Source organism: Chroococcus sp. FPU101, assembly GCF_017312365.1.
Lineage (GTDB): Bacteria > Cyanobacteriota > Cyanobacteriia > Cyanobacteriales > Microcystaceae > Chroococcus.
In genome coordinates this window covers 1-115343 of the sequence record NZ_BLJI01000012.1, presented here as the reverse complement: position 1 = coordinate 115343, position 115343 = coordinate 1, and the positions used below count along the sequence as shown (strand labels likewise).

The following is a 115343-nucleotide window of genomic DNA, read 5'->3' as shown; positions in this document are numbered from 1 at the left end:
AAACCAATTCCAGAAACTATCTGCGCCGTAATCCGACTCGGACTCGAATCTCTCTCGGTTATCATCACAGAAAGCATGACAAAAAGTGCAGATCCCGTTGCTACTAAAGTATTGGTTTGTAATCCTGCCATACGTTGTCGCCACTGACGTTCTAGTCCAATAGCCATCCCCAGTACAAAAGCAACTACTAGGCGAGTTACAAATTCTCCTTCACTCATTAATTTTTTTTAACGCCAGTTTGGGTTATAAAGAAAACAGATTCTCTACTATACAGGGATTACAGAACAATTTTCATTTTATTAGTTATTTTACAATTCTTAAAGTAGGTACAAAAACGGAGAGTGATTTAAGTTGACCTTATACTTTAATCAGAAAGAGAGGTCAATTGACAACCTTAATCGGCTGAGTTTTTGATGAAAAACATCTGAAAAAAATTTTAGGAAATTTAGAGTAATTTCAAAGTAATTTTTTAGAAAGAAATCATTTAATTGTATTTAATCAATGTCAATATTTTAGATAAATACTTGATAAAAACTCTAGTTTTATAGAATAAGTAAGCGTTTATTGAGATTTTATTTAGTATTTATTGTTAGAAAAAGTTTAATGTTAATAAATTAAAAAAGGAGAAAATCATGTCATTAGAAGGTAAAGTGGCTTTAGTTACAGGTAGTAGTCAAGGCATTGGTCAAGCGATCGCTATTCGTCTCGCCGAAGCAGGGGCGAACATTGTGATTAACTATCGTTCTCATCCAGAAGGTGCGGAAGAAACCCTGTCAAAGGTACTCTCAGTAGGGGGTAAATGTTACATGGCACAATGTCCTAACACACGAGGTCAGACTCTTAAAGCAGATTTGGGCAATATTCAGGAAGTGCCTCAACTGATAACCGATAGTATTCAGCATTTTGGTCGGTTAGATATTTTGGTTAATAATGCAGGAATCGAAAAACACGCGCCGTTTTGGGAAGTCACAGAAAATGATTATGATGCTGTGCTGAATGTCAATTTAAAAGGCGTATTTTTTGCAACCCAGGTGTTTGTCCAACATCTCAAAGAAACAAACCGTTCAGGCAAAATCATTAATATTAGTTCAGTGCATGAAGATTTACCGTTTCCGAATTTTACGGCCTATTGTGCCAGCAAAGGGGCGATCAAAATGCTAACACGTAACTTAGCGATCGAATTAGCTCCCTTCGGCATTACGATTAACAATGTCGCACCAGGAGCCATTGAAACACCGATCAATACTAAGCTGTTAAATGACCCAGAAAAATTGAACGCGCTGCTAAAAAACATTCCTTTAGGTCGTTTGGGACAACCGCAAGATGTTGCCTCTTTAGTTTCATTCCTCGCTTCTGCGGATGCTGATTACATTACGGGTAGTACCTTCTACGTTGATGGCGGACTGCTTTGGAATTATCAAGAGCAATAAGGGAAAAACTGCGATGTTTCAAGCATTACGCATCCATTGGAGAGAATATCTCATTGAAGCAGCAGGATTAGGTGTATTTATGGTAGCGGCGGGAGGTGTGGTTACGTTGCTAGAGTCTCCTATTCTCGCCATTCCAGAAATCATCCCAAACTCTTTAGAGCGACGTGTTTTAATTGGGATTGCAATGGGATTAACTGCGATCGCTATTATCTATTCTCGCTGGGGTAAGCGTTCTGGCGCACACATTAATCCTGCGGTTACTCTAACCTTTTTCCGTTTAGGTAAATTGGCTTCTTGGGATGCTCTTTTTTACGTTCTGGCTCAATTTATCGGCGGTACGATGGGGATAATATTGGTCAAAGCTTTATTGGGTAAAGTTTTCACTGAGCCACCAATTAATTATGTGGTTACTGTTCCTGGGATGTGGGGTTGGTTTCCTGCGTTGATTGCAGAATTTATGCTTTCTTTTGGTCTGATGTTGATAGTACTGTTGACATCTAATACTCAACATCTTGCTAATTTTACAGGATGGTTCGCTGGATGCTTAGTAGCAATCTATATCATTGTAGAAGCTCCGATCTCTGGAATGAGTATCAATCCTGCTCGTACCTTTGCCTCTGCTTTTCCTTCCCAAATTTGGACAGGCTTTTGGATTTACTATTTTGCTCCCCCGTTGGGAATGCTATTCGCTGCCGAAATCTACTTACGATATTTCAAGCGTCCTAAAATTCTCTGTGGCAAGCTTTACCCCAATGATGACACTCCCTGTCCTTGTCTTCAATGCTGCTGTCGAATCATGGAGGAAATTGTCAGATGAGTACAAAAAATAGAACACTTACGACGGTATTTTTATCTATTATTGCCTTTGTAGTGATTATTTTTGCCTACCAACAACCGAACACAGATGCTAATTCAACCTTGCATTTGACCCAGATCTCTACATTTTCAGCCGTACAAGCAGTAGAATCAGTCAGTATTACTGTTTCGGATATGGATCAAGCTGTAGCATTCTATTCACAAGTCTTATCTTTCCAAAAAATTTCGGATTTAGAAGTCTGGGGAACAGAATACGAACAACTGCAAGGATTATTTGGGATACGAATAAGGGTGGTTCGGATGCAGTTAGGGAATGAGATCATCGAGTTAATCGATTATTTAACTCCAGGAGGCAAATCCATTCCAATAGACTCGCGTAGTAACGAGCGCTGGTTTCAGCATATCGCCATTGTCGTTAGTGACATCGAACAAGCGTATCAAAAACTCCGTGAACACAAGATCCAACACGTCTCAACTGCACCGCAACGTTTACCTGACTATCTCAAAGCAGCAGGGATTAAAGCATTCTATTTTCGTGATCCAGATGGACACAATTTAGAAATTATTTCCTTTCCACCTAGCAAAGGTAACCCTAAATGGTAGCATTCAGACCAAAAATTGTTTTTAGGGATCGATTATACTGCGATCGCTGTTTCTAACACAGCGAGTAGTCTCCGCTTTTATCAAGAGTTATTAGGTTTAAAAGTAGCTGGAGAAAGCGAAAACTATGGAACCGAACAAGAATACCTAAATAATGTTGCTGGAGCAAGATTGCATATTACCAGTTTAAGAGCGATGGTCGGCCCTGGTATCGAATTTTTAGAATACCTTAATCCTAGAGATGGACGTACCTTGCCAATAGAGACACGTTCTGATGATTTATGGAATTGGCAAACAACATTAATCGTTGATGATGCGGAGACGGTGGCACAACGTCTACAAACAAATGGTTTTGTTATGGTTTCTTCAGGAGTGATCGAAATGCCTGAAAAAACTTTAGGGTTTAAGAAAGGCTTTTTAGTTATAGATCCCGATGGTCATGTGATGCGAATCGTCGAAAAGTAGCAATCAACAAATATTTATTCTAATCTCTGGAGGTGTGTAAAAAGATGTGTATCGAATTTGGTAGGGAAATTTGCGGTAATCTCAACATCGCAGCATCAAGAGAATGGTTAGTGACTAACGGTATTGGTGGTTATGCTTCTGGTACGGTAGCAGGAGTCTTAACCCGTCGCTATCACGGTTTATTAATTGCAGCTTTAAATCCCCCTCTGGGGCGTACATTATTACTAACAAAGCTTGATGAAACCGTTAGTTATGGAGAGCATACTTATTCACTCAGTACGAATCGCTGGAAAGATGACACCGTTGAGCCTCACGGTTATCGCTTGATGGAAGATTTTAGCTTAGATGGAACAATCCCCGTTTGGAGATATGCTTGTGCTGATGCAATTATTGAAAAACGGATTTGGATGCAACAGGGGGCGAACACGACTTATATTCAATACAAGTTACATCGTGCGACTCAACCACTAAAAATATCACTCAAAGCCTTGGTTAACTATCGGGACTATCATGGTAATACTCATGGGAACGGTTGGCAGATGAATGTTGAACCCGTAATACAGGGAATTAGAGTCACTGCTAATCTAGATGCAATTCCCTTTTATCTATTATGCGATCATGCTAACTTAGTAACTGCTCATGATTGGTATTATGGATTTGATCTGGCTGTAGAACGTCGTCGCGGATTGAGTGATGTCGAAGATCATTTACATATTGCCACCTTTAAAGCCACGCTTAATTTAGGTGAATCGATTACATTAGTAGCAAGTACGGAAGAAAAACCTGAACTTAATGGTGAAACAACGCAAAAATTACAACACGCCCATGAACAAAAATTAATTGAACTGTGGCAAGGGAATCACTCTTTTAATACAAATAATCCAGCTTGGATTAAACAATTGGTACTCGCAGCAGATCAATTTATTGTCAAGCGTCCAGTTACAGAAAATCTTTGCGGTAAAACGATTATTGCAGGTTATCACTGGTTTGGCGATTGGGGACGCGATACAATGATTAGTCTATCTGGTTTAACTTTAGCGACTGGACGAGTTGAAATTGCGCGATCGATTCTTCGTACTTTTGCGCGTTATGTAGATAGAGGAATGCTACCGAATCGTTTTCCAGATGCGGGGGAACAACCCGAATACAATACCGTTGATGCGACGCTGTGGTATTTTGAGGCAATTCGTTCGTACTACAAGGCAACCGAAGATGAAGATTTATTAAAAGAACTTTTTCCTGTTTTAGCTGATATCATTCAATGGCACTGTCGCGGCACGCGTTATAACATTCACTTAGATGCGTCAGATGGTTTACTTTATGCGGGAGAAACAGGTGTACAACTGACATGGATGGATGCAAAAGTGGGTGACTGGGTGGTTACGCCTCGCGTTGGTAAACCTATAGAAGTTAATGTCCTTTGGTACAATGCTTTACGAACGATCGCTCAGTTTGCTCGCCAGATTTGCCAACCTCATCAAGAATATGATGCAATGGCTGATCGCATATTAGCTAGATTTTCTCGGTTTTGGAATCAGGATACAGGCTACTGTTACGATGTGTTAGATGGGCCAAATGGCCATGATCCTGCGCTACGTCCGAATCAAATTTTCGCCGTCTCCTTACCCGAAAGTCCTTTAACTCCAATACAGCAAAAGGCTGTGGTGCAAGCTTGTCAGAGGGAGTTATTAACATCTTATGGTTTGCGATCGCTTTCTTGTGATCACCCTCAATATCAGGGTTATTATGGTGGCAACCCATTACAACGCGATGGGGCTTATCATCAGGGTACCGTCTGGGGATGGTTACTGGGGCCGTTTGTCCTTGCACATTTACGGGTGTATGGCGATGGTAATCAAGCGAGGGAATTTCTTAAACCAATGGCTGATCATTTGAGCGATCATGGAATAAGTAGTTTAAGTGAAATTTTTGATGGCGATGCACCGTTTACACCGCGAGGCTGCATTGCTCAAGCTTGGACAGTAGCAGAAGTTTTACGGGCGACTGTGGCGATATCCTCTCATTTTTAAAGATGAGTTTTTCCTGAGTAAATCCTGTATTATTTTAAGTCATTTTATTATCCATTTTTTACCAGACTCTCAAAACAATTTAGGGTATACAACCGATACTTTAAATAAGCAAATTAATTCACTTTGAGATAATTATGACTAAGATTACCCAAGAAGAAATTAGATTAGAAGAAGCTTTGACTCATCAAGCACATTGGCGTAGATGGGGGCCTTATTTAAGCGATCGCCAATGGGGAACGGTACGAGAAGATTATAGCTTTGATGGCAATGCTTGGGACTATTTTACTCACGATCAGGCTCGTTCTCGTGCCTACCGATGGGGAGAAGATGGCATTGCTGGAATCTCGGATAATCATCAACGTCTATGTTTTGCAATTGCGCTTTGGAATGAAGCCGATCCAATTCTGAAAGAACGGTTTTTTGGACTGACGGGAAATGAGGGCAATCATGGAGAAGATGTTAAGGAATATTACTTTTATCTTGACAATACGCCCACACATTCTTACATGAAAATGCTTTATAAATATCCTCATCAAGCATTCCCTTATCGTCAATTGGTTGAAGAAAATAAACGTCGTAACCGCAAAGAATTAGAATATGAATTATTAGATACAGGAGTCTTTGAGGAGCAGCGTTATTTTGATATTTTTGTCGAATATGCGAAAAATTCGGCTGAAGATATTTTAATCCAAATTCAAATTATTAATCGAGGTGGAGAAAGTAAAACTCTTCACCTTCTGCCTACCCTCTGGTTTCGGAATACTTGGTCTTGGAATGGTGAGCAGAACAAACCTAACTTACAGGCTATTCCATCCGAGCAAATGAGTATTATTGAATCGATTCATCCGACACTTGGAAAGCGTTGGCTATCGGCTCAAGGTGTAAACGAATTATTATTTACAGAGAATGAAACAAATACCGAAAGATTATTTAATTTTCCGAATGCCTCGCCCTATGTAAAAGATGGCATTAATAATTATATTGTTCATGGACAAGAAGAAGCGATTAATCTTGAGCATAAAGGAACAAAAGCTGCTATTCATTATCTTTTAAATATTGAAGCTGGCGAAACAAAAACAATTCAACTACGCTTCAATGAGCAGCCTCCTAACGCTACTACTTTTGGAAAAGAATTTGAGGACATTTTCACAAAACGGAAACAGGAAGCAGATGAATTTTATCAGCGTATTACTCCGTTTCCCATCTCTGAAGATATGCGAAATGTACAACGTCAAGCCTTTGCGGGAATGCTCTGGAGTAAACAATATTATCATTATATTATTGAAGATTGGTTAAAGGGAGATGCTGTAGCAATATCAACATCTAGCGAACGAAATAAAGGCAGAAATCGAGAATGGTTTCACCTGTGTACGGATGATATTTTATCAATGCCTGATAAATGGGAATATCCCTGGTTTGCTGCCTGGGATCTGGCTTTTCATACCATTCCTTTAGCTTTAATTGATCCAGAGTTTGCTAAATATCAATTAGATGTGATGACGCGGGAATGGTATCTTCATCCAAATGGACAAATACCTGCTTATGAATGGGCGTTTGGTGATGTGAATCCTCCTGTTCATGCTTGGGCAACTTGGCGCGTTTATCAGATAGAAAAAAAAGTTTATGGACGATCTGATCGTCAGTTCTTAGAGCGTGTTTTCCAAAAGTTGATGCTTAACTTTACTTGGTGGGTGAATCGCAAGGATGTTGAAGGAAGAAATGTTTTTCAAGGTGGATTTTTGGGTTTAGATAATATTGGAGTTTTTGATCGGAGTGCTGCTTTACCCACAGGAGGACACATCGATCAATCAGATGGCACCAGTTGGATGGGAATGTATTGTTTAAATATGTTAACCATTGCTTTGGAACTGGCAAAAACGAATCCTGTATATGAAGATATCGCAACAAAGTTTTTTGAACATTTTCTCTATATTGCTAAGGCGATGAATCATATCGGTGATCTGAATGCTGAACTTTGGGACGAAGAAGATAACTTTTTCTATGATGTGTTACATTTACCCAATGAGCAACATTTAAAACTAAAAGTTCGTTCTCTAGTCGGATTAATTCCCCTATTAGCAATCGAAACAATCGAGCCAGAAGATTTGGAACTATTACCTGGCTTTAAAAAACGCTTAGAATGGTTTATCGAAAATCGCCCTGATCTACAGCAAAAGGTAGCTTGTATGGTAACTCCAGGCATCGAATCTAGACGATTATTAGCAATTGTCACTTGTGATAAATTGGGTAAAATTCTACAAAAAATGTTAGATGAAACAGAGTTTTTGAGTGATTATGGAATTCGTGCAGTATCAAAATATCATCAATCTCATCCTTATATTTTTGATGTTGATGAAATGCACTTTAGAGTAGATTATGAACCTGCTGAATCAAGTAGTGGGTTATTTGGTGGTAATTCTAATTGGCGCGGCCCTGTTTGGTTTCCGATTAATTTTTTATTAATTGAATCGTTGCAAAAGTTTCATTATTATCTAGGAGATGATTATAAAGTTGAGTGTCCAACAGGTTCAGGACATTGGATGACGCTTTGGGAAGTGGCTTCAGAATTATCCCAAAGATTAATCCGAATTTTCTTAAAAGATTCATCAGATATACGTCCTGTTTATGGTGGATCACAAATTTTTCAAACTGATTCTAATTGGCAAGATTTTATCTTATTCTATGAGTATTTTCATGGCGATAAGGGTGCTGGAATTGGTGCTAGTCATCAAACAGGATGGACGGGTTTAGTTGCTAAACTCATTCAGCAATTTGGAGAATATGAAGCGCAAGGGAAAAATCCAAAATTAATTAAGTCTTCAAAACAGACTATTCATCAAATTTTTGAAGTTTCTCAGTAGAAATTAGAATTTTACTCAGGTAAATCTCATTTTTCTAACAGTAGTTTCATTTAAGATTAAATTAAACGATCGCATTTTAGGAATGGGAGGTAGGTTAGCGATGGCGACTATTCCTGGTTATCAGCTTAGTGAATTACTGTACAAAAGTCCTCAATCTCTAATTTATCGAGGATGTCGCAATGTAAACCAAACTTCTGTCATCCTGAAGATACTTAACCAAGAGTATCCTACACCAGATGCGATCGCTCGTTTTCGACTTGAATACGAAATCACCCACAAATTAAATCTAGAAGGTGTAGTTAAAGCTTATGCTTTAGAAACATTTGAAAATAGTCTAGCAATTATTCTAGAAGATTTTGGCGGTGAATCTTTAAGACAACAAATCCAATTCCGACAATTTACACTAAAGGAATGTCTTTCTTTATCAATTGCAATAACGAAAATTATAGGTCAAGTACACCAGCAAAATATTATCCACAAAGATATTAATCCATCTAATCTTGTAATCAATCCTAATACGGGACAAGTTAAATTGATCGATTTTGGTATTGCTACTGTTTTATCTAGAGAAAATCCAATCTATCATAACCCGAATATTCTAGAAGGAACTCTTGCTTATCTGTCACCCGAACAGACGGGAAGAATGAATCGAAGCATTGACTATCGGACTGATTTTTATTCATTGGGTGTTACTTTATATCAGTTATTGAGTCATCAGTTACCTTTTAAAACAAGTGATGCAGTCGAGTTAGTTCATTGTCAGATAGCAAAACAACCCATTTCTGTCGATGAACTTAATTCAAGTATTCCGCAAGCGGTTTCTAATATTGTTTCAAAACTATTAGCTAAAAATGCTGAAGATCGCTATCAAAGTAGTTGGGGAATACAATCTGATTTAGAAAAATGTTTAGCTCAACTACAAGAAAAAGGTAGAATCGAAACTTTTATTCTCGGTGAGCAAGATATCTCGGAGCGATTTCAAATTTTACAGAAACTTTATGGTAGAGAACAAAATGTTAAAAGCTTGTTATCATCATTTGACCAAGTAATTGAGAACAAAGAATTAAAAATAGCAATGGCTTTAGTCACGGGTTATTCTGGTATAGGTAAAACTGCCCTAGTTCAGGAAATTTATAAACCGATTACTGAACGGCGTGGCTATTTTATTAGTGGGAAGTTTGAGCCACTAAAACAGAATATTCCTTATCACGGTTTGATTCAAGCTTTTCGAGAACTCATTCAACAATTATTAACTCAAAATGAGCATAAAATCAGAATTTGGAAAGAACAAATTTTAGAGGCTCTAGGAATGAATGGTCAGATTATGATTGATGTTATTCCCGAAGTTGAATTATTGATTGGTGAACAACCTGCTGTTATAGAATTGAACGCTGAAGAATCGCAAAATCGTTTTAATTGGGTTTTTCAAAACTTTATTCAGGTTTTTCCTAAAGTTACCCATCCCTTGGTTATTTTTTTGGATGATTTACAGTGGGCTGATCGAGCATCACTAAAATTAATTCAATCTTTATTAGTGATGTCTGAGTGTCGATATTTATTGTTAATTGGAACTTATAGAGAGAATGAAATAAGTCGGATTCATCCTCTACAGTTGATGCTTAATGAGCTAAAGAAAACCAATGTCAGTATTAATCATATTTCTCTGTTACCTTTAAATCTAGCCGAGATTAATCAGTTAATTGCTGATTCTCTTAACTCTGACTTAGAAACCACTCAAGCTTTAGCCGAATTAGTCTGGAAGAAAACGAACGGTAATCCATTTTTTATTAATGAATTTTTAAAATATCTTTATCAAGAAAGTTTAATTAGCTTTAATTCTAAAAATAGAAAGTGGCATTGGAATTTAAAAGCAATTCAAGCAGTACCCTCTACCGATAATGTAGTTGATTTAATGGTAGCCAAAATTCAAAAGCTTTCTAATTCACTGCAACAGGTTTTAAAGTTAGCTGCCTGTATTGGTCATCAATTTGATACAAAAACTCTATCAATTATTTATGAAAAAACTCAAGCTCAAACTGTAGCCGAACTTTGGCAAGCGGTACAAGAAGGATTAGTTTTACCGATTGGGGATGACTATAAATACTTTCAATTTTTTAATTTAGAAAACTCTCATGATGTGAAGGTTTCCTATCAGTTTCTTCATGATCGAGTCCGACAGGCTGCTTACTCCACCCTCTCAGAAATTGAGCAACAACAAATTCATTTAAAAATCGGTCAATTTCTCCAAAAATCAACGCCAAGCGAACGTTTAGAAGATCAGATCTTTGAGATTGTCAATCAACTCAATCTAGGGATTGAATTAATCACTGAACAACCCGAAAAAGCTCAACTCGCTCAACTGAATCTAATCGCTGGACAAAAAGCAAAGTTATCGGCAGCTTATGAACCCGCTTTCAATTATTTTAAGAGCGGTCTAAAACTACTCGATCAACAAAGTTCTGATGAGTTAATTTTAAACCTATTAAGTTCCGCAGCAGAAGCTGCCTATCTCTGCGGCGATTTTGAGCAGATGGAACAATTCGCCCAGATGGCTCTACAACAAGCCAAAAACCATTTAGACCTTTTAACAGTCTATGAAGTCAAAATACAAGCTTATATCGCCCAAAATCAGCTATCAGAAGCAATCAATATTGGGCTACAGGTACTCGATCTATTAGGGGTCAAGCTATCTCCAAAGCCAACGCAAAAAAATATTCAGCTTGAACAGACCAAAACGAAGTTAGCATTAGACAACAAAGAACCATTAGAGTTAATGAACTTACCTCTAATGAGTGATCCTGACAAACTAGCAGCGATGCAAATTATTGCGAGTGTCTGTACCCCTACTTATTTTACAGCACCGCAAGTATGGAAAATGATGGTCTTTCAAAAGGTACAGTTAAGTCTTCAATATGGCAATGCACCTGGTTCGGCGTTTGGTTATGCTGATTATGGAATGATTCTCTGTGCAGTGGAAGAAAAGATCGATGCAGGTTATCGTTTTGCTGAACTCGCTTTAAAACTACTGCCTCAGTTGAAAGCGCAAGAATTTATTCCTAAAACCTTGCTTCTAGTGAATATGTATCTGAAGCATTGGAAAGAACATCTACGAGTAACCCTAGAACCTTTGCTAGAAGCTTATCAATATGGTTTGACGATAGGAGATCTCGAATATGCAACATTCGCGCTTGCTTTTCGATTTTATCATTCGTATTTGGTGGGACGATCATTATCAGAACTAGAACAAGAGATGGCGAGTTATCGTCATGCGATCGCTCATTTTAAACAAGAACTCCCTTTAAATTTAACTCAAATCTACCACCAAGCCGTTTTAAATCTGATGGAAGCGTCAGAAAATCCTTGGGTTTTAAGCGGTACCAGTTACGACGAGCGAGAATGTTTACCGCGTCATCAAGCAACCAATGATCAATATACAATTTTTCATCTTTATCTCAATAAACTGATGCTTGCTTATCTGTTTCAAGATTATCCCCAAGCGGTTGAACTTGCGGACACAGTGGAACAACTTTTAGAGCAAGGTGCTGTTGGTTTGCTGGTGGTACCTGTCTTCTATTTTTATGATTCTCTATCTAAAATTGCTATCTTTCCCGATGCGTCAATTGTTGAACGCAAGAACATTTTAAAGAAAATCGCGGCTAATCAGAAGAAAATGAAGCTTTGGGCGGATCATGCACCGATGAATTATCTACACAAATACTATCTAGTAGAAGCTGAACGATATCGAATTCTAGGTCAAGATCTTAAGGCAATGGACGCTTATGATCGTGCTATTAATCTAGCAAAGGAACACGAATATCTCAATGAAGAAGCCTTAGCACACGAATTAGCTGCAAGGTTTTATCTAGCTCGAAATAAAGACAAAATTGCTCAGGTTTATCTACTCGATGCCTACTATTGTTATCTCAACTGGGGAGCGATGTCAAAAATGCAGGATTTAGAAGCGCGTTATCTGCAGTTATTAGCGAAAAGACCCGAAAAAACACAACATCTAACCATTACAACTGTAACAGGTAGCACCAGAAACGAGGTTCTAGATTTAGCAACCGTAATCAAAGCGAATCATGCTCTTTCGGGGGAGATTTTGCTGGATAAATTATTGGCCAAGTTAATGAAAATCTTAATGGAAAATGCAGGAGCAGAAAAAGGATTGTTGATTTTAGAAACTCAAGGAAAACTATTGATCGAAGCGGAAGGCTCAGTGAATAATGAACAAATTAGTGTACTAAAGTCAAGACCAGTTAATTTATCTTTACCTGCATCCATCATTAACTATGTCGCTCGAACCCAGGAAAACGTTGTTCTTCACAATGCCACTCAGGAAAATAAATTTAATCAAGATGCTTATATCATTGCCTCGCAACCGAAATCAATTCTTTGTATTCCACTGGTTAATCAAGGGAAACTTGCAGGCATACTTTATTTAGAAAATAATTTGACGACGGATGCTTTTACCACACAACGGATTGAGATTTTGCAATTGCTCTCTGTACAAGCTGCGATCGCTATTGACAATGCTCGTTTGTATAATGAATTAGAAATCCGAGTGCAGGAGCGAACAGAAGAACTAACCCAGTCCAATCAACGGCTCGAACAACTAACGGCGGAGTTACAACGCTCAAACCAAGAATTAGAACAATTTGCTTATATTGCGTCTCATGATTTACAAGAGCCTCTGAGAGCCGTTGCCAGCTATACCCAACTACTAGCAAAACGATATCAAGGAAAATTAGACGAAAAAGCCGATATTTACATTAATTTTGCGGTTAATGGGGCGACAAGGATGCAACAATTGATTCGAGATTTGCTGGCTTATTCTAAAGTAGGACGGCATCAATTGAAGCGTCAACCGACTGATTGTAATTTCGTGGTTAACCAAGTTCTGAAAGATTTACAGCTTTGCATCAGAGAAAATCAGGCAACAATTACTATTGAACCACTACCAACACTACTCGCTGATCCTGATCAAATGATGCTACTATTTCAAAATCTCATCAGTAACGCCATTAAATATCGTTCTAGCATTCCTCCCCAAATTCGGATCAGTGCGACTCAACATCAGCCAACGTCTTTTATCTTTCGCGTCAGCGATAATGGCATTGGGATCGATACTCAGTATGCTGAACAGATTTTTGGCATCTTCCAGCGTCTTCATAGCAGCGATGAGTACCCAGGAACAGGACTAGGTTTAGCCATTTGTCAAAAGATTGTTGAACGTCACGAGGGACAAATTTGGGTAGAATCGCAACCAGGAGAAGGTTCAAGTTTCTGTTTTGAAATTCCAGTGAGACCACATGAAAATCGTTGAAATTTTGCTGGTGGAAGATTCTAATAGTGATGCTCAACTGATGCTAGAAATCCTAAGCGAAAGCAACATCAGTCATCGGCTGCATTGGGTTAAGAATGGTGTTGAAGCAATTGACTTTTTAGATAAACAAGAAAAATATACAGATGTCCCCCGTCCAGACCTAATATTATTAGATCTCAATCTACCGAAAAAAAAAGGGACAGAGGTACTGGCAAAAATTAAAGGAGATGGAGCGTTACAAACGATTCCAGTTATTATTTTGACCACTTCTACAGATACAAAAGATATTCTAAAAAGTTATCAATTGCAAGCCAATTGTTATCTCGTGAAACCCGTTAATTTGGAAGATTTTATCGCAGTCGTTAAGTTTATTGAAAATTTTTGGTTAGCGGCTGTTATGCTGCCACCTAAGTCGTAGTATATTGACTATGCCTACCTCTGTTCTACTGGTTGAAGATAATCCTGCTGATGCTTTTCTGCTGATAGAAATGTTGGAAGATGCTGATCAGCAGTGGGAAATTACACAGGCGAAAAGCCTTCGAGTCGCTCTTGAATATCTTGAAAACTCTAATTTTGAGATTGTTTTATCCGATCTTTCACTTCCTGATTCTAAAGGATTAACAACTTTTATCCGTATCCATGCTGCTGCCCCCAATTTACCTATTGTTGTCCTCACAGGAACCGATGATCAAGAACTCGCTTTTCAAGCAGTAGCAGAAGGCGCACAGGATTATCTAGTCAAAGGAAAAATTGAAACTGAAGTTTTAGTTCGGGTGATTCGTTACGCTATTGAACGGGGAAAAATTATCAAGCAACTTCATGATGAAGTGTTAGAACGACAACGCTCAGAACAAACACTTTTATCAATTGTTGAAGGAACTGCGTCAGTCGTTAGTAAAGATTTTTTTCGCTCTTTGGTTCACTCTTTAGCCAAAGCTTTAAATGTTCGCTACGCCTTGATTAGTGAATGTATCGATTCTCCACCGACACGTGTTCGAGCTTTTGCCTTCTGGAATGGCGATCGTTTTGGGGAAAACTTCGAGTACAGTTTAGAAAAAACCCCGTGTGAATATGTCATCAACCGAGGTGGCTTTTTTTATTGTCCCCGACGTGTTCAATCTCTGTTCCCAGAAGAAGAAGGCTTAGTGGAATGGGAAGCGCAAAGCTATGCAGGAGTCGCTTTAACAAATTCATCCAGTGAGCTTTTAGGACACTTAGCGGTACTTGACGAGCAACCAATGGAAAATGAGTCACGATATCGGACGGTTTTAGAAATTTTTGCGTCTCGTGCGGCGGCAGAAATGGAACGATTACAGATAGAGGAAGCATTAAAACTATCCGAAGAAAAATTCTCTAAAGCGTTTCGTTCTTCCCCTAATGCGATTACAATTAGTACCCTTAGAGATGGACGCTACATCGAAGTCAATGAAAGTTGTTTGCAGATGTTAGGTTATAGCCATGAGGAGATGATCGGACAGAATGCCATAGATTTAGGCGTATGGTCTAGAGCAGAAGATCGAATGAAAATGATGCAACTACTCGAAGAACAAGAAGCGATTTCTAATTTAGAATTTGAGTTACGCAAAAAGTCGGGAGAGCGTTTTATTGGGTTATTGTCGGCAGAAGTGATCGACTTAGAAAATGAATCCTGTCTACTCGTATCGGCAACAGATATTACGACGCTTAAACAAGCAGAAAAGGCTCTCTCAAGATTAGCCGAAATTGGTGAATTAGCATCAATGATTGTCCATGAAGTACGCAACCCTTTGACAACAGTAATGATGGGATTAAATGCTTTTAAAAAACTGACTTTACCAGAACGTTTTCAGGAATATCTCTCTTTAGCTCTAGATGAAGCCGAACGTCTACAACGCCTATTAAATCAAATTTTACTCTATGCCAAGCCGCAAACCCTTCAACGGACTGAATTAGATCTAAATCATTTGATCGGAGAAATGCTCGTATCTTTACAAAATACGCCCGCCGCAATCGGTAAACAACTTGAATTTACTCCAAATCCTAATTCAATTCAAGTTTTAGCCGATCAAGATAAGTTAAAGCAAGTCTTAATCAATCTGGTTACAAATGCCTTTGAAGCAGTGGCAGAAGGTGAGAGAGTGACGCTGAGAGTTCAAAAAGTAGACAATCAAGTTGATTTACAGGTTCATAACGGTGGTGTACCCATCCCACCCGAAGTTTTACCCAATTTGATGAAACCTTTTTATACAACGAAAGCGAATGGAAATGGTTTGGGTTTAGCTATTGTTAAGCGTATTGTTGAGGCACATGGTGGGGAATTACAAATCGAGTCATCAGCAGAAGCTGGCACAAGAGTAACAGTTAGGCTACCCATTCATTAAATCCCTCGAAAACCAACTGCCATCATCATCATTTGAGCAGGATTCATTTTTAGAGGTGCGACGGTTAGATTGAAATTGGCGACTGCACTTAACACAACTCCCACGATTATAATAGAACCTCCTAAATATTGAGCAGATGTTGGCACTTCTCCTAAAATCAAATAGGCCATCACAATAGCAGCAAGAGGATTAATCGAACTCGCTAAGTTTGTTTGGGCCGAATTCGCGTTTCTTAATCCTGCAAACCAGCACAATTGTCCAATTACAACAATAACAGCAGCATACAGGATCATCCACGCCCATAAGTAAGGGGAAAAAGCTTGAGCAAAATGATGTGAACCGTAGAGGATATTCGCCAGAATAAAAAATACAATTGTACCTACCGCCGTCCGATAAACACTAAAAATCCCTATTGAAATCGACTGTAAGCGTGATTTACTAATCACCGTAGCCACCGCTAAAATGGCTGCTGCAATAGCGATCAATAGTTCTCCTTTTCCGATGTGTAAACCGTGCCAAACTGTTACCGCTACCCCAACAAAAGAAACCAGAGAACCGCTTACCGTCCAAGAATTGACCCGCGTTTTGAGAAGCCAAACACTCAAAGCCAGAGTTATTAAGGGTTCTAAGCGTCCAATTAAAACCACATTCGTTACATTTGTCTGAGCAAGAGCCGTAAAAATTAAAGCAGGTGCGATCGCTCCAGATAAAATCCCAACTACTGTTAAGATAATCCAATCTTGACGAGTCAGATTTTTTAATTTACTCGGTTGCCAGTCGGGATAAAAAATCAAAATCATTAATAAAAAGGCGCAAATATTCCCAACAAACAACACATTACATAGGGAAATCGGATTTCGACCATTAACGAAATGATGTGCGCCAAGATCAATAATTTTTCGAGTCACTGAATTAGAGGATGCAAAAATCAGGACGGCGATCCATAGATAAACCTGATTGGGAATACGATTTAAAATGCGAGAAATTTTGCTCATAGCTATTGTAGGGGTTTGGTTTCCAAACCCAAAAGATTTGGTATTAACCCAAATTTATTTCATTCGTTCTAAAAGATGATCGCCAACCCGTAACGCATTAGCAATAATAGTTAGAGTGGGATTGATAGCCGCGCTAGAACGAAAGAAACTGCCATCAACAACATACAAATTATCAACATCATGAGTTCGACAATTAATATCTAAAACCGATGTTTCGGGATTTTCTCCAAAGCGACAGGTACCGCATTGATGAGCAACTCCCTGTAAAGGAATTCGTTTTCTAAATAGAGAGAACAAGGTAAAATCTTATCGCCACATTCAATTGACTTTAAAACCTCAGTCCAGCGATGCAAGAGACGATCAAAGGCTTTGGTATTGTTATCCTCATAATCTAGAAAAATATTGCCATTTTGAATCGAAACGCGATTATTAGGATCGGGTAAATCTTCAGCCGTTAACCACCAATCTACTGAACGCCGCGCTACTTCTTCTAAGGCTAATCCTGGGGCAAAAATAGGCGCATCTAGAGCAATCATATCTTTATTAATTTTTCCTAGAAGTTGGACATGACCCATCGGAAAATCAAACCCTTTTTCTCCCCAATAAAAATCATTAACAGCAAGTGTTTTTTGAAATTGAGTTGGATTTTCTTTTCGAGTTAAGCCAACAATTGCACCGTTTTGATGACGCATAAAATTTCGTCCCACTTGATCCGAGCCATTCGCTAAACCGTAAGGATGTTGATCATTTGCAGAACGCAATAATAAGACAGCAGAATTAATTGCACCACAGGAAACAACAACAATATCTGCTGAAAAGAATAGCCGTTGTCCTTGAAGCCGAACTTCGATCTTAGTAACCTCTTTTCCTGATTCATTGGTATGGAGTTTTAAAACTTCTGCTTCCGTGAGTAAAGTCACATTATCAGAAGTATTAACCGCAGGACGCACACAGTTAATATCAGCATCCGCTTTTCCATCTAATAAACAGGGAAAACCATCACAAGTATCACAGCGAATACAAGTGCTTAAACGTCGATTGACTTCATTTAATTTAATCGCTAATGGAAGATGAAAGGGATGTAAACCTTTTCCTTCTAATGCCTCATGAATTTCTTGAATTCTGGGTTCATGATGAATTGTTGGATAAAAATAAGGACTATTTGTTGGGGGTTCTGTGGGGTCTTCTCCGCGTTGTCCATGTACTTCGTACAATTTTTCTGCTTCAGTATAATAAGGTTCAAAATCTTTATATTTCAGTGGCCATTCTGGAGAAATTCCTCCGTGATGAATAACCTTTTCAAAGTCTTTTTCTCGCCAACGAAATAAAGCACCACCATAAACTTTCGTATTTCCTCCTACCCAGTAACCTGTCCCTGGTCGAAGTTCTTCACCATCTTTGTCATACCAGATTTCAGAGGTATGATAGCGTTCTTTTTGAAATACTTCTACAGTATCCCAGTTTGCTTTTTCACGAGGTAAAAAGGTTCCACGTTCTAGGACTAAGATTTTTTTGCCACTGGGTGCAAAGCGATGCGCTAAGGTTCCACCTCCTGCACCCGTTCCAATGATAATAATATCGTAATGATGATTAGACATAGCAACCTCAATTTCTAATAATTTCTTGTTGATTAAGTCTGGCTTGGGTGCGTTGCATTCTGGCTTTTTTTGTATCAATTTCATAAGCCATACACATCCAGATTAAGGTCATAAAGAGAATATTTTTGTTAAAGCTTTCGGCACCATTTGGAAATAAATTACCAGCAGGAATAATCCCAAAAGCAAGTACAATACTAAAGGTCATTAGAATTAGAATTAATCCTGTCCAACGCACCCAAAAACCTAACGCAAAAAGCATACCAAACACGATTTCTGCTAAAGGTAAAAGCCAAGCATAGGGAATCGCAATAAGTGGAGGAAGTGGCCCGACTCCTTCCCATCCTGTTGGAAACGGCCCCCAAAGTTGTAATTTTTGGGTTAATACGGTTTGATAAAAACCATTTTTGACACTAAAATTGAGATAATTGGCAATCCCTGAAAAGAAGAAAAAGAGTCCCATTATAATTCGATTGAGGGCAACCGCTTTTTTAAGGGAAATTTTGAAGTTTGATAGTGTATTCATGGCGTAAATTCTCCTGTTTATTTTTGTTGATTAACTGTTTCAGGTACTAGCTGATCCATCAAAGTTGGTAGTCCCGTACTTTCCATATTTTTTTGAAAATGTTCGGGTTGTGCTGCACGCCAAATTAAGGGAGTTGCAATCAGAAAACTGGCTAAGGTTGCGGTGAGGCCTGCTAATAGTGGAGTGCGTCCCGTTTTAGTCGGATGAAGGGATGGGGTTTGATGTCGCTGTAAAACGCCATCGGTAAACCATTCTGCTGTTGTTTTGAAGTTATAAATGGGAATGGGAAGTAATTCTAAATAAGTCCCCTGGCGAATTAAGTGACCTAGTTCACCTTTGATTTCAACACGATCAAAAATGTTAGCAACTCCTTCCCCGATGCCTAATTTCATTAATGTCCCCCGTAAGTTAACCTGTGCAGACATCAGAGATCGCCCTTCTGCTAAAGCTTTGAGGTTATACGCGATCGCTTTTCCTTGCTGATAGGCGACTTGTGCGGTTGCGGGTTGGGGTTCTGCACTCACATAAGAACAATCCCCCCCAACAAACACCTCTGAAAAATCTCTAAGTTGCAAGGTCGGTAAAACCTGTAATTGGCCTCGTTTATTGCGGTTTTCGGGCGTAACGGGTAATGTTTTCAGTAAGGGATGAGGTTCAGTTCCTCCCGTCCAAACAACCGTCATCGCGGGAAGAAAATCAGCTTTTCCCATCCGTTTGTACTCCACCCCCATCGGTGTAATTGCCGTAACAGCAGCATCTAACAGTAATTCGACGCTCACAGTGCGATCGCTCAAGAAATTTTTAGCCGTTTGGCGCAAGCGACTGTTAATATCACCTTTGAGGATTTCGTTACTGCGGTTGACTAAAACAATACGAATGTCCTCATAATCACCCCCTAAAGCGTCATACCAAACAGGAAGAAGATCTGCTAAAGTACAAGCAAGTTCAACTCCTGCGGGGCCTGCACCAATAATTGCAACCGTTAGGAGATGCGATCGTTGTTCAGGATCTTTCGTTACAACAGCAGTTTGTAAGCAATCTTGGAGACGCATTTTTAGCGTCATTGCATCATTCGCTGTCGCAAAGGGTAAAGCGTTTTCGGCTGCACCTGGGGTATTAAAATAGGTTGGTTTACTCCCTAATGCGATGACTAAATTGCCATAGTCGTAAGCTTGACCAAGGGTTAAAACAATCCGTTTTTGCGATAAATCAATCGTTTTTACGGTATCTCGCACGATAGTTATTTTGCTTCCCTTTAATAAATCTGTATACAAGGGGCAAATTTGTTCCATGTGCATTTCCCCCGTCAGGAGTTCATACAACAGAGGTTTAAAGGTAAAGCGATCGTTTTGTTCAACTAAAATAATGGGACGTGCATCGTTTTGTTGCGCTAAATGTAAGGCGGTGAATAATCCGACGAAACCACCTCCTAATATAATCGTGGGTATCTGATTCATAACAACAGCAGTCTTAGGTAGGACACTGTTATTCTGCGCTGCATCAAAGTAGCGAGAATGATAGGGGTTTAAGGACTCCCTGAAAAGTTTAATCGCATTTTTGAATGATTTTTTTAGGCAATTCTCAGCAAATATTCAGACCTTTTCGTGAGAATGCAACCTATACATCGTAAGGGTTTAGTACCCAAACCTCTACAATAATGGAAATGGTATAGGAATATGTGTTTAGAACGTTCTCACCAAATAGCGGTTTGGACAGAAAAACTGGATAATCATCAACTTCGGGTCTGGGGAAAACTAACACTTTCTCAACCATTAGAACAAGTTTGGCAAGTTTTAACCGATTATGAGGCTTTACCCGATTTTATCCCTTATTTAATCAAAAGTCAGTTAATTCCACAACCAGATTCTAAACTACGACTAGAACAAATTGGCTCTAAATCTTTACTCAAGGTTCGTTTTTCAATTCGAGCAATTTTGAATGTAGTCGAACAGTTTCCCCATACCATTCAATTTCAAATTGTTGAGGGAGATTTTCATACACTTTTGGGGGAATGTCGCTTACAAGAAGACTTTGATAACACTTTGACGCATCTTTATTATTCGGTTCAACTTGAGCCAAAACTAGCTATACCTGTAGTTCTCTTAGAAAAATTAATTAAAAAATATCTACCACTAAATCTTTTAGCCGTTAAACAACGTGTGAGAGAGAAATATAAGCAAAAACAAACAATGAGTTGATGAGACAACTAAAAAAGATGAAAGCTTGCAGATCTAAAAATAAGCATCACATTTTTTCTTACTTGTCAATGAATTCGATTTAACCCGTAGGGTTTTGGTTGCCAAACCCAAAAAAAACTATTTTCTCCGTCACGATATCCATTCTAAATATTTTAGAAGGGTTTAGTTTCTAAACCCCTACCATGATTAAATTTGACCCGTAGGGTTTTGGTTGCCAACCCCGATACTTCACATTATTGTGAAACCGTAGACAAAGGGGTATTTAGGTACTGATAGTTCCAGTCTGATTGTTGCCAGATTTGTCCATCAAGTGCCATTTGTTCGATTAAACTAGCCAACCGTAAGGCTTTTAAGGCTTGTTCTCCACCAACAGAGGGTTGATCTCCACCTCTGACACAATGGACAAAATGCTCTAATTCTGCGTGTAAGGGTTCGATGTTACTGGTATGCACTTTTTCAATTAAACCATCTTGACGATACAACACCTGACCATGATCGGTAATATAGTTTGCAGTGGTTTGACGATGGATTAAAATCTCGTTATTTAAAAAATCTGCTTCGGTGAGGGAGTTCTTACAATGTGCCGCTAAACGACGGATTTTACAATGAGTGACTTTACTTGCGGTTAGAGTGGCAACAATACCGTTACTAAACCCTAAAGTGGCTGTAACATAATCTAAATAATTAGAGTCTGCTGATGCTCTATTTCCACTGGCAGTCAATTTAACAACGGGTGCGGCAGCTAATTCTAATAATAAATCGATATCATGAATCATTAAATCTAAAACAACAGACACATCATTCGCCCGTTGAGAATAGGGACTCATACGATGAGCCTCTAATGCTAATATTTCTTCAGTCTTAAGAACTTTACTCAGTTCTTGGAATGCGGGGTTAAAACGTTCGATGTGTCCGACTTGTAGGATACAATTGTATTCGGCTGCTGCATTAACGAGAGATTCTGCTTCGGAAATGGTCGCGGCGATCGGTTTTTCAATCAGTGTATGAATTCCTGCTCTTAAACAGTCCATCCCGACTTTATAGTGTAAACGGGTGGGAACAGCCAAACAAACCGCGTCTACATGGGGTAATAAGTCAAGATAGTTTTCAAAAAACTTAACACGATATTTAGCGGCTGTATCGATGCCACGCTCTACGTTAGTATCTGAGATACCGACTAATTCAACATCTTTGAGTAAACCAAGGACACGAGTGTGATGTTGTCCCATGTTGCCAACTCCAATGACACCCACTCGAATCGGGCGACGGGCTTGACATCTGGCCCCTGGTATGATTTGTTCTTGATTGGTCATAAATTATGCTCCTAAACACTCCTCCACCGAGATATTCCTTGTTAGCTCGGTTTTGCTAATCTAGGAATAATTTCTCATGAAGATACTAACACAGTTATTTGCTAATTCTATAGTTTTGTTAAAAAGATTGGGGTGAAGTCTTTAGATAGTATTGTTATAATAGCTTTTAACTTGCAATATAAAAGTTACATATGACGACTCAACCTATTCCGAAAACTGGGGAAAATTTTACGGCGGCCGATCTCGGAGAATTTTCACAACTCCATCAATATGTTTTTGAACATTACAAGAAGAAAGTTAGTTTAGAGGGAAAGATCTTCTTGAAGCAACTGCTTGATCTAACAAGTGCGGAGATATCGTTGAATACTTTACCCGCTAAAGCTTCGATTCCTTTTTACCATAAGCACAAACTCAATGAAGAAATCTATATTTTTGTCCGAGGTAGCGGAGAATTTCAAGTAGATGGACAAGTTTTTGCAGTGAGTGAGGGTACAGTGGTTCGAGTGGCACCTGATGGAGAACGCTGTATCAGAAATCTTTCTGATGAAGGTTTAAGTTATATTGTGATTCAATCTAAGGTTAATTCTCAGCTAGACTATACCATTGATGACGGCTTGGGTGTACCTAAACAAGTGAGTTGGGAAGATAAACAACGAATCTAAATTCTCAAAACAATAGCAGTAACCAGAGCTTGATTTCAGTGATTTCCCTAGATGTAGTGAGACTTGCTGGAGTTATGCTGAAATCTTGTTTCAAGAGCTTTACTCCCTGCTCAAACTTAAGTATGGGAAATATAAAACACACAGATGGTTACTGCTATTGACGACTAACGAAACAGATATTAACTTAAACAGGGTTTTGCTCCTAACTTGACTTTTACTGCAACCTTGTCAGTTTTATCTGCTGGTTTCAAGCTGCTTTAGCTTTAATTATTAATGTATCACTCAGATTAGCTATTGTCTTTTGTTTGCAATTAATGTTTACATAATAGGAATTGTGTTAAACAATGTTGATTTTGATTAAAATAGATTACAAATTGCATAAAAACCATCTGATATAGATGGCTTAAGCAAAATAGAAACTAAAAACTAAACTAAAAAATATAGTGAAAAGAAATAAGAGTAATGACAAATAAAAGATGACTTTTGCAGTAAAGACCGAACCAAGTAACTGTAGTCCTCTTAAATCAATGACAGAACTAAATAACAAAAAAGATAGCCAAGAGCCAGGTAAGAAATTAGTTAGAATGGGAGATAGGAAAAAACTGTTGTATGGTGATCCTAACGATAATAAAAATCCTAACCCCAACATGATTAAGATTTGAGTGATGGCATTTTGTCCCCATTGCATCATCTGTAATTGGGGTAAAAAAGTTTGTATAATAGCAGCGATCGCAGAACCCAAAATTAACCAAGTTCCTAACTCTATACTTTCGCGAATTAAATTATTAATAAATAGGATTAAAGGTGATTTATGGTGATTTTCGGGATTATTAATGAAAAAAGTCCCTGTTTTGAGTAAAGTTGAACGAGTATAAGTTAAGCTTTCTGTTTCATCAAAAACAATAGCTTTATCACGGTAGTAACTAAAAATAATACCAATAGCGATCGCCATTAACCAAGTTGCGAGAATGCGATAAAACAGTAAATTAGAATAGTTGGGTAAAGCTTTGTGAGTTAGCCAAATTGTCACAGGGTTAATTGTTGGTGCAGCGATCAAAAAACTAAATACAATAGACAACGGAACACCTTGTAAAATTAATCTTCTCGCTACTGGAATATTCCCATATTGACATACAGGAAGAATTAAACCTAAACAACTTCCTAAAACTGAACCGACAAGACGATGACGCGGTAATAAATTTGCTAATTTTTGCGGTGGGAGAAAAACCAATAAACCGCTAGAGACAACCACTCCAAATAATAACCAAGGTAATGCTGTCACCAAGTGGCTAAAAAATAGAGTTATCGCTTGTTGACTCCAATTCATATTGATCATATATGGGGTGCTAGTGTGATTTCAGTAAATCATACTGAGTCCCCCAATCACAACACCCATATTATTTATTGTGTTGGTTGAGTTTGGTTTTTCGCTTGTAAAACTTCTTCAGCATTAATTCCCTCACCCTGATAGCCAAAATACCACAATGCTGAGGCTGCTTCTGCACGAGTTACCACTTTTTTTGGTTGAAAAAGGGTAGTATAACCAAAGACACGACGGATAACCGCTTGATCTCCATTCTGATAATCAGCATACAGCGATCGTAATACTTTTGGATCAACTTTAGCCACATCTTGAAAACCCCAAGTGTCTCTGACATTATCTATTGTCGCGGTTGGTAAACCTTTGCGAAGATCAAAAGGAACTTTCCAACTCACTAAAATTTCTCTCGTTAAATTAGCCGTAGGTCGAAATAATGTAGCTGTCGTATCACCTGTTAGACTAGATGGAATAATCCCTGCTTCTGCTAATCCTTGAATATAAGGAAAATCGGGATCAGAAACATTAACATCTTGAAATGCAGGTTGTGAAGTTGTTGCACCTAGACGAATTTGTTTTCCTGGGTCATTTTGATAGAATATATTATTTGCTCTCACTAACCAACGCGCAAACTCTCCTCGAGTAATGGTTGTATTTGGACTAAATGAATCACTATTTTGTGAGTTTACAATACCTAAAGTACCTAAGTTTTGGATATGAGTTCGTAAAGGTTCAGCAACTTGAGTTAAATCAGAAAAATTGGTACTTGCTTGTTCTGGTAATTGATTAGGTGATACGGTGGGTGATGGAGTTGGTGACGATGTAACTGTATTTCCTTGTCTAATATAATCAATCGTGAATTGAGTTTCAGAAGAATTTCCAGTTAATGTAATTGTTGTTTGTAATCCATCTTTAGTTGCTACTAATGTATTATTTCCATCAATTGAAGAAAAAGGTGTAAGAATTTGCCAGTTATTGTTTTGAAATTGTTGTTGATAAAAGTCACCAATTTGATTAATTGGATCTGAGGATGACCATTGAGTTTTACCTTGATTTACGGTATTATTTGGGTCAGATGAAATAAGATTAGCAGATGGATATTGTGGAATTTCAGAAGGTAGTGAATTATTAGTTGGTGTACTTCCTACTTCGGGTGTAAGCGTCGGTGTCGGATTATTTTTTAAGTTTGAATCAGGCGCAAATCGACCCTCTAAAAAACTATTGCCACTACAAGCACTCAGTAGACTCAAAAGTGTTGCTAGGAGCATAAAATAAGTAGTACTTATAATCTTTGACATAATATAAAATAACTTAAGCTAGATGAACTTTTTTTAGAAAAGTGTTAATTTTACGAAGAATCAAGGCTTTTAATCCTTTGGTATATTTTTCAAATTGATAATAAAAGAGTATATCGATAATATCTTCTAGAGAAAGATATTTTAAAAAAGAGACTCCTTGATCTATTCTAGCATCGCTATATTCTAAATATACTTTTCGGCTGATTTGCTCTGACCAATTCCAGCGCTTAGAAAAATGTTGTTTCAGTTCCGCTTCATATTTTTGAAAATTTTGTTGATTATGTTCTAGATATTCTTTAATATATTGCTCTGCAACTTCAGCACTTTTCATCGCATATCGTATCCCCTCACCCCCTAAGAAATTAACGGTAGATACCGTATCTCCAATGGCAATGACTTGATCTTTATAATAAATATCATTGAGTCCAGGTGAATAATCTAAAATAGAGCCATGAATATTAATAATATTGTAGTTTTCTATTTGGATATAATCTTGAAGAATTTGATGGATATATTCTTTGATTGGCTTAGTTTTTTGAATAAATTTATGCTGACCTTCTAAAATTGCTGTACCGACTTTAAGCTGATAATTAGACATAGGAAAAATCCAAGAATAACCTTGAGGACTCCATTTATATCCTAAAAAAAATACGAGAGAATCACTATATTTCTGATACGTTTTTTCATCAACTTTAATTAAATATTCTATGCCAATTCCTTTGAAAAACTTAGGCTTATCTTTTTTATTGGGATACATAACGGCTCTAGAATATCCTGTTGCATCGACTAATAATTTAGTTTGTATACTAAATATTTCGCTTCCTTTTTTTTGTAGAAAAACTGTTGTTTTGCCATCTTCAATCAAATACTTTATATAACGACATCCTAACCAAACAACACCGCCATTTTTTGTTACATCTTCTGCTAAAAATTCTCTCAGTTTAGCAAAATCAAAAACTACCCCTAACGGTTGTTTTGCTTGCCAACTTCGATGTATATTAGTCGAACAAATCTCGATATTTTTCCAGTAACGCGAGACAACAGATTCAGGTAAATCATATTGTTGTAGAGTTTCTAGAGGACTTGCAGCACTCGAAAAATTATTCTTATAGAAATCGTCATGCTGTTCAACTAATAAAACCTGATAACCCGCTTTTGCTAATAATCTAGCACAGTGACCACCTGCTGGCCCTGCGCCTACTACTATCACATCAAAAAACTGCATTGATTTAATATTTTAATCCTAACAAATCACTTGGTTTAACGGCTCCTCGTTCCGTAATAATAGCAGTAATTAAGTTTGCTGGAGTAACATCAAAAGCAGGGTTATAATATTCAGTACCTTGGGGACAAATTAACGTTTTTCCAACTTGATAAATTTCCGAAGGATCTCGTTCTTCGATGGGTATTTCTTCCCCAGTTGCTAACTCAAAATCAACCGTTGATAAGGGTGCCGCAACATAAAAAGGGACATTGTGCATCTTTGAAACAACCGCTAAACTGTAAGTACCGATTTTATTGGCAGTATCACCATTTGCCGTAATACGATCGGCCCCAACAATTACCGCATCAATCATACCCTGTTTCATACAATGGGCTGCCATACTATCCGTAATTACAGTAACAGGAATGCCTTCTTGTACACACTCCCACGCCGTTAATTTTGCCCCTTGCAGACGTGGGCGAGTTTCATCCGCAAAAACCCTTAAAAGTCGATTCGCCTCCCAGCAAGCGCGAATAACCCCTAGTGCAGTGCCATATCCAGCAGTAGCTAAAGCCCCTGTATTGCAGTGGGTTAAAATTCTCAGTTGTTTTGGTTCAGTCGGTAAAGCAGCAAGACCATTTTTTCCTATTTCTGCGCAGGTTTGGAGATCTTCGGTTTGGATATCTTGGGCGGTTTTTAGTAAACTATCTCTAATTTCGTCAACTGTGCCTAGTGTTTCATAGGCTGTTCTCATCATACGGGAAATTGCCCAGAATAAGTTTACTGCTGTTGGTCGTGTTTCTCGCAATAATTGGGCTACTTTTTCGAGTTCTTTTAAAAATACGTCAGTTTGCGTTGTTTCAATTTCTTTCGCACCTAAATACATTCCATATGCAGCAGCAACCCCAATAGCTGGCGCACCTCTGACTATCATTGATTTTATAGCATCCGCCATATCCTGACAACGACTGATCTCCACAACCGTGTATTCTTGAGGTAGGCGAGTTTGATCAATGAGAGACACTTTATTATCGTGCCATCGAACGGGATAGATACGGCTAGAAACGAGGGTCATTTATTTATCAAGCGAAAATAGAGTCCGATTTCTATTCTAGACTTTCAAAAGTTGACTTTTACAAAATTCATTTTTCAATTTTGGCTAGTTCTTCTCTTAAAACTCTACGCAAAGTATCCTCTAAAGGTTTATGACTTTGGTTTTGGATGTGTTGACGTAATGCTTCATTAATTAAAGTTTGGTAATTACCACCACCTGCTAGATGTACTTGTTCACGAAACCATTCTAAAATATCGTCATCTATTTGAAGCGTAATACGAGTTTTTCCTAATAATACAGGATTGATCGCTCCTCTCTTACCATGACTAAAATCGTACTCAGTTTTCATATTTAGCCTTCCTCATCTGAGTTTAGTATATACAATTGTACGCTCATGATAAACACAAATATTTCTGCTCGATGTATGGCAATAATATTCAGATTACAGCCGTTTTCCCTGAAAAGTGAGTTTTAATGCTTATTATTGTCCTGAAAATTGATTATTCCCACCAGAAAAAACGATCACTTGATTTTATGTTTACTGTGTACCTAATGACTAAAATAATGATTAAGGATAATGCGATCGGATTTTATGGAACACATTAAAAATTATTACCTGATTACGGATCAGATTGCGACATCAGGACAACCCACATTAGAACAGTTTAGCGAAATTGCTCACGCGGGATATCAAATTGTTATTAATTTAGCACTACCATCATCGGATAATGCTTTAGCTGATGAGGGTGCAATTGTCACTAGATTAGGTATGATCTATATTCATATTCCCGTGATTTGGGATGATCCTAAAATAGAAGATTTGCAATTTTTTTGTGAAGTCATGGGATCTTTGAAAAAACGCAAGGTTTGGATACACTGTGCTTTAAATATGCGAGTTTCCTGTTTTATGTATCTTTATCGCAAGCTCATACTCAAGATTCCCGAAACACAAGCAAAATATCCAATGACAGAACTTTGGCAACCTAACCCAGTTTGGCAAAAATTTATTCACGATGCTGAGATGAGTTTAGTCTAAAAGGGTTTGAAGACCAAACCCCTACAGATGATTATGCAACGACTAAAATATCAGCATTGGTCATCGCTAAACCTGTATTTAAAGTCGCTATTTGTGTTGCTGCGATCGCACCATTACCATCAGGATCGAATAACAATTGACCATTATTGTTATTGTAGATGAAACGATGATTGGAGGTTGTTGCTGCTGCACCTCTGATAAATTGTGTAGATAGAAGTGTTCCCACTGTTAAACTATTACTAAAACCAGCACGAGAGACAACGATCGTATCATCAGTTACATTAAAGTCAGTGATAGTATCCGTTCTTTCGTTGACAGAGTTAAAGACATATCGATCTTGTCCTATTCCTCCCGTAACTGTATCATTCCCTAAACCACCCACTAGAGTATCATTTCCTGCTAGTCCGTTGAGGGTATCATTACCATTACCACCTGTTAGACTATCGTTTCCTGAACTTGCATCATCATTTGCTATAGTTCCTGTAATTGCACTGGCTGTACCTATGTTATAACCTGTACCTGATCTTAGAGTTAGAGATACTGTTTCATTCGATTCTACCGTAGTATCAGGACGAGGATTGATCGCGACAAGAGCTTTATTTTGTCCAGCAGTAAAGGTAACTGTACCTGTTGTCGTATAGCTAGTGGCACCAATTTGATCGTAGTCTGTATTCAGTGTAGCTGTACCCCCTACCGTAAAATTAGTGGTTAGAGCATTGCTTAAACTACCAGTACGGACAAAGGTATATAACAAAAATGATGTACCATCTTCACTGACAACAGTGGGACTAAGAGAAAGAGTAACGGTAGTTGGTGCAGTTTGAGTATCATCATTGGTAATGGTACCTGTTGCACTCGCAGGTGTACCGATACTGTATCCTGTACTACCAGCAAGGGAAAGGATCACAGTTTCACTCGGTTCAACGGTAGTATCTGCTTTAGGATCAACAGTAATGGTTTTGGTACTTGCACCCGCAGCAAAGGTTACACTACCTGTAGATCCATTAAAGCTTGCTGCACCTGTTTGAGTGTAATCTGTAGTTAGAGTAGCTGTACCCCCGACTCCAAAATTGACGGTTAAAGCGTTGGTTAAATTACCAGTACGAGTAAAAGTATAAATTAAATTACCAGTACCATCTTCAGTAACACTTGCAGGGTTGACGGATAGGTTAACGGTAGTTGGTGTTGTTTGTGTATCATCATTTTGAATAGTACCTGTTGCACTATTCTGAGTACCGACGCTATAACCTGTACCTGTAGCAAGGGAAAAGATAACCGTTTCATTCGGTTCAAAGGTTGTATCAGCAGTCGGGTTAACGGTAACAACAGCAGTACTCGCACCCGCAGCAAAATTAATTGTACCTGTTGTACCTGAAAAAGTTGCCCCCGTTTGGGTATAGTCATCGGATGCAGCACTACCCGCAAGGTTAAAATTAACGGTTAAAGCATCCGTTAGACTACCAGTACGGGTAAAGGTATAAATTAAATTATCAATACCATCCTCAATGACAGTAGACGGAGAAACAGTAAGATTGACTGTATTAGCTACGGCAGTTTGTACCTCAAATGCACCAATATCGACAGTAGAGCCAGAAATCCGATTATAACCGATGCCACGCTGATCAACAGGAGTTAATTCTATTGTATTACCATCCCCGTCTAGATCAAATTGATCTTCTGCTACTTCGTTGTTATTTCCTGCATTAATCGCAGGACTATTCGATAATAAAGCATGGGTTAAGGTTGCACCGCCATTATTTTGTAATGGGCCAAGTAAAGGATTAACATTAAGTAAGTCTGAACCACCAAAACTTGTACTACCTGTAGTATTACCTATTAAGTTATTGCCATTGGAGACAAAAGAACCTGATACATCAGGATTTTTATTAGAAGTACCGCTATTATTAGGTGTATCGAAGTTCCCCGCGATAATATTATTACTTAAGATAATGGTTCCTGAATATCGATAAATACCACCACCATCACCACTACTATTATTATCTGCATCAGCCGTATTATTAGTAACCGTGACATTTGTTAAATTAGTAACGCCAGATTCAAAGTATATTCCACCACCCTCGCGATTGGCTTTGTTACTACTAATGGTACTATTAATAAATGTAGCAGTGCCACGATTCAAATAGATCCCGCCACCACGATAATAACTTAAGTTATTAGCAACAGTACTATTAACTACATTTATTGTTCCGTCATTATTAAAAATACCACCGCCACCATGATAATCAGTCGAGTTATTAGCAACAGTACTATAGAATAGAGTAATGGTACCCTCATTGTAGATCCCACCGCCATGACTACTACTGTTCTCTACGACACTGCTATTAACTAAAGTCAGTTGACCAGTATTATAAATACCTCCACCATAATTTATTTTTCCTTTTGTAACAACTACATTTTCTAGTTGTAGCTTTCCACCATTCAAAACATTAAAAATACGATCGCGCTGTGCTAAACCGACTGCATCAATAATAGCGGGTTGACTTCCCTGTGTTTTAATAGTGACATTACTACCATTAATTAGATCTAAATCTCCTAATAGACCTGTATTGTCATTACCACTTAGTGTAAGTCTGTACCGTAAGCTACTTGTGAGAACAATCTCATAGTCATTGTTAATATTTTGATTCGCAATGAGGATCGCATCTCTGAGGGATAAACCATTAGTTGCGTTACCATCATTTTGATCGGATGTTGTATTTACTGTGAGAGTAATAACAGCTAATGGTGTGATAGCTTGGGGTGTTAAAACAAGCTCAAGTCTGGTAGAAAAATCACTTTTTAGGGAAGAAGGTGAAGGGGTATTAGAGAGAGCATTTATACTAAAAAGGTCTTCAATGCCGAGATTTTCGGTGTACCGAAAATCTCGAATCGCGCTATTTTTCGAGACTGAAAGGGGTTGCTCTGCCGTTAAATCAAAGTTTTCTTCATAATTTAGAAAATCAGACAGATTGAGATTATTATTAGACATATATGTTACTCAAATTTTGTAACGAGGTTGCATTATTTCTCATAGTATATAGGCGATCAAACATTTCTGAATATACTTTGATTATTAAGAATTATATTTATTGTTGTAATGCCTATTTAGAGGAGGCTTCATCTCAATAAAAAATTTTTTTGTCGCCCAAAAGAGCTAAATATAAATTTTTAATAAAAATTGTATTAATTTATGTAACTTTAATGTTGCCTTATTAAATTAGTTATGCTGAAAGTTGTTGCAAATGATTAAGAATATCTCATCAAGACAGAAAAAAATTGCCCACAAGCCGAAGCTTAAGGCTATGATATTGTGTTTTCAGTAAAATTACGGTTGTAAGTGTTGTCTAACTAGATTAATATCTAGTTTTAAGCGATCGGCAATTTGTTCAGCGTTTAACCCCAATTCATGTAACAAGGGAATCATTTCCAATTTTTGTTCTAGCTTGCCTTCTTCAAAAGTTTCCTGATAAAAGCGAGTTTGTTTAAGATCATCTAATTTCAACATTGCTGCTACCTCTTGACGACTCAATTGGGGAAATTTGTAAACGATGATGGTTTCGATAACATCGATAATCTGTCTAGAAAGCGGAAGATCGGTTATCTCTGTATTAACACGCTCTAAGAGGTTTGGCGCGGTTTGACTTGCCACAATCGGTGATTGTACAATTAACTTGACAATGGCTAATCCTAATGATATCTCTTCAATCGCTCCCACTTGGTCAAGATATATGATTTGTAGATGACGAGATACTAAAGCTTGATAGCGGGATGGTATTTCGACATCATTACTGGTTAAGTCAAAAATTACAATTGCTAACCATTCGGGGTTAGTCGGGCGATATTGACCAAAATAAAGAAAAATACTAGAAAATAGGCGATCATAAAAATCTTCTTCTCGATAAAACTGAACTTCGACAAAATAAAGCGGATATTGACTGGCATCTTCAGGGGGTGAGAAAATCCCATCAAGTCGAAAAGAACGTTGTTTAATTTCTGGGGCAATAAATTGATAAATCTCAGATGGTATATTCGGTTGATTGATAATTTCAAAAAATATCTGGGGAAATTCTTGAAAAAGTTGATAAAAAATTGCGTCTGTTTTCACGCGGATTTGTTTTACTAAATTAATATCTAATTTTAAGCGATCGGCAATTTGTTCAGCACTTAAACCCAATTCATGTAATAAGGGAATCATTTCTATCTTGTGTTCTAGACGACCTTCTTCTCGACCCTCTTCTCGACCCTCTTCAAAAGTTTCCTGATAAAAGCGAGTTTGTTTGAGTCCTTCTAATCTCAACATATAGCTATAATATTAAAATTACTTTTGAATTAAATTACGGTTGTAAGTGTTGTCTAACTAGATTTAGGTCTAATTTTAAGCGCTCGGCAATTTGTTCAGCGTTTAACCCCAATTCATGTAACAAAGGAATCATTTCGATCTGCTTTTCCAAGCGACCTTCTTCTCGACCCTCTTCTTTACCCTCTTCAAAAGTTTCTTGATAAAAGCGAGTTTGTTTTATCCCTTCTAAATTCAACATTTCTGCTATCTCCTGACTACTCAATTGAGGAAATTTGTAAACGATAATGGTTTCGATAACATCGATAATCTGTCTAGAAAGCGGAAGATCGGTTATCTCTGTATTAACACGCTCTAAGAGGTTTGGCGCGGTTTGACTTGCCACAATCGGTGATTGTACAATTAACTTGACAATGGCTAATCCTAATGATATCTCTTCAATCGCTCCCACTTGGTCAAGATATATGATTTGTAGATGACGAGATACTAAAGCTTGATAGCGGGATGGTATTTCGACATCATTACTGGTTAAGTCAAAAATTACAATTGCTAACCATTCGGGGTTAGTCGGGCGATATTGACCAAAATAAAGAAAAATACTAGAAAATAGGCGATCATAAAAATCTTCTTCTCGATAAAACTGAACTTCGACAAAATAAAGCGGATATTGACTTGCATCTTCAGGGGGTGAGAAAATCCCATCAAGTCGAAAAGAACGTTGTTTGACTTCGGGTGCAATAAACTGATAGATGTGGGATGGAATGTTTGGTTGATTGATAATTTCAAAAAATATCTGGGGAAATTCTTGAAAAAGTTGATAAAAAATTGCGTCTGTTTTCACGCGAATTTGAGATTAGGTGTAATCGATTATTATAGGAGGAAAGGGCTTTTTTTAATCAGCCGTAGGGATTTATCATAAAAGTATCCACCACAGAGTAAGCGCATGACAGCCACACGAATTATCGAAATCTTACGCAACAGTCAACCCGATGAAACGGTGACGATACAAGGATGGGTGAGAACGAAACGAGAACTTAAAGAATTTACTTTTATGGAAGTTAATGACGGTTCTTCCCTTGCTAACCTTCAAGTTATCCTAGAACCGAACATCCCCAATTATGATATTCTCCTGAAACAACTCGGTACAGGTGCATCGGTGCAAGTTTCGGGGGTATTGGTTCCTTCTCTGGGAAAAGAACAACGTATCGAACTCAAAGCAACAGAAGTCATCCTATACGGTACAGCAGACGCAGAAACATACCCACTACAAAAAAAACGTCATTCTTTTGAATTTTTGCGGGATATTGGACATTTGCGCTGTCGAACCAATACACTTGGTGCAGTGATGCGGGTTCGGAATGCTTGCGCTACGGCAATACACCAGTTTTACCAAGAACGGGGTTTTATGTGGGTGCATACTCCTATTATTACCGCCAATGACTGTGAGGGAGCAGGAGAGTTATTCACAGTGACTAACTTTAATTTGGACAAAATCCCCCGCAAGAAAGAAGACCAAAATATCGATTTTTCCCAAGATTTCTTTGCAAAACGCGCTTATTTAACCGTTAGTGGGCAATTAGAAGCGGAAGTAATGGCGATGGCGTTTCAAAATGTATATACGTTTGGCCCAACGTTTCGCGCCGAAAACTCCAACACTTCTCGCCATTTGGCAGAGTTTTGGATGGTTGAGCCAGAAATGGCATTTTGTGATTTGGAAGGGGATCAGAACCTCGCAGAAGCCTTCCTGAAACACATTTTTAAAGCGGTTCTAGTGAGTTGTCCCGAAGATATGAAATTTTTTAATGATCGCATTGATAACACTGTTTTAGTAACTGCCGAAAATATCATTAATAATGAGTTCGGACGTATTACTTATACCGAAGCGATCGCCCTCCTCGAAAAATGCAGTAAGAAATTTGAATACCCTGTAGAATGGGGCGTTGATCTACAATCAGAACACGAACGCTATTTAGCGGAAGAACATTTCAAAAAACCCGTTATCGTCACTAACTATCCAAAAACCATTAAAGCGTTTTATATGCGTCTCAATGATGATGATAAAACAGTAGCAGCAATGGATGTTCTAGCCCCTAAAATTGGCGAAATTATTGGGGGTTCACAAAGAGAAGAAAGATTAAATGTTCTAGAACGTCGTATCCGTGAACAAGGAATGCAACCCGAAGATTTATGGTGGTATTTAGATTTACGGCGTTTTGGTACGGTTCCTCATGCGGGTTTCGGTTTAGGGTTTGAACGAGTTGTCCAATTTATGACAGGAATGGGGAATATTCGAGATGTAATTCCTTTTCCACGAACTCCCCAAAGTGCCGAATTTTAGTTAGGTCGGTTTTAAATCAATAAGAGTACGCTAGTATTAGTTTAATCCTTTTTTCTGTGATGCCGATGTCTTTGACTCAAGATCTAGAACCGAAAAGCATCCTAGAAGATGTAATTTTTCCACCTGGCGACTTATTGAGCGATGAACCGCCCTTGGAAACCGAACTACATCTACGGCAAATTATGTTAGTGCTGCAATGCTTAGAAAGAATTTGGAAGATCGCCAAGATTTCTATGCTTGCGGTAATCTGACTATTTACTATAGCCCTCCTCAACGCAAATCTGAGCAGTTTCGCGGGCCAGATTTTTTCGTTGTTTTGGGGACTGAACGCAAACCTCGTAAAAGTTGGGTGATTTGGGAAGAAGATGGAAAATATCCTAATGTTATTGTGGAAATTCTGTCATCTAAAACCGCTAAAACCGATAGAGGATTAAAAAAACAAATCTATCAAGATACCTTTCGCACTCCTGATTATTTTTGGTTTGATCCTGAAAATCTTGAATTTCAGGGATTTCATCTACTAGATGGTCAATATCAGCCCCTACAACCTAATCCTAATGGCTGGTTATGGAGTCAGCAATTAGAATTATATTTAGGCATTCAAGAGCGAAAACTGCGCTTATTTACAGCACAAGGACAGTTAATTCCTACACCAGAAGAAGCTGCTCAGAAAGCCGAATCTGAGTTAGCATCAGAAAAAGCACGATCGCAAAAACTCGCTCAAAAGCTACAAGACATGGGAATTGATTTATCAGAATTATAGAGTAATAAATTTAATAGTGATGGCTCTTTCTCTGGGGAGAGTCGCTTTTATCACATCTGACAGAGGACAAAACATAAGGCTTTTAATTTAGATGGTAAGAAGCAAAAAGAAATTATAAAAGCCAAAATTGGAGATTTTTAAGATGAATAAATTCTTATTAGCAACTCTAGCTCTATCTGTTTTTCCCGTGTTAGGTGGCGTACCGAATAGGGCAGTAGCCAACCCATCTTACACCATTGCACAGACTACATCTGCTCCACAAATTTCTAGTTTTAGCGTCGAATCTGTCGATGATTTATCTCCTGGGCGTGAATTGGTGTTTAGCTTAGAAGGCACCCCTAAATCTAAAGTAACCATGAGTATTGGCACAGTTGCTAGTAATATTCCCATGCGTGAGGTACGATCGGGATATTATGAGGCACGCTACACCATTCGTAGTCAAGACCGTATCACTGATCAAACAGCAATTCAAGCTAATCTACAACAAGGAAATCGCGGGGCAACTGCAAGACTACAAGAACCTTTAATCGCTAGGGAAAATACTCAAGACTCGACCAATAGAGCTTTATCAATTGAGCAATTTACTGCAAAAACCGTAGATAATTTTGAGCCTGGGACTGAGTTAGTTTTTATGCTCGATGGTACTCCTAAAGCAAACGCTACCTATTCAATTGATGGTGTCACCTACGACCAACCCATGCGCGAGGTATCCGAAGGACGCTATGAGGGACGTTATGTAATTCGTCGTCAAGATGCTTTCCCTAGTTCGGGTGTGCAAGTGACAGCTAGTTTAGAAAAGGGTGAACGTACAGTACGGGCCCGTTTGGATCGCGATTTAGTCGCCAGCAATAGTTCTAGTTCTAGTAGTACAGAATTACCATTAGAGATCGTCAGCCCGAACAATAATAGTGAAATTAATGGCACAGTAGAAGTTGTCGGAAAAAGTGCGCCAAATTCAACAGTTACAATTAACGTCACTGCACAAAATAACTTAGTAGGTGTAGTGGGTGTCAATCGCAATGTCTTTTCTAAAACTGTTCAAGCAGATGGTCAAGGGAATTTTAGCTTTAGCTTTAAACCATCAAATATCCTACCTGGTACGCGCTATGAGATTAGTCTAAATGCGACTAAAGGGACTCAAACTAACGAGGAAACTTTAGTTTTAGTACAACGTTAATTTATAACAAGAGTTATTAGGTCAATGTGAATCATTTCATAATGATTTAATGTACATTGATCTAATAGCTAATTTGCAACGTTACCGATGCTTGTACAGTCTGTTCTCCACCAACAACAGGAGTACTAACATCAGCCGATGCTCTAGACAGTTGCTCGCTATAAAATTTAGGTTGGGGAGGATTTGCGCCATTAATTTGTATGCTGACTACATCTTTAGCTGTTAAATTCAAGGCTCTTAAAACTGCGTCTGATTGTTGTTGTGCGTCTTGGGTTGCTCTTTTGAGGGCTTCTTTTTGAGCTACTGCGATCGCATCATCCGTTGCTGTAAAACTGACCCCATCAATACGAGTCGCTCCCTTTTGCACTGCTTCATCTAATAAAGTTCCTATTTGTTCCGTTTTGAGACGAAAACTAACTGTATTTGTGCCAATATAACCGATTAATCGTCTTTGATTATTGCTAAAATCATAATTTGGTTGTAACCCGATACCTGTCGTTTGTAACCGTTCGACATTTCGAGAACGCAAAAAATCCACAACGGCTGATGTTTGCTTTGCGACTTGCTGCTGTACTTCTGTTGCTGTTTTTCCTTGAACTTCTACACCGAGTTGTACTTGAGTTAGGGACGTTGGAATTCTTTCGACTCCTTGCCCTGTAACCGTCAGAGTTTGTAATACTTTTTCTTGAGCGAGTACGGGATTCATCATCGTTAGATTCAGAAAAAGACCAATTGTTGGGACGAGTGCTAAGGATTGACGAATTAGATTTTTTTTCACACTTTATTCGGGAAAAAACTGGATATTCTAGATCTACAGTAGCAGGAATCGGTACCTAAGTTCCTGCTACAAAAATCTTATCGGGTTGGGGAAATCGGTTGAGGTTGTGTAACGGGTTTAAGTTGGTTAGTACCTCTTTCCATAGGGTTTTTCATCTCGGTTGAATTCATTAAGTTAGTCGGATTAGAAGCACCAGGCTGTCCGATTGAAGGGGTTTTCCCTTGACAATTGGTAGTAGTGTTACTGTTTGGTGAAGGCTGAGTTTCTGTAGTAGAAGGAGTAACTTCTGTTTCCATTGGAGGTTTATCCGTAGTTTGGGACATCTCTGTGTCTTGAGATGTTGGTTTAATATTGGTTAAATCTTGCGCCTTGAGTGAAGGAATAAAACTAGCAGCACTCAAAATTACTAAAAGGCTCGGAACGAATAAAGGCTGAAAGCGAACGTTCATAATAGTCTCCTGATGACAAAACAAATTCATTAATCTGAATTTATTTTTTATAGTAACAGCAAAAAGTTAAGAAAACGAGCATATAAAAGTTTAATTTAATATCTATTTATTTCTACTTATTTCTCTTTTATTCTATTTAGAAAAGCTCAATTTAAATAATGTTTTTCACGAAATATCATTCTGATGGGCTTGACATAGAAAAACTAAAATTTTTTAACTGAATTGCTTTGACTGAACTCAAAAAAAATGCGATTTGTTATTCAGAAGTACAATAAATAGCAATGTTATACTTGATTTTCGACGTATAAGCTCAAAAAAGAAAGATTAAAAAACAGTCACAATGCACAGAAGGAATTTTCTTAATAAGACTGGAACGTTAGGAATAGGACTGATGACTACTCGTTTTTTACAGTCGAGTCATCACTGTTTCATCACACCACCCCAAACAGAAGGCCCTTTTTATCCGCTAGAATTTCCTATTGACCAAGATACAGATCTAACATATGTTACAGGACACCAAGGAGACGCATTGGGTGAAAAAATCCGCTCGTTTTTTACAGTCGAGTCATCACTGTTTCATCACACCACCCCAAACAGAAGGCCCTTTTTATCCGCTAGAATTTCCTATTGACCAAGATACAGATCTAACATATGTTACAGGACACCAAGGAGACGCATTGGGTGAAAAAATCCGCATTATTGGCCGTATATTGACACCCGATTGTCAGCCGATTACAAATGCTAGAGTTGAAATATGGCAAGCGTGTGCATCAGGAAGATATCGACACGAGTATGACGGCAACTCTGCACCAGTCGATCCAAATTTTCAGTACTGGGGTTATGCGATGACTCAGCAAAATGGTCAATATGCGTTCACAACCGTTAAACCAGGGGGCTATCCTGTAACTCGTGACTGGCAAAGACCCCCGCATATTCACTTTAAAGTCATTGCACCAAGTCTTCCTCCCCTAATCACACAACTCTATTTTGAGGAAGAACAAGAACTTAATCAAGGCGATCGCATTCTACAACGTATTCCGATTGAGCAACGGTCTTTAGTAACCACTAAACTAAAAACAGACCCGAAAGATAGCAGACGGGTCGGTCAGTTTGATATTATACTGGGACAATCTGAGGTTAAAAAAGTTACGCCACATTTAGACTCACATCAAAGCTGATTTAGCCTAAGTTGGAGCATTAGCCACTAATTTCCACTGGTGATCTTGTGATAGGGTGTCTTGCAACCGCTCAAAAAGCTGACGGCAATGATTATTACTTTGTAAGGGAAGTTCATCATTTTTAACAACTAAGTTAACTTGAATTCCTTGATTTGTAGCGGTTGTACTATCGATTAAAACTTCTACCGTTACTAATTTGGAAAATAAAATCCTACCTGGAGTTTCTCGCGCCATTATATAATCAATTGTATGATAGATAATATCAAAATTACAAAATTTTAAGACTTCACTCAAGGCGGGTTTTAGTTCTTCTAGAGGAGCTTTTGCTAGGTAAGAGCAGAGATATCGAGCCATAATTTTAAAAGTTTGTTGATGATTTCAAACTATACTTTGATGATAACGAATGTTCAGATGAATTGCTCAGAACTAATCGGACAACCACAAGCAATAGAATTACTAAAGCAAGCGATTCAACGCGATCGTCTTGCTCCTGCATATCTATTTGTGGGTGCTAATGGTATAGGACGTTCTTTAGCCGCAAAATGTTTCTGTGAGTCTTTACTAAGTTTTGGACTCACTTTAGAAAAATCTTCTCTAGCACAAAAACGTTTATTAGCAAATAATCATCCCGACTTACTCTGGGTACAACCGACTTATCAACATCAAGGACAACTTTTAACAGCAAAAGAAGCCGAAAATGCAGGATTAAAACGCAAAGCCCCCCCACAAATTCGGATTGAACAAGTTAGAGAAATTATTTATTTCTTAAGTCGTCCTCCTTTAGAATCATTTCGCTCAGTTATTGTTATTGAAGATGCTCACACGATGACAGAAGCGGCAGCTAATGCTTTACTAAAAACATTGGAAGAACCGGGCAAAGCAACACTTATTTTAATTGCTCCAAGTACAGATTCACTTTTACCGACTTTAGTTTCTCGTTGTCAGCGTATTCCGTTTTATCGTCTTTCATCTGAGCAGATGGCACACGTTTTAAAAGTAAATCAATATGAAGAAATATTAAACTATCCTGAACTTTTAGTCATGGCTGCGGGTAGCCCTGGAGAAGCGATCACATCTTACAGTTATTTACAATCAATTCCTGTTGAATTACAACAGCAATTAACTCATTTACCCAAATCACCGATTAAAATTTTAGAACTAGCCAAAAAACTCGCCCAAGACTTAGAAAATGATGTCCAATTATGGTTAGTAGACTATTTGCAGCAATATTACTGGAAACAAAGCCAAAATCCCCAAAAACTAGAAACACTTGAAAAAGCTCGGCAATGCTTATTAAATTATGTACAGCCCCGTTTAGTTTGGGAATGCACATTATTAGATTTATGTTAAGGCTGATAGATCGAGCATGGACGATGATCCTGAGCAATTTCTACTACTAAATCAACATATCGAGGATCTCGTATCAAAGGTTTAATATAAAGTACTGGGTGAAGCGATCGCCAAAAATAGTAAACAAAGTTTTGAACTTCTGCATTACTCATTCCCGTGTGTTGTGATGCAATCATTTGATGTTCGGCTTCAATACGCCAAGCCATACTCCAGCGATAATCTTGAGGATATAATACGATTAAACTATCCAATTTTTCCCAAAGTGGTAAATATTCTTTTAAACGACGGCGATTATCTCTGGCAAATTGCAAATATTTTAGCGTAATAACTTCGGCCACTTCGCGGGGCAGTGACTGATTAAAAAATGTTTTTTCAACAGGACGAACTCCAACAAACCAACCTTCAAATAAAACTAGATCAACATCATGGACAAATTCAGGCGATGAAAGACGATCCCCCTCACCGTGATGTAAAGCTTTATTAAAACGTGGAATAGAGATTAATTCTTTGGGTTTGGCTTGCAGTAGGTGATTAAAGGTTTTAAGAGCTAAATTGAGATCATGGGTTCCAGGGGGGCCACGTCGCACCAAACGCGGATCTTTAACTTTTAATTGTTGACGTTCTGCATAGGTTTTATAAAAATCATCAATTGAAATACCGATCGCTTTGTATCCCAAATACTGTAACAAAAGACAAACAATTTGAGTTAAAGTGGTTTTTCCCGTTCCTTGTCCCCCTAAAATTCCTTGGATCAAAGGTCTTGATAAATTTTTTTTCTTTTGGGCTAATTGAAGCGTTAAAGGAAGCCACAAAACCCATAATGTTTCGATAATCGTTTCTTCTGATAGAAAACCTAGGGTTTGACAGATCTTAATCATACGATCGCAAGAATAGCTAAAAAGTTTAGCCCTATGTCTCATCTCACGTTCACCGTTCAACAGAGTTAGATTAAAAGCTGTAGCGCGTCCAGACTCAAATTCTAGTTTAAGCAGATGATGGATGTCTGCTGAATTAAAACGCTGTTCGCTACGCCAACGTTGCAGAATCTCATAAGATTGTTGCTCTAACATCCTAAAACTTAATTTTACGAGCCAAGTTTGAAGGCTTCAAGAAATAAACTATACATTAATCCAATTTTAAAAATATTGAGTTGAGCGAGCCATAACGGGCGTTGATTGACTCTCAAGAGAAGACTACGACTATAAAACAAACGGCTAACCACTTCGATAAATAAAACAAGCAAAGCCGACGCAACAACATCCAAAGCCCCTCTTTGTCCTGCGATTGTCGAAACAGCCGAGCCAACAAAAAAGCCCAACAATAACATCATAATCCCTAACAAAATTCGTCGCCAAGGATTATCAGTTAGTTGAGTTAGACGATTTCCAGCCGTATCAAACAGGGTACTAAGGCGAGTGCGCTGCATAAGTCATTCATAAACTGCTTTTTTAAGCTGGTAGTATTTTACTTGGTCAGACGGTTAAGAAGCCATAAAGAAATAGAAAGACCAATAAAATGAACCGTAAAAATTGCTGTATTTGCTTGAATATCAAAAATATTAGCAGAATTCAGAATACAACCGCCCTGCACCACATTTGAGCCAGTTTGAGAAAATGACTTAATCAAAGCATCACCGACAGAAGACTGAGTGCCGATGAGAGAGAAAAACATCCCAACTAGATTAATGATCAAACCTTGTTTAATCAATTGCTGTGTTTCGACTCGTTTCGGACGTTCACTTGCTTCTGTGACTCTTAATGTTCTCCCTAAACTAAAATAACGCCACGCAAAATAGATACTAAGGAGTAGGGCAAATAATCCACCGACTGCCCAGAAACTACCTACCCCACCTGTTCTGTTACGGCTAGTTAGTACACTTGCACCGACGGGAACACAAGAAATAATTCCCAAAATAAACTCAGCCCAAAATTTCCCCAGTCCCCAACGTCTGAGCAGACTTGATGCAGCTTGAACTGAAGCGGGTATTGACGCAGAAAGATCAGAATCTCTAGACATATATTATTGATCGATTAGAAGTTAAAAGATTTATGCGCTGGTCAATCTGTCTTAAGACTCATGACTAACATATTCTCTCTTTTACCATTTTGATCTTTTTTCGATCACTTGACTACATTAAGTGGGGGTTGTATGGGGAGTGCCTAAAATTCACTTGCCAAATGACCTAAAAAACGATTATGATTAGCTTATTGATCTGTTTTTAATCAATGCTTAAAGATCAAAGTAGTCAGAAACGCTGAAAAGCTAATCTGATGAAGGATGTGGTAGTACATCCCGTAAGAGGAAAAGCTTACAAAGTAGCGATCGGTTATATCTAACCATTAAGTTACATACTATTAAGGAGCAATGAAGTTAATCAAAAAATCGTAAATCAAAAGCTCACAACTAACCCGTAAGCGTGCATTGTATGTTATCGAGGCAATCTATCGGAGTCGCCATAGATTCGGTTAAAAGAACCGATGCTCAAGATTTTGCGAACTTAATGCCTAGACCTGGTTGGCAAAGTGGTTTAGGTAGATTAAAAGGTGATCATTTGTAGCGATCGCCAAGGTACACAAGATTGGGACAGTAATCTAAATGATCTGTTACGGAAGACAGTTATAGAGTGTAGAACCTGTGCTTGTTGAGTGAGAGCTTATCAGTGTAGGTAAAGACTCCATTCTTCTAACCTTAGTTTCGCTTAGTCAAAATAAAACACTTTAAATCAGTTTAAGTACTGGTAGACCCGTCCCATTTATTTTATTGCCAAAAAAGCAAAACTTAAAAACTGGAATTAAATTTCCAGAACAATCATAATTTTTATGAGTACCAATGCTCTTTTAAGTCCAAATTATCTTTTACAGTCATATCAACAAGGACACCGTAACTTTCGTGAAGCCAAATTGTATCGAGCCAACTTCAAGAAAGCTACGCTTAACCGAATTAATCTTAGTCGTGCCGAGTTACAACAAAGTGACTTGAGTAAAGGAACTTTCATCAGTGCAAATTTAAGTGATGCAAATTTAAAACGAGCGAACTTAAATCAAGCGATTTTGATTGAAGCGACCTTAACTCATACTAATTTAACTGAAGCAACATTAGTTAAAGCCAATTTAAGCGGTGCAATTCTAAGTAATATTATTCTCAAAAAAGCCGACTTGAGTCAAGCGTGTTTAGTGGGTGCAAGTCTAGTATTTGCTCATTTGTCAAAAGCTAACCTTGAAAAAGCAGATTTAACAGGTGTTAGCTTAACTAATGCCATCCTTGAGCAAACCAACTTACAACAAGCGATTTTAAATCGTGCGATTCTTTCAAACGCCAATTTGACTCAAGCTAATCTTAAAAAAGCGAGTCTGATCAAAGCTTATCTTTATCGAGCTAATTTACAAGAAATTAACCTACAAGGTGCAGATCTCAGATACGCAGATTTACGTCAGGTTAATCTCAAAGGTGCAAATCTTAAAGATGCCAACCTAGAAGGAGCTAACTTGAGTAGTGCTGACCTAACCAGCGCAAATCTTAAAGGTGCGAATTTAGAAGGCGCGGAATTGAGCAAAGCTAACCTGCAACGAGCCAATTTAACCAGTGCTAATTTATCAGGCTGTAATTTAGTTAATGCTAACTTATGCGATGCCGACTTATCCAAAGCGAATTTGAGTCAAGCTGGCTTATTATTAACTCATTTGGTGGGAGCTAATTTAAAAAAGGCAAATCTTAATCAAGCTAATTTAATTGGAGCTATCTTAGCGGAAACTAACTTACTAGCCGCTTCATTAGAAGAAACCATTATGCCCAATGGTAGTAGAGGATAGGGTTTCAGTCATTTGTCTTGCTTAAGACAGATGATACTTAAACAAAAGTTAATAAATTCTTTACCTTAGCTATTGAGTAGCTAGGGAATTTGTGTTATGCTTAGAAGTCTTGGAATAAAATATCTGTGGAGTAAAGAATAAAAAATGACCAAACTGGGTACCCATTTGATTGTCGATGCTTGGAACGCCCCCGCAGACCTTCTTAATGATGCAGACCGAATTCGTCAAGCTCTTCTTGAAGGAATTACGGCAGGTGAAGCAACGTTAATCGATTTGTGCGTCCACCAGTTCAGTCCTCACGGAGTGACCGCGACCGCAACATTATCGGAATCACATATTGCTATTCACACTTGGCCAGAACTGGGCTACTTTGCTGCGGACATCTTTTTCTGTGGTCGAGGAAAACCAGAAGAAGCGATGAAAATTGTCATTAAAGCCCTAAAAGCAGGAGACTACAGTATCACCGATCTAACAAGAGGTTATCCTTCGGGTGCTGATGCAAATGGACATTTAGAGACTTTTTCGGCTAAATCTCTTAAAGAAATTGCAGGAGTAGCGTAAGCATTCTTGACAAAAGCGACTAGAATAAAAGAAAAGTCGCTTATTATTGCTCTTAAACAGTGTGATTAGGATAATTATCATCTTGATCCTAGCTTTAATACCTTCTGTATTCGGTCTGGAAATTGTTCGGCGATCGCAACGAAGATTCCAAGCCAGAATGAGACGGATTCGTTCTGAGCCTGTTTATCCAGTAGCAATAGTAAGCGACTTTTTAGACGTTTGTGAAGACCAAACATTTTTGATCGGCGAGATCAGTTGTTTTTACAATGCGCGATCGCCTCATTTGCGCTGTGCTATTAATCCGAGTGGCCCTTGTGAAGGATGTTTGCATTACAAAGCCAGATGATTATAGCAAATCAGATTAATTAACATAATTTTTTTTAACTTTTTCCCCATAGTTCCCTCTCCATATATAGACAGATTCCTCTAACCTTGCCCCACCTCACAGAAGGGGGCTAGGGAGCGGTGGAGGGGGGTTAGGAGAAGTCAGTAATCTAAAGATTATATTTTCCTTTGCTATCGGGACTATCAATGCGAGGTAGACCCATACTATAGTTTTTCACTCTTGCATCAAGGTTATAACTAATTTCTCCTTTTTGAAGCAAAGAACGGATAAAATGCTCTAACTCAGACCCAATTCGACGCAAATTATATTCGGTTAAATCTTGTCCGCTATAAGATTCGACTAATTCATCAAATTTACGATAAACTTTTTGCAAATCGACTTCATCCCAGATAAATTCATTATCTGGATCAATATCGAGCGTCAAAACCTTATCACTCTCTACTAATTCATTGCCTTCTACTTCGGCTGTATAAATACGAATATGACGGGTCGTAGACTTCAACAGCATAAATAATTTGGGTTTATGTTAAAAATTGCTCTACTCGATTTTGACACGCTTTGGTCAGAAAAAGAAATCAAGAATGTGACCAATAATTATCATAGATAAAAATAGTTACCTGTTACATTTCTTAAGATTGTGTGTGGCTTCGTACCTTATGCGGTTAAGCTTCAGTAATTTATAACTGTCTTAGGACGTATTAATATTCAATAGGAGTAACACTATGCTTGAAGTCATCAACAACCTTTTTACTTCAAGCCCTTTTATCCCTCACGGACATTGTTATCTATGGAAATCGGATTTAGTCTGGCTTCATCTGGTATCTGATGGATTAATTGCCTTAGCCTATTATTCTATTCCGATTAGTCTTTTGTACTTTGTTCGCCGACGTGTAGACTTACCCTACGCTTGGATGTTTTTATTATTTGGGGGATTTATCATCGCCTGTGGCACAACTCACATTATAGAGATTTGGACGCTTTGGTATCCGACTTATTGGCTATCTGGAATCATCAAAGCAATGACGGCTCTTATTTCCGTCACCACAGCAAGTATGCTTGTACCGTTAATTCCCAAAGCTTTAGCACTTCCAAGTCCCGCCGTTTTAGAACGTGAAATAATAGAACGTAAACAGGCTCAAACCGCCTTAAAACAGGCTCACGATGAATTAGAAATCCGAGTCAGAGAACGGACTGAGGAAATTGTCAAAGCTAACCAGAAATTATCGATAGAAATTATAGAACGGGAGCAAACCCAAAAAGCACTCCAACAAAGCGAAAGTCAAAATAAGGCCATAATTGCAGCGATTCCCGATTTGCTGTTGCGTGTCAAAAAGGATGGTTTTTGTATTGATTGTAGAGTGCCAAAAGATATCAATTTAGAAAGCTTTGTTCCCATTACTCACCATCTTTCTGAGGTTTTGCCAGCCAAGTTAGTACAAAATCAATTGGAATACATCGAGCAAGCACTGACGACAAAAGAATTACAAGTTTATGAGCATCAATTTTTTAAATACGACAGATTAGCTTATGAAGAAATACGGATTACTCCACTTAACCATGATGAAGTACTGATTATCGTGCGAGATATTACGACTCGCAAACAATTAGAAGAAAAACTGCATACATACAAAACTGAACTAGAACAACGGGTACAAGAACGTACCAAGCAGCTATTAGAGACGAATCAAGCCCTACAGCAAAGTGAAGCCCGATATCGTGCGATCGTCGATGATCAAACCGAACTGATTACTCGATTTCAAAGCGATGGGACATTGACTTTTATTAATGATGCTTATTGTCGTTATTTTGGGGTGAGAAAAGAAGAATTAATTGGGAACTGTTATGAACCTCTTATTGTTGAAGATGATCGAGAACAGGTCGCAAAACTGATTAACTCAATCTCTGTAGTCAATCCCGTAGTCACGATCGAAAATCGTGTCATTGTGGGTGGACAGATTCGCTGGACACAATGGATTAATCGTATGATCTTAGACGAACAGGGACGATTTTTAGAGTATCAATCTGTTGGGCGTGATACCACAGAGGTTAAACAAGCAGAAACAATTATTACGAGATCACGAGACTTTTATCTTGCTCTTTTTGAAAAATTCCCGACCTTGATCTGGCGTTCTGATGTAAATGCTCAATGCAACTATTTTAATCAAACTTGGTTAGACTTTACAGGTCGAACCATCGAGCAAGAAATGGGAGATGGTTGGTTAGAAGGGGTACATCCTGAAGACTTATATTACTGTCTAGAAACTTATCTCGAAACGATTCAAGCTCGTCAAACATTAATTATGGAGTATCGTTTGCGTCGTTATGATGGGGTATATTGCTGGCTGGCTAATTATGGCGTACCTTTTTATGATCTTGATGGCAATTTTGCGGGATATATTGGTTCTTGTTATCTTATTGACGCTCGTAAACAGGCTGAAGCTGCCCTTCAGAATGCTTACGAAGAATTAGAACAACGGGTTAAAGAACGCACCACCGATCTAGCCCACGCTAACCAAGAATTGCAAACCGAAATTGCAGAACGTAAACGGGCTGAGGAACAAATTAAGACATCACTGAAAGAAAAAGAGGTTTTGTTACAGGAAATCCATCATCGCGTTAAAAATAATCTGCAAGTGATTTGTAGTCTGCTTAATCTTCAATCTCGCAGCATTAAAGATGAAACCGCCTATCAAATTTTAAAAGAAAGTCAGAATCGTGTTCGAGCAATGGCACTGATTCACGAGAAATTGTATCAATCTCAAGATCTCTCAAGAATTAATTTTGCTGAATATATTCATTATTTAGCAACTAATTTATTTCGCTCCTATGGGATCAACACTAGTATAATTACTTTAAAAACAGAAATTAGTCCACGAATTTTACTCGATGTTGATGAAGCCCTTAGCTGCGGTCTAATTGTAAACGAATTAATTTCTAATTCATTAAAATACGCATTTCCCGAAAACCAACTAGGTGAAATTACGGTCAAAATTCAGTTTTTAGAACAAGAAGGGCTTGTGCTACTCATTGGGGATAACGGAATTGGCTTACCAAGCGATTTTGATCTGGATAATCCAAAAACCTTGGGACTAAAATTAGTTAAAAGCTGGATAGCGCAGTCACGAGGAACATTAAAAATTAATTCTATTTCCCAAGGAATTCAATTCAAAATAACATTTCCTAGTTTAAAGTAGTAAAAAAACGTCAAATTAATACAAATGCTAGAAACAATCGTCATAGCAGAAGATGAACTTATTGTAGCTCTAGATTTAGAATCAACCCTAGAAAACTTAGGGTATCATGTACTAGCGATCGCTGATACGGGCTATTTAGCCATTGAGAAAGTAGCAGAAATTCAGCCGAATTTAGTCTTAATGGATATTCGCTTAAAAGGCGATATGGACGGTATTACAGCAGCAGCCGAAATTTATTCGCGTTTTAATATACCTGTCATCTATCTAACTGCATATACTGATGAAAATACTTTAAATCGGGCTAAAGTAACCAGTCCATTTGGCTATATTGTCAAGCCTTTTAATGAAAGAGAATTGCATAGCACTATTGAAATTACTCTTTATAAACACCGCATGGAAAAGCAACTTAAGGAAAAGTCGCAATGGTTATCCACTGTCCTTAAGAGTATTGGTGATGGAGTAATTACTAATGATCTCAATGCAGAGATCACATTTATGAATCCCATTGCCGAATCCTTAACAGGTTGGCCACAAGAAGAAGCATTAGGTAAAGCGTCAACCGAAATCTTTACAATCGTTGATGGAACAAATTATCATCCATCGAAAGTCCTGTTATCAAAGCGATGGAAAAAGGTGAGATTATGAAACTCCCTGAAGATACGCTGCTTTTATCGAAAAACGGGGCTGAAATTCCCATTGGTGATAGTGCTGCACCTATTATTGATGATCAAGAAAATGTCATCGGCGCAGTTTTAGTCTTTTGGGACATGACTGAACAGCGTAAAGTGAGAGAACAATTAAGCTATCAAGCTTTTCACGATGCACTAACGGGTTTACCCAACCGTCTTTTATTTATTGATCGTTTAACACAGGCAATTGAACGACTGAAGCGACATCAAGACACACGATTTGCTGTACTGTTTTTAGATCTAGACCGATTTAAACTGGTTAATGATAGTCTAGGACATCCGATTGGTGATCAATTATTAATTGCGATCGCGGCCAGACTCGAAGGATGTTTGCGTGCTTCAGATACTATTGCTCGTCTAGGAGGAGATGAGTTTGCTATTTTATTAGAAGACATTCAAGATGTTAGCGATGCTTGTCGTGCAGCTGAACGAATTATACAAGAATTGAATGTGCCTTTTAATTTGGATGCACAGCAAGTTTTTACGACGGTGAGTATTGGTATTGTCCTTGGTTTTAGTCATCATGATCAAGTAGAAGATCTGTTGCGAAATGCCGACATTGCTATGTATCGTGCCAAAGCTTTAGGTAAGGCACGTTATGAGGTCTTCGATGCCATCATGCACGCCCAAGCCAAAGCCCTCTTACAATTAGAAAATGACCTAAGACGAGCGATGGATAACTGCGAGTTTGAGGTTTATTATCAACCGATCATATCACTTTCGACCAACAAACTGATCGGTTTTGAAGCCTTGGTACGTTGGCGACACCCCAAACGCGGTTTAATTTCTCCAGCAGAATTTATCCCAATTGCTGAAGAAACTGGACTGATTTTAGAAATTGATCTTTGGGTATTGCAGGAAGCTTGTTATCAAACCCAGTTATGGCAGCAGCAGTTTGCTAATTTTAATCAACCTTTAACGATTAGTGTCAATCTTTCTAGTAAACATTTTACTCGATCTGATTTAGTAGAACAAATTTTACAGGTCTTAGAAGAAACGGGTCTTAATGCCAGTTCTCTAAAATTAGAAATTACAGAAACCGTAATTATCGATAATCCAGAATCGGCTACCACCATTCTCGCACAACTCAAAGCACTGGGAATTGGTCTGAGCATAGATGACTTTGGTACGGGTTATTCGTCATTAAGTTATCTACACCGCTTCCCTTTCGATATTATGAAAATTGATCGCTTTTTTATCAATCGATTAGACAAAGAAAGCGAGAGTTTAGAAATTGTTCGCACGATTATGATGTTGGCTCAAAACTTGAGTATGGTGGTTATTGCCGAGGGTGTCGAAACCTCAGAACAACTAAATAAATTGCAAGAATTACGATGTGAATATGCTCAAGGATACTTTTTTGCTCCACCTTTATCACAGGATGCAGCAGAAAGCTTAATTATGAGAGATCATCAATGATTTTTATACTAATAATTGTACTAATTAACTGAAAGATCGTCGATTCTGTACAATAGTTGAGTAATCTAGCTGATCTTTAATCATGGTACAAGCAAAAATTGGCATCATTGGCGGTAGCGGACTCTATAAAATGGAGGCCCTCAAAGATGTTCAAGAAATTATTCTAGATACGCCTTTTGGTTCTCCGTCTGATGCCATCATTACAGGTACATTAGATGGAGTCACAGTTGCATTTTTAGCGCGTCATGGTCGCAGTCATCATTTAACCCCTACAGAAGTCCCGTTTCGTGCTAATATTCATGCCATGAAACAATTAGGAGTAGAATATATTATTTCTGCTTCGGCGGTGGGTTCTCTATCTGAGGAAGTAAAACCCTTAGATTTAGTCGTACCTGATCAATTTATTGATCGTACAAAACATAGAATTGCTACTTTTTTTGGTGAAGGAATTGTGGGTCATGTGGCTTTTGGTGATCCCGTTTGTCTGGAATTAGCAAAAGTCTTAATGGATGCGGTGGAAAGTTTAAACTTAACGAATGTCACTTTGCATCGTGGGGGAACTTATATCTGTATGGAAGGGCCAGCATTTTCGACGAAAGCTGAATCTAATTTATATCGGAGTTGGGGCGCAAGTATTATCGGAATGACCAATTTAACCGAAGCCAAATTAGCTAGAGAAGCGGAAATTGCTTATGCAACTTTAGCATTAGTTACCGATTATGATTGTTGGCATCCCGATCATGATCAAGTTACGGTAGAAATGGTCATCGGTAACTTACATAAAAATGCGGTTAATGCTCAAAAAGTGATTCAAGAAACAGTACGCCGTATTAGTGATCATCCTTTCGTGTCGACGGCTCATTCTGCTTTAAAATATGCAATCATCACTCCTTTAGATACTGCACCATCTGAAACTAAAGAAAAGTTATCTTTATTTTTGAAAAAATATTTGTAGAGGCATAACTAAAGAAATTGTTATTACAATTTAGGTTGGCAAACGGTTAGTTCTTCTCGCTCTTGGGGATGAGAATTTAGATAATCGTCTAGCCATTGACAACCCTGATTCAGTAGACTACTAAGTCGAGATAATTCATTTTCGACTTGCCATTTTCCTATTTTTCCATTTTGTGAAATAGTAATAAGTTGTTGACTATTTGTTGTGAAATCAATACCTAATAGACTATTTTGCTCACCTTTATATTCTGATCTTAATTGCCCTGATTCGTCCCAAATTCTCGCGGTTCCATCACTAGAAGCGGTTGCGATGAATTTTCCATCATTACTAAAAACAACGCTATAAACAGGAAATAAATCACCTCGGAGGGTGGTGATTAATTGCCTTTGTCTATTCCAGATTTTAACAGTTCCATCGTTAGATGCGGTAGCGATTTTTTGACCATCAGAACTATAGACAATTTGATAAATTCTTGCTTGATTACTAGCAAATTTAATATAGAAATCATCCTGATTTATCAGTTGTATTATACCTTCTCTCGAAGCAATGGCTAATTGGTTTCCATCAGGACTAAAAGCGAGGCTAGAAATCGGATTGACATCAACTTGAACACTTTTTTTAAGTAGAGGTTTTTGATTTTGAATATTCCAGATTGCTACTCTACCATCTCCTAAACCAATGGCAATTTCTGGTAGATTAGGGCTAAAACTAACGCTATAAACTGGAGTAGAATCAATTTCAATCTCTGTTAAGACTTTACCTTTAATATCCCAAATTTTAGCTATTCCACTGCGAGAAGCGGCCGCTATTTTTTGATGATTTGAACTAAAATCAAGATCATAAATCCATTCTAAATCAGATGAAAATTTAGTTGATTGTTTACTTTGAATATTTTTTACAATAATATAACCATCTTTATTCGCTGTAGCAATTTCTGCTCCATCAGGACTAAAACTAACGCTAGTTATGCCAATTTCTGATGATTGATCTTGTGTATAAATAGTTGAATTAAGTTGCCATAGTTTAGCAGTTCCATCGCTAGAAGCGGTTGCTAAAGATTTTCCATCTGGGCTAAATACTGCTTCATATACAGGTTCTAGATGTCCTTTTAAGGTTGTCAGTTCTTGTCCTTGTAAAGTCCAAATTTTAGCAGTTCCATCACTAGAAGCAGTTACTAAAGATTTGCCATCTGGACTAAAATTAACACTATTAACATTTTCTAGATGTCCTTTTAAAGTTAATATTAATTTACCCTGTAAGTCCCAAATTTTTGTTATACCATCGCTAGTAGCTGCGGCTATATATTGAGCATCAGGACTAAAACTAACACTATAAAAAGGTAATAAATTCGGTTGTTTAATAATTAATAATTTTTCTCCTTCTAGGTTCCAAATAATTAAACTTCCATCTCGTGATGCGGTAGCTAGTTTTTTACCATCGGGACTAAAGCTAACATCATCTACAGATTTTTTATGTCCACTAAAAATCCTTAATTGCTGTCCTTTTAAATTCCAAAGTCTCGCAGTTCCGTCTCTCGATGTACTAGCAATAAATTGACCATTTGGACTAAAACTAACACTATAAACTGAACCTTTGTGTCCTTGTAATGTTACTAATGCTTTTTCTTGTAAATCCCATAATATAATTGTTCTATCTTGAGATGCAGTTGCGATTGTTTTACTATCTGGACTAAAGGCTGCACCGTAAATAGCCCCTTGATGTCCTTTTAATGTTTTTAATTCTTTGCCATTTTTAGTCCATAATTTAACAGTATTATCCCTAGATGCTGTTGCTAAATAATTACCACTGGGACTAAAAGCAACGCTAGTCACCGCCTCTTGATGACTTTCTAATTGATTTTTTTCTTGTATTTCTCTTAAGATTTGTTGTAGTGAAATAATCGGGCTAGTGGTTGGATACTTAGCTAAAATACGTTGATCTTTGACTATATTTTCAAGTTTTTGTCCCGCTTGTATGGATGATTTTAAGGCATCTAATTGTTGAAATTGAAATTGTCTTAAGGCTGTCTCGCTAGTTTGTTGAAGTTGTGTTCCAAGTTGTGCTTCCTGTTGCTTTTCGATAGCTTGAAATGTTGCAATCGCAGACCCAATTGCACTCACTAAAGATATTCCTAAAATAACTGAACCAACGCGGATCATCTGTTTAGCTTTTTGATTAGCATTGGTTAAAATTTGATTAGCTTTTCGCTCTGTATCTAAATTAATTTCTATATCTTTTTGTTCAAGTTTCTGACTTGCATTCAAAAATTGATAGTCTAAATTTGATAAACTTTTACCTACTGTCCAAACTAAAGCATCTTTTAAAGATTGTCCTCGTAAAAGACGTGATTCATCTTGATAGTTGGATAACTCCCAAGCATTAATGGCTTCTGAATAGGGTCGAAGTTTTTCTAACTGTTTTATCAACCATTCTTGATTAAAAATAGCTTGATAAATTGGGTTATATACAACTAATTTGTTATTTTTTTCTACTACTAGACCAGATAATTTTAATTCTGTTTGTTCGGGGCTATCATCAACTTCTATCCAGCCATGTTTAAGAATTTGTTGATAAAGTCCTAATAATCTTCCTGCTTTTTGTTCATTTCGTAGCAAACGATCTTTAATCGTTTTAAAGTGGACTGGCTCATCTTGTGATTCCCAGTTTTCTGTCATCGAAGTATTGACTAATTGCGTGATAACTTCTGACTGATTTTCTAAATAAATAAATGCAGAATATTTTTTAACATATTGACATAGCTTTTGAGTTAAAAAAGGTTGTCCCCCTGTCCAATAAAGAATTTCCTTTAAAGCTAAATAAGGACTTTCTACTTTTTCGATTAATCCTTCTTCTAACGATTTTGCTTCTGCTATTGTAAAACCTGTTAATTCAATAGCTTTACCAATATTAAAAGATGTTTGTGTTTTTTCTCGGATCAAATCTGAGGGAGTCGTTACACCAAACAAAGCAAAAGTTACTTGTTCATAGTTTTTATTTTCGGCTCTTTGATTATAGCAAAAGCGAATAAAAGAGAAAAAATCATCGGATGAAAAATCCAAGCTGATAAGTTTATCAATTTCGTCAAAACAAATAATAATTTTTTGTTGTACAAATTCGACAAATATAATCTGTTCTAAAAAATCTTTAAGCTTTTGAACTGGTGGGATGTCTTCTCGCTCTTTTAACCAAGCTTTTAAGTTAAATTTTTTTCCTAAATTAAATCCTAAAAAAAGCTGTATAATCAAGCCATTGTACCACTTTTGTAGATTGACCTCACTTCCTAGACTTGTAATATCAATTGAAGTACAAATAAAGCCTTGTTTTTGCAATTGGTGTATCGTGCGAACCCGTAAGCTAGACTTTCCCATCTGACGACAGTTAAAAACGTAGCAAAATTCACCTGCTTTGAGGGCTTCTAATAAATCTTTATCCGCTTTTCTCTCAACATATGTAGGATGGTTGTGATTTAAACTTCCACCGATGCGATATTCGTAAGTCATTAATGAATCTTATAAAAGATTATTTCATTTTAACAAAATTAGTTAACTGACTGTTGTAATATGTTTTTATTAAGGAAAACTAAGGGAAAAAATGAAAGAGAACGAAAATTTACCACAAATTACTTACATTTTTACAATTTTCTTTTTAACTTTGGGGCCAATGAAGACCATTCCTGTTTTCTACAAAATAGCCCTAAATCTTGAACAAAAAGATCGTTTTCGTCTAGCTTTAAAAAGCAGTTTAATTGCTGCATTGTTGTCCGTACTAATTGCTTTAATTGGTCTAAACATTTTAGACACTTGGAAAGTTTCATTAGATGCAATTCTCATTGTGGGCGGTATTTTCCTGTTTGTCCAAGCTTTTGAAATTGTCTCGCATTTTTCTGGGTCTTCAACACCTCAAGCATCTCCAATTCAAGAAAATAAACCCCTTCGCCTATTGGCAATTTCTCCTTTAGCTGTTCCAGTCATCATCACGCCTTATGGTGTAGTTGCTATTCTACTCTTTATGTCGATTGCACGTAATAATTTATCTCTTGAAATCACAATCTTTGGCTTATTATTACTGATTATGGCACTTAATTTTATCGGAATGTTACTAGCAACCAATATCATGCGGTGGGTTGGTGTAGCAACTTTGCAGATTATTGGCTGGATTTTGGCAATTTTACAAGCTGGGTTGGCGGTAGATTCAATTTTAAAAGCTTTCAAAAATTTGGGACTGATAACAAAAAGCTAAAAATGTTATTTCAATTCTATTTTATTTACTATAATTTCAAGCAAAGGCTTACTCAACACTAACTTAAAGTAATATGAAAAAAACACTCGCCCTGTCTGCTATTGTCCTTAGTATCTCTTTATCTAGTGTCTTAGGACATTCTGAAGCTGCTTCTGCTTGTCCATTCGCTCGTAATTCTGGTACTCTTGATCTACAAAATAAACCCAATAGTCTCTTACCCTTTGCCATCAAAAAAACTCACACTGATATGATGTTTGGCATTGCTGCATCTGTGGGTCTATTGGCTACGGGTTGGGTTGTTGCGCGTCGTCTCAATCATCTTTATTCTGCATCTACTCCAATAGTACATAATGAAGATTCTTTAGCGATTCCTGTTACTGAACAAGTCTAAAAATCTTCTTTTGGTGGGTCTATCCCACCCTTTTTTTGACTCATAATAAGGTATTAGCGCATAAAATTCCTGATGCAGCAACAGCAGGTACACCAATTCCAGGTAAGGTACTATCACCGACGCGATACAGTCCAGAGATAGGAGTATGACAACTGGGGAACATTCCTTGTTCTGCGGCAATTGCAGGGCCGTAGGTTCCCTGATAACGACGCAAATAACGAGCATGAGTCAAGGGTGTTCCAATTAATTCTAGGGTAATTCTGGCGCGAAGATCGGGAATTATTTTTTCTAAAGCTTTGTATAATGATTGTGATCGTTCTTTTTTCTTCTCCTGATATCCGTGATCTTTTTGCCAATTGGAATAGGGTTCTAAGGTATACGCATGAATCACATGATGTCCATTGGGTGCCAGTTTTTTATCCCATACAGAAGGAATGGAAATCATACAGGTATTTCCCGCTTCTATTAGGTCTTTTTCTGTTTGATGTACAACCACATGATGACCCGCTAAATTTTCTAAACCATCAGCTTTTATCCCTAAATGCAGGTGCATAAAACTCTCTATTGATGGTGTTTCTATGGCATTTTTTCGATAGGATTGGGGTAAGTCTTCTGGATTTAATAGATGAGTGTAAGTATCCCAAACTGTCGCATTAGAAATTACTATTTTTGCTGATATTATTTTACCATTCCGTAGTTTTACACCCTTAACTTTTCCTGACTCTACTAATATTTTTTCGACATGAGTTCCTAATCTTAATTCTCCGCCAAATTTTGTAAATCCTCTGATTAATGTTTCTACGATCGCACCACTTCCACCAACAGGATATTCTACATTACTCTGATTCCGTTCCCCTAACATAAAAGCAATTTCTGGCGCAATTGTACCATGAGCTTTTAGACCCGAAAGCAAAAAACATTCTAAATCAATTAAACGTCTCACCCAAAGATCAGTAATATATTGCTCCATGATTCGGCCAACAGAAGAATTGATAATTTTTAACTGGGGTAAAGTTTTTAATAAACTGGGAGCATAGTTTAAGATTAGATTCGGGATTAATTGCCAATCTGCTTTTAATTTTAGTAAAGATATATCTTTTAAACAATCATATAGACCTAAAAGACGAGCATAAAATTTTTCTAATTCTTTTGCTCCTTGAGGTGTAATTTTAGCAATTTCTTTTTGATAATCTTTTAAATTACAGTAAACTGGGAATGTAAATTCAGGAAAATGATAATAACCTAAAGGATCATAAGGAATCACATCTAATTCTTCTTCAATTAAATCCAAGACTTCTTTTAGAGGATTTCTGCTTGGATTTTTGGCACCTAAACCACAATAAAAAGATGGGCCAGAATCAAAGTGAAATCCTTGTCTAATAAAGCTATGTGCTGCACCTCCAGCGATTGTATGACTTTCACAAATCAATACTTTTTTGCCATACTTTGCTAAGATTGCACCCGCACATAAACCACCAATTCCACTACCGATAATAACGATTTCTGGTTCCATATTTAAAGCTTATAAATTGTAATTTGATCAGCAAACCAATTAGCGGCTCTCACATTCGATTCTTGTTCTAGCTTAGAAATAGTTTGTTCGACTAATTTAATCGGTAAGTTAGATAAAGCTACAGAAATATCAATCTCTTGGTAGGTTCCATTTTCTTGTAAACTAAAAGCAATAACCCGTTTTCCTTTAACATCAATGACCCAATATTCAGGTATTCCTAACTCTGCATAAAGATGTTTTTTTTCATCTAAATCTGTAGCTAAAGTAGTATCAGCAACCTCACCGACTAAATTAGGAACTCGATGATATTCTAAATTAATATATCGTCTTTCTCCTTCTCCCCATCGCGGATAATCATCACCAATATATAATACTAAATCGGGTGCGCCTGCTTTTGTGTTTGGTTTTTCGATTTGACACCGACTAAATGAAGAAAAAATCTGATCAGGATGTTGTTGAAACCACACAAAAAATAACATTATTAACAAATCAGCAAATTTTGAATGATTAATGCCTTCGCCGCCCATTTCTGCCAAAAGTTGATTATTATAAAAAAATAGTTTAACCCGTTCGATTGTAGGAGCATCTCGAACGCTCAAATAATCATCCCAAGTCGCGGGTTTCCATTCAGGTATTAAAGATATTTGTGATTCTGATTCAACAGGAATAGAAGAAATCATAATTTCATCAAAATATATCTAATCTTAATTATGACAATCAACAATTCATTATGCAAGAACTTCGCGGTGTTTGGATACCTAATCTTCCCCATAGTCGAGTTTTGAAGTCACCGAAAAATATTGCTCAAAGCATGGACTTTTTACAAGAATATGGATTTAATGTTATCTTTCCAGTGATGTGGAATCAAGGTTATACTTTGTATCCAAGTCAACGAATGCAGCAAGAAGGTTATCCGACTATTTTTCCTCATTTTGCTAAAAATAATTTTGATCCATTAGATATTTTAATTAAAGAAGCACATCGTAGAAATATTGCTGTTATTCCTTGGTTTGAATATGGTTTTGCGGCTTCTCCTATTGTTAATGGTGGACATTTAATCAAAAAAAATCCTCATTGGTTAGCTCTTGATCAAGGTGGTAATAAAGTCATACATGGTGGTTTAACTTGGATGAATAGTTTACATCCAGAAGTACAACAATTTATGTTAGATTTAATCTTAGAAGTTGTACAAAATTACCCTATAGATGGCATTCAAGGTGATGATCGTTTTCCTGCTATGCCCATTGGTGGCGGTTATGATGAGACAACATTAAAAATATATCAACAAGAATACGGAAATCGGGCTAAACCCCCTTTAAATGTAAAAGATCAACAATGGATGCAATGGAGAGCGAATCAACTGACTGTATTTTTACGTCGTCTTTACTTTAAAGTAAAAGCGATTAATCCTAATTTAATTGTTTCGATGGCTCCTGCGGTATATCCTTTTTGTTATCATCATTTATTACAAGATTCTCAAACATGGTTAAACATAGGAATTGTAGATTTACTGCATCCACAGTTCTATCGAGAAAATTTTAAAAGATATGAAATTGAAGTTAATAAAATTCATCTAAGTTTGGATGCGACTCAAAAAGCTAAAATTTCTCCAGGTATTGCTTTTAGAGCGAATGGAGTTCACTTAACATCAAATGATATTTTAAAATGCGTTGTACTTAATCGCAAAAAAGGATTACAGGGACAGGTATTCTTTCACTATGAAGGATTATTAGCCAACAATCAAGCTAATGCAATAGCACTGAAAACAAAGGGAGGATATAATCAAATTGCTTCACTTCCCGCTTTTTGTCGTGCAACAAACGATACATAGAACTTGAATGAGCCATAATGATAGATCGTGACTCTTATCATACAATAGTACAATTAAACTATCGATCTGGCTAATTACGAGCAATGAAATTTACCTGCGCCCAAAATGAATTAAATACTAACCTTTCTCTGGTTAGTCGTGCTGTCCCCTCTCGTCCGACTCATCCTGTTTTAGCAAACGTTTTATTTGTTGCAGATGAGGAAAAAGGAGAAATTAGCCTCACTGCTTTTGATTTAAGTCTAGGGATAAAAACCAGTTTTCAAGCGACTGTTTCCGAAAGTGGGACAGTGACTTTACCCGCAAAACTCCTGACTGATATTGTATCTCGTCTCAGCGATGGCGAAATTACCCTTTTTGTGGACGAACAAGACAACGCAGAAGAACAGACACTAGCAACATTAACTTCGATTTCAGGACGGTTTCAGCTTAGGGGGATGCAAGCGACCGAATTTCCGCAACTTCCTTCAATTGAAGACGGAGAAATCATTATTCTACCCATTACCGCTTTAACAGAGGGTCTAAAAGCATCCCTTTTCGCTGCGAGTACCGATGAAACTAAACAAGTTTTGACTGGAGTTCATTTGACTGGAACACCCGATAATTTAGAATTTGCTGCAACCGATGGTCATCGTTTATCCGTTGTGCAAACTCCTTTAGAAGATGCCGAAACCTCAAATATTACTCAAGGTTTTGGGGTGACTATCCCTGCGAGAACATTACGGGAATTAGAACGTATTCTATCGGTAAATCAAACCACAGATTTAGTGACGTTGCGTGTCGATGAAGGACAGATTATCTTTGAACTAGGGGATCAAAAGTTGACCAGTCGTAAGCTAGAAGGTGCTTACCCCGCTTACCAACAACTCATCCCGAAAAAGTTTGAGCGTTCAGTGACATTAGAACGTAAACGATTATTAAGTAGTCTAGAACGAGTTGCCGTATTGGCCGATCAAAAGAATAATTTAGTTAAATTTAGTCTCAATGGAGATAAAGGACAATTAACCCTATCCGTTGAGTCGCCAGACTTGGGTAGTGCAAAAGAATCAATGCCCGCCGAAATGAGTGGAGATGATACAGATATTGCGTTTAATGTCAAGTATCTGATGGATGGATTAAAAGCTTTACCCGCAACTCATGTTCAAATGCAACTCAACGAAAGCACTCAACCTGTAATCTTTAGTCCGTTAGATGGCTTAAAAATGACATATTTGGTTATGCCAGTGCAAATACGCAGCTAAAAAATACGAGGGGTAGTTCAAATTAGGGGTTTTACCATTAAAACAACCGTTGAACGCCCTGTCACTAAGTAGGTTTTTTCTTTCACATCCGTTGCAGAATCTAACTCACAAACGGCTTCTGATAGAGGAAGGGCAGTATCGACAATGCGCGACCATTTTTCATGTTTGCCTAATATGGGTAATTCAAAAGATAAGGGTTCCCAGTAAGCATTCAATATTACGTGTAAATGTTCGCCCGCTTCAGGATGATGCAAAGAAAAAGCAAGACTACGAGAATCTTTTGACCAGTCGGGTTTCCCTAATTTGACTCCATGCCATGATAAATGTGGGTTGTGACTAGCACAGGTTACCTCTAAAAGGCGTTCTTGTTGGAAAAGTTCCAAATTTTCCGTAAACTGAATCAGTCGCCGTACAAAGCACCACAGGTCAAATTCTTGATCGACTCTACTCCAATCAAACCAGCTTAATTCATTATCCTGACAGTAGCCGTTATTATTTCCGAGTTGAGTCCGTCGAATTTCATCCCCCATTTGGATCATTGGAGTTCCTTGGGACATAAAAAGAATAGTAAAAAAGTTTTTAATCTGTTGTAGTCGCAATGCTTCTATTTCTGGATCATCGGTTGGGCCTTCAATGCCACAGTTCCAACTAAAATTATGATTGGCTCCATCTTGATTATTTTCCCCGTTCGCTTCATTATGTTTATCGTTATAGGAAACTAAATCATTGAGGGTAAAGCCATCGTGACAGGTGAAAAAGTTGATACTACGGTTAATATCGGTATCCTGTCGGTGATAAATATCTGGACTTCCTAAAATTCTCGCGGCTAAATTAGGAATCATTCCCGCATCACTTTTCACAAAACAACGGATATCATCTCGATAAGGGCCATTCCATTCGGAAAACCAGTCTGCATACTCGACAAACTGCCCCACACTGTATAAACCTGCTGCATCCCAAGCTTCTGCGATTAATTTTGTTCCTGCTAGAACTGGATCTGATTCGATCGCCCAGATGATATGATTCATATTAATGCTGTGGGTTTCAATGGGAAAGCCCCGCGAATCTCTGGCTAAAACGGAAGCAAGATCGAAGCGAAACCCGTCTACGTGCATTTCAGATACCCAGTAGCGCAAAGAATCTAAAATTAAGCTGCCCCCGATCGGATGATTTCCCCTAAAAGTATTTCCACAACCGCTATAGTTAGCGTAGTGAATCATGTCGGGTTCTAGGATGTAGTACGCTTCGTTGTCTAATCCTCTAAAGCAGAGAGTGGGCCCTTGATCGTTCCCTTCGGCGGTATGATTGAAGACGACATCTAAAATGACTTCGATTCCAGCGCGGTGTAAGGCTTTCACCATATCTCGAAATTCATTAACCGCCCCAACTCCTGATTTATCAGCAGTATAGCCTCGATGAGGTGCAAAAAATCCGATCGTACTATATCCCCAATAGTTACATAAACCGGGTCGCGCATCTTCTGGGTCAAAATAATGGATGGGTAACAATTCGACGGCGGTGATGCCTAAATTCTTTAAATATGGGATTTTTTCGATTAATCCTGCATAGGTTCCACGTTTTTCGGGGGCGATACCAGAGTTAGGATGACGGGTAAATCCTCCTACGTGTAATTCATAAATGACGCTTTGGGAGTAGGGAATGCGTAGCGGGTGATCTCCTTCCCAGTCATAATTACTTGTATCAACGACCACACTCCGTAAGGCTTTAGCGCAGTTATCCCCAGGCTCGATCGCTGCTTTTCGATTATAAGTCGTATAACCGACGATCGATTTAGCATAGGGATCAAGTAGTACCTTAGAACTATCAAAACGATGTCCTTTTTCGGGTTCAAAAGGCCCATATGCCCGATAAGCATACACTTGCCCTTCACCAATGCCTTTAACGAAAATATGCCAATAATAAAAGGTGCGATTTTTGTCGGGGTCAAGGGGAATTGTAATAACGGGTTTAGGATCGTTAGGCTGATCAAATAGTAATAATTCTATGGATGTTGCATTTTTTGAAAAAACACAGAAATTGACCCCATCAGGTTCAACGGTTGCACCAATTGGATGACTATTACCAGAAAGTGTGGCGAGCAGCATAGGTCTAAACTGGGCTATAGTTTCTCCCATCGTCTCACTTTTAGGGTATTAATTATCATCTACGCTAGATTTTTTATAAATCTTAAATATAACGAATCATTCCAACTATTCTATAATTTCGATTGCATCACCCACGCGAATTACTCCTAAATTGAAGGGAATCATATTTTCACCAAACATAATACCTTGGGTAGATTTACGAAATGTACCTAAAGTTTTTAGAGGTTCTTGTAGGGGATTACGATGTCCTGTTATTTGATCGGTGGTTGTAATAATACATCTTGTACAAGGTTTAACCAGTGAAAATTGAACTTCACCAATTCTAATTATTTTCCATTTTGTTTCTATAAAAGGTTGTTCTGTCTGAATGACGATATTGGAACGAAATCGATTCATTGGTATGGTTTGAGCTTCATTGTTGTAGGTTTCTTTGAGTCTTCTATTGAGTTCCGTTAATGAGGCTGTATTGGTTATTAAAAAGGGATAGCCATCAGCGAAACTGACGGGTAAGTTATTACTAGGCGCGTAATTTTCGTCAATGGGTCTAATATAATCAGGAGATTGTCTAACTAAATAACAAGGGGTATTGAGAAAAGTCGTAAACCATTGAGACACCTGATCATCTTGTAAAATAGCAACTGTGCGATCGCGCCAAATCTCTACTTTAATTTCTTCTCCTATTAATGTCGGATTAAAAGCAACAGAACCTAAAGATTGATCTAACGATGATAAAGTGATTTGACTATCTTGAATCTCTATTTTAACGGTTGCTAACTGAGGATATTGTCTTTGTGTAAAAAATTTTCCTGCTGGATTGACTAGCATAAATTCTCGATCCCACAAAAAACCTTTTTGAGAGATTTCGGCATCATCTTTTCTAATACCTTGACAGGATTTAATCGGGTAAATATTTATTTCAGAAACAATCATATTTTTTATCTATTGTCAATCGATTGTAAAGCTTGAATATAAGCTTGTGCCACTGCATCCCAAGTCCAATGGGAAAAACGTTCTTGAATTTCTAAATCGGACAATTTTGGCAGAGGATTTTTAATAAATTCTTCCATACATTCTGCTAGTTTTTCTACATTTCCTACGGGAAACAAACGAACGCGATCAGAACATTGATATAAATCGACTTGTTCTTGAAAAACTTTTAAGTCCGAGGCAATTACGGGAACTCCTCGCACAATTGCTTCAGAAACCGCTAACCCAAATCCTTCATATTGAGAGGTCATAATCACACAAGAACTGCTCTGATATAAATATTCAACTTTTTCATAGTCACAGTAGCCTAAACCTTCAAAATATTGTTCAAAAATTGCCTGATTTTGAGTATATAATTCTTGACATTCCTTGACATAATTTGCATACTCTTGTGTATTTGATTGCTGAGATAGTTTTAACTGACCTTGAATTAAACCATCTGTTTCTCGACCTAGTAATACAATTTTAAAGTCTAGATTTTTTTGTGCTAAAATTACTCCTGCTTTTAATAACGTTAAATGGTCTTTATAAATCCCAAAAGATGAGGGAAAGTAAAATTGTATTGTTTGACTGGTTTTGTCAATTGGATAAGCGTTAATTTTTTCCTGTTCAGTTGATACTAAATATCCCGATAGAGGCACAGGTTTTAAGACTTTTTGATAATCAGCATGAGGAAAAACTTTTAAAATATCATCACGAGTTTTCTGTGATATTGTAAAAATGATGTCAGCTGTATTTAGCCATTTTTCAAACGGTTCATTGTATTTTTTGCGATACTCTTCAGAGTAAGTTAAAGGAGCAAACATCCAAAACAAATCATAAGCAATTCCACTTAAACTTACATTAACTTTTGGTGGAGTCAGTTTATTGATAATTGCATATAAACAATATTCGGCTTGATATTTACTAATTAGCTCATTCAGTCTAGCTTGAATTTTTAATTTAGCAGTTTTGTTCTTTAAAATTATTTTGATTGCTGTTGCGTTTAGTTTACCCAATATATCAGTTTTTAGCAAAAAATTAATCAATCTTAATTGAAAACTATAATTTTCTATCTGAAAATTTTCATAACAGATTTTTTCAGATTTAGGTAATAATGATTGAAAGTAGGGAATATCTTTATCTGGTAAAACTAAAATGATTTGCTCAACATAATTGATTAAACTAATAACCAAAGAGATAATAACTCTTTCAACGCCACCTTTGCGATAAAATTCGATAGGAATAATAATCTTCATCTGAACTAACTTCTTATTTTTTTTCTAAATAATTTTTAACAATTTCTTTAAACTCTTGACTAAATCTTTCAGTTGAAAATAAAACCTTTTGTTTTTGTAAGGCTTGCCGTAAATGGCTTTGTTTTTCTTCATTACTAAGAACTTTAACAATTGCTTCTACAGCATCTTCATCCGTATTAAATAATAAATCTTGATTTTTCTCTCCTACAATTTCAACTTGACCACCAGTAGATTTAACAAAAGGAATTGCTCCCGCTTTGACTATTTCTGCTACAGAAATTCCAAAAGGTTCTTGTTTACGATGAATTCCATATTTACAGCTATAAAGAATTTTTGAATAATCCTCATAACTTAAATTTCTATACAGTTTAACCCAATCCGAATTATCTTCAATCATTTTATTGAGAAAACGTAAATAATCTTGTTCACCACCACCGCCACCACCTGTTAAATATAATTTAACATCAAATCCTCTTTCACGAACGGCTTTAATAATTGAAATAGCTTGATGAGGCTGTTTAGCCTTAACTAATCTTCCACTACAAATAAAAGCATTTTCTTTGTCTTCCCAAGGTATATCAATTGATTCAATCACGACAGGAGGGTAAACGATGATTGGTTCTACATTATAAAAATTTTGAGCTTGTTGTGCAACGGTTTTAGAATTGACTAAAGAAACATTTTTTTTCAATCTTTCTACCGAGAAATCAGACAACTTATTATAATATTTTTTAGCTAACTTATTTTTTTCTACTACTCCAGTCCAGTGAATATATTGTATCCCTGGTTTGCCTAAATCAACAGCATTATATCCTGATATGAGTAGGTCATAATCATCTTGTTTAGCTTTAATCAAGCGTAGAACAGAATGTAATGAGAATTGTTTAAAATGCTTAGTATTAGAATTTAAAAAGTTACTAGGTGCCGTTAAGAATTGAGGAAGTATTGACTTAATTTTAATGGTTTGCTTCGAGAGGTGAGTACCATATTTTAAATTTAGCTTATCTAAGTCAATATCGGAAAAAGTAAACAGTGTTACATCATAATTATCTTTTAAAGCTTCTAGCATCCAAAGTGCGACAGCTTCTGCACCCCCTCCGAGAAAGCAAGGATAATAAACAGCTATTTTAAAGTCTTGGTTTGTCTGCGTCTGCATCTTGAGAAAAAATCCTCATTCAACTAATTGTCATTAGCTATAAGATTATATTCCTAAAAAATGCTGAGTCAACTAAATTTATTTTTCCTTTCAAAGACAAGCTACTCACAGGTTCTATTTTGTTTCCATCAAACCAGCATTTTTAATTTTTTAAGTTCAAATGTACCATTAATTAAAACTAAGCATCAACTTAACTGATCGAAAATTACATAAAAATTGTTTTCAAGTCGGTTGATGGAGAAGATTAAAAATCGTTCAACCTATTAAATTAAAGCTTCCTTAAGAAATGTCAGCATTGTTTGACTTATAGAATATTATTGAGGTTTATAAATTATTAGTCAAGAAAATGAAAAGAAGATATAAATCCCTATAGAGTACATAGTTTTTCACTCAGAATCAACAAGTTTAGCTATTTGATATCTAGTATACAATTACTTAACTTACCGATTAACAGTCTTTCTATAATGTTCAGTATAGATATATAGATATGTTGATTTTTGATAAAAGTGAGGGTATTCTTATTGTGATGAAGCATAATTATAGACAGTTCTGTTAAATCAGACCAAATTCATATCATAATAAATTGAAAAATGAACAAGAAAAATGTATTGTTAACGACAGTTTTATCGGCGGCCTTGCTTCCTACGGCGGCGGGTCTGGCTGAAGCGGCGATCATACAAACAATTGATCCTTTATCGACGGCGCAAACTACAAGGAGAACTCAGCCCAATGGAACAGCGACCACTTCTGCCTCTGTTCCTGGCACGATTTTTAGTGCTGGCAATATCACTCGTCGGTTGAGTGTAACTAAACAAGGTGGTAGAGGTTTAGGTGAAACCATAATTCCTACGACCAATTTCGGTGCAGGTATTGAGGTTAATAATATTTCGGGCGTAAATAGTTTAGTAACAATTTCATACGGTAATCCAGCCGCAAACCCAACTTTTGCTCCTGTGGATTTAACGGTTGGTGGTTTGGCTGATCGGGTTTCTCTAGGAATTATCCTTAATGAAGTTGGTGGAACGGCTGTCACACCTTTCTCGGTCACCATCAACGGTATTACTGTTAGCAAATCTCTTGGTTTCAAGGATAGCACTGACCCAGTTTTGCCTTTAGATTTCTTATTTTCTGATTTTACTGCTATCAATTCAGCTTTTAATCCAACCGCAGTAACGTCATTTAAGTTAGTCCTCGATCCTCCTGCTAATGGAGACATTGCCATTTCTTTCTTAGGTGTGGGTAATGCTATGACGACTCCAGAACCGACGGCATTGCTAGGACTATTAGCGGTTGCGGGTGCAACGGCTACGATGCGGAAAAAGCAATTGCACTCAAAGTAAATATGCTGTTTAATCTGCTTAAAAATCGGTGATTAGTTTATCTAATCGCCTCTTTTTTTGCTTGAGGGTTTGATTGCCAAACCCCTAATAAAATACGATTACGGTTGCCAGTTAGCCCAGTCATTCGGTTTAAGAAAAACGTCGTAGAGTTCGGCTTCTGGGGTATTGGGTTCGGGTTGATAGCCATATTCCCAACGTACCAAAGGCGGTAAAGACATTAAGATCGATTCCGTGCGTCCGTTGGTTTGCAGCCCAAAAATTGTACCGCGATCGTAAACTAAATTAAACTCGACATATCTACCGCGACGATAAAGCTGGAATTGACGTTCTCTGTCTCCATATTCAGTCTTGTGGCGTTTTTCGACAATGGGAACATAAGCGCTTAAAAAAGCTTGACCACATTCAGAAACGAAATCAAATAGATCCTCCCAAGTACGAGGACGTTGAGGAGACAATTGATTACTATAAAGTGCCGCCGCTTTATCGGGATGGGGCCCGCGATAAAGAGGATCTAAACCATCTTGGTAATCAAAAAAGATACCACCAATGCCACGTGTTTCATTACGATGTTTGAGATAAAAATACTCATCGCACCACCGCTTAAAAACTGGATAGTATTCAGGATGATGTTGATCGCAAGCGTGTTTAAAAGTCCGATGGAAATGGGCAGCATCTTCAGCAAAAGGATAATAGGGGGTTAAATCAGCACCACCACCAAACCACCACACAGGCCCTGCTTCAAAGTAGCGATAGTTCAAATGCACTGTAGGCGCATACGGATTATGGGGATGTAACACCATAGAGGTACCTGTGGCATAAAATTGATGTCCTGCGGCTTCTGGACGCTGTTTCAAGATTGAGGGGGGCAGTTCATGACCCCAAACCTCAGAAAAATTCACTCCTGCTTGCTCGAATACACCTCCTTGGGTCAGAACGCGGGAACGACCGCCGCCCCCTTCGGAACGGTTCCAACTATCTTCTTTAAACTGACTGACTCCATCTACTGCTTGTAAACCTGTACAAATTTCGTCTTGAATCTTCTGCATCAATTGGCGAACTCTGGTTCTGGCATCAGTCGGCGGGAGGGAAGCTTGGATATTTTGAATCAATGCGGTCATGATGATTTTAAATTAATTTAAGGATTTACAAAAATCTTACCCAGTCAATCATCTTAACACTGGGGTGATTAGTCCAAATGGGTGTTCTTGATTTGTGGCAAGATATCTTAATATTATTTTTCGGACAACAAAAAATGTAGCCCTAATCTAAAACTCCTAATCTAAAGCTGGTGACGGGATTTGAACCTGCGACCGGCTGATTACAAATCAGCTGCTCTACCACTGAGCTACACCAGCACTTTAACTAGGATAACAAAGTTTTGTTTTTTTGTTAAGATCATTCTCTACGCCATACTGCATTCAATAGCCCAGCGTGCTAATTCTGTGCGATTTTTTAGATTAGTTTTGTTCAACATATTAGAAACATGGCTTTCTATGGTTCGTTGGCTCACATTTAATTTATCGGCAATTTCTCGGTTAGCTAACCCCTGAGCGACCAATTGCACCACTTTTAACTCAGTTGGCGTTAATTCGACACTATTGGCGACTTGAATTCGGGCATTTTCCTCAAGAGAGGAGCGACTATTATGACGCATCAAGCGACTAGCCTGTTTTAGAGATGATTCAACTTGAGCCACCAATTCTTCGGGTTCAAAAGGTTTGATCATATAAACATCAGCCCCTTTAGTTAGTCCTTTAACGCGGTCTTGGCTTTGGCCTTTTGCTGAAAGGAACATGACGGGTATCCAGTTGGTTCGACTATCTTGACGAATTGATTCGACAAAGGAATAACCATCCATTTCAGGCATCATGACATCACAAATAATCATGTCTGGTTGTTGTCTGGTTAAAACATCAATAGCGTCTCGTCCATTCTCGGCGGTGACGACTTCATATCCTCGAAATTCAAGATAATCTTTGACGAGTAGAATGAGATTAGGATCGTCATCGATGAGCAGAAGTCTTTTGCTGTCTTTATTGGTATCTTTCATTAACAAGGCTCACTTTCTTTAAAGTTGAGTGTATAAAATGTCTTGCTATTCTGCGTGGTAACCGTAGAGAAAAATATGCTTCATCGGATCAATTGTCCAAGCACGAGATTATATTACGGTACACTATCGTTAATATGCCCAGAACTACATTATAAATTTACAGATGTCTCCGTTTTTTAACGGATATTTTAGCGAAGGATTTCATTAACGGTTTTTGTGACTGTGATTGGTTCGATTGAGCTAGAGGGCAAGGGTTGAATCAAAAAGGCATATTCTTCGACAATTTGATTCTTTAAAAGATGTTCTTGAATAATTCGTTCAATAACTTCTGGCGTAGCGTGACGATACCATACACCGTCAGGATAGACTAGCAAAATTGGGCCATCCAGACAAACCCTCAGACAATTTACTTTTGTCCGAAAAATACAGCTAGGTATATTAGAGGTGGGTTGATCTAATCCTAATTCTTTAAGTCTGCGTTTTAAATAATTCCAAGCTTCAAGACTAACATCTTTAGTACAACAGTTTGGTTTAGTTTGATCTGCACAGATAAAAACATGACGTTGAATGTATTTTAGTCCTAATGCTTGAATACAGTTCTCAAAGACATTGTTTTCCTTCTCTGTGAAAGTGGCTGTTGTTTCGACGCTCAATTGAACGTCGGCTACCTCTTCATTCATTGGCGTTGATCTCAACGTTACATCTATTGATATATACTCACACATCAACCATGATACCTTAGACTTTTGGTAGTAGCTGAATCAAGAGTCGTAGATGAACTTTTCAACAGCTTAGAGAAGATTCATGATTGCCGTTGCTGCCGCCTCCCCCGTCCGTACTGCACCATCAAAAAAACCAGCCCAACGATCGGCCATTTCTGTACCAGCCCAGTGAATACGACCTACTGGGGCAGTGAGGGCTTCACCGAAACTTGTCCAGACACCAGGTGGCATAAAAGCAGCATATCCGCCTCCTGTCCAAGGTTCGCCCGGCCAATCAACTTCGTCGTATGTAGAAGGAGATAGGGCTTCATCACCGAAATAGATTGCTAGATCGCCAAGAACGGCAGCACGACGATCGCCATTACTCATCGGTCGCCAATCTCTATAGCGATCGCCTACGACAAAGGTAGCAATTACTCCTACCTCAGTTTCGGGATCAGAACTATCTGCACAGAGTTCAATCCATCGACAGTTACCTAAACCAATTCCCGCAAGCCCTTTAGCTCGCCAGAATGGACAATTATAAGAAACCAAGATTTTAGCACAGCATCCCATCGGGACACGTTGGGTGAGTTGTCCCCGTAAAGGTGGCATTGGTGGATCGTAAATAATGCGACCTGCAAGATGAGGTGGCATTGCAACAATAGCAAACTGTGCGTTAAAACGACTTTTGGGTGTTTCAACTTCCACCCCAGTTTGAGCGTGAACAATGCGTAGGACTGGTTCACCCAAACAAATTCGCTTCCCCAACTCAGCAGCAATCTTTTCTGGAATTTGCCCTGCCCCACCATGCAGCAGTTCGGCTTCTGGATGTTCCGACTGTGGCGCACAGTTGTTCCCCCAGAGGACGTGTAGGAGTGAAACTTGACTTGGTTCTGCGGGCCCTAGATAGCCGACAGCGCGACTCATGTATGAAAAATACCAGCGTCCGAAAGCGGTCTTAGTGTTTTCTTCGATCCATTGGGTGAAGGTTTGACTGTCTAATTTTTGATTTTGGCGATCGCGGCGCAGATGTCCAGACGGTAACTTCTTGGCTAATGTCTCGAAACGTTGCCAAGCGTCCATTGCATCACCCCATTCCTCCAGACTCACACTGGGGGGTTCACCTTCTGGGAAGCCTTGGAAAAAACCATTAAATTCGTAGCGTTTTCCATCAAAGATCAATACTTTTTGTCCTTCGGCTGGTGAGGGAAAGCGACGCACTCCATATTCATCAAGTAGAGTCAAAAAACGATCTTGGGTCGGGCCAACCCATTGACCTCCCTTATCGATCCACTGCCCTGATGGTAAATACTGACCATACATCCGACCCCCAATCCGATCCCGCGCTTCAATCACTAAAACTTTGTGACCCGATCGATGTAGATTACGGGCTGCAACGAGACCCGCTAATCCAGCACCGACGACGATGCAATCATAGACAATTGAGTTTGAAATTGACATGATAAAAGTCTTGATTGTTAATGCTTTAATTTTAAAAAATATGATTAATTGATTATCTAGTAGTTTTGTAAAAAAATTTTTAAGTAATGTAAAAATATATCATAAAATAACAATCTTTAAAGTACATTTTGTAACACTTATCCTACAAATTAAGCAGTTAACGCTAAGATTATAGAGATAATTTTAATTAAACAGAGCGTAACATCACTCATCGCAGCAAATCTTAATAGAATCAAAATTACAACAGGGCTGGCTCAGGCTAAAAAATCTGATTGAAAAGCCCTTGAATGAGCAAATAAAAACAAATCAGAAGTTAGCTAATTGCTGCTCTGTTTACGATTTTAAAAACCTTTTAGTGAATTAAAAAAAAGGACATAACAACGTGACATCTAATTATAAAAAACAAGTAGAACCCAGTAAGGTTAATATTTCTTTTATCATCCTTATTGCTGGTGCGGCTGCTTTAGGCGGCTTTTTATTTGGTTTCGATACCGCTATTGTTAACGGTGCAGTCAAAGCGATACAGGTAGAATTTAATGCTAGTCCTCTCTTAATTGGCTTGGCAATTTCAGGGGCTTTACTCGGCTCGGCGATCGGTGCTTTCTTTGCTGGACAACTGGCTGATCGCTTTGGTCGAATCAAAGTCATGTTGGTAGCGGCGATTTTTTTTGCTCTAAGTTCCTTTGGTTCTGGCTTCCCCTTTACCATCTATGATTTTATCGCTTGGCGTATGCTTGGGGGTTTAGGGGTGGGTTTGGCTAGTGTCATCGCACCTGCTTATATTGCAGAATGTTCTCCTGCCGATCTACGAGGAAGATTAGGTTCGCTTCAGCAGTTGGCGATCGTGGTGGGAATTTTTGTGGCTCTGCTTTGTAGCTTTTTTATTACGGTAGCGGCGGGTTCAGCAGAAAACCCTTGGCTATTAGGTATTCCTGCCTGGCGTTGGATGTTTTTAACAGAAGCTCCGCCTGCCGTACTTTATGGAATAGCGGCTCTAATCATTCCCGAATCACCTCGCTACTTAATCGCCCAAGGTCGAGACTCGGAGGCGGCGGCTGTTTTAAGTAAGATTGAAGGCGGAGATCTTGGGGCTAGAGTTGAGGAAATTCGGCAAACAATGCAGATCGATCACAAACCCAGATTTTCTGATCTTCTTAGCAGAAGGAGCGGACTATTACCAATCGTCTGGGTCGGAATGGGGTTATCTGTCCTACAACAGTTTGTCGGTATTAATGTGATCTTTTACTACAGTAGTGTTTTATGGCGGTCAGTCGGATTTTCTGAAGAGGATTCCCTTAAAATTACGGTGATTACGGGTGTGATTAATATTATTACGACCTTAATTGCGATCACCTATGTCGATAAGTTTGGTCGTAAACCCTTACTTTTGATCGGCTCTATTGGCATGACGATTACTTTGGGAACACTGGCGGTAATGTTTGGCAATGCGCCCTTCGATGCCGATGGGAATCCGAATTTAACTGGCTCTAATGGTCTTATCGCGCTGCTCGCTGCTAATCTCTTTGTTTTTTGCTATGGTTTCTCTTGGGGGCCAGTGGTTTGGGTGATGTTGGGCGAGATGTTTAATAACAAGATTCGAGCCGTTGCCCTTTCTGTTGCTGCTGCCGTTCAATGGATTGCAAATTTCCTGATTTCTACCTCTTTTCCTCCCCTACTGGCTACCTTTGGACTGGGGGCTGCTTATGGACTTTATACGGTTGCGGCTGCGATCTCAATATTTTTTGTCGTTCTCTTGGTTAAAGAAACTAAAGGTAAAACCCTTGAGCAAATGTAAACCTTTAAGGGAGCATCACAAAATAAATGAAGAATTAATTAAGTTACTAAATGATGCTTTCAAGACGAATATTTTCACGACGATAACGGTGCAGGTTTAGGAGCAACTCTAATCCGCAACTGTGTAATGAAAGAATAAAACACGGTTTGAGCTTTTAAAGCTTAAGTAATTTTGAGAAATTTTAAATACTTTTTTTAGGTTTCTCATTTTTATTATTTACTTTAATCAATAGATACAAACGCACTTATCAACAGGTGATGAGCTAAAAAAATGTAACTTTTTGTTGTCCTCCGTATTTATATTAATAAGGTTTGTAGCAATTATATCTTAGTACTTGACTTTGCTACGGATCGTCCTTTAGTGTAAAAAATTGCGCTCCATTTACACCGCTAATTGGGAAAATATTTATGATTAATCGTCAAGACTTGAAACAATTGCAATCTTTGACCAGTGTGCCTGCTCTCTCTATTTTATTACCGACACATCGCACTTCACCAGATAACAAACGAGATCCAATCCTCGTCAAAAATTTGGTCAACGAGGCAACAGAACGGCTTTCTGAGGAATTTTCTAATCGAGAGTTAGCACCATTATTAAATAACCTAGAAAAATTGGTTAACGAGATCGATTATCCCCACACCCTCGACGGTTTAGCATTGTTTGTTAGTCACGATTTCGCTAAACTTTATTACTTACCTTTTTCTGTACCTGCGCGGGTGATTATCGATCAAACCTTTGCTACACGCGATTTAGTCTATGGAATGCACCGATCTTTGCGTTATTGGGTCTTATTACTTTCTCAAGCGTCTACTCGTTTATTAGCAGGAACCGCAGAGACTTTAGAAGAAATACAAGATAAAAACTTTCCGATGGAAATGACGGGGCCTGGAGGAACGGCACCCCTTCCCTATCATGCTGATTCTAGCTATCTAGATGATCGCCATCGTCGTTTTTTTCAACAGGTCGATAGTGCATTAACTTTCTATGATGATCAAGAGTTTCTACCGCTAGTCGTTGGAGGAGTTGATCGGCAAGTTTCTTTCTTTCAAGAGGTTACCCAATATCCGCAACCGATCACTGGAGTTCTGAGTGGCAATTATGATAAAGCCAGTCTCCCTGAACTAGCTCCCCACGTTTGGACAGCAATGCAGCCTTTTCGCGAAATACAACGACAAGAAGCGCTTCAGGAGCTAGAGAATGCAGTAAACGCTCAAAAGGTTGTTTCTACGATTGGAGAAGTGTGGCGACTCGCTAATGAAGGGCGCGGGAAATTGCTTTTAGTAGAAAAAAATTATCATGTACCAGCGATCCTCACTGAAGATGGCAATTTCCAGTTAGTCGATGAAGCGGGTGGCACTGAGGTTATGGATGATGCAGTCGATGAGATTATCGAGGTTGTCTTAGCTAAAGGAGGAAAGGTTGTTATGGTAGACGATGGGTCTTTATCACTCCATCAACAGATTGCTCTGATTTTGCGGTACTAATCAGGTCATCTACAACACTACTGACCTTGGCTCAAACTCAGGTAGATTACCCAGTTTACGAATCAAGACTTTGACATTCATCCCTAGATAGTCTTGAGTCTCGCCAAACCAAAAACCAGATAGGGGCATCACTTGGCTAGGATGACGGGCGATCGCTACTGGGATCAAATCAAAGCCCGTTGTAATTTGATTCGTTGGATCATAATTCCGCCATCCAGCACCTGGTAGATAGACTTGAAGCCAAGCATGAGTAGCACCTGAGCCAATCATACCGACCTCACCGCCATCAAGTGCCGCGTCATAAAGATAACCACTGACAAAGCGACAGGCTAACCCCAGTCGTCGCAAGGCTTCAATCATCAACCAGGCATAGTCACGGCAGGTTCCCGACTTTAAACGTAGAGTTTCCCCCGGTGATTGGGTTCCATCTGTCTCACGAGATTGATAGCTCAAGTTGTTCTTGATTGTATCCATCATCCTTTGCAACACATCGAGGGTATGATCTTGGTCGCCTGCAACAAAGTCTTTAGCCCATGTAGCAACACTGCTATCGGGATCTTCTGCATGAGGACGCATAAACACAGAAAGATCGATCCACTCATCAGGTGTGTATTGCACTGGAATTTCTAAAGCGCGGGGATCTAAGGGGAATTCTGCGATCGCTTTTAAGCCAAAATGTTCAGCCCGTAACCGACAAGTGACGATTAGCTGTTTAGCAGGTTCACTAAATTCTAGTTCGGCTACATTATTAGAAAGTGTATCCATAATCCATCGGATTTTGCAAGGTACATTCGTTTCTACCAAGTAACTCAAAATTCGCTCACGATGAGTGGCACTGGGCAAAAAGACGGCACGATGTTTACCGAAAGTTACTGGGTTACGATAGCTGTAGGTGGTAGTATGTACAAGATCATAAATAACGCTCATTGCTACTGTTCCTTATATTTTATGTATGAATTGAAATTTTACATCTGAGGTAAGAAAAGTACTTTAAATCCCTTACAAAAATTAATTTACAGTCTCCAAGTATTAACTTAATAAAGGCTCTAGTCTGTTTTCGGCTTATTAAATATATACATTTCTTACCACTTGCACCGTTAGATCCGACAAATTTATTGATTCAATAACGCCTAAAATAGTTACTCTAAAAATGGTATCGATTAATTATATTGAAAAACTCAGGGATTAAAGTTTTAGATCATGGATATCCGTCAATTCAATATGCGCCAAACGATTATTGTGGCTATTTTAGTTTTGTACTTCGGTAAGTACTTGACTAAAAGAATTAAGTTTTTACAGAACTTCAATATTCCTGATGCCGTTTCTGGTGGGGTATTAGCTTCATTAATCTTTTGGTTCTGTTATGCTGTTTTTCAGTTTCAGGTAGAATTTAATCTAGATATTCGTAATGCCCTTTTAATTATTTTCTTTACCACCATTGGACTATCTTCTCGGCTAAAAACCTTATTGCAAGGTGGAAAACCGTTATTAATTCTGTTGGTGACTGCTGTATTTTATCTGTTCGTGCAGAATTTGACGGGGATAGGTATTGCTTCACTGATGGGTTTAGATTTACCAATTGGTTTGATCTCAGGATCAGTGTCTCTTAGTGGTGGACTTGGAACGGTGATCGCGTGGTCGCCGATTTTTAAGGATACATACGGAATTACTAATGCGTCAGAAATTGGTATTGCTAGTGCCACATTGGGTTTAGTTTTAGGAGGTATAGTTGGTGGGCCTGTCGCTAAATTATTGATTGTCAGAAACCAACTTAAAACGGATGATCAAGATCAACAATTAACCATTGGAATCAAACACGGACAGAAAAATGTAAAGATTGATTACAGCACAATGCTAAATTCCTTTTTAGTGATAAGTTTTGCGATTGGTTTGGGAATTGAGCTTAATTATATTGTTAGTGCGATCGGTTTAAGATTACCCGATTTCGTTACCTGTTTATTGGCGGGGATTTTCTTAACGAATACGATTCCTTTTATTTTTAAACGTTTTCCTTGGCCCGCTAATACACCTTCGCTTGCTTTAATCTCTGATGTCAGTCTCGGTTTATTTTTAGCGATGTCATTAATGAGTTTGCAGTTATGGACATTAGCAGGAATGGGCGGGACGATCGCTGTTTTACTATTAGTACAGTTTATAATTAGTACACTTTATACGATTTTCGTTGTTTTTCCAGTCATGGGCAGAAATTATAATGCGGCGGTCATTTCGGCAGGATATTCGGGGCTAACCTTGGGCGCAACTCCAACGGCGATCGCTAATATGACGGCTGTCACCGAACGATTTGGGGCCTCTCCTCAAGCGTTTATCATCGTTCCTTTGGTAGGTGCTTTTTTTATCGATGTTGCCAATGCTTTTGTTATCCAGAAATTTCTCAATTTTATTGGTTAAATCTAATCTGTAGAAGAATCAATAACATCCTTTCTTCATCGCTAGAGTTAGACCATCTGCAATCGGAACAACACTTAAATTAATTCGCTCATCTTCATATAATTTCTGATTGAATTCACGAATTTTATTTGTTTGATTGTCTTGTATTTCTAAATCAGCTACTTTCTCTCCCCAGAATACATTATCAATCGCTATGATGCCACCTTCTCTAACTAACTCTAGTGACTTTTCGTAATAATTGTGATAGTTTCCTTTATCAGCATCAATGAAAACAAAATCGAAACGGTTAGAATAACCTGAATTAATTAATTGATCTAATGTTTCTAAAGCAGGTGCAATGCGTAGATCTATTTTTTTTGAGACTCCTGCTTCTTGCCAGTAACGTCGTGCAATTTCTGTATATTCCTCACTCACATCGCAAGCAATAATTTTACCATCTGGCGGTAAGGCTAGGGCTGTCACTAAGGAACTATAACCCGTAAAAATACCAATTTCTAATGTATTTCTTGCTCCAATTAATTTGACTAAAAATGCTAAAAACTGACCTTGTTCGGGTGCAATTTGCATAATTGCTCTGGGGTGCGTGGCGGTTTCTTCACGCAGTTTTTTAAGAATTTCGGGTTCTTGAACGGTAATAGATTGATAATATGAATAAAATTCGGGGCTTAAACCCATCGTTTGCTTAGACATAGAATTAGATAACAGCAATACAATCAATTTCTACTAAAACATCTTTCGGTAAACGAGAGACTTCTACACAAGCACGTGCTGGGGCTATTCCTTCTGTAAAATAATTTGCATAAACTTGATTCATTGCACCAAAATTTTCAAGATTACTCAAAAAAACTGTTGTTTTAACCACGTGATCCCAACTAGCTCCCGCTTCAGTTAAAATTGCCTCAAGATTGGTCATCACTTGGGTAGTTTGCGCGACGATATCACTATCACCAATAATATTACCTGTTTTCGGATCAAGGGGAATTTGTCCCGCGATAAAGATCATTTTACCCTGTGCTGCGATCGCTTGATTATAAGGCCCAACTGGTGCGGGTGCATTTTCTGTTTTAATGACAGTATGAGACATATATTTAGATTCCACTAATATGTACAATTATTTCTCGTTGATGTGACCGTTGTCGATGTTCCCAAACATAAATACCTTGCCAAGTTCCTAACACCAAACGACCTCGGTTAAGGGGTATTTGTTCTGAGGTATGGGTAAGAACTGAGCGAATATGGGCGGGCATATCGTCCAATCCTTCGGTACTATGATGATAGCGTGTTGCGTCTTCTGGAACTAATTTATTAAAAAAGTTAGCCAAATCTTGTAATACATCAGGGTCGGCATTTTCTTGGATAATAATTGAAGCTGAAGTATGACGAATAAAAAGGTTACAAAGTCCTGTTTCTATTCCAGATTCTGAGACAATAGATTCTACTTGGGGTGTTATTCTCGAAAAATTTTTGCCTTGAGTTTGAATACGGATTGCTTTTTGATATTGTTTCATAACTAGACTAGGGATACATTATCATGGCTTAATAATTGTTGTTCATTTTGTGATAAATTTTCTGGTAACACATAAAGATCAACATCAAGTGCAGCATTTAATTGATGAATTTGTTTTATAATTTCTGGATTGAAATGGATACTTGGGACTTGTTCACTAACATAGACAACACAATTTATTTCAGTTTGATAAAGAGAACAGAGATTTTTTAAAACTGACCAAACAGGCTGAAGCTGCTTAAAAATTGATTGAATATGCTCTTCTAGTTCACTTGATGATTCTAAATTTGACTTTAAACTCCATCCATTATTTGAATAACAAATTTTACCTTTAGGATAAATCAAATCTCCTTTATACCAAATTTTGCTAGGATTAATTCTTAACTTATCTGTAATTTTATCTGGTTTTAAATCTAATCCAGTTAAAGTTAAAGATACTAATATTTCAGATTTCATAAAAATAAGACCTCAAAAATCATTGATGTTAAATCCTGTTTCTTCACCTATAGATTGACCATCTTTAGGTTTAATGTAAATATTTCCTTCACTGTCCTTGTATAAATCTTTTTGAGAAGCCTTGTACTTTCCTTTAAGTTCATGAATATCAATACCTGCTTGTTTGAGTCTAGCAATTTCAATACGAGTCAGTAATTTATCTTGTCTCCAGTTTCTTTCGCTATCTTTCCCTTTAGGTTCAAAGTCTGTCATCTAATCCTGATGATTATTGATTTCATCAGATGAGGGGTCAGTTAAGGTCGTGTTGTCAATTGCATTATCTTCTGGTAACTCTTTATTCTCGTGTTCTGTCTCACTACCTTCCCAAGGTGAGTCGTAGTGATTCCAGGGTAAAATCGGCTTATTGGGTAACTTATGGGTTAGAACAGTAATATTATCGGCATCGGGTTCAGGAATTTCGATACGGATACTCGATTTCTCTTCTATGATAGGATCTTCTGCTGAGGTACTATTTTCCTCCTCAACAGAAGATGATGTAGGTTGATTTTGTTCTATATCAGATGGGCTGGATTGATTCATAGTTTAAACAAAATAAGATGAAACCATATGTAACAGCAATATTAAAGCAATCATCCAAGTTACATAGGCTGCATAGGTGAGTGTCTGAGAAATGTCATCAAGACGCTGCTTGTTAGTATTATAGGTGGCAATCTGATTCGCCATCATTTTAAGTTGATATTCCTCTGGAGACAGTAATAAATACCGTTCCAAAAACTTGTGATCTTCTAAATTAGGACTAACAGCAACCTGACGGGGTAAAAACGCATTGATTAATAAAGTAAAATTGACTAAAAAACCAATAATTTCTCCAATACTAAAAGGACTAAAATAAGAGATTAAACGAGAAATGGTTAAACTGGTCAACAATGCGCCATTAACCACAAATAAAATATTAAGTTTTGTTGTCAGTAGATAACCCTGTTGTTTCTGCTGTTCCATGACATCTCGAATATCTTGGGCTGTTAGTTGTATCGTTACAGAAGAGGGCAGACTAACACTTGGTGTTTCTTCTATTTTAGATAGTTCGGATGGAATCGATTGATGATAGTCGGTTAGGTTGATTGGATGAACTTTTTCATGTAGTTCTGAAACAGTATCAAACACTGCTGCTGTCATATGATTTATGGTTGAGCCTATCCCCAGTAATTGCTCGCTATCTTCCATTATGGCTTGTCAAGGAGACGAATGAAAATAGTCTACAACGGCTTTGGCTATTGTTTCTGAACCATTTCTGTCTAATGATATATTTTGCCGAGGTGGTATAGGTGTATCTAATAAAAAATCCCAGTTTCCGTGAAAAAATTCGTCTGGAGTCAGAATTTGATGATGAGTATAATTTCGGATTCCTTCTAAGAGAAAATGAGACTCCGCAAAATCATCTCGTGTAAGAGACACAATAGGGATATTTTGTCGCAATGCTTCGGAAAAGGTACTAAAACCGGGTTTAGAAATGACGCGTCCACAAAACGGCATAAAATCTACTGGACGATAGTGATGTTCGGTCACTTGAATTAAGTTTTGTAACGAAGGAACATTACGATCAAAAGTGATAAATTGCCATTCGGGAAAATTTTGTAAATTGTGATATGGAATTTGTTCTAATCCTAAACCCCCAAAGGTGAGTAAAATCGTTTTTTCTTTGGGTGCAGACAGATTAAAATGTGATCTTAATTCGGTTTCACGATAGCGGGGGTTTCCTCCCGTTAACCCGACATCAACAATATTCGGAAAAGCTGACATCGGTTCAGACAACGGCAAACGAAATAAGCGATCGCATTGCTGATAACATTGTCTAATCCAATCTACGATATCTTGAAAATCCTCGCCCCAATCTTGGTAAATAAAATCCCAACCAAAATTACTCATCATCCAACAGGGAATATCTGCTGCTTTGGCTAAAGGTGCGGCTAACGGGGGAATATCAGCTAAGATTAAGCTAACTCGGTTCGTGCGGACAAAATTGACCTCACTAGCAATGATAGAACGAGCCTGAGCCTTCATCTGTTGTAACTTTTCTTTCGTTGCGTCTTTATCCATCTTTAAACTATCAGACTGAATGACACCCACATCAAACCCGCGATGTCTTTGGATAAAATCGGACTCAATATATGATTCTAGTAACCAATGTGGAGCAGTCGTGACTAAAATCGGTAAGATATCAGGGTTAAGCCTACTAATAGCAGCAACAACTGAAGCAGTACGAACCGCATGACCAAAACCATGATTAGTCACTGCTACATATAAAGTGGGTCGAGACATTAATCATCTATCCTATCAACGAACAAAAAAGATTGACACTTCTCACACCGCTTAAATTAGGATAACGGTTTATCCGATAGCCTAAACCATAAACCGTTTCGATTAAATCTTCGGGTGCGCCAACTGATTTTAGTTTTTGCCGAAGACTCCTAATATGTACCTTAACGGTTGATTCTTCGGGCGGTTCGTCAAATGTCCAAAGATGGTCGATAATTTGAGTACGGCTAAAGACTCGCGTTCCATGACGTAAGAATAGTTCAAGAAGCTGATACTCTTTGGGGCTAAGATTAATAGGTTGAGACTGATAAGATACCTCACAGGTACTGGGATTGAGTTGTAGGTTTCCCCATTCCAAAACTGGTGGTAAGGTTGTATTACCGCGACGCAATAAGGCACGAATTCGGGCTGATAGTTCCTCAAGATTAAAAGGTTTGACTAAATAATCATCTGCCCCTGCATCAAGACCCAGAACGCGATCGGATACCGTATCCCGTGCTGTTAACATCAGAATGGGAGTTTGGCAACCTTTAGAACGCAGACGTTTACAAACATTAAAACCATCCAATTTCGGTAACATGACATCGAGCAGAATTAGGTCATAAACCAAAGCATCGGCTAATTCCCAACCCAATTGTCCATCACCTGCCAACTCAACTACATATTTTTGGTCGGTTAAGTCTTCAACGAGAGCATCGGCAATGCGTTCATCATCTTCAATGATTAGGATTTTCATAAAACTTTAATTCTGTGACAATGTTTCCTTAGAATTTTAGCGGTCTTTGTAACTCACTTTAACGTGATGTCATGTCTCACGTTGAACCAAAATAGGTAAGCAAGATACTGCATAAAGCGTGCGCTTAGTAAAGAATATGTAATGTTTCTTAAAACAGTTGATGACTGTGCCATATTTAGTGAAAATCATCGCTAAAAATGTAACAAATTTTTAAAAAATTAGCTTAACGGCGTATCAAATCTTGTTTCTAAAGATAAATTTTTAGGAAACGTTCAAAAAAAGAACCTTTTATGTATCGATACATAAAGACTGTATAAGAGAAATTACTGATAAAATTCAGTTGAAGACAGCCTAGTCAATACAAAAATAATGAGTTTGATAATGTAAAAAAACAAGTTATGAATGGTACCTAACCTTTAAAAAAGTATTTTTCCATACAAAGTTAACCCGTTTACCGTAGCGTGAATGAGGATACTTCATAAATTTTGGAAAAGATAAGCCAAACCCTTGCATAATTTGAATAAAACGATTATCATCGACTCAACAATTATTCATTCTGCTTAAAATACCGTTGGTAAAAATGATGAAGCTTAAAACATTGGGATTAACAATATCTCTAGCAAGCGCGGGCTTGCTAGGTATGTCTGAAGCGGCATCGGCGGCTAAATTTGCTGATAACGCTACACTATCGATTACTGTTCCCACCTTTCAAATCAACAATGCTATTTCTCTGCCGACTGGTGAATTTGCAGGTGGTGCAGATGGTTTAGCTGATGCTCTATTCGGTACTGGTTTTCCAAGCATTAGCGCGAGTAACCGAGTCATCAATAAAAATGGACAAGATGTTCGCCCTGGTGTAACTGGCGAGTTTAGCGTTGGTTCTAGTTCTGGTGGCTTTCAAGCTTATCAAGGACAGACAGGTGAGATCACTTCATTTGATGGTACTACTTTTAATGAATTAAGTGAAGTTAACGGCGGATTTGAGCCTCCTAATGATCCACTGGCAAATCCCAATATTGTTCCTGGTAATTTGTTTAGTGACAATTTCTTATTGAGATTATCCAATGGAACAAATAATCAGTTGAACTTCTATCTAACAGAAGTCAATCTACAAAACTCAGTTGAGCAGATCCTAGCAGGTGCGCCCATCATTTTCAGTGGTAGAGGTTGGCTAGGTGCAGCAGGTGATCCTGGTATTGCCTATTACGAAGTAGAATATGAAATTACCTCCCAAACACTGCCAGACGATGGAACCAGAAGCGGTGATCCCGTTGCGGGAGATGGAGTGACAGGTTTAACGACTTTATCTGGTACTTCAATTGTTGTAACAATCATCCCAACATCAGTACCAGAACCATCAGCAATGGTTGGTTTAGCAGTGGTTGCAGGTGCTGGCTTATTCATGAAGAAAAAGCAAAAACGAGCCTAAAATAAACTAAACAAATTCCGATTAAAAACCCCTTTTCTGTTTACTGGTTCTAAAACGTTAATGAGTTTAAAGGATTAAAGTAGCAGATCAGGGTTATTTTGTGTTTTTTAAGGAAAAACAAGACTTAAACTAAAAATTACCTAGCGTTTACCTTGGGAGGTTATAGTATGAGCAGAAAATAGCCCTCATAGTGACCGAAACAATGCTACTGACTTACAACACCACTCAGATCGTAAAAGACGACAGTTCAGAAGGTCGCCGCTTACATTTTTATGACAAGAATGAACAAATTCCCTTAGTTGAAGAAGGAATTTGGCAAGTTTATCGAGGCACAGCGCAGTTTAGTCAACTATCGGTTAGTGGAGAAGAGATTTTATTAGGTTGGGCGCAACAAAACGCCTTTTTTGGTCTTTGGTTAACGCGTCTTGATTCCTATCAGGCAAAAGCTTTATCGGAAGTCTATTTAAAATGGTATTCCCTTAGTGAAATTGAGTCTTCAGCCCAATTAACACAAATCGTTTTACAGCAAGTAATAAAACGGATGCGTCAAACAGAAGCGTTATTAGCCATTGCGGGATTAAAACGAGTTGAAGAACGATTACAGCATCTTTTAGAATTACTCAAACAAGAAATGGGACAATCGATCCATGAAGGAACTCGCTTAACAGTTCGTCTTACTCATCAAAATATCGCTAATGCCATTGGAACCACCCGCGTTACTGTCACTCGTCTTCTAGGTGATTTTCAAAAACAAGGATTGATTAGTCTAGATAACGATCGTCATCTCATTATCCATCACTAGGCGGTAACTCTAGAGGAATTGATCCCATCAAACCTTTACGAAAATCATTTAACATTTGTGTTGCGGTTCTTTCCTTATCCTCTTGATAACGAGTCATCGCCAGTTGAAAAATATATTCTTCCCCTGTCATCGTTAAGGCATCCAAACCATAGCGAGAGTTTAAAATCGATTCGTATTCTAACTCAACCAACAAATCAACAAAAGCCGCCGCTACCCTCTGATTATCATAAGCAGCATCGCCAATATCTTCACAAATCGCTAACTTAACGGCATCTTCTTGAGACTCTAAGCGACTAGGGATCACTCCTGGTGAATCTAATAATTCCAAAGTCTCCAAAATCCGTACCCAGCGTAACTGACGAGTGACCCCCGCACGACGCGCACTGGCTACAACTTTTTTATTAAGAAGGCGGTTAATTATAGCAGATTTTCCGACGTTTGGCAAGCCGATCACGACAGCGCGAACAGGACGAGGTAATAGCCCCCGTGATTTTCGTTTAGCATTAATTTCTACTCCAACTTCTTGCGCTGCTTTACTAATTGCTTTAATACCTTGACCCTCTTTCGCATTAGTAAAATAAGGAATTTCACCCTGTTTACGAAACCATATTGACCAATCTTGGCGTATCGACTCTGGAATCATATCCAGTCGGTTTAGAATCAAAATACGAGGTTTACTACCAATCCAGTTTTTGACCTGTGGATGACCCGACGCAAGCGGAATTCTAGCATCGCGGACTTCTAGAACCACATCAACGAGTTTTAATTGTTCTTTAAGATTTTTCTCAGCCTTAGAAATATGGCCAGGATACCATTGAATCGAAATGCTCATTATTAAACTCGAAAATGGGGAAATTAATAGGGTTTGGCAACCAAACCCCTACGGTGATGTTAGGGAACAATCAAAACAGGACAAGGCGATAAATTAATCACTCTTGTCGTAACGCTTTCCGTTGCTCCTTCAGACGTTAAACCTAAGCCACGACAGCCCATAATAATGAGATCGGCACCAATTTCATCGGCGACATCGCAAATTGTAAAAGATGGCATTCCTTCCCGTTCGACCATTTCTGCTTGTATCCCTTGTTGGGAAAACAAAGCCTTAGCACCTTGTAAGAGTTTAGCCACTGCTTCGACAGAACTCATCACATCAGTTTCAGGCGAAGATTGTTCAACAACGGATAAAATGACCAAACGGCTATTGTTGGTTTTGACCACATCCGCGACAACTTCAGCCGCTTCACGGGCTTCACGACTTTGGTCAATTGGAAACAAAACAGTCTTAAACATGGTTAATTTTTTCCTCCCATACCCTTATTCTGAAATAATCTCCCCCCAATTTGATCCAACTCTAAATAAATCTTTTGAAGATAATGGTCGGATGTGACCTCTTTTGGTGTTTTAATCTTTTGTAGAGAAATAAAGCAATTAGGAGGTCTTTGGCTGTGCCAAAAAAATCTGTAGCCAATTTAAGTGAAGCCGATCTAGCAGGTAAGCGGGTATTAGTACGAGTTGATTTTAACGTACCCTTAGACGAACAAGGACAGATCACCGATGATACTCGGATTCGGGCGGCACTGCCAACTATTCAAGAGTTAAGCAACAAAGGTGCTAAGGTTATCCTCTGTAGCCATTTTGGCCGACCCAAAGGTAAAGTGGTTGAGAGTATGCGTTTAACTCCAGTTGCAGCGCGTTTATCGGAACTATTAGGGCAAGAAGTCGTTAAATGTGATGATTGTGTGGGTGACGAGGTTACAGCACAAATTAGTCAGTTAAATAATGGTCAAGTTGCGCTATTAGAAAATCTTCGTTTCCACGCTGAAGAAGAAGGTAATGATCCCGAATTTGCCAAACAATTAGCATCTAACGCGGATCTTTATGTTAATGATGCGTTTGGTACAGCACACCGCGCCCATGCTTCTACCGAAGGCGTTACCCATTACCTTAGCCCCAACGTCGCAGGTTATCTCATTGAAAAAGAACTAAACTACTTGCAAAGTGCGATCGAGAACCCACAACGTCCATTAGCGGCGATTATTGGAGGATCGAAAGTTTCTAGTAAAATTGGCGTTATCGAAACTTTACTGGAGAAATGCGATAAACTCCTGATCGGCGGTGGTATGATCTTTACCTTCTACAAAGCTAGAGGGTTAAACGTTGGTAAATCTTTAGTTGAAGAAGATAAGCTAGAATTAGCAAAATCTCTCGAAGCAAAAGCCAAAGAAAGAGGCGTAGAATTTCTGTTACCGACGGATGTAGTTGTTGCTGACAAGTTTGATAAAGAAGCAAACGCTCAAACCGTTAGTATTAACGATATTCCTGATGGTTGGATGGGTTTAGATATTGGCCCTGAATCCGTTAAACTTTTCCAAGAGGCTTTAGCATCCTGTAAGTCAGTGATCTGGAATGGCCCGATGGGGGTTTTTGAATTCGATAAATTTGCCGTCGGAACTGAAGCGATCGCACATACTCTTGCAGATATCACCAAAACGGGTACTATCTCGATTATTGGTGGTGGTGACTCGGTTGCAGCAGTCGAAAAAGTGGGTGTAGCTGAACAGATGAGCCACATTTCTACAGGTGGTGGTGCCAGTCTTGAGTTACTCGAAGGTAAAGTTCTTCCTGGTATTGCTGCTTTAGATGATGCGTAGAATTAAATAGCATATTTCATCGCTTTTGTCAAGAATTAAATAGTTATTGTAGGGGTTTGGTTGCCAAACCCTTATGATATTTTCGGTTGACGGAATTTATAAACATCTTGAATTGCTTGTACCCAACCATTACTAACGGATTCTAACAAACGATCGCCTTTTTCTTTGGTGGCAGCCGTCGCATCTCCCATTACTCCACTTTGAGTTAATTCTTTAGTTAACCATGCAAAGGGTAATTTTCCCTCCATACTCAATAAACTGTCTTCGGGCAAACCTTGAGGATATTCTTTAACCGCTTTTTCCATTTTCACTTGCTCAGGCAACAGGGAGAGTAAAATACTGGTTTCTGCGTCTCCTGCATGAATGCCATACTCTAATTCTTGGGGGGTGAATAATTCTTTTGCAATGTGAGGAACGCGCCATGCAAAAAAAGGAAAGACCGAAAAATCCTCATACTTTTGATGGAGATCCCGTGCTACAATTTCCATAATCTGCGGTTGTCCACCATGAGCATTAAGCAATACTAATTTGCGAAACCCAGAACGATAAATACTTTCTGCCATTTCCATGAAAACAGAAATCAAGGTTTGTGCAGTTAGAGTAATTGTTCCAGGAAAGTGCCAATGCTCATTAGATTTCCCGTAATACAAACAGGGTAAAGCATAAGCTGGAATACTTTGATCTAATTTTGCTAAAGCCTTCCCTAACACTCCCATTGCGATCGCAGAATCAACGATAATCGGTAAATGTGGCCCATGTTGTTCGATCGCGCCGACAGGTTGGATAATTACAGTATTCTCTTTATCCGACATTTCTTGAATTTCCGTCCACGTCAGATAGGGAAAATAACGCTCTTGAGGAATAAAACCGTGCATCATCTTTCTAACCAAGCTCGCATTTTACCTGGATTCATTAAACCATAGGGATCAACTTTTTCTTTAAAGGCTAGTTGAATCGGATCGATGACTTTTCGTCCACCATCTTCCATGATATAGGTATGAGGATTGGCAATCCCTGCGCCATGTTCTTCATGATACTGAATAATCTCATTTAAACGGTTTTCTGTCGTAAAACGAATTAACTGTAATCCTGCGGGAATCACTTTCCCTGCGAATTTCAAAAACTCTAAATGGATCATCGCTTCATCGCCAAAATGATGATACATTTGCTCAACACGTTCTAAAGTAAAGTAAAACGTTTGTAGGTAGGTTAAATTTGGGTCTATACTTCGCGCATGGAGTGTTGTGTGATTCCAAGTAAATTCTAGAATGCTCGTTCCTTTATTCGCTTCGGTTGCAGCTTTAGAATAAGTAATCTCACCTTGATAGTCTTGGACTAAATCAGATAAAGCGGTCTGATCATATTCACTAACCATTAACAAAGCACAAGATTTTCCTGATGGTAGATAGTTCTGCAAAGCCGTAAAATAGGAAGGAATCGGCCAAGCATGAATACTAACCATTTTTTTAACAATGCCATCACTATTACCTAAAGCTTGACCAAATTGAGCAGCAGTTAGAAAATCATCAAAAACAACAATTAATTCAGCCCAGGGATAAGCAGGTGCAAGGGGAATTTCTAATTCTGTAATAATACCATTTGTGCCATAAGCATGATTGACTTTTTGCACCTCATCCCCTCTTAATTCAATGACTTGGGGTTCGTCTTCTAAAGTCACTACTCGAACTGCTGTTAAATTACCACGATCGCGCAACTGTCCATAATTAATCGAACCCATCCCGACACTACCCCCACCAATAAAACCGCCAATTGTGGCTGTACGATAGGTAGAAGGTGCCATCCGTAGTTCCCAACCGATTTCTCTAGCTTTTTTGTCAAAACTCGCCATTTTAACCCCTGGTTCCACACAGGCTGATCCAGCTTTAAGAGAGCGAATTTGATTCATCTTAGTAGTATCAAGTACCACACCGCCTTCTAGTGGAATACATTGTCCATAATTTCCCGTACCAGCACCGCGAACCGTTAGCGGAACACGGTATTTAACACAGGTACGAACCACTTGAATCACTTCTACTTCAGTTGTTGGACGTACCACCAATAAAGCTCGTTTATCCTTCAGTTGCGCTTCTAAAATTGGGCTAAAGTGAAAGTAATCTAAAGAAAGTTTGGCAAGCTGTGAGGATTCTGTAATGATTTCTAAAGGGGAAAGTTCATTGATCAGGCGATCCAAAAGGCTGCTAATTGCGGTCATAATTCGGTGAGTAGTTGAATAGACTACAGTATAGCTTAATCACCTGTTCCTCAAAGACGCAGAACGTTTTTAAGGACGACTAGCCTATAATTTTATGAGTAATTAACATTGTGTAGCTCACATCTAGCAGGTTAGGAAAACCAACCATATCTATCATGTATATCGAAATCGTCACTATATTGTTGCTGCTGATCGCTAACGGGATTTTTTCAGCATCAGAGATGGCGATTGTGTCTTCGCGTAAAATTAGATTAGAACAGTCGGCTAAAACAGGCGATGCTAAAGCCAAAGTTGCCCTCAAACTGGCTAGATCCCCTAATAACTTTCTTTCTACTGTCCAAATAGGCATTACTCTAATTGGTATTTTAAGCGGTGCCGTCGGTGGTGCAACACTAGCTGAACGTCTGCGAAACTTTTTGAATACAATTCCAGTTTTAGCACCCTATAGCCAAGTTTTGAGTTTTGGCGTAGTCGTAACAATTATTACTTATCTCTCTCTCGTGATTGGTGAATTATTGCCCAAACGGATCGCTTTAAATAATCCTGAAAAGATTGCGACTCAAGTAGCTGGGCCAATGCAATTCTTATCTAAGATTACAGCACCTGTGGTTTATTTGTTGGGTAATTCAACAGATCTTTTACTCAATCTTTTGGGAATTCGTCCAGTTCCCGAAGAAACGGTGAGTGAGGATGAAATTAAATTACTGATCGAACAAGCAACGACAGCAGGTACGTTTGAAGAAGCAGAACAGGAAATGGTTAGCCGCGTGTTTCGTTTAAGCGATCGCCCAATCAAAGCCTTAATGACTCCCCGTACTGAAATTGACTGGCTTGATCTTGATTCTTCTTTACACGAAAATTTAACCACAATTCAAGAAAGTGCCTATTCGCGTTTCCCCTTGTGCCAAGAAAGCATCGATAATTGTCTAGGAATTGTTAAAGTAAGAAATGTTCTTGCCGCACATCTAGCAGGACAAGAAATCAATTTACAGGCGCTCGCCCAACCTCCTTTATATGTTGCTGAGGGGACAAGAGCCTTAAAAGTATTAGAATTAGTTAAAGAATCTGGCGATCATATGGCATTGATCGTTGATGAGTATGGAGGGGTTGAAGGTTTAGTAACTCTCAACGATTTGATGGAAGCTATTGTCGGTGAAATTCCATCTGCTGAAGGGTCAAATGAACCAATGGTCATTCAGCGTGATGATGGCTCTTGGCTATTAGATGGTTTATTATCAGTCGATGAATTTAAAGACTTATTAAACCAAGAATCATTACCCAAAGAAGAGGATGAAGAATACCATACAGTAGGTGGTTTCATTATCTCCTTTTTGGGCAAGATTCCAACATCAGGTGATTTTTTTGAATGGGAAGGTTTACGCTTTGAAGTGATGGATATGGATGGAACCAGAGTAGATAAGGTTTTAGTTTCTAGTCTGGGACTTCCCGAAGAAATAACCGAAGATCAATTCACCGACTAACGAGAAGCAAAGCTTAACTCTCTTTGTTCGGGTTCTTGGAAAAGTGGCGTACTTAAGTAACGTTCTCCAAAACTCGGTTGTATCATTACAATTAATTTACCTGCATTTTCAGGACGTTTAGCGACTTGAATGGCTGCACATAAAGCCGCACCCGAAGAAATACCCGATAAAAGACCTTCTTCTTTGGCTAAACGACGACCATAGAAAAATGCTTGATCATCACTAACAGTAATGACTTCATCAATCAGATTAACTTTTAAGACTTCAGGGACAAAACCCGCGCCAATACCTTGAATTTTATGGGGGCCAGGATTTCCCCCTGATAGAATAGGACTGTTAGCGGGTTCAACTGCGATCGTTTTAAAGCTCGGTTTCTTTTCTTTAATCACTTCTGCAACCCCTGTAATTGTTCCACCCGTTCCGACACCTGAAATGAGAAAATCAACCTCGCCGTCGGTATCTTCCCAAATTTCTTGTGCTGTGGTTAAACGGTGAATTTCAGGATTAGAAGGATTATTAAATTGTTGCAACATATAGGCGTTAGGTGTGGTTTCAACAATTTCTTGTGCTTTTGCGATCGCACCCTTCATCCCCATATTACCTGGAGTCAGTTCTAAATAAGCTCCATAGGCTCGCAACATAGCGCGGCGTTCTGTACTCATCGTTTCAGGCATCGTTAGTATCAGTCTATATCCTTTTGCTGCTGCTGCCATCGCTAGAGCAATTCCCGTATTTCCCGAAGTGGGTTCGACTAAAACCGTTTTCTCAGGCGAAATTAAACCCGCTTTTTCGGCAGTATTCAGCATATGTACGCCAATACGATCTTTTACAGATGAAGCGGGGTTCATGCCTTCTAATTTCGCAACAATACGAGCTAAACAACCTTCTGATTGAGGAATGCGGTTTAGTTGGACAAGCGGAGTACGACCAACTAATTCTGTAACATCGTGAGCAATACGCATAATTTTATATAAGGGGTAGAGAGGCTAAACTTTAATTCTACTATTCACCCCAACTGTAGCGGTTTAGGATGTCATAGTTATTCAAGTCTTCTTTAATAAATCTATTTTATCTAAAATTAGATCTTACTGCATTTAGATTTTAGAGTAAATTATCTCACAAAACAGATTAGTGTTAGTTTTGTAACTTAGCAGGGGAATAATCAATAACAAATGTGATTTTTAGTCTCCTTAATGAAACCGAAACCTGTTCGACGTCAAAAAAAACAAACCACATCTAATGTATTGTTTTTAGGCTTGAATGTTTTATTTCTGTCTGCCCTACCTGTACTGGGTGCATTCCAGTTAGCCCTAAAAACAGCCAATTTATTACCGTTGTTTCTATATCCTATGATGAGTGTAATTACCTTTGCTTTATATGCTAATGATAAAGCTCGTGCCAAGCAAAATCAATGGAGAATTCCAGAAAATAGCTTACATTTAGTAGAATTGATGGGTGGATGGTTAGGTGGATATATTGCTCAAAGAGTTATTAGACACAAAAATAAAAAGATATCCTATCAGCTTGTATTTTGGGCGATCGTTGTCCTTCACCTAGCATTGTGGTTAGATTGGTTTGTATCAGGTGGAACACTAACAGAACTATTGTTCAATGGTATTTTTCAAAAGTAAAACGTGTTTTAGACTAAAACTTTATGTACACAGCAGAATCAAACATTAAATTCGCAATCTGTGGAAAATCTATCGAGTCTTAAGCGACACTCAAGCTAATGAAGTTGGATGTTTAAGAGTGATTGATGAATAGAAGCGAAGATTACCTTTATCCAGCTAATCAGTTTGTTATGGTAGAATTACCAGAAGAAATTCGGATGCAGTTATTGGCAATTGCTAAACAATAAAACAAGCATTTTATGAGCGCAAATATTCATTAGCATTAACATTAATTAGTAATGTCTTTAATCTGCCATATTTTAATCGGTTGTCCAAGTAGTGGTAAATCTACGGTTGCTGAGGAAATTACAAAGTTATATCCTAATTGTCGCATTGTCTCTACTGATAAAATCCGAGAAAAACTCTTTGGTGACGAAGACATACAAGAAGACTGGGAACTGATTGAAGCTGAGGTATTATCTCAAATACAAAATCATCTAGAAGCAGGAAAATCGATTATCTATGATGCGACGAATGCTAAACGTCATTGGCGAATGGATTTTTTACAGGAATTACAACAATATAAAAATGTTCAATGGATTGGGTGGTATTTAAAAACACCTTTAGAGATTTGTCAACAATGGAACAAAAACAGAAAACGACAAGTACCAGATACAGTTATTGAAGAATTGTATAACTCTCTAGCAGAATTTCCCCCCATAGCAGCAGAAGGGTTTGCCGCAGTTTATGAAATTCCCTACAGACAAGGAAAATTAGATATCACTAAAATTTCCCTTAAAACAATAAAGGCATAGATCTTTCACTATGCCTTGATTCTGTAAAGAAATGTAAAGCAGTTTTTTAGCTTTCGCGGGTGTCTAGAAAATTTTGGAACTGTCTGAGAGCAGCAGCACCAATATTGAAAACAGCCCAACCAGCAGCAATGAGCAGAGGAGTCAATACGATTAAAATGCGCCAGTCCATAGGTCGTCCATTCCTTGTTAAACAATTAAGAAAATTTAAAGGTTCTCATTTAATATATATATATCTTAATTTGTAGGCCTTGTGAATCCCAAATCGGTTCCTTTTCCTGCATGAACTAGAGCCAGTTGAGTGTATTTTTTAGCGTGTTCGATTAATCCAAGGGCTTCAGACTCAGAAACATCCCGCGCTTTTTTGGCTGGAATCCCAACAACAAGCGATCGCATTGGTATATCTTTCGTTACAATCGAACCTGCCCCGATGATACTTCCTGCACCGACACGAACCCCATCTAAAATTACTGCACCAATGCCAATGAGTGAGCCTTGTTCAACATATGCTGAATGAATCACCGCCCGATGTCCAACAGTCACATAATCTTCTAATTGGGTGACAAGTCCAGGGTCGCCGTGTAAAATTGCTCCATCTTGAATATTTGTATAAGCTCCGATGATAATTTTTTCGACATCACCGCGCAGAATTGCACCATACCAAACACTAGAACCTGTGGAAAGCAAAACATCACCGATAATGACTGCTGTCGGGGCGACAAAAGCGGTTTGTGATAAATCTGGAGGTGGCCAAAAAGTAGGGAAGGAATAATCTTGCATAGTTAGTTTAAACTAAAGTCTAAGATTCAGAGTCGCTTAAGGAGAGTCGATATAATAGATCAAGGGCAGATAAGAGCGTGAATTTTCTTTAGTAAGGTTAGTAATAATGAATCCAGGTTTACAATATCCTATTTTTGGGCCTGAAATCTATTGTCCTCACTGTCGTCAAATGATTCCCGCCTTGACGTTGACTGATACCTATTTATGTCCTCGTCATGGTGCGTTTGAAGCAGATCCTAAGACAGAAGAATTAGTACATCTTCAGTCGGGGCGACATTGGCGATATTGGAATGGTGAGTGGTATCGACAACATACTCACCCTGATGGCATTCGGTTTGAAATTCATGAGGCACTTGATAGGCTCTATACTCAAGGTTTTAGAGCGACTAAGGTAATTATTGCTAGTCGCTATAAAGATTTAGTAAGTGCTTATCTAGAGAGAAATACCCCTTGGCGAAATAATAATAATGAATCGCAAATGCCAAGGTTGTATGGTCTTCCAGTTGAATTTAGCTCAGACTCAGTTGAAGAACCGTGCTGGGATGTGATTAATTTTGATTTAGAAAAAGAACCAGGTGTCCCAAAACGATATCCTTATTTTCGTTTTTTTGAATAATAGTTTTGACAAGCATCAAAAACTTATTTTAATTCTCACTTAAGTTCATGCACCATGCCTCGATCCGAACCGCTAATATTCATCGTGCGATCGCTTTTTATGAAACGTTAGGATTTATCGTTACAGAACGTTTTACTACAGGTTATACTCTAGCCTGTTGGATGGAAGGTTTAGGGGGAAGAATTGAATTGATGCAAATTCCTGAACCCAAACCTGCCCCCGATGCTTTTGATGACGAACATTATGTCGGTTACTATCATTTATCTTTTGATTTAAGCGATACAGTAACCGATTTACCAACATGGTTAAATGATCTACAAAAAACCTTTACTGAAGCGGCTCAACAAAATAGTCATCAGTTTAGCCCTCTTAAAGTTTTATTAGAACCGAGACAACAAATGATTGGTGATCGGGTTTATGAAGTAGCTTTTATTGCTGATACAGACGGTTTACCCTTAGAATTTATTAGAGTTTGTGGAAAATTATCGTAAGAAAAACTCTAGATAAGTTATGAACCGTCTACGTCAACTCCTCCCGATTTTGTTTTCTCTTTTTATATTGGGGTTAGCTATTTGGGCAGTTGCTCATGAGTTCCGAAACTATAGTATTCAAGATTTACTGAATAGTTTTGCACAAATTCCAAAAGAGCGAAAATTAGGTGCGATCGCCTTCACGTTTCTAGGTTATCTTTCGATGACTGCTTATGACTGGCTCGGTTTTCTCTATGTCGGTCGAATGATTAAACTAAGGCATATTGTTGAAACCTCTTTTATCAGTTATGCAGTTGGTAATACGGTCGGATTTACGCTGCTTTCAGGTACAGCTATTCGCTATCGATTTTATTCGGCTCTGGGTGTTTCTGCCTTTGATATTGCTAAAGTTATCGCTTTTACTCATCTAGAATTCTGGTTAGGAATGCTCACCATTGGCGGAATTATTTTTTTGGTCGATCCATTAAATTTAGCTGATTTTTTGAAATTTCCCCTGGGTTCAGCCAAAACCATTGGTGTTTTATTTTTAATAATTGTTGCTATCTACTTTATATTCAGTATTTTTTGGAAAAAGACTTTGAACATCAAAGGAGAAGAAATCAAACTTCCTTCTTTTGGTTTATCGCTCGGTTTAATTGTAACCTCTTTTGTTGATTGGTTTTTAGCCTCGATGGTGCTGTACCTGCTCTTACCCAAAATGAAGCTATCTTTCTTAGGCTTTTTTGGGATTTATGTTTTTGCCCTAACGGCGGGGGTGGTTAGTACCGTACCAGGTGGCTTAGGGGTTTTTGATTATGCGATCATTCAGTTACTCACACCATTTATCCCTAAACCTGAAATTGGTGCTGCCTTGATTGCCTATCGAGGAATTTATTATTTTTTACCCCTCATTGTGGCAGTTGTTCTTATCTTAGGGCGTGAATGGCGACATCATCAGATGAAGTAATTGATCAAAACGACCTTTAACAGTCCTTAATTTAATACAATAGAAAACTAGCCTTTATTGGACTCTCTTAGATAAGAGATAAACATTTATAAAACCTGTTTATGAGAACCCAGCCATTCATCTCTCAATCAACTCATCCAGAATTAATGATCCAAAAATCAGCCGCACAGTGGAAAGGGTTGATTGAAACCTATCGCTCTTATTTACCTGTCAGTAATGCTACACCCGTTGTCACACTTTTAGAAGGAAATACGCCTCTGATTCAGGTTCCATATATTTCTAAGCTAGTGGGGAAAGGGGTTCAGGTTTTTGTAAAATACGATGGTTTAAACCCGACAGGTAGCTTTAAAGATCGTGGGATGACGATGGCGATTTCTAAAGCTGCTGAAGCAGGGGCTAAAGCGGTGATTTGTGCCAGTACGGGAAATACCTCAGCCTCAGCCGCCGCCTATGCTAGACGCGCTGGAATGCGGGCTTTTGTGATGATTCCTGATGGTTATGTGGCTTTAGGAAAGTTAGCACAAGCTTTATTGTATGGTGCCGAAATCATCGCCATTGATGGCAATTTTGACGAAGCCTTAAGAATTGTCCGTCAATTATCCGAAAACTATCCCGTAACTTTAGTGAATTCCGTTAATCCTTATCGCCTCGAAGGTCAAAAAACAGCCGCTTTTGAAGTGGTAGACGCATTAAATAAGGCCCCCGATTGGTTATGTATTCCAGTAGGCAATGCAGGCAATATTACCGCGTACTGGATGGGTTTTTGTGAGTACCATCAACAGGGTTATTGCGATCGCTTACCGAAAATGATGGGTTTTCAAGCCGCAGGGAGTGCGCCTTTAGTCATGGGAAAACAGATACACCATCCCGAAACCGTAGCTACAGCCATCCGCATCGGAAATCCTGCCAACTGGGAAAAAGCGTTAGCCGTAAAAGATGCAAGTCAAGGTGAATTCAATGCCGTGACAGACGAAGAAATTTTAGAGGCTTATCGAATTTTAGCAGCCGAAGAGGGAATATTTTGTGAGCCAGCGAGTGCAGCATCAGTAGCGGGACTTTTAAAATTAAAAGATCGTGTTTCCAGTGGCGCGACAGTGGTCTGTGTATTGACAGGAAATGGCTTAAAAGATCCAGACAGTGCGATTAAAGTTTCAGATAATGCAGTTAAATCGGTTATACCTGATTTAGCAACTGTAGCGGAACTAATGGGATTTTAAAACCCTAAATCAGCTTTGGCGGTGGCGGCGGCGGCGAAAACTTCTTCATCCGATAATTCTGTCCAATCTGTCGCCCCAATTTCAGCATAGAATTTTTGATCATAAGCCCGTGTCCGAATCACAACAGGCATCGGTACCGCATGACCTAAAACTAAAGCTTGTTGTTTAGAATCGAGTTTTGCTAAAACTGATCTTAAACTCCCCGCACCCGATACACCAGTGAAAATAGCATCGATATCTTTTTCATCGTTGAGTAAACAGGTGATACGAGTTCCCACTTGGGACATCACTTCATTATCAATACCAGAGGGACGTTGATCGACAATTAACAGAGTAACAAAATATTTCCTCATTTCTCTGGCGATCGTGCCAAAAATGGTTTGATGAACAATCTTAGAATCTAAAAAGCGATGTGCTTCTTCAATCGTAATTACTAACTGACGCGGCCGATCTTCTACTTTTTTACTTTGCAGGAAATATTCGGCTTTTTTGACATAATTCCCGTGAATCCGACGAGTAATCATGTTTGTCGCCAGCATATAAGACAGCATATTACTTTGTGAGCCAAACTCGACGACAACGTGCAGACCTGCATCAAGTGATTTTAGCAGTTGATCGATATAATCATGAGGACAAGCAGATTTTAGATACTTCATACTTTCCAAACGCATTAGTTTACGCTGCAAAGACATAATCGAACCTGCATGACCTTGTTTTTCTAGACAGAATTCTTTAATGTCTTCATTATTCATTGTCAGAAGTCGAGTAATCCAAGCTTTCCCAAATTCTGCATATAAAATATTGGCATTATCTAAACTCGCTTCAGAGATTCCTAATTCATGTCCAATTAAGCGAATATCTTCGATTTCGATCTGATCATAACTCAGATAAAGTTCTTGGGCATCTCTGACACCTCGCCGTTTGGTCGATTCAGGATCGAGGGTATAGATTTCGACTTGTCCTGGAAACAGTTGTCTTAAACCTTTGACGGTTGATACTTGTTTTCCTTCTTGCATCGCTTCCCAGCCATATTCCGAGTGCATATCAAACATCAGATTAACGGCGGCTTGCTTACGGATTATACCAGAAATCAGCAAACGAGTTAGAAACGATTTTCCTGTACCTGATTTTCCAAAAACTCCGTTACTCCGTTCGACAAATCGATCTAAATTGATACAGATGGGAACATCCATATCTAAGGGTTGTCCGATGGCGAAATTCTTGCGAGTTGGATCATCTTCCCATCCGAAAACCATGCGAAAATCTCGTTCGCTGGCTTCAAAAACTTGGCTAAAATGAGCGGGTATGGTTTTAACTGGGAGTAATTCGACTTCTTCACTACTTTGGGCTTCAAATGAAGCTAAATTACTCTTTCCGTTGCCATTTTTTTCACCGTTTCCATTACCGTTAAAAGGATTATCTGATGTTGGCGTAAACATGAGCATCGGCGAGAGTTCGACTGTGCCAAAGGTTCCACTACCTGCTAAGACATCTCGCATGAAATTATCTTCAAAACTGGGCGGATTTGCTAGTATACGGGGGCTAGAAGTGCCTAAAGAAACATCGGTGAGGAGACAAAAGAAACGCGATCGCATACCTTGTACGACCAAAAATTTACCGACTCGCATTTCTTCTACAGAAACATCGGGATGTAAACGGACTTCTAAACCTTCACTTAAAGAGCCTTGCGTAACTGATCCTAACGGTTGTTCGCTCATTCTTGACTACTATGATGTATCGGGTTATCCCTTATTCTGTCACCCAAAGCACGATTGTTGCAATATTTTTCTGATTTTTCTTTGAATTTTTAGATATTTAAAAAAAGGGTCAAGCAACTTAACCCCTAAATCTATCTTTCATGAGCAAAAATTTTCTTTAACGACACGCCATCACAGAAATGCGATAAGCGTTGTTATTATCTCCTTTAACTTTCAAATTGACTTGATAGGGTTGACGATTATTGGGATCAAAGGGAAAGGTATAAGTTTTCCCTCGTCGGTTCATAGCCGTTTTTTTATCGTGAACGGTGATCGTTGTGTCGTCATTGTATTTCAGGTTAATAGCAACATCGTAAACCGTTTCATTTTCTGGGATCAGGGTTGCGGTAAATGAACTAAATTTAGTAGCTGTTGGTACGGCAAAATCGGTATTTCAATTATTTTCAAAGACTTTAAAGTCTAAGTTGGCAGGATTTTGTATTTCTTTTCTAATGGACGTTTGACCACTTTGAATTTCTTTGAGTAATTGACAATTTTGAGGAACGTTTTGTGCCAATTCAGCCTAAACAGGATAAGACAGACTCAGCAAAGATGTTCCGATCAGACAATTTGCTAGAGCGATCGCAATCTGATTAGCCATTGTTTTCTTAAATCATTTTTTAGTTATGTCTTCTTACTATCAAATTCTCGTGACTTTGCGATCATTCTTAGGGAGGATTTTTTGCTAAGTCTATTTATATATCTTAAACGCATCGTGAGCTACTTTTTATCGGCTCAAACTTAGTTATTCTTTACACAATCTTACACTGAAAAGTAATTTTTGATACAGATTTTTCAAATAAAAAACACAATGGATAAAAATAAAATTTCAATTGTACTCGGAGATATTACTAAACAAATGGTCGATGCGATTGTCAATGCGGCTAATTCGAGTTTACTAGGCGGTGGCGGTGTTGATGGTGCAATTCATCGTGCAGCAGGGCCAGAATTATTAGCAGAATGTCGCCGTTTAGGGGGTTGTAAAACGGGTGAGGCGAAAATTACTAAGGGATATAAATTACCTGCAAAATGGGTGATTCATACGGTAGGCCCTGTTTGGCATGGGGGAAATAATGGTGAGTCTGATTTATTAGCAAGTTGTTATCAAAATTCTTTATTCTTTGCTACTGAAAAAGAATTAGAGTTGATCGCTTTTCCTGCTATTAGTACAGGGGTGTATGGCTACCCTATCCTTGACGCGGCTAAAATTGCCCTCAAAGAAGTGACAAAATTTTTAGAGCAACCTAATTCGATCAAAAAAATTATTTTTGTCTGTTTTAATCAAATAACCTATGACGCATATCAATAAGCCATAGCAGAAATTTAATCGGCTAAGCTATAATTGAATAAGTATTTATCCCTATCGACTTCTTGCATTTTTATTTTGCAGAAATTGAATTTTTTCTCGATTCGTTAACTCGTCTTTTGTACGGGATCACCACGGGGATCAATAATTCTAAAGGATGAGGGAAGTTTAAAGTGATGTTTGTTAAGATACAAATCATCAAATCTTAATTAGTGCTTAAAAACTTTGGATTGTATTTCAAAATGCTAAGACTCCTAAAAATAATTTAAGCAAAAATTAATGTTTGTCTCCTATTGATTGATTCATAATGGGGATCAAAGGAAAAATAGATTAAATTCATTACTAAAATTTAGTACCTAACTCAAAAAATATAAATTAAATACAGAGGATTACAAATGACTAAGATACAAAAAATACGCTGCCCTAACTGTGGAAGTTTTGCCGAAAGAGAGCATTTCCCCCATCACGAAATTACTCAGACTGCTTGCCCAGTATGTGATTATTTCATGACCAATTGTTCTAAAACAGGACGTGTCATCGAATTTTACGCATCAGCAGGACGTAGTGCAGCTTGCCGTTAGCTCAAAGTTTCTAACTTTGTGGCCCGCAATTGTCCGCAGGCCGCATCGGCTTCTAAACCGCGAGAATAACGAACACTAACGGTAATATTTTGATTTTGTAAAACGTTTTTAAAAGCTTGAATACGTTGTTCACTTGGTCTTTGATAGTCGGCTTCTTGAATGGGATTATAGGGGATTAAGTTCACATGGGACTGAAATCCTCTAATTTTTTGGGCAAGTTCTGAAGCGTGTTCAGGTAAATCATTGACCTGTGCGAGTAAAACATACTCAAATGTTACTCGTCTGCCAGTAATTTTGACATACTCTCGACAGTCATTTAAAAGTTTTTCCAAAGGATAATGTTTTGCACTGGGTATAAGTTGTTCGCGTAATTTTTGATTAGATGCGTGTAAACTAACGGCAAAAGTTACCTGTAACTCATAAGAAGCAAGTTGTAAGATCTTCTCAGGTAATCCTACAGTAGAAATTGTTAAGTTACGTTGTCCGATCCCTACATCCTGATTTAATGACTTAACCGAAGCAACAACATCAGGGATATTTAACAACGGTTCCCCCATCCCCATATACACAACATTACTGACTCGTTGTTGAAAGTCTTCTTGTACGGTGAGAACTTGATCGACAATTTCATAAGATTTAAGATTACGAGTAAAACCATCTTTCCCCGTCGCGCAAAAATCACACGCCATCGCGCAACCCACTTGAGAAGAGACACAAACCGTCAGACGCTTATGACTGGGGATACCTACTGTTTCGACCACTTTTCCATCGGCTAATTTTAGGAGATATTTTCGTGTTTTATCGGGTGCTATGCTACGATGAGCAATAGTTGATCGACCAATGGGATAATCTGCAACTATTTCACGCCACGACTTGGGAAATACGGAAATATCAGACAGCGATCGGACTCCTTTTTCATATAGCCATTGATGTAATTGTTTTCCTCGATATGCGGGTTGTCCTTGTTCTTGTACCCACGCGGTTAATTCATTGACAGATTTACCTAATAATGCTGTTGATGTCATTTAAAATTGATCGTAATTTCAATATATCTCTTGATGCCTTTCCTATCCTAACGCTAATTAACGATGTAACAGTATTCAAAATATGACAACAGATTCTATTCAATTACCCGCTTGAAGTAATCCCAAACAGATCTATGATCGTCTGGGAATAACTGCTGAACAAATTAGCGAGTTTTGCCAACAATGGGAAATTCAAGAATGAGCATTATTTGGTTCAGTGTTAAGAGATGATTTTAACGAGGATAGTGACATCGATTTTTTGTACGTCTTTTTTCCTGATGCTAAATGGGGCTTAAAAGAATGGTTAAGAATGGAAGACCAACTTCAAAAATTAGTCAGTAGAGATATTGATCTCGTTTCCAAACAAAGTATAGAAAATAGCCATAACTGGATTCGCCGTCGTAATATATTAGGTAGCGCAAAGATTATTTATGCAAGATTCGGTTAGGTTTGCTGAACTGATTTTATTGTCTAATCTCCAAAAACCAGCCAAGAGACAATACAATTGTACTACTATAGTTTAAATTCGTAAATTGCGAATGGTTGCTTTACCACAAAGAACATCTTGATTAAAAGTAATACGTTTTAATAAATCTTCCATTGTTTTAACCGTTTAAGTATCTAAATTTTCGTTTTATCCTCTAATTAGGTCTTTCACCCAAATACATTAACAACTCATTAGCAATTCTATACGATGCACCCAAGGGGCCAAAACGACGGCGACCATTTTCTAAACAAGCTGCAAAATAGTCTTCATCATATAGGGTTTTGCTGACAACTTGCGCCGCTTTTTTCAAGATTTCTGCGTCTGCGGTCTTAGTTCCTACCGTTTGTACAGAACATCCTAACAGTCTGGTTTGTGCCTCGGCAAACGCATAAGTAAATTGTGGCCCTTCTCCTGCAATTTGGACAATGGGTTTACCAATAGCCACCGCTTGATCGACGGCTAAACCTGCCATGCCGATTACTAGAGTACAATAGTTGATAATGTCGTTGAACGCATCGGAATAACATAAAACTTCTGCGACAACTGAACCTGTTCGATCAAGATAAGTTAGTTTACCGTTGTCGTGTTGCCATCCTAAACGTGAGGCAATTTCACCCAATTGTGACATTAAACTTGATACTAAAGCCGCCCGAAATGCTACGGGTTGTTGTCCCATGACTTGGGCTATTTCTAAAACCAATTGTAATTGTAAAGCGAAGTTTCTTTCTGCTTCGGGAAGACGCGACCCAGGTAACAGTGCAATCATGGGTGTATTTGGTGCTAACTGTAAATCTTTACCACTGGGAACCAGTCGATCTAGTGACGGAATTCCCCCAAATTTAGCTTTTTTGAATCCCTGTTTTTGTAAATCCTCGGCTGTGTAAGCATCTCTTGTGAAAATTGTCAAGCATTTAGGCGATCGCAAACAATAGGATAAGATTAATTCCAGTTTTAAACGTCCTTCATAGAGACTCGATAAACAAGAAATAAAAGAAACATAAGGACGACCTGATAAATAAGCAAAAGACTGTCCTACAGTATCACCCGTTGCCATCACTAAATCACAACTTGGAGCATAACGCCGTACTGCTTGTAACTGATGCCACGTTAAACTAATCATGCCCGCTTGAATATCTTTAATCAATCGTAAACGGTTCATATAGGTAAAACCGCCAGAAGGTAGATTTAGTGTCGGCCCGATAATGGGAATATCTAGAGAACGATATGCTTTACCTTCTCCAACAATGGGCATCGCTGCGATTTCTAAATCGGGCGATAATTCTCGTAAAGTCTGAATAACATGGGCGGAGTGATTATCTTCTCCGTGACCGTTGCTAATGAATAAAATTCGCTTGGAAGCGGGCATCTGTAACCTGTTTTTATAGTATTGGTGTACTTAAAAAATGAATCTAATGTTAAATTGAAAACACTAGCCTAATATAATACTGGATTGGTGCAATTTTTTGAGACTTTGTTGGCTGTAGCATTCGTTCCGTATCAAAAAACGCATAGGACTTAGGAACAGAACTGAGTTATTGTAAAAGCTAGAATGTTGATATCTTTAAAACAATAACGTGGAATTAAAACAGGTAATTATTGCCCATAAAGCGAATCATCAGCTAAGTAAATCTTGGGCTGAAAAATGTGCTAAACAACTAGAAGCAATGAACTGTAAAGTGTTGATGGGGCCAAGTGGTTTTAAAGATAATCCCTATCCTGTGTTTTTAGCCTCGGCATCTGAAAAAATTGATTTAGCGGTTGTTTTAGGGGGCGATGGAACGGTTTTAGCGGCTTCTCGCTATCTAGCCGCCGAAAAAATTCCGATGTTAGCCGTGAATGTTGGCGGACACTTAGGGTTTTTAACTGAACCGTTCGAGATGTTTCAAGATACCGAAAAAGTTTGGGAACGCCTTAAATCTGATCGTTATGCGGTTCAAGAACGGATGATGTTAGAAGCGAGAATTTATGAAGGCGATCGCATGAACCCCGAAGCCGTTAGCGATCGTTTCTATGCACTAAATGAGATGTGTGTCAAGCCTGCGAGTATTGATCGAATGCCCACTTCTATTTTAGAGCTTGAAGTAGATGGGGAGGTGGTGGATCAATATCAAGGGGATGGTTTATTAGTGGCGACTCCAACGGGTTCAACCTGTTATACGGCTTCAGCAAATGGGCCAATTGTACATCCTGGGATGAATGCGATCGTAATTACACCGATTTGTCCTTTGAGTTTATCGAGTCGTCCTATTGTGATTCCTCCCGGTTCATCTGTCAATGTTTGGCCACTAGAAGATAAAGATTTATATACTAAGCTGTGGGCTGATGGGTCTTTAAGTACATCAATTTGGCCTGGTCAATGGGTGGGTATTACAATGGCCCAAAATCCAGCACGATTTATCCTGTTGCGAGAGAGTTATTCTTTTTATGAAACGCTGCGGGATAAATTACAATGGGCTGGTGCAAGATTTCATTACAGCAATAACCATCGCAACTCACAGAATTAGAAATAACTGAGTAACTGTTGACGCGGGTTAAATGTTTCCATTTCCCGTATTTTTTGATACAAAGCTTGTTCCTCTTCACTCAGTTCTGAGGGGCTAACAATGGAAATTTCTACCAATTGGTCGCCGCGTTTGCCTTCAGTACTTGGATAACCTTTATTCGCTAGACGTAATCTTTGACCTGATTTTACACCACGAGGAACGGTCATCTTCACTAAACCATCAATGGTCGGAATTTCGATTAAACCGCCTAATGTCGCTTCACTGGGTGTAATTGGAATTTGACAGTAAATATCGGAACCTTGTATTTTAAAAAAAGGATGAAGTGCAACCGTAATTTTTAGATAAAGATCTCCGCCATCAATTCCCTGACCTTTGAGACGAATTTTTTGTCCATCAATCATCCCAGGGGGCATATCCACCTCTAAAGACCGTCCATCCTCTAGACGAATACGCTGTCTACCCCCTTGATAGGCTCTTTCCAAGGGCAATGTTAATCTTGCTTCAACATCTCGACGAGTCAGACGCGGTTGCGGTGAGGCTGCCGCCATTTTAGGACGTTTGCTAGTGGTATTGTTAAAATCTTTAAACTTCCAAAGATCGAATTCTTGACGTGCGTCTGTCCCGTTTCCGTTGCTTGAATTAGATTTAGGGGGTCTGCGTCGGTTACCACCCAGTAACGATCGATTATACTCCGATCGCTTCTGATCATCGGAGAGTGTATCATAAGCCTCGTTAATATCTTTAAATTGTTCCTCGGCGGTTTTATCCCCTGGATTAACATCAGGATGATATTGACGCGCTAATCTGCGGAAGGCCTTTTTAATGTCATCATTAGACGCATTGCGAGGCACCCCTAAAATTTCATAATAGTTACGAACTTGCTGCATATAACAGTAATAACGTTTGTTAATTCGCTAACGAAATAGAATTCAAGAAAATTGTGACCTTCTTAGAACCAATCATCATCACTTTCATCCCAGTTATTTTGAGCGGGAATATCACGGGAACGACGCTTACTTTGATAACGGCGATCTTGATTATTATAATCGTCGTTAGAAAGAGAACGTTGATCTCGATTATCTGATGAATAATTATCTCGATTGGGTGAACGATAGGACTCAGAATTATTGGAGTTATTACGGTAGTCGTCATTACGGGAACGCGAGTCAGAGTAACCCGAATTAGAACGAGAATCTTGATAACTGGGGTTAGGACGCGACGGATAATCAGAGTAACCCGAATTCGGACGTGATGGATAATCAGAATAACCTGAATTGGGACGCGACGGATAATCATCGCGATAATTATTGCGTTGCGGAGGATACAGGTAATCATCCTTGTCATCCCCAGTCAAAGTCTTACGAATCGAACTAAAGAAACCCTCGTTATCTTCTTCGTACTGTAAACGAACTTCGCGATTAATTTCGTACAAGACATCCTGTAAATCAGCTTGCGCTCTATCTAAGCGTCTTTCGTCATTTTTGTCAAGACTATCAAGAATTTCAGCACATAAGGTTTCGACTTGCCGACGATAGGGTCGAGTAAATTCATTGCCAAAGTCTAATGTAATATCTTTTAAACGGCGTTGAGCTTGATCTGTGAGTGATTTAGCGCGGTTGCGTTTTTCGACCCTTTCGCGGCGTTCTCTGTCCTGTTGAGAAAATTCTTCGGCATCACGAATCATGCGACCAATTTCGGCTTCACTTAGAGTAGAAGCCCCTTGAATGACAACACTTTGTTCACGTCCTGTCATTTTATCCCGTGCAGTTACTTGTAGAATCCCATTAGCATCAATATCAAACGCCACTTGAATTTGCGGTATTCCTCTGGGGGCGGGTGGAATTCCTGTTAACTTAAACCGTCCTAAAGATTTATTATCGGTTGCCATTTCACGCTCACCCTGCATCACGTGAATTTCCACCAACGTTTGATTATTTTCCCCAGTCGAAAAAATATCCGAACGACGAACGGGTATCGTTGTATTTCTGGGAATTAGTTTTTTCATCACACCGCCAATCGTTTCTAAACCCAGAGAAAGCGGCGTAACATCCAGTAATAGGACATCTTTGACCTGTCCGCCTAAAATTCCTGCTTGAATCGCTGCGCCAACCGCTACCACTTCATCAGGGTTAACATTTTGGTTAGGAAGCTTGTCAATAAAACTTCTAACCAATCCCTGAACCATCGGCATTCGAGTCGCACCGCCCACTAGCACAACTTCGTCAATTTGTACAGGGGTCAAACCTGCATCCGATAAAGCACGTTTTAAAGGACGACGTAAGCGAGTGATTAAATCACCACACAGGGTTTCAAATTCAGTGCGTGTGAGGCGGGTTTCAATGTGTTTTGGCCCGTCATCGGTCGCAATAATAAACGGGAGATTGATATCAGTGACACTTACGCCAGAAAGCTCGATTTTGGCTTTTTCTGCTGCTTCCGTAAGACGTTGTAGTGCTTGGCGGTCTTTTCTGAGGTCTACGCTTTCTTGTTCTAAAAATTGATTAGCTAACCAGTCTACAATTCGTTTATCAAAATCATTTCCCCCTAACTGGGTATCACCACTGGTTGCCTTGACTTCAAAAACACCATCACCCACTTCTAGGATCGATACATCAAATGTACCACCTCCTAAATCAAAAACCATAATTTTACGGCTTTCTCGTTGATCTAAACCATAGGCTAATGAGGCAGCTGTTGGTTCATTAATAATACGAAGAACTTCTAACCCTGCAATTCGTCCTGCGTCACGAGTAGCTTGTCGTTGAGAATCGTTAAAATAGGCTGGAACGGTAATCACTGCGCCAGTGACTTCTTCCCCTAAATAACGGCTGGCTTCTTCAGCTAACCGTCGTAAAATCATCGCGGAAACTTCTTCAGGGGAAAATTCTTTTTTCAGTTTCGGACATTTAATTTTAATATTACCTTCTTCATCGCGCCGCACGGTGTAGGGGACTTGTTTAGATTCGGGATTAAGTTCGGCGTAGCGACGACCCATAAATCTTTTGATCCCATAAAATGTATTTTGTGGATTTAATACCGCTTGTCGGCGTGCCATTTGTCCGACGACGAGTTCTCCATCTTTATTAAAGCCTACCACAGAAGGAGTTGTCCGCATACCTTCTGAGTTAGCAATTACAAGAGGTTTTCCCCCATCCATAATGGCTACTACTGAGTTTGTTGTCCCTAAATCGATGCCGACTACTCTACCCATGCTTGTTTTATGCTCCAGCTACATCCGTTCATGATCATCTCGTTTTTCCTTCAAGAGTTTAGAATGATCATGCACCATTGACAATATTGTATCTAATCCTTTGAGTCTTATTGCGAGAACGCTTTTTACAACTTCGTTTAACAGAAAAGCTACAATACAAATATCTTAGGACTTCTCACAAGATATGCCAGCCGTCATCTTAAATCTAGACACAGTAGAACTAACTGACGAGCAATTTTATCGCCTCTGTCAAGTTAATCATGATTGGCAACTCGAAAGAACCGCGAAAGGAGAATTAATCGTTATGCCACCTGTCGGGGGAATTAGTGGTAATCGTGAAGCTAATTTTATTGCAGATTTGGTCATTTGGAATCGTCAAACAGGTTTTGGGTTTGTATTTAGTTCCTCGACAATTTTTCGTTTACCCAATGGCGGAGATAGGTCACCCGATGCAGCATGGGTGAGTCTAGAACGGTGGCAATCTTTAAATACCGAACAACAAGAAAAATTTCCCCCCATTTGTCCCGATTTTGTTATTGAATTGCGTTCTCGTACTGATGAACTACCTCCTCTACGCGAGAAAATGCAGGAATATCTCAACAGTGGTTTACGACTAGGATGGCTAATTAATCCACAAGATCAACAAGTTGAAATTTATCGCTCTTTCTCAAGCACAGAAGTGATACAACTTCCCGCGACACTAAAAGGTGAAGACGTGTTACAGGGTTTTCAATTGTTTGTACCGTGTTTTTAGCCAATCTCAAGTTCTAATTCAGACCAATCGCAAAAATCGACAGACCTCATATAATAAGACTTATGCAATGTTAAGAAATGTATGGCTCGCGTTTATCGTAACGAGAGATACTCATCTATAGAGGAGTAATAGCAAAACCGTGTTTGTTCTTAAAGGTTATGAATATTTATTAGGGTTTCTGCTGGCTTGTAGTCTTGTTCCCATTCTAGCTCTGACAGCTTCAAAACTCTTGCGTCCGAGTGGTGGTGGGCCTGAACGTTTAACAACCTATGAGTCGGGAATGGAACCTATTGGCGGAGCTTGGATACAATTCAATATCCGTTATTATATGTTTGCCCTCGTTTTTGTTGTTTTTGACGTAGAAACGGTTTTTCTTTACCCTTGGGCAGTTGCTTTCAGTCAGTTGGGTTTACTAGCTTTTATCGAAGCCTTGATCTTTATCTCTATTTTAGTTGTTGCCCTCGTTTATGCCTGGCGTAAGGGTGCGCTGGAATGGTCTTAATATCTTCTTTCATTTTATAATTTCGTTCCTTGAAAACTAAAATTATGAGTCCCAATCCTACCAGTGAACTAGATCGTCTTGCTCTTGAGCAAACCGAAAAAATTTTCAATCCGATTAGTCGATCGCAAGTTACTCAAGATCTTTCAGAAAACGTGATCTTGACCACCGTTGATGACCTGCATAACTGGGCAAGATTGTCAAGTCTTTGGCCCTTATTATATGGAACGGCTTGCTGTTTCATCGAATTTGCAGCGTTAATTGGTTCTCGCTTTGATTTTGACCGCTATGGGTTAGTCCCTCGTTCGAGTCCCAGACAAGCAGATTTAATCATTGTTGCGGGAACAGTTACGATGAAAATGGCTCCCGCATTAGTTCGTCTTTATGAAGAAATGCCCGAACCCAAATACGTGATTGCGATGGGTGCTTGTACCATTACTGGGGGTATGTTTAGTAGCGACTCGACAACAGCAGTACGCGGAGTTGATAAACTAATTCCAGTTGATGTTTATCTTCCTGGTTGTCCCCCTCGTCCTGAAGCAATTTTTGATGCCATTATTAAACTACGGAAAAAGGTATCAAATGAGTCGGTTCAAGAACGATCGACGATCATGCAGCAAACCCACCGCTATTATAGTACGACCCATGAGATGAACGCAGTTTCGCCGATTCTTACAGGGAAATATCTCCAGACAGCAACTCGTCAAGCACCACCATCATTAGAAGCAGCTACCGAAATGCCTGTTTCTTCTGCACTCAGTGAAGTACAAATTGAAAAGGAGGGAATCGCTCGTGCCTGAAGATAATACACCTGAAGCAGTAACCGAAACCTCAAGTATTGTTCAAGCAGGGCCTACATCAATCTGGCTTAATGATAATGGTTTTGACCATGAAGTATTAGCCCCAGATCATTTAGGAGTCGAGTTAATTAAAGTCGAGCCAGATTTTTTAATCCCCATTGCGACAGCTTTGTATGCTAATGGTTTCAATTATCTTCAATGTCAGGGGGCCTATGATCTAGGCCCAGGTAAAGAGTTAGTCAGCTTTTATCATCTAGTAAAGTTAGGTGATGATGTAGTACAACCCGAAGAAGTGAGGTTAAAAGTCTTCTTACCCAGAGAAAACCCCAGAATACCTTCTGTCTATTGGATCTGGAAAGCAGCTGACTGGCAAGAACGAGAAAGTTACGATATGTTTGGTATTGTTTATGAAGGACATCCCGACCTGAAACGGATTTTAATGCCTGAAGATTGGGTAGGTTGGCCACTTCGTAAAGATTATATATCACCCGACTTTTATGAGTTGCAAGACGCATACTAACACTCATCAGTAAACAGTCATCAGTCAATAAGCTGTTGATTGTTTACTCTTTTCACGCATGCGTATCAATCAAACCTCAACTTTAAGAGCGATCTTGAAGAGATCCGCGTAAGCGGTGTCTAAACACAAAAACGAAAAGGCTTTACAAATTTATATTAAACTGAGTGATGATCTATAGAATTATACAATTGAGATTAATTGGGAATGGAAATCGGACAAAAAGTTAAGGTTTATCGTCTAAGAGATCGGGTATCTGGTCAAATAGTTAACACACTAGGTAAAGTCGGCGTGATCACAGACTTTAAAATGACAGATGGAAGCGGAGTAGGTGTTGTTGTCCAATTTAGTGACAAGTCTTCTACTTGGTTCTTTGAAGACGAATTAAAACCAGTAGACTAGATAAAAGGTGAGAGGTAACGGGAAGAGGAATTTTTGACTATGGCCTTGATTTTGACATTTTTGGGTAAGGGTGGCAGTGGCCGCAGTACTATGGCGATCGCTGCTGCTAGACAACTCGCTAATACAGGTGTTCGCGTCCTGCTGGTTGGACAAGATCCTAGTCCTGCTTGGGGAATGCTTCTCGAAGTACCTCCAAGTACCTCTCCCACCGAGATCGCTCCTAATTTAGCAGTCGTTCAATTAGTAACAACAGTTTTATTAGAACGAAACTGGGAAGAAGTTAAAGAACTAGAAAAAAAATATTTACGCTCCCCAATTCTAAAAAATGTCTATGGGCAAGAGTTAGGCATTTTACCAGGGATGGATAACGGTTTAGCATTAAACGCCCTGCGAGAATACGAAAAAAGCGGAAAATATGATGTAATTGTCTATGATGGGACTGGCGATCTCAATATGTTGAGAATGCTAGGAATACCAGAAGTGACAAGCTGGTATGTTCGTCGTTTCCGTCAAGTGTTTGCCGACTCAGATTTAGGTCGTGCTATTTCTCCTTTTATTCAACCCATCGCCAGTACAATTTTAAACGTTTCTTTAAACCCTGAAGATTGGATTAAAGATCCCAACAATCCAGCTAATAATATCCTTGAAGAAGGAAAAGCTGCAATGGCCGATTCTTCAAGAGTCGCCGCTTATTTAGTCACAACCGATGATCCCATTGCTATCGCTACTGCTAAGTATCTTTGGGGAAGCGCACAACAAATCGGTTTAAGCGTCAAGGGAGTCTTACTCAATCAAGCGGCATCTTCTGAAACCATTACCAATCAATTTACTCCTCTATCCGTCATTGCAGTCCCCTCTCGCACGGGTTCCGACTGGAATGCTGTGATTGATGCACTGCCAAACTTTAGAGAATCGATATCAATTCCTCAACCGCTAACCATTGATACAACAAACCGCCAAGTAAAAGTATTTTTGCCCGGATTTGATAAAAAGCAAGTCAAACTAACCCAATCAGGGCCAGAAATTACCATAGAAGCAGGGAATCAACGACGCAATATAAATGTACCTGCGCCTTTGAGTGGTCAACCCGTGAAAGGGGCTAAATTTCAAGATGGTTATTTAATTATTTCATTCTAAATCCTATGTCTAACGCTACTTCTGATCCAACACCCGAAAGCACTCGTAACGCTAAAACCAGACAACTCTTAGGGATGAAAGGGGCTGCCCCAGGCGAAACATCGATTTGGAAAATTCGCCTACAATTAATGAAGCCGATTACATGGATTCCTCTAATTTGGGGAGTTGTTTGTGGTGCTGCGTCTTCGGGGGGTTATGTTTGGGGTCTAGAAGATTTCCTAAAAGCTTTAACCTGTATGCTGCTGTCGGGGCCTTTAATGGCAGGATATACCCAAACGCTTAATGATTTTTATGATCGCGAAATTGACGCAATTAATGAACCCTATCGCCCGATCCCATCTGGTGCAATTTCCGTTCCCCAAGTCGCCACACAAATTATCGTCTTACTCTTGGGTGGCCTTGGAATTTCTTATCTGTTAGATCTATGGGCGGGACATAAATTCCCGATTATGACCTGTTTAACCTTATTTGGTGCGTTTATTGCCTATATTTATTCCGCACCACCACTCAAACTTAAACAAAATGGCTGGTTGGGTAATTATGCCCTTGGTTCTAGTTATATCGCCTTACCTTGGTGGGCGGGTCATGCCTTATTCGGTCAATTGAATACGACAATTATTGTTCTGACTCTATTTTATAGTTTGGCAGGTTTAGGAATTGCCGTCGTCAATGATTTTAAAAGTGTGGAAGGCGATCGCCAACTGGGGTTAAAATCTTTACCTGTCATGTTTGGTATTACAACCGCCGCCTGGATTTGTGTCATTATGATTGATGTGTTTCAAGCGGGAATCGCAGGATATCTCATCAGTATTGGTCAAAACCTCTATGCAACGATACTTTTATTACTGATTATTCCTCAGATCACCTTTCAGGATATGTATTTTTTACGTGATCCGCTAAATAATGATGTAAAATACCAAGCAAGCGCACAACCTTTCTTAGTTTTGGGTATGTTAGTCACAGGACTAGCTCTCGGCCATGCCAGCATATAAGAATGGATTGTACGACTATACAAGTGCAAGCACATCAATTTCTGGCAATGTCAATACTCTGAATCACAATCTCTGTATGAGCAGTGTATTGACATCAGTTCAGATGATTTAACAAACTATTGGTATTTGGGATTATCGTTATTGTTACAGGGTCAAGTTGAGATGCACAAGAGGTATTGGTTTTTGATCTTGTTGCAACTAGAACCAGAAGAATTAGAAACCCGTTCAGAAGAACTGAAGCAACTGCTCATACAAGAAGCTCAAACCTATCATCAAGTAAGTTATCTCTAGGCTGCCGCACAAATTTATTCACATCTGTTACAAGAAAATCCAGATTTAGGAGAAGTTTATTTTAAATTAGTAGATGTTATAGCAGATTGTGGAGAATTTAGCACTGCTCAACAACTTTATGAGAATGCGCTGGAGTACGCACTCTTAACCAATAGTATTCAATATTATCTAGATTTATGGCGTTGTTTACTCGATCAAGGAGAGTATCTAAAGGCTTATCATTATATTAATCACGCACTGACTCAAGATCCTGAAAATCTTTTAGATCGAAAATGGTTTGCTATTTCTTTAAGTTACATCACTTTTAATGCTTCATCTCCTCAAGTTATTCAAGAAATTCTGCGATGTTTCGCTGAACCAGAAATATATAAACAAAATTTGCTCAATCTAACTCTTTCTATTTTAAAGTCAAGTGAGGATTTTAAGATTTTAAATTGGGCAATTAATAATCAAACTGCACAAATTCAAAACGATTATGAGCAAGGGAAACTCGCTACTATTTTAGAAAATCCACTTTTTCTAAATCTGCTAGAAAAAACCTTGATTCATGATAGCTCTTTCGAAAAGTTTTTAACCCTATTGCGAAAAATTGTTTTATTTGATAATCAAAACTGTTCTTTAGAGTTTTTATATGCTTTAGCTCAACGTTCTTTAATGTTTTAATAATGATACCAAGTTGCGAATTGT

110 protein-coding genes, 1 tRNA gene and 2 pseudogenes (1 of these 113 running past the window's edge) are annotated in these 115343 nt (G+C 38.5%); 56 read left to right on the top strand and 57 right to left on the bottom strand.

What is annotated here, in order from left to right; translation table 11 throughout:
* Positions 1 to 218, bottom strand: the 5' portion of a protein-coding gene (locus tag CFPU101_RS12935) for an MgtC/SapB family protein (RefSeq protein WP_206815752.1). Its footprint begins 490 nt before the window's first position; 218 of the gene's 708 nt are visible here — the first part of the coding sequence; it begins with the start codon at positions 216 to 218; its stop codon lies beyond the left edge, outside the window.
* A gap of 414 nt (positions 219 to 632) precedes the next feature.
* On the opposite strand from CFPU101_RS12935, the gene CFPU101_RS12930 reads away from it, so the two are divergent.
* The 9 genes from CFPU101_RS12930 (at position 633) to CFPU101_RS12890 (ending at position 15888) form a co-directional block, all read left to right on the top strand.
* Positions 633 to 1430, top strand: coding sequence for an SDR family NAD(P)-dependent oxidoreductase (locus CFPU101_RS12930; RefSeq protein WP_206815751.1), 798 nt, complete (start codon positions 633 to 635; stop codon positions 1428 to 1430).
* A 13-nt stretch (positions 1431 to 1443) separates the two neighbouring features.
* Positions 1444 to 2247, top strand: a complete 804-nt coding sequence (locus CFPU101_RS12925) for an MIP/aquaporin family protein (RefSeq protein ID WP_206815750.1) — start codon at positions 1444 to 1446, stop codon at positions 2245 to 2247.
* On the top strand, positions 2244 to 2849 hold the full coding sequence (locus tag CFPU101_RS12920) for a VOC family protein (RefSeq protein WP_206815749.1): 606 nt from the start codon (positions 2244 to 2246) through the stop codon (positions 2847 to 2849). Before CFPU101_RS12925 ends, CFPU101_RS12920 begins: the two co-directional genes overlap by 4 nt.
* Before the next feature lie 15 nt (positions 2850 to 2864).
* Positions 2865 to 3311 (top strand): VOC family protein, encoded by a 447-nt coding sequence (locus tag CFPU101_RS12915; protein WP_206815748.1) that lies wholly within the window; start codon positions 2865 to 2867, stop codon positions 3309 to 3311.
* A 44-nt stretch (positions 3312 to 3355) separates the two neighbouring features.
* On the top strand, positions 3356 to 5341 hold the full coding sequence (locus CFPU101_RS12910) for an amylo-alpha-1,6-glucosidase (RefSeq protein WP_206815747.1): 1986 nt from the start codon (positions 3356 to 3358) through the stop codon (positions 5339 to 5341).
* A gap of 134 nt (positions 5342 to 5475) precedes the next feature.
* Positions 5476 to 8202, top strand: coding sequence for a glucosidase (locus tag CFPU101_RS12905; protein ID WP_206815746.1), 2727 nt, complete (start codon positions 5476 to 5478; stop codon positions 8200 to 8202).
* A 100-nt stretch (positions 8203 to 8302) separates the two neighbouring features.
* The gene (locus CFPU101_RS12900) at positions 8303 to 13528 is read left to right on the top strand and encodes an AAA family ATPase (RefSeq protein WP_206815745.1); all 5226 of its coding nucleotides are present in this window, start codon (positions 8303 to 8305) and stop codon (positions 13526 to 13528) included.
* The gene (locus CFPU101_RS12895) at positions 13515 to 13946 is read left to right on the top strand and encodes a response regulator (RefSeq protein WP_206815744.1); all 432 of its coding nucleotides are present in this window, start codon (positions 13515 to 13517) and stop codon (positions 13944 to 13946) included. Before CFPU101_RS12900 ends, CFPU101_RS12895 begins: the two co-directional genes overlap by 14 nt.
* A 10-nt stretch (positions 13947 to 13956) precedes the next feature.
* Positions 13957 to 15888: a hybrid sensor histidine kinase/response regulator gene (locus CFPU101_RS12890; RefSeq protein WP_206815743.1), complete on the top strand. Its 1932-nt coding sequence runs from the start codon at positions 13957 to 13959 to the stop codon at positions 15886 to 15888.
* Here CFPU101_RS12890 and CFPU101_RS12885 read toward each other — a convergent pair.
* Genes CFPU101_RS12885 through CFPU101_RS12870 form a run of 5 tightly spaced genes read right to left on the bottom strand, consistent with a single transcriptional unit; the run spans position 15885 to position 20461 of the window.
* A complete protein-coding gene (locus tag CFPU101_RS12885) occupies positions 15885 to 16883 on the bottom strand; it encodes a DMT family transporter (protein ID WP_206815742.1) in 999 nt (332 codons plus the stop codon). The two genes, CFPU101_RS12890 and CFPU101_RS12885, sit on opposite strands and share 4 nt — an antisense overlap.
* A 54-nt stretch (positions 16884 to 16937) precedes the next feature.
* Positions 16938 to 17180 carry a GMC family oxidoreductase gene (locus tag CFPU101_RS26160; RefSeq protein ID WP_307730447.1) on the bottom strand — a complete coding sequence of 81 codons (243 nt, stop codon included), beginning with the start codon at positions 17178 to 17180 and terminating at the stop codon, positions 16938 to 16940.
* Positions 17084 to 18565 (bottom strand): GMC family oxidoreductase N-terminal domain-containing protein, encoded by a 1482-nt coding sequence (locus CFPU101_RS12880; protein ID WP_307730446.1) that lies wholly within the window; start codon positions 18563 to 18565, stop codon positions 17084 to 17086. Before CFPU101_RS12880 ends, CFPU101_RS26160 begins: the two co-directional genes overlap by 97 nt.
* Positions 18489 to 19004, bottom strand: a complete 516-nt coding sequence (locus tag CFPU101_RS12875; protein ID WP_206815741.1) for a DoxX family protein — start codon at positions 19002 to 19004, stop codon at positions 18489 to 18491. Before CFPU101_RS12875 ends, CFPU101_RS12880 begins: the two co-directional genes overlap by 77 nt.
* Before the next feature lie 17 nt (positions 19005 to 19021).
* Positions 19022 to 20461, bottom strand: a complete 1440-nt coding sequence (locus CFPU101_RS12870) for an NAD(P)/FAD-dependent oxidoreductase (protein WP_206815740.1) — start codon at positions 20459 to 20461, stop codon at positions 19022 to 19024.
* 219 nt (positions 20462 to 20680) lie between these two features.
* Here CFPU101_RS12870 and CFPU101_RS12865 point away from each other — a divergent pair, with 219 nt between their 5' ends.
* Positions 20681 to 21202 carry an SRPBCC family protein gene (locus tag CFPU101_RS12865; protein WP_206815739.1) on the top strand — a complete coding sequence of 174 codons (522 nt, stop codon included), beginning with the start codon at positions 20681 to 20683 and terminating at the stop codon, positions 21200 to 21202.
* Between the two features lie 233 nt (positions 21203 to 21435).
* Here CFPU101_RS12865 and CFPU101_RS12860 read toward each other — a convergent pair whose 3' ends face one another.
* Positions 21436 to 22515 (bottom strand): Gfo/Idh/MocA family protein, encoded by a 1080-nt coding sequence (locus CFPU101_RS12860; RefSeq protein WP_206815738.1) that lies wholly within the window; start codon positions 22513 to 22515, stop codon positions 21436 to 21438.
* Between the two features lie 191 nt (positions 22516 to 22706).
* Between CFPU101_RS12860 and CFPU101_RS12855 the strand changes: the two genes are divergently transcribed.
* Complete coding sequence (locus CFPU101_RS12855) at positions 22707 to 23177, top strand: cupin domain-containing protein (protein ID WP_206815737.1); 471 nt, start codon at positions 22707 to 22709, stop codon at positions 23175 to 23177.
* 403 nt (positions 23178 to 23580) lie between these two features.
* On the opposite strand, the gene CFPU101_RS12850 is transcribed toward CFPU101_RS12855, so the two are convergent.
* The 5 genes from CFPU101_RS12850 to CFPU101_RS12830 form a co-directional block, all read right to left on the bottom strand.
* The gene (locus tag CFPU101_RS12850; RefSeq protein ID WP_242577949.1) at positions 23581 to 24504 is read right to left on the bottom strand and encodes a permease; all 924 of its coding nucleotides are present in this window, start codon (positions 24502 to 24504) and stop codon (positions 23581 to 23583) included.
* 74 nt (positions 24505 to 24578) lie between these two features.
* Positions 24579 to 25793 carry an S-layer homology domain-containing protein gene (locus CFPU101_RS12845; protein ID WP_206815735.1) on the bottom strand — a complete coding sequence of 405 codons (1215 nt, stop codon included), beginning with the start codon at positions 25791 to 25793 and terminating at the stop codon, positions 24579 to 24581.
* Positions 25794 to 25806: 13 nt separating this feature from the next.
* The gene (locus CFPU101_RS12840; protein ID WP_206815734.1) at positions 25807 to 27018 is read right to left on the bottom strand and encodes an NAD(P)/FAD-dependent oxidoreductase; all 1212 of its coding nucleotides are present in this window, start codon (positions 27016 to 27018) and stop codon (positions 25807 to 25809) included.
* Between the two features lie 4 nt (positions 27019 to 27022).
* A complete protein-coding gene (gene mtnA, locus CFPU101_RS12835) occupies positions 27023 to 28072 on the bottom strand; it encodes an S-methyl-5-thioribose-1-phosphate isomerase (protein ID WP_206815733.1) in 1050 nt (349 codons plus the stop codon).
* A 67-nt stretch (positions 28073 to 28139) separates the two neighbouring features.
* Positions 28140 to 28400 (bottom strand): BrnA antitoxin family protein, encoded by a 261-nt coding sequence (locus CFPU101_RS12830; RefSeq protein ID WP_206815732.1) that lies wholly within the window; start codon positions 28398 to 28400, stop codon positions 28140 to 28142.
* 243 nt (positions 28401 to 28643) lie between these two features.
* On the opposite strand from CFPU101_RS12830, the gene CFPU101_RS12825 reads away from it, so the two are divergent.
* Positions 28644 to 29087, top strand: a complete 444-nt coding sequence (locus CFPU101_RS12825) for a protein tyrosine phosphatase family protein (RefSeq protein ID WP_206815731.1) — start codon at positions 28644 to 28646, stop codon at positions 29085 to 29087.
* Between the two features lie 31 nt (positions 29088 to 29118).
* On the opposite strand, the gene CFPU101_RS12820 is transcribed toward CFPU101_RS12825, so the two are convergent.
* From CFPU101_RS12820 to CFPU101_RS12810, 3 genes are all read right to left on the bottom strand, one after another.
* Positions 29119 to 32076, bottom strand: coding sequence for a choice-of-anchor Q domain-containing protein (locus CFPU101_RS12820; RefSeq protein WP_206815730.1), 2958 nt, complete (start codon positions 32074 to 32076; stop codon positions 29119 to 29121).
* Between the two features lie 336 nt (positions 32077 to 32412).
* Entirely contained in the window at positions 32413 to 33387 is a 975-nt protein-coding gene (locus tag CFPU101_RS12815) for an Rpn family recombination-promoting nuclease/putative transposase (protein ID WP_206815729.1), read from the bottom strand.
* 34 nt (positions 33388 to 33421) lie between these two features.
* Positions 33422 to 34225 carry an Rpn family recombination-promoting nuclease/putative transposase gene (locus CFPU101_RS12810; protein ID WP_206815728.1) on the bottom strand — a complete coding sequence of 268 codons (804 nt, stop codon included), beginning with the start codon at positions 34223 to 34225 and terminating at the stop codon, positions 33422 to 33424.
* A 102-nt stretch (positions 34226 to 34327) separates the two neighbouring features.
* On the opposite strand from CFPU101_RS12810, the gene asnS reads away from it, so the two are divergent.
* The 3 genes and pseudogenes from asnS (at position 34328) to CFPU101_RS12795 (ending at position 37662) form a co-directional block, all read left to right on the top strand.
* Entirely contained in the window at positions 34328 to 35722 is a 1395-nt protein-coding gene (asnS, locus tag CFPU101_RS12805) for an asparagine--tRNA ligase (protein ID WP_206815727.1), read from the top strand.
* Positions 35723 to 35781: 59 nt separating this feature from the next.
* A pseudogene (locus CFPU101_RS12800) lies at positions 35782 to 36485 on the top strand (Uma2 family endonuclease).
* Positions 36486 to 36627: 142 nt separating this feature from the next.
* Positions 36628 to 37662: a hypothetical protein gene (locus tag CFPU101_RS12795; RefSeq protein WP_206815726.1), complete on the top strand. Its 1035-nt coding sequence runs from the start codon at positions 36628 to 36630 to the stop codon at positions 37660 to 37662.
* Positions 37663 to 37723: 61 nt separating this feature from the next.
* Here the strand turns inward: CFPU101_RS12795 and CFPU101_RS12790 are convergent, their stop codons facing one another.
* On the bottom strand, positions 37724 to 38371 hold the full coding sequence (locus CFPU101_RS12790; RefSeq protein WP_206815776.1) for an SIMPL domain-containing protein: 648 nt from the start codon (positions 38369 to 38371) through the stop codon (positions 37724 to 37726).
* A gap of 146 nt (positions 38372 to 38517) precedes the next feature.
* Positions 38518 to 38889, bottom strand: coding sequence for a hypothetical protein (locus CFPU101_RS12785; protein WP_206815725.1), 372 nt, complete (start codon positions 38887 to 38889; stop codon positions 38518 to 38520).
* 533 nt (positions 38890 to 39422) lie between these two features.
* On the opposite strand from CFPU101_RS12785, the gene CFPU101_RS12780 reads away from it, so the two are divergent.
* A complete protein-coding gene (locus tag CFPU101_RS12780) occupies positions 39423 to 40067 on the top strand; it encodes a protocatechuate 3,4-dioxygenase (protein WP_242577947.1) in 645 nt (214 codons plus the stop codon).
* Between the two features lie 6 nt (positions 40068 to 40073).
* On the opposite strand, the gene CFPU101_RS12775 is transcribed toward CFPU101_RS12780, so the two are convergent.
* Positions 40074 to 40421 (bottom strand): hypothetical protein, encoded by a 348-nt coding sequence (locus CFPU101_RS12775; protein WP_206815723.1) that lies wholly within the window; start codon positions 40419 to 40421, stop codon positions 40074 to 40076.
* A 57-nt stretch (positions 40422 to 40478) separates the two neighbouring features.
* On the opposite strand from CFPU101_RS12775, the gene holB reads away from it, so the two are divergent.
* Complete coding sequence (holB, locus tag CFPU101_RS12770; protein WP_206815722.1) at positions 40479 to 41417, top strand: DNA polymerase III subunit delta'; 939 nt, start codon at positions 40479 to 40481, stop codon at positions 41415 to 41417.
* Here holB and CFPU101_RS12765 read toward each other — a convergent pair.
* Genes CFPU101_RS12765 through CFPU101_RS12755 form a run of 3 tightly spaced genes read right to left on the bottom strand, consistent with a single transcriptional unit; the run spans position 41414 to position 43433 of the window.
* Positions 41414 to 42487, bottom strand: a complete 1074-nt coding sequence (locus tag CFPU101_RS12765) for a glycerate kinase (protein ID WP_206815721.1) — start codon at positions 42485 to 42487, stop codon at positions 41414 to 41416. The two genes, holB and CFPU101_RS12765, sit on opposite strands and share 4 nt — an antisense overlap.
* A 14-nt stretch (positions 42488 to 42501) precedes the next feature.
* Positions 42502 to 42843: a DUF565 domain-containing protein gene (locus CFPU101_RS12760; RefSeq protein WP_206815720.1), complete on the bottom strand. Its 342-nt coding sequence runs from the start codon at positions 42841 to 42843 to the stop codon at positions 42502 to 42504.
* Between the two features lie 38 nt (positions 42844 to 42881).
* A complete protein-coding gene (locus CFPU101_RS12755) occupies positions 42882 to 43433 on the bottom strand; it encodes a DUF3611 family protein (RefSeq protein WP_206815719.1) in 552 nt (183 codons plus the stop codon).
* Between the two features lie 409 nt (positions 43434 to 43842).
* On the opposite strand from CFPU101_RS12755, the gene CFPU101_RS25995 reads away from it, so the two are divergent.
* The 4 genes from CFPU101_RS25995 to CFPU101_RS12740 all read left to right on the top strand — a co-directional run bounded on the left by CFPU101_RS25995 (position 43843) and on the right by CFPU101_RS12740 (position 46133).
* Positions 43843 to 43974 carry a hypothetical protein gene (locus CFPU101_RS25995; RefSeq protein ID WP_277988750.1) on the top strand — a complete coding sequence of 44 codons (132 nt, stop codon included), beginning with the start codon at positions 43843 to 43845 and terminating at the stop codon, positions 43972 to 43974.
* A 262-nt stretch (positions 43975 to 44236) separates the two neighbouring features.
* Positions 44237 to 45226, top strand: coding sequence for a pentapeptide repeat-containing protein (locus CFPU101_RS12750; RefSeq protein ID WP_206815718.1), 990 nt, complete (start codon positions 44237 to 44239; stop codon positions 45224 to 45226).
* A gap of 144 nt (positions 45227 to 45370) precedes the next feature.
* Positions 45371 to 45787, top strand: coding sequence for an adenosylmethionine decarboxylase (gene speD / locus CFPU101_RS12745; RefSeq protein WP_206815717.1), 417 nt, complete (start codon positions 45371 to 45373; stop codon positions 45785 to 45787).
* Positions 45788 to 45848: 61 nt separating this feature from the next.
* Positions 45849 to 46133, top strand: coding sequence for a DUF6464 family protein (locus CFPU101_RS12740; RefSeq protein ID WP_206815716.1), 285 nt, complete (start codon positions 45849 to 45851; stop codon positions 46131 to 46133).
* 148 nt (positions 46134 to 46281) lie between these two features.
* Here CFPU101_RS12740 and CFPU101_RS12735 read toward each other — a convergent pair whose 3' ends face one another.
* Entirely contained in the window at positions 46282 to 46641 is a 360-nt protein-coding gene (locus CFPU101_RS12735) for an NAD(P)H-quinone oxidoreductase subunit M (protein WP_206815715.1), read from the bottom strand.
* A gap of 214 nt (positions 46642 to 46855) precedes the next feature.
* Between CFPU101_RS12735 and CFPU101_RS12730 the strand changes: the two genes are divergently transcribed.
* The 4 genes from CFPU101_RS12730 (at position 46856) to CFPU101_RS12720 (ending at position 52390) form a co-directional block, all read left to right on the top strand.
* Positions 46856 to 49327: a PAS domain S-box protein gene (locus tag CFPU101_RS12730; protein ID WP_206815714.1), complete on the top strand. Its 2472-nt coding sequence runs from the start codon at positions 46856 to 46858 to the stop codon at positions 49325 to 49327.
* A 24-nt stretch (positions 49328 to 49351) separates the two neighbouring features.
* Positions 49352 to 49972: a response regulator gene (locus CFPU101_RS25610; protein WP_242577935.1), complete on the top strand. Its 621-nt coding sequence runs from the start codon at positions 49352 to 49354 to the stop codon at positions 49970 to 49972.
* On the top strand, positions 49969 to 51435 hold the full coding sequence (locus tag CFPU101_RS12725) for a bifunctional diguanylate cyclase/phosphodiesterase (protein ID WP_242577933.1): 1467 nt from the start codon (positions 49969 to 49971) through the stop codon (positions 51433 to 51435). Before CFPU101_RS25610 ends, CFPU101_RS12725 begins: the two co-directional genes overlap by 4 nt.
* An 82-nt stretch (positions 51436 to 51517) precedes the next feature.
* Complete coding sequence (locus CFPU101_RS12720; RefSeq protein WP_206815713.1) at positions 51518 to 52390, top strand: S-methyl-5'-thioadenosine phosphorylase; 873 nt, start codon at positions 51518 to 51520, stop codon at positions 52388 to 52390.
* 23 nt (positions 52391 to 52413) lie between these two features.
* On the opposite strand, the gene CFPU101_RS12715 is transcribed toward CFPU101_RS12720, so the two are convergent.
* Positions 52414 to 55890: an AAA-like domain-containing protein gene (locus CFPU101_RS12715; protein WP_206815712.1), complete on the bottom strand. Its 3477-nt coding sequence runs from the start codon at positions 55888 to 55890 to the stop codon at positions 52414 to 52416.
* A gap of 91 nt (positions 55891 to 55981) precedes the next feature.
* On the opposite strand from CFPU101_RS12715, the gene CFPU101_RS12710 reads away from it, so the two are divergent.
* Positions 55982 to 56629 carry a MarC family protein gene (locus CFPU101_RS12710; RefSeq protein ID WP_206815711.1) on the top strand — a complete coding sequence of 216 codons (648 nt, stop codon included), beginning with the start codon at positions 55982 to 55984 and terminating at the stop codon, positions 56627 to 56629.
* A gap of 73 nt (positions 56630 to 56702) precedes the next feature.
* Positions 56703 to 57020 carry a hypothetical protein gene (locus CFPU101_RS12705; RefSeq protein ID WP_206815710.1) on the top strand — a complete coding sequence of 106 codons (318 nt, stop codon included), beginning with the start codon at positions 56703 to 56705 and terminating at the stop codon, positions 57018 to 57020.
* A 40-nt stretch (positions 57021 to 57060) separates the two neighbouring features.
* Here the strand turns inward: CFPU101_RS12705 and CFPU101_RS12700 are convergent, their stop codons facing one another.
* Both CFPU101_RS12700 and CFPU101_RS12695 read right to left on the bottom strand, forming a co-directional pair.
* Entirely contained in the window at positions 57061 to 58533 is a 1473-nt protein-coding gene (locus CFPU101_RS12700; protein ID WP_206815709.1) for an NAD(P)/FAD-dependent oxidoreductase, read from the bottom strand.
* A gap of 2 nt (positions 58534 to 58535) precedes the next feature.
* On the bottom strand, positions 58536 to 59213 hold the full coding sequence (locus CFPU101_RS12695; RefSeq protein WP_206815708.1) for a Uma2 family endonuclease: 678 nt from the start codon (positions 59211 to 59213) through the stop codon (positions 58536 to 58538).
* Positions 59214 to 59263: 50 nt separating this feature from the next.
* Here CFPU101_RS12695 and CFPU101_RS12690 point away from each other — a divergent pair, with 50 nt between their 5' ends.
* Positions 59264 to 60364, top strand: coding sequence for a glycoside hydrolase family 10 protein (locus CFPU101_RS12690; RefSeq protein WP_206815707.1), 1101 nt, complete (start codon positions 59264 to 59266; stop codon positions 60362 to 60364).
* 83 nt (positions 60365 to 60447) lie between these two features.
* Positions 60448 to 61602, top strand: coding sequence for a DNA polymerase III subunit beta (gene dnaN / locus CFPU101_RS12685; protein WP_206815706.1), 1155 nt, complete (start codon positions 60448 to 60450; stop codon positions 61600 to 61602).
* A gap of 17 nt (positions 61603 to 61619) precedes the next feature.
* On the opposite strand, the gene glgX is transcribed toward dnaN, so the two are convergent.
* The 4 genes from glgX to CFPU101_RS12665 all read right to left on the bottom strand — a co-directional run bounded on the left by glgX (position 61620) and on the right by CFPU101_RS12665 (position 67001).
* A complete protein-coding gene (gene glgX, locus CFPU101_RS12680) occupies positions 61620 to 63707 on the bottom strand; it encodes a glycogen debranching protein GlgX (RefSeq protein WP_206815705.1) in 2088 nt (695 codons plus the stop codon).
* Positions 63708 to 63812: 105 nt separating this feature from the next.
* The gene (locus CFPU101_RS12675; protein WP_206815704.1) at positions 63813 to 64637 is read right to left on the bottom strand and encodes an MOSC domain-containing protein; all 825 of its coding nucleotides are present in this window, start codon (positions 64635 to 64637) and stop codon (positions 63813 to 63815) included.
* Between the two features lie 5 nt (positions 64638 to 64642).
* A complete protein-coding gene (locus CFPU101_RS12670) occupies positions 64643 to 65932 on the bottom strand; it encodes a glycosyltransferase (protein ID WP_206815703.1) in 1290 nt (429 codons plus the stop codon).
* Between the two features lie 13 nt (positions 65933 to 65945).
* Positions 65946 to 67001 (bottom strand): glycosyltransferase, encoded by a 1056-nt coding sequence (locus CFPU101_RS12665; RefSeq protein ID WP_242577924.1) that lies wholly within the window; start codon positions 66999 to 67001, stop codon positions 65946 to 65948.
* 677 nt (positions 67002 to 67678) lie between these two features.
* Between CFPU101_RS12665 and CFPU101_RS12660 the strand changes: the two genes are divergently transcribed.
* Positions 67679 to 68428 carry a PEP-CTERM sorting domain-containing protein gene (locus CFPU101_RS12660; protein ID WP_206815701.1) on the top strand — a complete coding sequence of 250 codons (750 nt, stop codon included), beginning with the start codon at positions 67679 to 67681 and terminating at the stop codon, positions 68426 to 68428.
* A gap of 98 nt (positions 68429 to 68526) precedes the next feature.
* On the opposite strand, the gene hemF is transcribed toward CFPU101_RS12660, so the two are convergent.
* From hemF to CFPU101_RS12635, 5 genes are all read right to left on the bottom strand, one after another.
* Positions 68527 to 69546, bottom strand: a complete 1020-nt coding sequence (gene hemF, locus CFPU101_RS12655; protein WP_206815700.1) for an oxygen-dependent coproporphyrinogen oxidase — start codon at positions 69544 to 69546, stop codon at positions 68527 to 68529.
* Positions 69547 to 69711: 165 nt separating this feature from the next.
* Positions 69712 to 69783 (bottom strand) — tRNA-Thr (locus tag CFPU101_RS12650).
* A gap of 47 nt (positions 69784 to 69830) precedes the next feature.
* Entirely contained in the window at positions 69831 to 70478 is a 648-nt protein-coding gene (locus CFPU101_RS12645) for a response regulator transcription factor (RefSeq protein ID WP_206815699.1), read from the bottom strand.
* Between the two features lie 188 nt (positions 70479 to 70666).
* Entirely contained in the window at positions 70667 to 71158 is a 492-nt protein-coding gene (locus CFPU101_RS12640; protein WP_242577922.1) for a ferredoxin, read from the bottom strand.
* Between the two features lie 111 nt (positions 71159 to 71269).
* Positions 71270 to 72643: a flavin monoamine oxidase family protein gene (locus CFPU101_RS12635; RefSeq protein ID WP_206815698.1), complete on the bottom strand. Its 1374-nt coding sequence runs from the start codon at positions 72641 to 72643 to the stop codon at positions 71270 to 71272.
* Between the two features lie 382 nt (positions 72644 to 73025).
* On the opposite strand from CFPU101_RS12635, the gene CFPU101_RS12630 reads away from it, so the two are divergent.
* Both CFPU101_RS12630 and CFPU101_RS12625 read left to right on the top strand, forming a co-directional pair.
* Positions 73026 to 74438, top strand: coding sequence for a sugar porter family MFS transporter (locus tag CFPU101_RS12630; protein WP_206815697.1), 1413 nt, complete (start codon positions 73026 to 73028; stop codon positions 74436 to 74438).
* Between the two features lie 407 nt (positions 74439 to 74845).
* Positions 74846 to 75922: a hypothetical protein gene (locus CFPU101_RS12625; protein ID WP_206815696.1), complete on the top strand. Its 1077-nt coding sequence runs from the start codon at positions 74846 to 74848 to the stop codon at positions 75920 to 75922.
* Positions 75923 to 75931: 9 nt separating this feature from the next.
* On the opposite strand, the gene CFPU101_RS12620 is transcribed toward CFPU101_RS12625, so the two are convergent.
* Positions 75932 to 76849, bottom strand: a complete 918-nt coding sequence (locus CFPU101_RS12620; protein ID WP_206815695.1) for a transglutaminase family protein — start codon at positions 76847 to 76849, stop codon at positions 75932 to 75934.
* Positions 76850 to 77122: 273 nt separating this feature from the next.
* Between CFPU101_RS12620 and gltS the strand changes: the two genes are divergently transcribed.
* Complete coding sequence (gltS, locus tag CFPU101_RS12615) at positions 77123 to 78331, top strand: sodium/glutamate symporter (protein ID WP_206815694.1); 1209 nt, start codon at positions 77123 to 77125, stop codon at positions 78329 to 78331.
* A gap of 18 nt (positions 78332 to 78349) precedes the next feature.
* On the opposite strand, the gene CFPU101_RS12610 is transcribed toward gltS, so the two are convergent.
* From CFPU101_RS12610 to CFPU101_RS12570, 9 genes are read right to left on the bottom strand one after another with little or no spacing between them, the layout of a single operon-like run.
* On the bottom strand, positions 78350 to 79021 hold the full coding sequence (locus tag CFPU101_RS12610; protein WP_206815693.1) for a class I SAM-dependent methyltransferase: 672 nt from the start codon (positions 79019 to 79021) through the stop codon (positions 78350 to 78352).
* Between the two features lie 4 nt (positions 79022 to 79025).
* A complete protein-coding gene (locus tag CFPU101_RS12605; RefSeq protein WP_206815692.1) occupies positions 79026 to 79415 on the bottom strand; it encodes a RidA family protein in 390 nt (129 codons plus the stop codon).
* Positions 79416 to 79419: 4 nt separating this feature from the next.
* Complete coding sequence (locus CFPU101_RS12600) at positions 79420 to 79839, bottom strand: secondary thiamine-phosphate synthase enzyme YjbQ (protein ID WP_206815691.1); 420 nt, start codon at positions 79837 to 79839, stop codon at positions 79420 to 79422.
* A gap of 2 nt (positions 79840 to 79841) precedes the next feature.
* Positions 79842 to 80294, bottom strand: coding sequence for a DUF4279 domain-containing protein (locus tag CFPU101_RS12595; RefSeq protein WP_206815690.1), 453 nt, complete (start codon positions 80292 to 80294; stop codon positions 79842 to 79844).
* Between the two features lie 12 nt (positions 80295 to 80306).
* The gene (locus tag CFPU101_RS12590; protein WP_206815689.1) at positions 80307 to 80546 is read right to left on the bottom strand and encodes a polymorphic toxin type 33 domain-containing protein; all 240 of its coding nucleotides are present in this window, start codon (positions 80544 to 80546) and stop codon (positions 80307 to 80309) included.
* Positions 80547 to 80873 (bottom strand): hypothetical protein, encoded by a 327-nt coding sequence (locus CFPU101_RS12585; protein WP_206815688.1) that lies wholly within the window; start codon positions 80871 to 80873, stop codon positions 80547 to 80549.
* Positions 80874 to 80876: 3 nt separating this feature from the next.
* Positions 80877 to 81518 (bottom strand): hypothetical protein, encoded by a 642-nt coding sequence (locus tag CFPU101_RS12580; RefSeq protein WP_242577920.1) that lies wholly within the window; start codon positions 81516 to 81518, stop codon positions 80877 to 80879.
* 9 nt (positions 81519 to 81527) lie between these two features.
* On the bottom strand, positions 81528 to 82613 hold the full coding sequence (locus tag CFPU101_RS12575) for a glycosyl transferase (protein WP_206815687.1): 1086 nt from the start codon (positions 82611 to 82613) through the stop codon (positions 81528 to 81530).
* 7 nt (positions 82614 to 82620) lie between these two features.
* The gene (locus tag CFPU101_RS12570; protein WP_206815686.1) at positions 82621 to 83346 is read right to left on the bottom strand and encodes a response regulator transcription factor; all 726 of its coding nucleotides are present in this window, start codon (positions 83344 to 83346) and stop codon (positions 82621 to 82623) included.
* Positions 83347 to 83926: 580 nt separating this feature from the next.
* On the opposite strand from CFPU101_RS12570, the gene CFPU101_RS12565 reads away from it, so the two are divergent.
* Both CFPU101_RS12565 and CFPU101_RS12560 read left to right on the top strand, forming a co-directional pair.
* Positions 83927 to 84775, top strand: coding sequence for a PEP-CTERM sorting domain-containing protein (locus CFPU101_RS12565; protein WP_206815685.1), 849 nt, complete (start codon positions 83927 to 83929; stop codon positions 84773 to 84775).
* Between the two features lie 202 nt (positions 84776 to 84977).
* Positions 84978 to 85577 (top strand): Crp/Fnr family transcriptional regulator, encoded by a 600-nt coding sequence (locus CFPU101_RS12560; protein WP_206815773.1) that lies wholly within the window; start codon positions 84978 to 84980, stop codon positions 85575 to 85577.
* Here the strand turns inward: CFPU101_RS12560 and ylqF are convergent.
* Positions 85564 to 86409 carry a ribosome biogenesis GTPase YlqF gene (gene ylqF / locus CFPU101_RS12555; protein ID WP_206815684.1) on the bottom strand — a complete coding sequence of 282 codons (846 nt, stop codon included), beginning with the start codon at positions 86407 to 86409 and terminating at the stop codon, positions 85564 to 85566. The genes CFPU101_RS12560 and ylqF overlap by 14 nt on opposite strands.
* Before the next feature lie 59 nt (positions 86410 to 86468).
* Entirely contained in the window at positions 86469 to 86867 is a 399-nt protein-coding gene (locus tag CFPU101_RS12550) for a universal stress protein (RefSeq protein ID WP_206815683.1), read from the bottom strand.
* 155 nt (positions 86868 to 87022) lie between these two features.
* Here CFPU101_RS12550 and pgk point away from each other — a divergent pair, with 155 nt between their 5' ends.
* Positions 87023 to 88228 (top strand): phosphoglycerate kinase, encoded by a 1206-nt coding sequence (gene pgk, locus CFPU101_RS12545; protein ID WP_206815682.1) that lies wholly within the window; start codon positions 87023 to 87025, stop codon positions 88226 to 88228.
* Positions 88229 to 88299: 71 nt separating this feature from the next.
* Here pgk and CFPU101_RS12540 read toward each other — a convergent pair whose 3' ends face one another.
* Positions 88300 to 89106, bottom strand: a complete 807-nt coding sequence (locus CFPU101_RS12540) for a creatininase family protein (RefSeq protein WP_206815681.1) — start codon at positions 89104 to 89106, stop codon at positions 88300 to 88302.
* Entirely contained in the window at positions 89103 to 90440 is a 1338-nt protein-coding gene (locus tag CFPU101_RS12535; RefSeq protein WP_206815680.1) for an FAD-binding oxidoreductase, read from the bottom strand. Before CFPU101_RS12535 ends, CFPU101_RS12540 begins: the two co-directional genes overlap by 4 nt.
* A 155-nt stretch (positions 90441 to 90595) precedes the next feature.
* Here CFPU101_RS12535 and CFPU101_RS12530 point away from each other — a divergent pair, with 155 nt between their 5' ends.
* Positions 90596 to 91921, top strand: coding sequence for a hemolysin family protein (locus CFPU101_RS12530; RefSeq protein ID WP_206815679.1), 1326 nt, complete (start codon positions 90596 to 90598; stop codon positions 91919 to 91921).
* Here CFPU101_RS12530 and cysK read toward each other — a convergent pair.
* Positions 91918 to 92883, bottom strand: a complete 966-nt coding sequence (gene cysK, locus CFPU101_RS12525) for a cysteine synthase A (RefSeq protein ID WP_206815678.1) — start codon at positions 92881 to 92883, stop codon at positions 91918 to 91920. The two genes, CFPU101_RS12530 and cysK, sit on opposite strands and share 4 nt — an antisense overlap.
* Before the next feature lie 231 nt (positions 92884 to 93114).
* Between cysK and CFPU101_RS12520 the strand changes: the two genes are divergently transcribed.
* Positions 93115 to 93552, top strand: a complete 438-nt coding sequence (locus tag CFPU101_RS12520; protein ID WP_206815677.1) for a DUF1294 domain-containing protein — start codon at positions 93115 to 93117, stop codon at positions 93550 to 93552.
* 278 nt (positions 93553 to 93830) lie between these two features.
* A complete protein-coding gene (locus CFPU101_RS12510) occupies positions 93831 to 94346 on the top strand; it encodes an ATP-binding protein (RefSeq protein ID WP_206815676.1) in 516 nt (171 codons plus the stop codon).
* 46 nt (positions 94347 to 94392) lie between these two features.
* Here CFPU101_RS12510 and CFPU101_RS12505 read toward each other — a convergent pair whose 3' ends face one another.
* Positions 94393 to 94515, bottom strand: coding sequence for a photosystem II protein Y (locus CFPU101_RS12505; protein ID WP_206815675.1), 123 nt, complete (start codon positions 94513 to 94515; stop codon positions 94393 to 94395).
* A gap of 65 nt (positions 94516 to 94580) precedes the next feature.
* Entirely contained in the window at positions 94581 to 95123 is a 543-nt protein-coding gene (locus CFPU101_RS12500) for a gamma carbonic anhydrase family protein (RefSeq protein ID WP_206815674.1), read from the bottom strand.
* A gap of 106 nt (positions 95124 to 95229) precedes the next feature.
* Between CFPU101_RS12500 and CFPU101_RS12495 the strand changes: the two genes are divergently transcribed.
* The 4 genes from CFPU101_RS12495 to thrC all read left to right on the top strand — a co-directional run bounded on the left by CFPU101_RS12495 (position 95230) and on the right by thrC (position 98393).
* Positions 95230 to 95739 carry a TIGR02652 family protein gene (locus CFPU101_RS12495; RefSeq protein ID WP_206815673.1) on the top strand — a complete coding sequence of 170 codons (510 nt, stop codon included), beginning with the start codon at positions 95230 to 95232 and terminating at the stop codon, positions 95737 to 95739.
* A gap of 47 nt (positions 95740 to 95786) precedes the next feature.
* A complete protein-coding gene (locus tag CFPU101_RS12490) occupies positions 95787 to 96230 on the top strand; it encodes a VOC family protein (protein ID WP_206815672.1) in 444 nt (147 codons plus the stop codon).
* A gap of 19 nt (positions 96231 to 96249) precedes the next feature.
* Entirely contained in the window at positions 96250 to 97176 is a 927-nt protein-coding gene (locus CFPU101_RS12485) for a lysylphosphatidylglycerol synthase domain-containing protein (protein ID WP_206815671.1), read from the top strand.
* Positions 97177 to 97277: 101 nt separating this feature from the next.
* Entirely contained in the window at positions 97278 to 98393 is a 1116-nt protein-coding gene (thrC, locus tag CFPU101_RS12480) for a threonine synthase (protein ID WP_374191951.1), read from the top strand.
* Here the strand turns inward: thrC and CFPU101_RS12475 are convergent.
* Together CFPU101_RS12475 and CFPU101_RS25990 are read right to left on the bottom strand one after the other, a co-directional pair.
* A complete protein-coding gene (locus CFPU101_RS12475; RefSeq protein WP_206815670.1) occupies positions 98390 to 100111 on the bottom strand; it encodes an ATP-binding protein in 1722 nt (573 codons plus the stop codon). The two genes, thrC and CFPU101_RS12475, sit on opposite strands and share 4 nt — an antisense overlap.
* Positions 100112 to 100268: 157 nt before the next feature.
* Positions 100269 to 100397 (bottom strand): hypothetical protein, encoded by a 129-nt coding sequence (locus CFPU101_RS25990; protein WP_277988749.1) that lies wholly within the window; start codon positions 100395 to 100397, stop codon positions 100269 to 100271.
* Positions 100398 to 100961: 564 nt separating this feature from the next.
* Between CFPU101_RS25990 and CFPU101_RS12470 the strand changes: the two genes are divergently transcribed.
* Together CFPU101_RS12470 and CFPU101_RS12465 are read left to right on the top strand one after the other, a co-directional pair.
* Positions 100962 to 101459, top strand: coding sequence for an O-acetyl-ADP-ribose deacetylase (locus CFPU101_RS12470; protein WP_206815669.1), 498 nt, complete (start codon positions 100962 to 100964; stop codon positions 101457 to 101459).
* Positions 101460 to 101851: 392 nt separating this feature from the next.
* Positions 101852 to 102037, top strand: a complete 186-nt coding sequence (locus CFPU101_RS12465; protein ID WP_206815668.1) for a replication restart DNA helicase PriA — start codon at positions 101852 to 101854, stop codon at positions 102035 to 102037.
* Here CFPU101_RS12465 and rlmN read toward each other — a convergent pair.
* The gene (gene rlmN, locus CFPU101_RS12460) at positions 102034 to 103062 is read right to left on the bottom strand and encodes a 23S rRNA (adenine(2503)-C(2))-methyltransferase RlmN (protein WP_206815667.1); all 1029 of its coding nucleotides are present in this window, start codon (positions 103060 to 103062) and stop codon (positions 102034 to 102036) included. The two genes, CFPU101_RS12465 and rlmN, sit on opposite strands and share 4 nt — an antisense overlap.
* Before the next feature lie 214 nt (positions 103063 to 103276).
* Here rlmN and CFPU101_RS12455 point away from each other — a divergent pair.
* Positions 103277 to 103510, top strand: a pseudogene (locus CFPU101_RS12455) (nucleotidyltransferase family protein); the annotation flags it as partial.
* A 193-nt stretch (positions 103511 to 103703) separates the two neighbouring features.
* Here the strand turns inward: CFPU101_RS12455 and CFPU101_RS12450 are convergent.
* Positions 103704 to 104915 (bottom strand): lipid-A-disaccharide synthase-related protein, encoded by a 1212-nt coding sequence (locus CFPU101_RS12450; RefSeq protein ID WP_206815666.1) that lies wholly within the window; start codon positions 104913 to 104915, stop codon positions 103704 to 103706.
* A gap of 208 nt (positions 104916 to 105123) precedes the next feature.
* Here CFPU101_RS12450 and CFPU101_RS12445 point away from each other — a divergent pair, with 208 nt between their 5' ends.
* Positions 105124 to 106053 carry an NAD(+) kinase gene (locus tag CFPU101_RS12445; RefSeq protein ID WP_206815665.1) on the top strand — a complete coding sequence of 310 codons (930 nt, stop codon included), beginning with the start codon at positions 105124 to 105126 and terminating at the stop codon, positions 106051 to 106053.
* Here the strand turns inward: CFPU101_RS12445 and CFPU101_RS12440 are convergent.
* Positions 106050 to 106940 (bottom strand): DnaJ C-terminal domain-containing protein, encoded by an 891-nt coding sequence (locus CFPU101_RS12440; RefSeq protein WP_206815664.1) that lies wholly within the window; start codon positions 106938 to 106940, stop codon positions 106050 to 106052. The genes CFPU101_RS12445 and CFPU101_RS12440 overlap by 4 nt on opposite strands.
* A 62-nt stretch (positions 106941 to 107002) precedes the next feature.
* Positions 107003 to 109264 (bottom strand): molecular chaperone DnaK, encoded by a 2262-nt coding sequence (gene dnaK / locus CFPU101_RS12435; protein WP_206815663.1) that lies wholly within the window; start codon positions 109262 to 109264, stop codon positions 107003 to 107005.
* Between the two features lie 184 nt (positions 109265 to 109448).
* Between dnaK and CFPU101_RS12430 the strand changes: the two genes are divergently transcribed.
* The 9 genes from CFPU101_RS12430 (at position 109449) to CFPU101_RS12390 (ending at position 115319) form a co-directional block, all read left to right on the top strand.
* Entirely contained in the window at positions 109449 to 110018 is a 570-nt protein-coding gene (locus CFPU101_RS12430) for a Uma2 family endonuclease (RefSeq protein ID WP_206815662.1), read from the top strand.
* A gap of 139 nt (positions 110019 to 110157) precedes the next feature.
* The gene (gene ndhC / locus CFPU101_RS12425) at positions 110158 to 110520 is read left to right on the top strand and encodes a photosynthetic/respiratory NAD(P)H-quinone oxidoreductase subunit C (protein WP_206815661.1); all 363 of its coding nucleotides are present in this window, start codon (positions 110158 to 110160) and stop codon (positions 110518 to 110520) included.
* A 44-nt stretch (positions 110521 to 110564) separates the two neighbouring features.
* Positions 110565 to 111317: a photosynthetic/respiratory NAD(P)H-quinone oxidoreductase subunit K gene (ndhK, locus tag CFPU101_RS12420; RefSeq protein WP_206815660.1), complete on the top strand. Its 753-nt coding sequence runs from the start codon at positions 110565 to 110567 to the stop codon at positions 111315 to 111317.
* Positions 111310 to 111837, top strand: coding sequence for an NAD(P)H-quinone oxidoreductase subunit J (locus CFPU101_RS12415; protein ID WP_206815659.1), 528 nt, complete (start codon positions 111310 to 111312; stop codon positions 111835 to 111837). The genes ndhK and CFPU101_RS12415 overlap by 8 nt, the downstream gene beginning before the upstream one ends.
* Before the next feature lie 204 nt (positions 111838 to 112041).
* The gene (locus CFPU101_RS12410; protein ID WP_206815658.1) at positions 112042 to 112236 is read left to right on the top strand and encodes a DUF2862 domain-containing protein; all 195 of its coding nucleotides are present in this window, start codon (positions 112042 to 112044) and stop codon (positions 112234 to 112236) included.
* Between the two features lie 39 nt (positions 112237 to 112275).
* Complete coding sequence (locus tag CFPU101_RS12405) at positions 112276 to 113373, top strand: ArsA family ATPase (protein ID WP_206815657.1); 1098 nt, start codon at positions 112276 to 112278, stop codon at positions 113371 to 113373.
* Positions 113374 to 113378: 5 nt separating this feature from the next.
* On the top strand, positions 113379 to 114365 hold the full coding sequence (gene chlG / locus CFPU101_RS12400; RefSeq protein ID WP_206815656.1) for a chlorophyll synthase ChlG: 987 nt from the start codon (positions 113379 to 113381) through the stop codon (positions 114363 to 114365).
* A 141-nt stretch (positions 114366 to 114506) separates the two neighbouring features.
* A complete protein-coding gene (locus tag CFPU101_RS12395; protein WP_206815655.1) occupies positions 114507 to 114656 on the top strand; it encodes a hypothetical protein in 150 nt (49 codons plus the stop codon).
* Between the two features lie 378 nt (positions 114657 to 115034).
* A complete protein-coding gene (locus CFPU101_RS12390; protein WP_206815654.1) occupies positions 115035 to 115319 on the top strand; it encodes a hypothetical protein in 285 nt (94 codons plus the stop codon).
* Positions 115320 to 115343 lie beyond the last annotated feature (24 nt).

Coding starts and splice junctions, on each gene's coding strand:
- CFPU101_RS12595 (WP_206815690.1), bottom strand. CDS start 80,294: ATGAAATCTGAAATATTAGTATCTTTAACTTTAACTGGATTAGATTTA.
- CFPU101_RS12725 (WP_242577933.1), top strand. CDS start 49,969: ATGAAACTCCCTGAAGATACGCTGCTTTTATCGAAAAACGGGGCTGAA.
- CFPU101_RS12560 (WP_206815773.1), top strand. CDS start 84,978: ATGCTACTGACTTACAACACCACTCAGATCGTAAAAGACGACAGTTCA.
- CFPU101_RS12755 (WP_206815719.1), bottom strand. CDS start 43,433: ATGTCTAGAGATTCTGATCTTTCTGCGTCAATACCCGCTTCAGTTCAA.
- CFPU101_RS12700 (WP_206815709.1), bottom strand. CDS start 58,533: ATGGAACCAGAAATCGTTATTATCGGTAGTGGAATTGGTGGTTTATGT.
- CFPU101_RS12600 (WP_206815691.1), bottom strand. CDS start 79,839: ATGAAACAATATCAAAAAGCAATCCGTATTCAAACTCAAGGCAAAAAT.
- glgX (WP_206815705.1), bottom strand. CDS start 63,707: ATGCTGCTCGCCACACTTTCTGGTAATAGTCATCCAATTGGTGCAACC.
- cysK (WP_206815678.1), bottom strand. CDS start 92,883: ATGCGTATTGCTCACGATGTTACAGAATTAGTTGGTCGTACTCCGCTT.
- chlG (WP_206815656.1), top strand. CDS start 113,379: ATGTCTAACGCTACTTCTGATCCAACACCCGAAAGCACTCGTAACGCT.
- CFPU101_RS12720 (WP_206815713.1), top strand. CDS start 51,518: ATGGTACAAGCAAAAATTGGCATCATTGGCGGTAGCGGACTCTATAAA.
- CFPU101_RS12875 (WP_206815741.1), bottom strand. CDS start 19,004: ATGAATACACTATCAAACTTCAAAATTTCCCTTAAAAAAGCGGTTGCC.
- CFPU101_RS12705 (WP_206815710.1), top strand. CDS start 56,703: ATGAAAAAAACACTCGCCCTGTCTGCTATTGTCCTTAGTATCTCTTTA.
- CFPU101_RS12750 (WP_206815718.1), top strand. CDS start 44,237: ATGAGTACCAATGCTCTTTTAAGTCCAAATTATCTTTTACAGTCATAT.
- CFPU101_RS12825 (WP_206815731.1), top strand. CDS start 28,644: ATGGAACACATTAAAAATTATTACCTGATTACGGATCAGATTGCGACA.
- CFPU101_RS12505 (WP_206815675.1), bottom strand. CDS start 94,515: ATGGACTGGCGCATTTTAATCGTATTGACTCCTCTGCTCATTGCTGCT.
- CFPU101_RS12870 (WP_206815740.1), bottom strand. CDS start 20,461: ATGAATCAGATACCCACGATTATATTAGGAGGTGGTTTCGTCGGATTA.
- CFPU101_RS12485 (WP_206815671.1), top strand. CDS start 96,250: ATGAACCGTCTACGTCAACTCCTCCCGATTTTGTTTTCTCTTTTTATA.
- CFPU101_RS12815 (WP_206815729.1), bottom strand. CDS start 33,387: ATGTTGAGATTAGAAGGACTCAAACAAACTCGCTTTTATCAGGAAACT.
- CFPU101_RS12670 (WP_206815703.1), bottom strand. CDS start 65,932: ATGAAGATTATTATTCCTATCGAATTTTATCGCAAAGGTGGCGTTGAA.
- CFPU101_RS12715 (WP_206815712.1), bottom strand. CDS start 55,890: ATGACTTACGAATATCGCATCGGTGGAAGTTTAAATCACAACCATCCT.
- CFPU101_RS12450 (WP_206815666.1), bottom strand. CDS start 104,915: ATGCCCGCTTCCAAGCGAATTTTATTCATTAGCAACGGTCACGGAGAA.
- CFPU101_RS12635 (WP_206815698.1), bottom strand. CDS start 72,643: ATGTCAATTTCAAACTCAATTGTCTATGATTGCATCGTCGTCGGTGCT.
- CFPU101_RS12795 (WP_206815726.1), top strand. CDS start 36,628: ATGAATAAATTCTTATTAGCAACTCTAGCTCTATCTGTTTTTCCCGTG.
- CFPU101_RS12765 (WP_206815721.1), bottom strand. CDS start 42,487: ATGTTAGAGCAACAATCTTATGAGATTCTGCAACGTTGGCGTAGCGAA.
- CFPU101_RS12850 (WP_242577949.1), bottom strand. CDS start 24,504: ATGAATTGGAGTCAACAAGCGATAACTCTATTTTTTAGCCACTTGGTG.
- CFPU101_RS12905 (WP_206815746.1), top strand. CDS start 5,476: ATGACTAAGATTACCCAAGAAGAAATTAGATTAGAAGAAGCTTTGACT.
- CFPU101_RS12580 (WP_242577920.1), bottom strand. CDS start 81,518: ATGGAAGATAGCGAGCAATTACTGGGGATAGGCTCAACCATAAATCAT.
- holB (WP_206815722.1), top strand. CDS start 40,479: ATGAATTGCTCAGAACTAATCGGACAACCACAAGCAATAGAATTACTA.
- CFPU101_RS12730 (WP_206815714.1), top strand. CDS start 46,856: ATGCTTGAAGTCATCAACAACCTTTTTACTTCAAGCCCTTTTATCCCT.
- CFPU101_RS12535 (WP_206815680.1), bottom strand. CDS start 90,440: ATGACCGCAATTAGCAGCCTTTTGGATCGCCTGATCAATGAACTTTCC.
- CFPU101_RS12665 (WP_242577924.1), bottom strand. CDS start 67,001: ATGCTAGAAGCTTTAAAAGATAATTATGATGTAACACTGTTTACTTTT.
- CFPU101_RS12855 (WP_206815737.1), top strand. CDS start 22,707: ATGACGACTCAACCTATTCCGAAAACTGGGGAAAATTTTACGGCGGCC.
- CFPU101_RS12930 (WP_206815751.1), top strand. CDS start 633: ATGTCATTAGAAGGTAAAGTGGCTTTAGTTACAGGTAGTAGTCAAGGC.
- CFPU101_RS12465 (WP_206815668.1), top strand. CDS start 101,852: ATGACTAAGATACAAAAAATACGCTGCCCTAACTGTGGAAGTTTTGCC.
- CFPU101_RS12660 (WP_206815701.1), top strand. CDS start 67,679: ATGAACAAGAAAAATGTATTGTTAACGACAGTTTTATCGGCGGCCTTG.
- CFPU101_RS12910 (WP_206815747.1), top strand. CDS start 3,356: ATGTGTATCGAATTTGGTAGGGAAATTTGCGGTAATCTCAACATCGCA.
- asnS (WP_206815727.1), top strand. CDS start 34,328: ATGACAGCCACACGAATTATCGAAATCTTACGCAACAGTCAACCCGAT.
- mtnA (WP_206815733.1), bottom strand. CDS start 28,072: ATGACCCTCGTTTCTAGCCGTATCTATCCCGTTCGATGGCACGATAAT.
- CFPU101_RS12430 (WP_206815662.1), top strand. CDS start 109,449: ATGCCAGCCGTCATCTTAAATCTAGACACAGTAGAACTAACTGACGAG.
- CFPU101_RS12605 (WP_206815692.1), bottom strand. CDS start 79,415: ATGTCTCATACTGTCATTAAAACAGAAAATGCACCCGCACCAGTTGGG.
- hemF (WP_206815700.1), bottom strand. CDS start 69,546: ATGACCGCATTGATTCAAAATATCCAAGCTTCCCTCCCGCCGACTGAT.
- CFPU101_RS12840 (WP_206815734.1), bottom strand. CDS start 27,018: ATGCAGTTTTTTGATGTGATAGTAGTAGGCGCAGGGCCAGCAGGTGGT.
- CFPU101_RS12890 (WP_206815743.1), top strand. CDS start 13,957: ATGCCTACCTCTGTTCTACTGGTTGAAGATAATCCTGCTGATGCTTTT.
- speD (WP_206815717.1), top strand. CDS start 45,371: ATGACCAAACTGGGTACCCATTTGATTGTCGATGCTTGGAACGCCCCC.
- CFPU101_RS12690 (WP_206815707.1), top strand. CDS start 59,264: ATGCAAGAACTTCGCGGTGTTTGGATACCTAATCTTCCCCATAGTCGA.
- CFPU101_RS12610 (WP_206815693.1), bottom strand. CDS start 79,021: ATGTCTAAGCAAACGATGGGTTTAAGCCCCGAATTTTATTCATATTAT.
- CFPU101_RS12895 (WP_206815744.1), top strand. CDS start 13,515: ATGAAAATCGTTGAAATTTTGCTGGTGGAAGATTCTAATAGTGATGCT.
- CFPU101_RS12520 (WP_206815677.1), top strand. CDS start 93,115: ATGAAACCGAAACCTGTTCGACGTCAAAAAAAACAAACCACATCTAAT.
- CFPU101_RS12900 (WP_206815745.1), top strand. CDS start 8,303: ATGGCGACTATTCCTGGTTATCAGCTTAGTGAATTACTGTACAAAAGT.
- CFPU101_RS12575 (WP_206815687.1), bottom strand. CDS start 82,613: ATGTCTCGACCCACTTTATATGTAGCAGTGACTAATCATGGTTTTGGT.
- CFPU101_RS12620 (WP_206815695.1), bottom strand. CDS start 76,849: ATGAGCGTTATTTATGATCTTGTACATACTACCACCTACAGCTATCGT.
- CFPU101_RS12880 (WP_307730446.1), bottom strand. CDS start 18,565: ATGAAATTGATACAAAAAAAGCCAGAATGCAACGCACCCAAGCCAGAC.
- CFPU101_RS12675 (WP_206815704.1), bottom strand. CDS start 64,637: ATGATTGTTTCTGAAATAAATATTTACCCGATTAAATCCTGTCAAGGT.
- thrC (WP_374191951.1), top strand. CDS start 97,278: ATGAGAACCCAGCCATTCATCTCTCAATCAACTCATCCAGAATTAATG.
- CFPU101_RS12440 (WP_206815664.1), bottom strand. CDS start 106,940: ATGCAGCAAGTTCGTAACTATTATGAAATTTTAGGGGTGCCTCGCAAT.
- CFPU101_RS12885 (WP_206815742.1), bottom strand. CDS start 16,883: ATGAGCAAAATTTCTCGCATTTTAAATCGTATTCCCAATCAGGTTTAT.
- CFPU101_RS12490 (WP_206815672.1), top strand. CDS start 95,787: ATGCACCATGCCTCGATCCGAACCGCTAATATTCATCGTGCGATCGCT.
- dnaN (WP_206815706.1), top strand. CDS start 60,448: ATGAAATTTACCTGCGCCCAAAATGAATTAAATACTAACCTTTCTCTG.
- CFPU101_RS12470 (WP_206815669.1), top strand. CDS start 100,962: ATGGATAAAAATAAAATTTCAATTGTACTCGGAGATATTACTAAACAA.
- CFPU101_RS12790 (WP_206815776.1), bottom strand. CDS start 38,371: ATGATGAATCCCGTACTCGCTCAAGAAAAAGTATTACAAACTCTGACG.
- CFPU101_RS12645 (WP_206815699.1), bottom strand. CDS start 70,478: ATGAAAGATACCAATAAAGACAGCAAAAGACTTCTGCTCATCGATGAC.
- CFPU101_RS25990 (WP_277988749.1), bottom strand. CDS start 100,397: ATGAACCGACGAGGGAAAACTTATACCTTTCCCTTTGATCCCAATAAT.
- CFPU101_RS12735 (WP_206815715.1), bottom strand. CDS start 46,641: ATGCTGTTGAAGTCTACGACCCGTCATATTCGTATTTATACAGCCGAA.
- CFPU101_RS12570 (WP_206815686.1), bottom strand. CDS start 83,346: ATGAAAATCCTAATCATTGAAGATGATGAACGCATTGCCGATGCTCTC.
- ylqF (WP_206815684.1), bottom strand. CDS start 86,409: ATGAGCATTTCGATTCAATGGTATCCTGGCCATATTTCTAAGGCTGAG.
- CFPU101_RS12640 (WP_242577922.1), bottom strand. CDS start 71,158: ATGAATGAAGAGGTAGCCGACGTTCAATTGAGCGTCGAAACAACAGCC.
- CFPU101_RS12785 (WP_206815725.1), bottom strand. CDS start 38,889: ATGAACGTTCGCTTTCAGCCTTTATTCGTTCCGAGCCTTTTAGTAATT.
- CFPU101_RS12475 (WP_206815670.1), bottom strand. CDS start 100,111: ATGAGCGAACAACCGTTAGGATCAGTTACGCAAGGCTCTTTAAGTGAA.
- rlmN (WP_206815667.1), bottom strand. CDS start 103,062: ATGACATCAACAGCATTATTAGGTAAATCTGTCAATGAATTAACCGCG.
- CFPU101_RS25610 (WP_242577935.1), top strand. CDS start 49,352: ATGCTAGAAACAATCGTCATAGCAGAAGATGAACTTATTGTAGCTCTA.
- CFPU101_RS12625 (WP_206815696.1), top strand. CDS start 74,846: ATGATTAATCGTCAAGACTTGAAACAATTGCAATCTTTGACCAGTGTG.
- CFPU101_RS12405 (WP_206815657.1), top strand. CDS start 112,276: ATGGCCTTGATTTTGACATTTTTGGGTAAGGGTGGCAGTGGCCGCAGT.
- CFPU101_RS12500 (WP_206815674.1), bottom strand. CDS start 95,123: ATGCAAGATTATTCCTTCCCTACTTTTTGGCCACCTCCAGATTTATCA.
- CFPU101_RS12585 (WP_206815688.1), bottom strand. CDS start 80,873: ATGAATCAATCCAGCCCATCTGATATAGAACAAAATCAACCTACATCA.
- CFPU101_RS12860 (WP_206815738.1), bottom strand. CDS start 22,515: ATGACCAATCAAGAACAAATCATACCAGGGGCCAGATGTCAAGCCCGT.
- CFPU101_RS12830 (WP_206815732.1), bottom strand. CDS start 28,400: ATGAAAACTGAGTACGATTTTAGTCATGGTAAGAGAGGAGCGATCAAT.
- CFPU101_RS12495 (WP_206815673.1), top strand. CDS start 95,230: ATGAATCCAGGTTTACAATATCCTATTTTTGGGCCTGAAATCTATTGT.
- CFPU101_RS12540 (WP_206815681.1), bottom strand. CDS start 89,106: ATGATGCACGGTTTTATTCCTCAAGAGCGTTATTTTCCCTATCTGACG.
- CFPU101_RS25995 (WP_277988750.1), top strand. CDS start 43,843: ATGTTATCGAGGCAATCTATCGGAGTCGCCATAGATTCGGTTAAAAGA.
- CFPU101_RS12820 (WP_206815730.1), bottom strand. CDS start 32,076: ATGTCTAATAATAATCTCAATCTGTCTGATTTTCTAAATTATGAAGAA.
- dnaK (WP_206815663.1), bottom strand. CDS start 109,264: ATGGGTAGAGTAGTCGGCATCGATTTAGGGACAACAAACTCAGTAGTA.
- CFPU101_RS12845 (WP_206815735.1), bottom strand. CDS start 25,793: ATGTCAAAGATTATAAGTACTACTTATTTTATGCTCCTAGCAACACTT.
- CFPU101_RS12760 (WP_206815720.1), bottom strand. CDS start 42,843: ATGCAGCGCACTCGCCTTAGTACCCTGTTTGATACGGCTGGAAATCGT.
- CFPU101_RS12530 (WP_206815679.1), top strand. CDS start 90,596: ATGTATATCGAAATCGTCACTATATTGTTGCTGCTGATCGCTAACGGG.
- CFPU101_RS12510 (WP_206815676.1), top strand. CDS start 93,831: ATGTCTTTAATCTGCCATATTTTAATCGGTTGTCCAAGTAGTGGTAAA.
- CFPU101_RS12775 (WP_206815723.1), bottom strand. CDS start 40,421: ATGGCTCGATATCTCTGCTCTTACCTAGCAAAAGCTCCTCTAGAAGAA.
- ndhK (WP_206815660.1), top strand. CDS start 110,565: ATGAGTCCCAATCCTACCAGTGAACTAGATCGTCTTGCTCTTGAGCAA.
- CFPU101_RS12590 (WP_206815689.1), bottom strand. CDS start 80,546: ATGACAGACTTTGAACCTAAAGGGAAAGATAGCGAAAGAAACTGGAGA.
- CFPU101_RS12565 (WP_206815685.1), top strand. CDS start 83,927: ATGATGAAGCTTAAAACATTGGGATTAACAATATCTCTAGCAAGCGCG.
- CFPU101_RS12920 (WP_206815749.1), top strand. CDS start 2,244: ATGAGTACAAAAAATAGAACACTTACGACGGTATTTTTATCTATTATT.
- CFPU101_RS12550 (WP_206815683.1), bottom strand. CDS start 86,867: ATGTTTAAGACTGTTTTGTTTCCAATTGACCAAAGTCGTGAAGCCCGT.
- CFPU101_RS12710 (WP_206815711.1), top strand. CDS start 55,982: ATGAAAGAGAACGAAAATTTACCACAAATTACTTACATTTTTACAATT.
- gltS (WP_206815694.1), top strand. CDS start 77,123: ATGGATATCCGTCAATTCAATATGCGCCAAACGATTATTGTGGCTATT.
- CFPU101_RS12410 (WP_206815658.1), top strand. CDS start 112,042: ATGGAAATCGGACAAAAAGTTAAGGTTTATCGTCTAAGAGATCGGGTA.
- CFPU101_RS12925 (WP_206815750.1), top strand. CDS start 1,444: ATGTTTCAAGCATTACGCATCCATTGGAGAGAATATCTCATTGAAGCA.
- CFPU101_RS12865 (WP_206815739.1), top strand. CDS start 20,681: ATGTGTTTAGAACGTTCTCACCAAATAGCGGTTTGGACAGAAAAACTG.
- CFPU101_RS12695 (WP_206815708.1), bottom strand. CDS start 59,213: ATGATTTCTTCTATTCCTGTTGAATCAGAATCACAAATATCTTTAATA.